The organism is Streptomyces sp. NPDC089919, assembly GCF_040684615.1.
In the GTDB taxonomy this organism is placed as follows: domain Bacteria; phylum Actinomycetota; class Actinomycetes; order Streptomycetales; family Streptomycetaceae; genus Streptomyces.
The window spans coordinates 1-107,511 of the sequence record NZ_JBFBGK010000013.1; the positions used below are offsets into that span (position 1 = coordinate 1).

Annotated in this window: 83 protein-coding genes and 2 tRNA genes; 57 read left to right on the forward strand and 28 right to left on the reverse strand. The window is 74.8% G+C overall.

Annotation, left to right across the window (positions count from 1 at the left end):
* The 11 genes from AB0O40_RS08250 to AB0O40_RS08300 form a co-directional block, all read left to right on the forward strand.
* A partial coding sequence (locus AB0O40_RS08250; RefSeq protein WP_365036945.1) for an alpha/beta fold hydrolase occupies positions 1-1,272 on the forward strand: 1,272 nt, incomplete at its 5' end.
* 62 nt (positions 1,273-1,334) lie between these two features.
* Positions 1,335-2,759 (forward strand): cytochrome P450, encoded by a 1,425-nt coding sequence (locus tag AB0O40_RS08255; RefSeq protein ID WP_365036947.1) that lies wholly within the window; start codon positions 1,335-1,337, stop codon positions 2,757-2,759.
* The gene (locus AB0O40_RS08260) at positions 2,756-3,478 is read left to right on the forward strand and encodes an SGNH/GDSL hydrolase family protein (RefSeq protein ID WP_365036949.1); all 723 of its coding nucleotides are present in this window, start codon (positions 2,756-2,758) and stop codon (positions 3,476-3,478) included. The genes AB0O40_RS08255 and AB0O40_RS08260 overlap by 4 nt, the downstream gene beginning before the upstream one ends.
* Positions 3,479-3,569: 91 nt before the next feature.
* Positions 3,570-4,967 carry an MFS transporter gene (locus tag AB0O40_RS08265; protein WP_365036951.1) on the forward strand — a complete coding sequence of 466 codons (1,398 nt, stop codon included), beginning with the start codon at positions 3,570-3,572 and terminating at the stop codon, positions 4,965-4,967.
* The gene (locus AB0O40_RS08270) at positions 4,964-5,632 is read left to right on the forward strand and encodes a 4'-phosphopantetheinyl transferase superfamily protein (RefSeq protein ID WP_365036953.1); all 669 of its coding nucleotides are present in this window, start codon (positions 4,964-4,966) and stop codon (positions 5,630-5,632) included. The genes AB0O40_RS08265 and AB0O40_RS08270 overlap by 4 nt, the downstream gene beginning before the upstream one ends.
* Before the next feature lie 144 nt (positions 5,633-5,776).
* Positions 5,777-9,370, forward strand: a complete 3,594-nt coding sequence (locus AB0O40_RS08275; RefSeq protein ID WP_365036955.1) for a pentapeptide repeat-containing protein — start codon at positions 5,777-5,779, stop codon at positions 9,368-9,370.
* A gap of 187 nt (positions 9,371-9,557) precedes the next feature.
* Entirely contained in the window at positions 9,558-11,417 is a 1,860-nt protein-coding gene (locus AB0O40_RS08280; protein WP_365036957.1) for an ATP-binding protein, read from the forward strand.
* A 26-nt stretch (positions 11,418-11,443) separates the two neighbouring features.
* Positions 11,444-11,908: a roadblock/LC7 domain-containing protein gene (locus AB0O40_RS08285; protein WP_365037091.1), complete on the forward strand. Its 465-nt coding sequence runs from the start codon at positions 11,444-11,446 to the stop codon at positions 11,906-11,908.
* Between the two features lie 92 nt (positions 11,909-12,000).
* On the forward strand, positions 12,001-12,339 hold the full coding sequence (locus tag AB0O40_RS08290; RefSeq protein ID WP_365037093.1) for a DUF742 domain-containing protein: 339 nt from the start codon (positions 12,001-12,003) through the stop codon (positions 12,337-12,339).
* Positions 12,317-12,913 carry an ATP/GTP-binding protein gene (locus tag AB0O40_RS08295; RefSeq protein WP_365036959.1) on the forward strand — a complete coding sequence of 199 codons (597 nt, stop codon included), beginning with the start codon at positions 12,317-12,319 and terminating at the stop codon, positions 12,911-12,913. The genes AB0O40_RS08290 and AB0O40_RS08295 overlap by 23 nt, the downstream gene beginning before the upstream one ends.
* Positions 12,910-13,461 (forward strand): GAF domain-containing protein, encoded by a 552-nt coding sequence (locus AB0O40_RS08300; protein WP_365036961.1) that lies wholly within the window; start codon positions 12,910-12,912, stop codon positions 13,459-13,461. The genes AB0O40_RS08295 and AB0O40_RS08300 overlap by 4 nt, the downstream gene beginning before the upstream one ends.
* 7 nt (positions 13,462-13,468) lie before the next feature.
* On the opposite strand, the gene AB0O40_RS08305 is transcribed toward AB0O40_RS08300, so the two are convergent.
* Together AB0O40_RS08305 and AB0O40_RS08310 are read right to left on the reverse strand one after the other, a co-directional pair.
* Positions 13,469-14,374 (reverse strand): transketolase, encoded by a 906-nt coding sequence (locus AB0O40_RS08305; RefSeq protein ID WP_365036963.1) that lies wholly within the window; start codon positions 14,372-14,374, stop codon positions 13,469-13,471.
* Positions 14,375-14,425: 51 nt separating this feature from the next.
* Positions 14,426-15,127, reverse strand: coding sequence for a transketolase (locus AB0O40_RS08310; protein WP_365036965.1), 702 nt, complete (start codon positions 15,125-15,127; stop codon positions 14,426-14,428).
* Positions 15,128-15,272: 145 nt separating this feature from the next.
* Between AB0O40_RS08310 and AB0O40_RS08315 the strand changes: the two genes are divergently transcribed.
* The 4 genes from AB0O40_RS08315 (at position 15,273) to AB0O40_RS08330 (ending at position 20,199) form a co-directional block, all read left to right on the forward strand.
* Positions 15,273-15,349 (forward strand) — tRNA-Pro (locus tag AB0O40_RS08315).
* 189 nt (positions 15,350-15,538) lie between these two features.
* The gene (locus AB0O40_RS08320; protein ID WP_365036967.1) at positions 15,539-17,338 is read left to right on the forward strand and encodes a SpoIIE family protein phosphatase; all 1,800 of its coding nucleotides are present in this window, start codon (positions 15,539-15,541) and stop codon (positions 17,336-17,338) included.
* Between the two features lie 134 nt (positions 17,339-17,472).
* Positions 17,473-18,483 carry a LysR family transcriptional regulator gene (locus AB0O40_RS08325; RefSeq protein WP_365036969.1) on the forward strand — a complete coding sequence of 337 codons (1,011 nt, stop codon included), beginning with the start codon at positions 17,473-17,475 and terminating at the stop codon, positions 18,481-18,483.
* A gap of 114 nt (positions 18,484-18,597) precedes the next feature.
* Positions 18,598-20,199, forward strand: coding sequence for a M4 family metallopeptidase (locus AB0O40_RS08330; RefSeq protein WP_365036971.1), 1,602 nt, complete (start codon positions 18,598-18,600; stop codon positions 20,197-20,199).
* Between the two features lie 69 nt (positions 20,200-20,268).
* Here AB0O40_RS08330 and AB0O40_RS08335 read toward each other — a convergent pair whose 3' ends face one another.
* Positions 20,269-21,252 carry a helix-turn-helix transcriptional regulator gene (locus AB0O40_RS08335; RefSeq protein WP_365036973.1) on the reverse strand — a complete coding sequence of 328 codons (984 nt, stop codon included), beginning with the start codon at positions 21,250-21,252 and terminating at the stop codon, positions 20,269-20,271.
* Positions 21,253-21,399: 147 nt separating this feature from the next.
* Between AB0O40_RS08335 and AB0O40_RS08340 the strand changes: the two genes are divergently transcribed.
* Both AB0O40_RS08340 and AB0O40_RS08345 read left to right on the forward strand, forming a co-directional pair.
* The gene (locus tag AB0O40_RS08340; protein ID WP_365036975.1) at positions 21,400-22,812 is read left to right on the forward strand and encodes an aminopeptidase P family protein; all 1,413 of its coding nucleotides are present in this window, start codon (positions 21,400-21,402) and stop codon (positions 22,810-22,812) included.
* Positions 22,813-22,945: 133 nt separating this feature from the next.
* Positions 22,946-24,448 (forward strand): DUF4246 domain-containing protein, encoded by a 1,503-nt coding sequence (locus tag AB0O40_RS08345; protein ID WP_365036977.1) that lies wholly within the window; start codon positions 22,946-22,948, stop codon positions 24,446-24,448.
* 52 nt (positions 24,449-24,500) lie between these two features.
* Here AB0O40_RS08345 and AB0O40_RS08350 read toward each other — a convergent pair whose 3' ends face one another.
* Complete coding sequence (locus AB0O40_RS08350) at positions 24,501-25,418, reverse strand: DUF5829 family protein (RefSeq protein WP_365037094.1); 918 nt, start codon at positions 25,416-25,418, stop codon at positions 24,501-24,503.
* Positions 25,419-25,556: 138 nt separating this feature from the next.
* Here AB0O40_RS08350 and AB0O40_RS08355 point away from each other — a divergent pair, with 138 nt between their 5' ends.
* From AB0O40_RS08355 to AB0O40_RS08375, 5 genes are all read left to right on the forward strand, one after another.
* On the forward strand, positions 25,557-27,323 hold the full coding sequence (locus AB0O40_RS08355) for a diacylglycerol kinase family protein (protein WP_365036979.1): 1,767 nt from the start codon (positions 25,557-25,559) through the stop codon (positions 27,321-27,323).
* A gap of 33 nt (positions 27,324-27,356) precedes the next feature.
* On the forward strand, positions 27,357-28,337 hold the full coding sequence (locus AB0O40_RS08360; RefSeq protein ID WP_365036981.1) for a YihY/virulence factor BrkB family protein: 981 nt from the start codon (positions 27,357-27,359) through the stop codon (positions 28,335-28,337).
* 80 nt (positions 28,338-28,417) lie between these two features.
* Positions 28,418-29,308 (forward strand): phosphatase PAP2 family protein, encoded by an 891-nt coding sequence (locus tag AB0O40_RS08365; protein WP_365036983.1) that lies wholly within the window; start codon positions 28,418-28,420, stop codon positions 29,306-29,308.
* 106 nt (positions 29,309-29,414) lie between these two features.
* Entirely contained in the window at positions 29,415-30,701 is a 1,287-nt protein-coding gene (locus AB0O40_RS08370; protein ID WP_365037096.1) for a phosphatase PAP2 family protein, read from the forward strand.
* A gap of 65 nt (positions 30,702-30,766) precedes the next feature.
* Entirely contained in the window at positions 30,767-32,035 is a 1,269-nt protein-coding gene (locus AB0O40_RS08375) for a chloride channel protein (RefSeq protein WP_365036985.1), read from the forward strand.
* Between the two features lie 16 nt (positions 32,036-32,051).
* On the opposite strand, the gene AB0O40_RS08380 is transcribed toward AB0O40_RS08375, so the two are convergent.
* The 7 genes from AB0O40_RS08380 to AB0O40_RS08410 form a co-directional block, all read right to left on the reverse strand.
* Positions 32,052-33,455, reverse strand: a complete 1,404-nt coding sequence (locus AB0O40_RS08380; protein ID WP_365036987.1) for an aldehyde dehydrogenase family protein — start codon at positions 33,453-33,455, stop codon at positions 32,052-32,054.
* Entirely contained in the window at positions 33,448-34,761 is a 1,314-nt protein-coding gene (locus AB0O40_RS08385) for an NAD(P)/FAD-dependent oxidoreductase (protein ID WP_365036989.1), read from the reverse strand. The genes AB0O40_RS08380 and AB0O40_RS08385 overlap by 8 nt, the downstream gene beginning before the upstream one ends.
* An 86-nt stretch (positions 34,762-34,847) precedes the next feature.
* The gene (locus AB0O40_RS08390) at positions 34,848-35,930 is read right to left on the reverse strand and encodes an ABC transporter ATP-binding protein (protein ID WP_365036991.1); all 1,083 of its coding nucleotides are present in this window, start codon (positions 35,928-35,930) and stop codon (positions 34,848-34,850) included.
* A gap of 4 nt (positions 35,931-35,934) precedes the next feature.
* Positions 35,935-36,780, reverse strand: a complete 846-nt coding sequence (locus AB0O40_RS08395) for an ABC transporter permease (RefSeq protein WP_365036993.1) — start codon at positions 36,778-36,780, stop codon at positions 35,935-35,937.
* Entirely contained in the window at positions 36,777-37,736 is a 960-nt protein-coding gene (locus AB0O40_RS08400) for an ABC transporter permease (RefSeq protein ID WP_365036995.1), read from the reverse strand. The genes AB0O40_RS08395 and AB0O40_RS08400 overlap by 4 nt, the downstream gene beginning before the upstream one ends.
* A gap of 1 nt (position 37,737) precedes the next feature.
* Complete coding sequence (locus tag AB0O40_RS08405) at positions 37,738-38,868, reverse strand: spermidine/putrescine ABC transporter substrate-binding protein (protein WP_365036997.1); 1,131 nt, start codon at positions 38,866-38,868, stop codon at positions 37,738-37,740.
* 58 nt (positions 38,869-38,926) lie between these two features.
* Positions 38,927-40,213, reverse strand: a complete 1,287-nt coding sequence (locus tag AB0O40_RS08410) for an aromatic ring-hydroxylating dioxygenase subunit alpha (protein ID WP_365036999.1) — start codon at positions 40,211-40,213, stop codon at positions 38,927-38,929.
* A 1,107-nt stretch (positions 40,214-41,320) separates the two neighbouring features.
* Between AB0O40_RS08410 and AB0O40_RS08415 the strand changes: the two genes are divergently transcribed.
* From AB0O40_RS08415 to AB0O40_RS08445, 7 genes are all read left to right on the forward strand, one after another.
* On the forward strand, positions 41,321-42,595 hold the full coding sequence (locus AB0O40_RS08415; protein WP_365037001.1) for an NADH-ubiquinone oxidoreductase-F iron-sulfur binding region domain-containing protein: 1,275 nt from the start codon (positions 41,321-41,323) through the stop codon (positions 42,593-42,595).
* Positions 42,592-42,783 (forward strand): ferredoxin, encoded by a 192-nt coding sequence (locus AB0O40_RS08420; protein ID WP_365037003.1) that lies wholly within the window; start codon positions 42,592-42,594, stop codon positions 42,781-42,783. The genes AB0O40_RS08415 and AB0O40_RS08420 overlap by 4 nt, the downstream gene beginning before the upstream one ends.
* A 1-nt stretch (position 42,784) precedes the next feature.
* Positions 42,785-44,851: an acetate--CoA ligase family protein gene (locus AB0O40_RS08425; RefSeq protein ID WP_365037005.1), complete on the forward strand. Its 2,067-nt coding sequence runs from the start codon at positions 42,785-42,787 to the stop codon at positions 44,849-44,851.
* An 84-nt stretch (positions 44,852-44,935) separates the two neighbouring features.
* Positions 44,936-46,108, forward strand: coding sequence for an acyl-CoA dehydrogenase family protein (locus tag AB0O40_RS08430; RefSeq protein ID WP_365037007.1), 1,173 nt, complete (start codon positions 44,936-44,938; stop codon positions 46,106-46,108).
* A 44-nt stretch (positions 46,109-46,152) separates the two neighbouring features.
* A complete protein-coding gene (locus AB0O40_RS08435) occupies positions 46,153-47,325 on the forward strand; it encodes an acyl-CoA dehydrogenase family protein (RefSeq protein ID WP_365037009.1) in 1,173 nt (390 codons plus the stop codon).
* Positions 47,326-47,389: 64 nt separating this feature from the next.
* Positions 47,390-48,250: a 3-hydroxybutyryl-CoA dehydrogenase gene (locus AB0O40_RS08440; RefSeq protein ID WP_365037010.1), complete on the forward strand. Its 861-nt coding sequence runs from the start codon at positions 47,390-47,392 to the stop codon at positions 48,248-48,250.
* Positions 48,251-48,364: 114 nt separating this feature from the next.
* Positions 48,365-48,976, forward strand: a complete 612-nt coding sequence (locus AB0O40_RS08445; protein ID WP_365037012.1) for a TetR/AcrR family transcriptional regulator — start codon at positions 48,365-48,367, stop codon at positions 48,974-48,976.
* A gap of 38 nt (positions 48,977-49,014) precedes the next feature.
* On the opposite strand, the gene AB0O40_RS08450 is transcribed toward AB0O40_RS08445, so the two are convergent.
* The 4 genes from AB0O40_RS08450 to AB0O40_RS08465 all read right to left on the reverse strand — a co-directional run bounded on the left by AB0O40_RS08450 (position 49,015) and on the right by AB0O40_RS08465 (position 55,579).
* Positions 49,015-49,413: a hypothetical protein gene (locus tag AB0O40_RS08450; protein ID WP_365037014.1), complete on the reverse strand. Its 399-nt coding sequence runs from the start codon at positions 49,411-49,413 to the stop codon at positions 49,015-49,017.
* Between the two features lie 72 nt (positions 49,414-49,485).
* Complete coding sequence (locus AB0O40_RS08455) at positions 49,486-50,367, reverse strand: NlpC/P60 family protein (RefSeq protein ID WP_365037016.1); 882 nt, start codon at positions 50,365-50,367, stop codon at positions 49,486-49,488.
* Between the two features lie 188 nt (positions 50,368-50,555).
* Positions 50,556-54,425 carry a helix-turn-helix domain-containing protein gene (locus AB0O40_RS08460; RefSeq protein WP_365037018.1) on the reverse strand — a complete coding sequence of 1,290 codons (3,870 nt, stop codon included), beginning with the start codon at positions 54,423-54,425 and terminating at the stop codon, positions 50,556-50,558.
* Between the two features lie 224 nt (positions 54,426-54,649).
* Positions 54,650-55,579: a hypothetical protein gene (locus AB0O40_RS08465; RefSeq protein ID WP_365037019.1), complete on the reverse strand. Its 930-nt coding sequence runs from the start codon at positions 55,577-55,579 to the stop codon at positions 54,650-54,652.
* 216 nt (positions 55,580-55,795) lie between these two features.
* Between AB0O40_RS08465 and AB0O40_RS08470 the strand changes: the two genes are divergently transcribed.
* The 6 genes from AB0O40_RS08470 to meaB all read left to right on the forward strand — a co-directional run bounded on the left by AB0O40_RS08470 (position 55,796) and on the right by meaB (position 65,501).
* Positions 55,796-57,241 (forward strand): glyceraldehyde-3-phosphate dehydrogenase, encoded by a 1,446-nt coding sequence (locus AB0O40_RS08470; RefSeq protein WP_365037021.1) that lies wholly within the window; start codon positions 55,796-55,798, stop codon positions 57,239-57,241.
* A gap of 168 nt (positions 57,242-57,409) precedes the next feature.
* A complete protein-coding gene (locus AB0O40_RS08475; RefSeq protein ID WP_365037023.1) occupies positions 57,410-57,823 on the forward strand; it encodes a rodlin in 414 nt (137 codons plus the stop codon).
* Positions 57,824-57,993: 170 nt separating this feature from the next.
* Entirely contained in the window at positions 57,994-60,213 is a 2,220-nt protein-coding gene (locus AB0O40_RS08480) for an NADP-dependent isocitrate dehydrogenase (protein ID WP_365037025.1), read from the forward strand.
* A gap of 211 nt (positions 60,214-60,424) precedes the next feature.
* Positions 60,425-62,269 (forward strand): methylmalonyl-CoA mutase family protein, encoded by a 1,845-nt coding sequence (locus AB0O40_RS08485; protein WP_365037027.1) that lies wholly within the window; start codon positions 60,425-60,427, stop codon positions 62,267-62,269.
* Positions 62,269-64,503, forward strand: a complete 2,235-nt coding sequence (scpA, locus tag AB0O40_RS08490; protein WP_365037097.1) for a methylmalonyl-CoA mutase — start codon at positions 62,269-62,271, stop codon at positions 64,501-64,503. The genes AB0O40_RS08485 and scpA overlap by 1 nt, the downstream gene beginning before the upstream one ends.
* An 8-nt stretch (positions 64,504-64,511) precedes the next feature.
* Positions 64,512-65,501 (forward strand): methylmalonyl Co-A mutase-associated GTPase MeaB, encoded by a 990-nt coding sequence (gene meaB, locus AB0O40_RS08495; RefSeq protein ID WP_365037029.1) that lies wholly within the window; start codon positions 64,512-64,514, stop codon positions 65,499-65,501.
* A 60-nt stretch (positions 65,502-65,561) separates the two neighbouring features.
* Here the strand turns inward: meaB and AB0O40_RS08500 are convergent, their stop codons facing one another.
* Positions 65,562-66,497: a helix-turn-helix transcriptional regulator gene (locus tag AB0O40_RS08500; protein ID WP_365037031.1), complete on the reverse strand. Its 936-nt coding sequence runs from the start codon at positions 66,495-66,497 to the stop codon at positions 65,562-65,564.
* A gap of 64 nt (positions 66,498-66,561) precedes the next feature.
* Between AB0O40_RS08500 and AB0O40_RS08505 the strand changes: the two genes are divergently transcribed.
* Positions 66,562-66,759 carry a hypothetical protein gene (locus AB0O40_RS08505; RefSeq protein WP_365037033.1) on the forward strand — a complete coding sequence of 66 codons (198 nt, stop codon included), beginning with the start codon at positions 66,562-66,564 and terminating at the stop codon, positions 66,757-66,759.
* A gap of 339 nt (positions 66,760-67,098) precedes the next feature.
* On the opposite strand, the gene AB0O40_RS08510 is transcribed toward AB0O40_RS08505, so the two are convergent.
* Entirely contained in the window at positions 67,099-67,632 is a 534-nt protein-coding gene (locus tag AB0O40_RS08510) for a GNAT family N-acetyltransferase (protein ID WP_365037035.1), read from the reverse strand.
* A gap of 35 nt (positions 67,633-67,667) precedes the next feature.
* A complete protein-coding gene (locus AB0O40_RS08515) occupies positions 67,668-68,135 on the reverse strand; it encodes a cyclic nucleotide-binding domain-containing protein (RefSeq protein WP_365037037.1) in 468 nt (155 codons plus the stop codon).
* Positions 68,136-68,354: 219 nt separating this feature from the next.
* Between AB0O40_RS08515 and AB0O40_RS08520 the strand changes: the two genes are divergently transcribed.
* The 4 genes from AB0O40_RS08520 (at position 68,355) to AB0O40_RS08535 (ending at position 75,653) form a co-directional block, all read left to right on the forward strand.
* Positions 68,355-69,041, forward strand: a complete 687-nt coding sequence (locus AB0O40_RS08520; RefSeq protein ID WP_365037039.1) for an NAD(P)-binding domain-containing protein — start codon at positions 68,355-68,357, stop codon at positions 69,039-69,041.
* A gap of 93 nt (positions 69,042-69,134) precedes the next feature.
* Positions 69,135-70,283 (forward strand): sulfite oxidase, encoded by a 1,149-nt coding sequence (locus AB0O40_RS08525; protein WP_365037040.1) that lies wholly within the window; start codon positions 69,135-69,137, stop codon positions 70,281-70,283.
* Positions 70,284-70,852: 569 nt separating this feature from the next.
* Positions 70,853-72,643: a S8 family serine peptidase gene (locus AB0O40_RS08530; RefSeq protein ID WP_365037099.1), complete on the forward strand. Its 1,791-nt coding sequence runs from the start codon at positions 70,853-70,855 to the stop codon at positions 72,641-72,643.
* Positions 72,644-72,896: 253 nt separating this feature from the next.
* Positions 72,897-75,653 carry an AAA family ATPase gene (locus tag AB0O40_RS08535; protein ID WP_365037042.1) on the forward strand — a complete coding sequence of 919 codons (2,757 nt, stop codon included), beginning with the start codon at positions 72,897-72,899 and terminating at the stop codon, positions 75,651-75,653.
* Positions 75,654-75,662: 9 nt separating this feature from the next.
* Here the strand turns inward: AB0O40_RS08535 and AB0O40_RS08540 are convergent, their stop codons facing one another.
* A complete protein-coding gene (locus AB0O40_RS08540; RefSeq protein WP_365037044.1) occupies positions 75,663-77,255 on the reverse strand; it encodes a phosphatase PAP2 family protein in 1,593 nt (530 codons plus the stop codon).
* A gap of 432 nt (positions 77,256-77,687) precedes the next feature.
* Here AB0O40_RS08540 and AB0O40_RS08545 point away from each other — a divergent pair, with 432 nt between their 5' ends.
* Both AB0O40_RS08545 and AB0O40_RS08550 read left to right on the forward strand, forming a co-directional pair.
* Positions 77,688-79,385, forward strand: a complete 1,698-nt coding sequence (locus AB0O40_RS08545; protein WP_365037046.1) for a glycoside hydrolase family 71 protein — start codon at positions 77,688-77,690, stop codon at positions 79,383-79,385.
* 180 nt (positions 79,386-79,565) lie between these two features.
* Positions 79,566-80,711 (forward strand): aminotransferase class V-fold PLP-dependent enzyme, encoded by a 1,146-nt coding sequence (locus AB0O40_RS08550; RefSeq protein ID WP_365037048.1) that lies wholly within the window; start codon positions 79,566-79,568, stop codon positions 80,709-80,711.
* 150 nt (positions 80,712-80,861) lie between these two features.
* Here AB0O40_RS08550 and cobF read toward each other — a convergent pair whose 3' ends face one another.
* A complete protein-coding gene (cobF, locus tag AB0O40_RS08555; RefSeq protein WP_365037050.1) occupies positions 80,862-81,614 on the reverse strand; it encodes a precorrin-6A synthase (deacetylating) in 753 nt (250 codons plus the stop codon).
* A 136-nt stretch (positions 81,615-81,750) separates the two neighbouring features.
* On the opposite strand from cobF, the gene AB0O40_RS08560 reads away from it, so the two are divergent.
* The 4 genes from AB0O40_RS08560 to AB0O40_RS08575 are packed head-to-tail and all read left to right on the forward strand — an operon-like array spanning position 81,751 to position 85,145.
* Positions 81,751-82,503 (forward strand): (Fe-S)-binding protein, encoded by a 753-nt coding sequence (locus tag AB0O40_RS08560; protein ID WP_365037052.1) that lies wholly within the window; start codon positions 81,751-81,753, stop codon positions 82,501-82,503.
* On the forward strand, positions 82,500-84,008 hold the full coding sequence (locus AB0O40_RS08565) for a lactate utilization protein B (protein WP_365037054.1): 1,509 nt from the start codon (positions 82,500-82,502) through the stop codon (positions 84,006-84,008). Before AB0O40_RS08560 ends, AB0O40_RS08565 begins: the two co-directional genes overlap by 4 nt.
* A gap of 56 nt (positions 84,009-84,064) precedes the next feature.
* Positions 84,065-84,751, forward strand: coding sequence for an LUD domain-containing protein (locus tag AB0O40_RS08570; RefSeq protein ID WP_365037101.1), 687 nt, complete (start codon positions 84,065-84,067; stop codon positions 84,749-84,751).
* Positions 84,752-84,755: 4 nt separating this feature from the next.
* On the forward strand, positions 84,756-85,145 hold the full coding sequence (locus tag AB0O40_RS08575; protein ID WP_365037056.1) for a VOC family protein: 390 nt from the start codon (positions 84,756-84,758) through the stop codon (positions 85,143-85,145).
* Between the two features lie 10 nt (positions 85,146-85,155).
* Here AB0O40_RS08575 and AB0O40_RS08580 read toward each other — a convergent pair whose 3' ends face one another.
* Positions 85,156-85,728 (reverse strand): DUF309 domain-containing protein, encoded by a 573-nt coding sequence (locus AB0O40_RS08580; RefSeq protein WP_365037058.1) that lies wholly within the window; start codon positions 85,726-85,728, stop codon positions 85,156-85,158.
* 92 nt (positions 85,729-85,820) lie between these two features.
* Here AB0O40_RS08580 and AB0O40_RS08585 point away from each other — a divergent pair.
* A tRNA-Pro gene (locus AB0O40_RS08585) sits at positions 85,821-85,894 on the forward strand.
* A gap of 81 nt (positions 85,895-85,975) precedes the next feature.
* On the opposite strand, the gene AB0O40_RS08590 is transcribed toward AB0O40_RS08585, so the two are convergent.
* On the reverse strand, positions 85,976-87,376 hold the full coding sequence (locus AB0O40_RS08590; RefSeq protein WP_365037060.1) for an FtsW/RodA/SpoVE family cell cycle protein: 1,401 nt from the start codon (positions 87,374-87,376) through the stop codon (positions 85,976-85,978).
* A gap of 129 nt (positions 87,377-87,505) precedes the next feature.
* On the opposite strand from AB0O40_RS08590, the gene AB0O40_RS08595 reads away from it, so the two are divergent.
* Positions 87,506-88,264 (forward strand): response regulator transcription factor, encoded by a 759-nt coding sequence (locus AB0O40_RS08595; RefSeq protein ID WP_365037062.1) that lies wholly within the window; start codon positions 87,506-87,508, stop codon positions 88,262-88,264.
* Positions 88,257-89,831 carry a HAMP domain-containing sensor histidine kinase gene (locus AB0O40_RS08600; RefSeq protein ID WP_365037064.1) on the forward strand — a complete coding sequence of 525 codons (1,575 nt, stop codon included), beginning with the start codon at positions 88,257-88,259 and terminating at the stop codon, positions 89,829-89,831. The genes AB0O40_RS08595 and AB0O40_RS08600 overlap by 8 nt, the downstream gene beginning before the upstream one ends.
* 102 nt (positions 89,832-89,933) lie before the next feature.
* Here the strand turns inward: AB0O40_RS08600 and AB0O40_RS08605 are convergent, their stop codons facing one another.
* Positions 89,934-90,683, reverse strand: coding sequence for an anti-sigma factor (locus AB0O40_RS08605; protein ID WP_365037066.1), 750 nt, complete (start codon positions 90,681-90,683; stop codon positions 89,934-89,936).
* Positions 90,680-91,264 (reverse strand): ECF RNA polymerase sigma factor SigK, encoded by a 585-nt coding sequence (gene sigK, locus AB0O40_RS08610; RefSeq protein ID WP_365037103.1) that lies wholly within the window; start codon positions 91,262-91,264, stop codon positions 90,680-90,682. The genes AB0O40_RS08605 and sigK overlap by 4 nt, the downstream gene beginning before the upstream one ends.
* Positions 91,265-91,697: 433 nt before the next feature.
* Here sigK and AB0O40_RS08615 point away from each other — a divergent pair, with 433 nt between their 5' ends.
* From AB0O40_RS08615 to AB0O40_RS08645, 7 genes are all read left to right on the forward strand, one after another.
* Positions 91,698-93,263 carry a molybdopterin-dependent oxidoreductase gene (locus AB0O40_RS08615; RefSeq protein WP_365037068.1) on the forward strand — a complete coding sequence of 522 codons (1,566 nt, stop codon included), beginning with the start codon at positions 91,698-91,700 and terminating at the stop codon, positions 93,261-93,263.
* A gap of 122 nt (positions 93,264-93,385) precedes the next feature.
* Entirely contained in the window at positions 93,386-94,033 is a 648-nt protein-coding gene (locus AB0O40_RS08620; protein ID WP_365037070.1) for a fasciclin domain-containing protein, read from the forward strand.
* A 240-nt stretch (positions 94,034-94,273) separates the two neighbouring features.
* Positions 94,274-94,936 (forward strand): deoxynucleoside kinase, encoded by a 663-nt coding sequence (locus AB0O40_RS08625; RefSeq protein WP_365037072.1) that lies wholly within the window; start codon positions 94,274-94,276, stop codon positions 94,934-94,936.
* A gap of 156 nt (positions 94,937-95,092) precedes the next feature.
* Positions 95,093-95,674, forward strand: coding sequence for a hypothetical protein (locus tag AB0O40_RS08630; protein ID WP_365037074.1), 582 nt, complete (start codon positions 95,093-95,095; stop codon positions 95,672-95,674).
* Positions 95,675-95,715: 41 nt separating this feature from the next.
* Positions 95,716-97,089, forward strand: coding sequence for a histidine kinase (locus tag AB0O40_RS08635; protein WP_365037076.1), 1,374 nt, complete (start codon positions 95,716-95,718; stop codon positions 97,087-97,089).
* Entirely contained in the window at positions 97,086-97,763 is a 678-nt protein-coding gene (locus AB0O40_RS08640; RefSeq protein ID WP_365037078.1) for a response regulator transcription factor, read from the forward strand. The genes AB0O40_RS08635 and AB0O40_RS08640 overlap by 4 nt, the downstream gene beginning before the upstream one ends.
* 409 nt (positions 97,764-98,172) lie before the next feature.
* Positions 98,173-98,787: a response regulator transcription factor gene (locus AB0O40_RS08645; RefSeq protein ID WP_365037079.1), complete on the forward strand. Its 615-nt coding sequence runs from the start codon at positions 98,173-98,175 to the stop codon at positions 98,785-98,787.
* Between the two features lie 33 nt (positions 98,788-98,820).
* On the opposite strand, the gene AB0O40_RS08650 is transcribed toward AB0O40_RS08645, so the two are convergent.
* From AB0O40_RS08650 to lanKC, 4 genes are all read right to left on the reverse strand, one after another.
* Entirely contained in the window at positions 98,821-100,590 is a 1,770-nt protein-coding gene (locus AB0O40_RS08650) for an ABC transporter ATP-binding protein (RefSeq protein ID WP_365037081.1), read from the reverse strand.
* Positions 100,587-102,443 (reverse strand): ABC transporter ATP-binding protein, encoded by a 1,857-nt coding sequence (locus tag AB0O40_RS08655; protein WP_365037083.1) that lies wholly within the window; start codon positions 102,441-102,443, stop codon positions 100,587-100,589. The genes AB0O40_RS08650 and AB0O40_RS08655 overlap by 4 nt, the downstream gene beginning before the upstream one ends.
* A gap of 118 nt (positions 102,444-102,561) precedes the next feature.
* Positions 102,562-102,699, reverse strand: a complete 138-nt coding sequence (locus AB0O40_RS08660) for a SapB/AmfS family lanthipeptide (RefSeq protein WP_365037085.1) — start codon at positions 102,697-102,699, stop codon at positions 102,562-102,564.
* On the reverse strand, positions 102,696-105,365 hold the full coding sequence (gene lanKC / locus AB0O40_RS08665) for a class III lanthionine synthetase LanKC (RefSeq protein ID WP_365037087.1): 2,670 nt from the start codon (positions 105,363-105,365) through the stop codon (positions 102,696-102,698). Before lanKC ends, AB0O40_RS08660 begins: the two co-directional genes overlap by 4 nt.
* A 379-nt stretch (positions 105,366-105,744) precedes the next feature.
* Between lanKC and AB0O40_RS08670 the strand changes: the two genes are divergently transcribed.
* On the forward strand, positions 105,745-107,409 hold the full coding sequence (locus tag AB0O40_RS08670; protein ID WP_365037089.1) for a M4 family metallopeptidase: 1,665 nt from the start codon (positions 105,745-105,747) through the stop codon (positions 107,407-107,409).
* Positions 107,410-107,511: the final 102 nt, after the last annotated feature.

Consider the following 107,511-nt stretch of genomic DNA (forward strand, 5'->3'; position numbering starts at 1 on the left):
GTCCCGGTCCTGCTGGACCTGGGCGTGCTGCGGGGACAGGCCCGCTCGGGCATGCTCCCGCCGCTCTTCCGCGGCCTGGTCCGCGCCCAGGCGCGCCAGGCGGACGCGACGGCCGGATCGCTGGTCCAGCGCCTGGCGGGGGTTGCCGAGGGGGACCGCGAACAGGTCGTCCTCGAGGTCGTGGTGGCCGAGGTCGCGGCCGTGCTGGGCCATGCCGTCGCCTCGGCGGTGGACGCCGAGCGGGGCTTCCGCGAGCTGGGCATCGACTCGCTCGGCGCGGTGGAACTGCGCAACCGGCTGACCCAGGCCTCCGGCCTGCGGCTGCCCACCACCCTGGTCTTCGACCACCCCACCCCCGCTGCCATCGCCCGTCATCTCCTGGACGAGGCAGGCGAGTTCGCCGGAGCGGACGTACCGCAGGAGGTGGCGCGTCCCCAGGAGGAGGGCGGCACGCTCGGGGCGCTGCTGCGGCACGCGCACGCGGCCGGCTCGATCGCCGAGGCCGTGCCGCTCCTGACGGGCGCGGCCCGGTTCCGGCCCGCCTTCGAGTCCGCGGCCGACCTGGCCGGGGACGAGTACGTCGTCCGGCTGGCCGCCGGCGACGAGCGGGTCAAGGTGGTCTGCGTGCCGTCCTTCGTGGTCGGCTCCAGCCCCGCACAGTTCATGCGGTTCGCCGACGCCTTCGGCGGCGAACGGGACGTCTACGCCTGCACGTTGCCTGGATTCCGGGACGACGAGCCCGCGCCCGGCAGCTGGGACGCGGCCGTCGAGGTGCTGGCCGGGTCCATCACCCGGGCCGTCGGCGACGCACCGTTCGTGCTGGTCGGCTACTCGACCGGCGGGGTCCTCGCGCACTCCCTCGCCGCCCGCTTCGAGGCGGCCGGGGTGCGGCCGGCCGGCGTGGTCCTGATCGACACGCCGCTGCCGGCCACCGAGGAGGAGTCCAACGCGGTCTTCACCTCGGTGATGACCCAGATCCTCGGCCGCGAGCCCCGGGCCGGGGCCATCGGCGACGCCGAGTGGCTGACCATGGGCGCCTACATGCGGCTGCTGGCCGCGCACACCCCGGTCCCGGTCGCCACCCGCAGCCTGATGATCCGCGCGGACGTGCCGCTGGACGCCGACACCTGGCCGTCCTGGAGCGTGGCCGACTCCGAAGTGAAGCTCGCCGCCGACCACTTCGCCCTCATCGAAGGAGCGGCGGCGGCCACCGCCGGCGCCACCCGCGAATGGCTCGGCTGGGCCGGACCCGACCCGGAGCAGCAGCGGTGACCCCCGACAGGGCCACCGAGAAGCCCAGTTCACCCCGTACACCCACCCCAGAGAGGTCGGACATGACCAACCCCGAGGCCGCCCAGCCGGCCCGCTGCCCCGTCGACCACGGCGCCGCGGCGACCAGCACGACCATCCCGGCCACCGCGCTGCCGGGCTCCAAGAAGCACGCGATCGTCCAGCTGTTCAACTACTGGACCCGGCCGCAGCCGTTCATCGAGGAGTGCCGCAAGGAGTACGGCCCCCGCTTCCAGGTCAGCATCCGGCTCCCTCCCCGCCCGGTGTACGTGCTGACCACCCCCGAGGACGTCAAGGCGATGTTCACCGCGCCCGCCGACGTCCTGCACACCGGCAACGGCTCCGCCACCATCGAGAAGTACACCGGCCAGTCCGGCCTGGCCTGGCTGGACGAGGACGCCCACAAGGCCCGCCGCAAGGCGATGATGCCCAGCTACCACGGCGCCGCCCTGGAGCGGATCGCCGAGTCCATCACCACGATGGCCAAGGAGGGCGTCGCCACCTGGCCGCGCGGCACCGCCGTCGAACTGCACTCGTACATCCACAGCTTCACGATGCACGTCATCCGCGAGGTGCTGTACGGCCCGCAGGCGCCGACGGGGTGGGACCGGCTGCACGGCCTCCTGCTGGAGATGATGAAGTTCAACAACGGCCCCGTCTCGCCGATGCTGCTGCACAAGATGCCCTCCCGGCTGGTCAAGCTGCTCCGCCTGATCCGCCCGCTGGGGCTGGAGCGCTTCCTCAAGCTGCGCGACCAGGCCGACGCCCTCACCTACGCGACCATCCGGGAGCGCCGCGCCTCCGACTACCGGGGCGACGACCTGCTCTCCGAACTGCTGGAGACGACCCATCCGGACGGCCGGCCGCTGACCGACCGGGAGATCCGCGACGAACTGGCCACCATCTTCCTCGCCGGTACCGAGACCACCGCCGCGGCCATCGCCTGGGCGTTCGTCTACCTGGCCCGCGACCGCGCCGTCACCGACCGGCTGCGCGAGGAGATGGCCCGCGGCGAGGACGCCTACCTCACCGCGGTCGTCCACGAGGTGCTGCGACTGCGCCCCTCGATCCCGAACATCATCGTCCGCGAGGTGAAGAAGCCGATCGAGATCGGCGGCGTGCGGTACGAGCCGGGCCAGCACCTGTGGGCCAGCGCCTTCCTGCTCAACCGCGACCCGGCCCACTACGAGGACCCCGACGTCTTCCGGCCCGAGCGGTTCCTCGACACCAAGCCGGGCACGTACTCCTGGATCCCGTTCGGCGGCGGCCGGATCCGCTGCCTGGGCGACCGCATCGCCCTGCTCGAGATGAAGGCCATGATCCGCGAGGTGCTGGGCCAGTGCGACCTGCACGTCTCGGACCCGGCCCCGCAGCGGGCCCGCAGCCGGATCGTGGTGAACGTCCCCGAGGACTTCGCCCGCATCGAGCTGCGCAACCGCGTCGCCGTGGTCGAGGGGGTGCGCGGGTGAACCCCCTCCTGCTGCCCCTGATCGCGGTCCAGGGCCTCTGGGTCCGCGCCACCACCGAGGTACTGCCGCCGGCCGACGGACCCGGCACCGGGACCGTCGCCCCGGAGGCCGCCGGCACCCCCATGCGGATCGCCGTCCTCGGCGAGTCCACCGCCGCCGGCTGCGGGGTCGCCACCCACGAGGAGGGCTTCCCCGGCAGCCTCGCCCGCGCTCTGGCCGTCGAGCACGGCTGCCCCGTCACCTGGGACGTGGTCGGCCAGCACGGGGCCACCGGCCGCCGGGTCCGCCACAAGCTGCTGCCGCAGCTGGGGGAGGGGTACGACGTGGCCGTGCTGCTCGCCGGGTCCAACGACGTGCTGGCCCGGCGGGAGCCGGCCGAATGGGCCGAGGACCTGACGGCGATCGTCGACGACCTGGCGAACCGGGCCGGGCACGTCGTGGTGGTCGGCATCCCGCCCTTCGAGTCCTTCCCCTCGCTGCCCGCTCCGCTCAACCGCTACTGCGCCGAGCGGGCGGCGGCGGTCGACGCGGCCTCCCGGGAGGTCTGCGCCGAGCGGCCGTGGGCGACGTGGGTCAACTCCACCGGCGTCATGAGCATCACCGGGGACTTCTTCGCCCGGGACAGGTTCCACCCCTCGTCCTACGGCTACGGCCAGTGGGCCAGGGTGGTCGCCGACCACCTCGCCTCCGGGCGTCCCAGCGACCCGCAGGCCCGATGAGCGCCGCGACCCGGCGGCCCGTACCCGCCGCCCCGCGCGGCGGGCGGGCGTGGACCGGGAGGTACGCGCGTACCGAGAGGAAGTGGGCAGCATGACCACCGCCACCGGCGGGCCGGCGTCCCGGCGGGGGTGGAGCATCGCCGTCGTCCTGACCGGCGTCTTCGTCTCCTCCCTCGACCTGTTCATCGTCAACATCGCCTTCCCCGACCTGGCCGAGTCCTTCCCCTCGGCCGACCTGAGCGGCTTGTCCTGGGTGCTGAGCGCGTACGCGATCACCTTCGCGGCCTTCCTCGCCCCGGCCGGGCGGTGGGCCGACCAGTCGGGGCGCAAGCGCGCCTTCCTGGCCGGCCTGGTGCTCTTCACCGTGGCCTCCGCCGCCTGCGCCGCCGCGCCCTCGCTGGGGGCGCTGGTGGCGGCCCGCACCCTCCAGGCCGTCGGCGGCGGCCTGATGCTGCCCAGCTCGCTGGGCCTGCTGCTGCCGATGTTCCCCCCGGAGCGCCGGGGCGCGGCGGTCGGCCTCTGGTCCGCGATGGGCGGCGCCGCCGCGGCGCTCGGCCCGCCCATCGGCGGACTGCTCGTCCAGGCCGGCTGGGAGTGGGTGTTCCTCGTCAACCTGCCCATCGGCGCGGCCGCCGTCCTGGTCGGCGGCTGGGCGCTGCGCGAGATCCGGGAGGAGTCCGGCACCGCCCCCGACGTCCTGGGCGCGCTCGCGCTCGGGGTGACGGTGGGCGCCCTGGTGCTCGGTATCGTGCAGGGCGAGAGCTGGGGCTGGACCAGCGGGCGGATCCTCGGCATGTTCGCGCTGGGCGCGCTGGGCACGGCCTTCAGCGTGGTCCGGGCGCTGCGGCACCCGGCCCCCGTCATCGAGCCGGCGATCGTGCGGATCCGGGCGGTGTCCCTGGCCAACCTCGCCACGTTCCTGTTCTTCGCCGGCTTCGGCGCCATGATCCTCGGCTCGGTGCTCTTCCTCACCGGCGTGTGGCACCACTCGGTGCTCCGGGCCGGCCTGGAGATCGCCCCCGGACCGCTCATGGCGGCCGTCTGCGCCGTCCCGGGCGGCCTGCTGGCCACCAAGTACGGGAACTGGGTCGTGGGGTTCGCCGGCAGCGTGCTCTTCGCCGTCGGCGGCGTCATGTGGGCGACCGCCACCGCCGCGGACGCGGCCTACGCGAGCACCTTCCTGCCGGCCGGCATCATCGCGGGCATCGGCTCCGGACTGGCCCTGCCCAGCCTGTCGGGCGCGGCCACCCTGCCGCTGCCGCCGGAGCGCTTCGCCACCGGCACCGCGATGGTCTCCATGTGCCGCCAGATCGGCCTCGCCCTGGGCGCGGCCGTCGTGGCGGCCGTCCTCGGGGCCCGCCCCGACCTGGACGCCTTCCACACCACCTGGTTCTTCATGGCCGGCTGCGGCCTGACCGGCGGACTGGCCCTGCTCGCCATCCGGGACGGCGCCGCCCGCCGCGCCGTGACGCCCGTGGGCGCCCGGTGATCGAGAGCCTGGTGACCGGGCCGGTCGCCGCGGCCGACGCCTTCGACGACCGGGTCGCCGCCCCGCTGCACCCCGTGGAGGCGGCGGTGGTCGCCCGGTCGGTACCCGAGCGGCGGCGGGAGTTCGCCACCGTACGGCTCTGCGCCCGCCGCGCCCTGGCGCGGCTGGGCCTGCCGTACGAACCGCTGGTGCCGGACGGCCGCGGGGCCCCGCAGTGGCCCCGCGGGGTGGTGGGCAGCATGACCCACACCGCCGGCTACCGGGCCGCGGCGGTGGCCCGGGCCTCGGACGTGGTGTCCCTGGGCATCGACGCCGAACCGGACCGGCCGCTGGGCGGCGGGGTGCTCGGCACGATCGCCCTGCCCCAGGAACGGCGGGCCGTCGCCGCGCTCGCCGCCCGGCGGCCGGACGTGAACTGGGACCGGGTGCTGTTCAGCGCCAAGGAGAGCGTCTTCAAGACCTGGTACCCGCTCACCCGGCGCGAACTGGACTTCGACGAGGCCGTGGTGGCCATCGAACCGGAGACCGGCCGCTTCACCGCCCGGCTGCTGGCCGAGGGCCCCGCGGCCCTCGGCCCCCGGCCGGACCCGCTGGTCGGACGGTGGCTCAGCCGGTACGGGGTGATCGTCACGGGGGTCACCGTGCCGGCCGGGCCGCAGCGCTGAGCCCGGCGCCCCGGGTCCGGGCGGCGCCGGTCGGCCCCCGGGCCGCACGGGGCCCCTGGCCGGAACGCCTGCACCGGCCGGGCCCCCGCCGCTAGGGTCGTCACGGGCAGGGGAGCACGACGGAGTGCGGGGGCGGACATGCCGATGGAGATCGTGACGGCGGCGGCCGGAATCGTCGGGAAGGCGCTCGCGCAGCCGCTGAGCGACGCGGCCCAGCGGCGCGAGCGGGTCCTGCGGGGCCTCAAGGCGCTGAAGCTCGACGGCAAGGTGCCCCGCCAGGACTTCGACCACCTCTACGCGCGCGCCCTGATCGAGTACTGCTCCGACCGTGCCCCCGCCGTCCTCGCCTTCTTCCGCGACGAACACGTGCAGGCCGCCTTCCAGCGCTCCTTCTCCCGGGCCGACGACTGGGCGCGGCTGCGCGACGAGGCCGCCGAAGCGCTCGCCCGCAACCGTGAGACCGGTGAGTTCGGCCACTTCGACCACGGCTTCGAGGAGCACCTCGACGGCTTCGTCACCACCTTCCACGAGCTGGTCGACCGCAGCCGCGCCCCGCACGAGACCCGTCTCGAACAGAAGGTGGACGCCCTCGCGGCGGAGATCGGCCGGATCCGGGACGAGGAGGAGAACCACCGCGCCCGCACCGAGCCGGGACGGGCCGAACTCACGCCCGCCCAGCGGCTCATGGAGGACGTCCGGGAGTGGTTCGGCGCCGTCGGCTACGAGGTCCGGCGGGTCTGGGAGGTGCCGGGCGGCCACGTCGCCATGCTCGTGGACATCCCGCAGCGCCGGCCCGGCCGCTTCGACCGCACCGTCATGCTCTGCGTGGAGGACGAACTCGCCCCGTACCAGCTCCGGTTGCTCTCCGAGCTGGTGAAGGAGGAGGGGGCCGCGGAAGGCTGGGGGCTGGCCCGGCTGCGGGTCAGCGAGGCCGCCCGGCGCCGCGCCGCGGACAGCGGGGACGTGCTCTTCTGCTACTCCTTCGACGAACTGATCGACCTGGAGGCCGACTTCGACCGCTACGTCGCCTGGGTCGAGGAGGAGGTCCGGCGGCGCGGCATCGACACCCGCTACGTCCCCGTCTCCTGCCGCAAGGACGAGATCGACCCCGCCACCCAGCGGACCCTCGACACCAGCCTCTACCACTGGCGGGCGGGCGGCCTGGACGACTACGTCGCCGGCTGGCTGGAGGAACCCGCCAAGCGGCACCTGTCGGTGCTCGCCGAGTTCGGCATGGGCAAGTCGTGGTTCGCCCTGCACCTGGCCGGCCGGCTGGCCCAGGGCTGGCGCGAGGCCAAGGGCCGTGGCGTGCCCCGCCCCCGGATCCCGCTGCTCATCCCGCTGCGCGACTACGCCAAGCAGACCACCGTCGAGGGGCTGCTCTCGGAGTTCTTCTTCAACAAGCACCGGATCAACCTGCGCAACTACGACGTCTTCCGGGTCCTCAACCGCATGGGCCGGCTGCTGCTGATCTTCGACGGCTTCGACGAGATGGCCGCCCGCGCCGACCGCAACACGGTCGTCGCCAACTTCTGGGAACTGGCCAAGGCCGTCGAACCGGGTGCGAAGGTGCTGCTCAGCAGCCGCAAGGAGCACTTCCGCAACGCCCAGGAGGCGCGCAACCTCTTCGGCGCCAAGGTCAGCGCCTCGGCCGCCGCGGTGCCGGCCAACGGCCCGACCTTCGACATCGTGGAACTGGTCCGCTTCGACGACGAGCAGATCGAACGGATGCTCCGGCACGACCTGGCCGAGGACAAGATCCGCCTGCTGATGGCCCACGACGGGGTCCGCGAGCTGATGGGCCGCCCCGTCATGACCGAACTGGTCCTGGACGCCCTGCCGGAGATCGAGCGGGGCGCCGAGATCGACCTGGCCCGCATCTACCTGTACGCCGTCCAGCGCAAGATGGACCGGGACGTCACCGCCGAGCGCACCTTCACCTCCCGGGCGGACAAGTTGTTCTTCCTGTGCGAGGTGGCCTGGGAGATGCTGTCCACCAACCGCCTCAGCCTCAACTACCGCGACTTCCCGGACCGGTTGCGGTCCTGCTTCGGCTCGGTGGTCCGGCACGAGAAGGACCTGGACTACTGGGAACAGGACATGCGCAACCAGGGCATGCTGGTCCGCGACGCCGAGGGCGACTACGGCCCGTCCCACAAGTCGCTGCTGGAGTTCCTGGTGGCGTTCAAGTTCGCGGCGGAACTGGGGTTGCTGGCGGGGGACTTCCTGAAGGCCCTGCCGGCGGTCCTGGGCGGGGGCCGGGACCGGAGCTGGTCCGAGTACTTCGCCGCCCGGGCGGAGGACGGCACGCTGCCCTCGCTCGGGAAGCTCAGCGCGGAGCCGGTGGAGACCCTGGCCAGGACCTTCGGCGCGCTGGAGCGCAACGAAGCCGTGTACCAGTTCCTCGCGACCATGGTCCGCGAGCGCCCCGACCGCCGGGTCCGCCTCCTCGACCTGGCCCGCCAGACGGCTGCCACGGATGCGGACACGGGGCTGGTGGCGGGCAACTGCTTGGCCCTGCTGGTGGATTGTGGGGATGACCTGTGGGCGGCCCGACTTGCCGGAGTGGACCTCAGCGGATTCCTCACGGCCGGCCGACCCGGGCCGGTTTCGCTGGCGCGGGCGGACCTACGGGGTGCCCGGCTGGCCGGGGCGAACCTTCAGGGAGTCGCCCTGTCACGGGCGGACCTGACGGGCGCCGCGCTGGGGGACGGGAGTCTGCTCGAAGACGGCTGGCAGCTCAGCTCCGGTCTGCTCCACCCCAGTGGCGCGGTGGTGACGGGAGGAGCTGACGGGATGCTCCTGTGGCCGGACGGGCGGGTCGACGGAGCGCCGGTCAGGCCGTCCACTGAAGGGCTCGGAACGTACGTCTCGATCAGCCAGTGGGACGACGAGAGGTACTGGGCGTTCGGCGAACACGGTGGTCGGCTCTTCGACGCGACCACCGGCTCCCCGGCGGGAGACGTGCAGGCAGGTCAGTTCCACCGTCCGCTCAGGTGGCGGGGCCGCCTGGTCCTGGGGGACGCCGACGTCGCCGAAGGGATGCTGACGTTGAGGGACCCCACCGACGGCCAGGTCCTGGTGTCCATTCGGTTCCCGAACCTGAAGTCGTCTACCTCATACGCTCAGTGCGGAACCCCCGCAGGGATCGCCCTCCTGACGAACGGCAGGACCCACACCCGCATCCTGGTCCCTTCCGACGGTGCAGAAGACGGTTGGGAAGTCCTCGGAGCCACGTCCCACGCCCCGACCGTCGACGTGCAACACTGGCTCTCCTCGGGCGACACCCAAGCCCTTGTGCTCGACACCCGCCTGGTGGCGGCCGTAGACCTGACCAGCCTGGACTTCCTGCTCGACGGTGATGGTCTGCCGGTTCCGGGCAGCGAGTGGACCGCGGCCGAAGCCGTCGCCTACCGCTCCGCCGCCGGACTCGCGGCCCTCGCGGCGGACCGGCGGCTCATCGTGTGGGACACGACCGAGGGCGACCCGCAGGCCCTGTGGGAGATCCCCGAAGTCCCCACCGGCACCCAGGCCCTCTGGGCCGACCCCGCCGGCACCCGGCTCGCGATCGTGACGCGGATGGGCGAGCTCTGGATCCGGGACTTCCGGACCGGCGTAGAACTCTCCCGCACCGTCCTCACCGACCGCCTCAAGGGCACCCGGTTCTCCCGCACCTGCGGCTTCGGCGCGGAAACCCTCGCCGCCATCGAGCGCGTCGGCGGGATCCTCGTCGACTGACCGGACACCCGCCCCCGCCGGCCCCCGGCGCATTCGGGCTGTCGTGCGAGCGCTCCCACCAGGGCGGGAAGCAGGCCGGTGAAGTTCGGCAACTGCCCGTCCCAGGGCCGAGCGACCGGTCTAGCGTGGTTCATCGGTGATCAACGCCGGGCCCCCGCGGTCCGGGCCACACGTACCGAGGACGCCGATGTCCGGACTGCGCGAACCAGCGGCCCGCCCCGACCGCCGAGAGACCGGCAGACGGGCCCGGACCGCCCCCCGCCACCACTCGCCCCGCCACACCGCCGCCCGCCCGGCCCCGGCCGGCACGGCCCGGCAGATACGGCCCCAGCTCATCCGGGCCGCCGTCCTGCCCACCGTCGCCGCCGGGTTGATCGGCGCGGCCGCCGTGCTCTTCACCCTCCAGTTGGACGGCCGCCCCGACGGGCGGCTCTGGCTGGTGCTGGCCGGCTGCGCGCTGCTCTTCGCCGGGGCGCTGGCCGCGGCCCTGCTCGGCGCCCAGCGCGCCGCGCGGACCGTGCGCGACCGCTGCGAGGCGCTGCGCCGTTCCAGCGTCCGGGGACAGCAGGAGCTGCGCTCCGTACTCGACCGGCTGGAGCGCGGCGAGAGCGTCCCCGAGCGGCGCGGTGCCGGACCGGCCCCCGGCCCGGGCCCCGGCGCGGACGAGTTCCAGGTGCTCGCCGAGGAGTTGCGCCAGGCCCGGGAGCAGGCGCACGCCGCGCTGGTCCGGACCGCCGGTACGGCCGGGCCGTCCGACAGCGACCAGAAGGTCGAGGTGTTCGTCAACCTCGCCCGCCGCCTCCAGTCCCTCGTCCACCGGGAGATCCAGCTCCTGGACGGCCTCGAGGACACCATCGAGGACCCCGACCTGCTCAAGGAGCTCTTCCACGTCGACCACCTCGCCACCCGCATCCGCCGGCACGCCGAGAACCTGGCCGTGCTGGGCGGCGCCGCCTCCCGGCGGCAGTGGACCCGGCCCATCGGCATCAGCGAGGTGCTGCGCTCCGCGGTGGCCGAGGTGGAGCAGTACACGCGCGTGAAGGTGGTCCCGCCGGCCGGCGGCGGGGTCCGCGGGCACGCGGTCGCCGACGTGGTGCACCTGCTGGCCGAACTGGTGGAGAACGCCACGGTGTTCTCGCCCCCCGACACCGACGTGGTGCTGCGCGCCGAACGCGTCACCGCGGGCATCGCCATCGAGGTGGAGGACCGGGGCCTGGGCATGCCCCCGGAGGAACAGCACCGGATGAACTCCCTGCTGGTCGACCCGGACCGGATCAGCGTCCGGCACATGCTCGCGGACGGCCGGATCGGCCTCTTCGTGGTCTCCGCGCTGGCCCGCCGGCACGGCATCGCCGTCGAGCTCAAGTCGAACATCTACGGGGGCGTGCTGGCGGTCCTCGTGCTGCCCCAGGACCTCCTCGGCGAGGTGCCGGACCAGGCACCGGAGACCGTGCCGTTCCCCACGGTCGCACCGATCCCCGCGGTCCGGTCGGCCACCGCCCCGACGACAGCCACCGCCGTGTCCGCCCCGACCGGCGCGACGGGCCGCACGGTCGCCACCGCGGCGACCGCGGCCGGGACGGACCAGGGTCCGGGCCCCGCACCGCAGCCGCCCGCCCCCCGGCCCCCCGCGCCGGAGGCGCCCGCACCCCCGCCCCCCACCACGGCCACCCGCCGCCCCACCACCACCGGTACCGGCGCCGGCCCCGCGCTGCCGCCCCTCGAACCGGCCGCCCTGCGGATCCCCGCCCCGGTACGCCCGCCCGCCCCCGCCCACACCCCCGCCCACACCCCCGCCTGGGCCCTGGTACCCCGCCCCGCCGGCCCGGTCGCCACCACGGCCGAGCCGCCGGACGAGGACCCGGCCCGGCCCCCCTTGCCCAAGCGGCGGGCCCAGCAGCACCTCGCCCCCCAGCTCCGGGACCTCCCCGCGGCCCCCGTGCGACGCGCGGCCGAGGAGGAGGAACCGGTACCCGACCCCGGACTCATGGCGGCCTTCCGGCGCGGCTTCGGCCTCGCCCAGGCCGCCGCGGAGGAATCCCCGTGAACCACCACACCAAGGAGCACACCCCCATGTCCGGCGACGTGAAGACCACCCAGCTCTCCGAACTCGACTGGCTGCTCGGCGGACTGGTGCAGCGCGTGCCGTACACCCGCAGCGCGGTCCTGCTCACCGCCGACGGCCTGGTCACCTGCGTGCACGGGCTCGACCCGGACGGCGCCGACCACATGGCCGCCCTCGCCTCCGGCCTCTACTCGCTGGGCCGCAGTGCCGGGGCCCGGTTCGCGGAGGGCGCGGAGGTCCGGCAGGTGGTGGTCGAGCTGGACTCGGCCCTGGTGTTCGTCTCCGCCGCCGGCTCCGGGACCTGCCTGGCCGTGCTCGCCGACCGGGAGGCCGACGCGGGGGTGCTGGGCTACGAGATGGCCATGCTCGTCAAGAGCGTGCGGCCCTACCTGGCCGCCCCGCCCCGCCGGCCCGCCGCCGGGGTCCCGGACCCGCGCGTCGTGGCGGCCGTACCCGCCGTCCCGGACCGGTGAGGGCGGCCACCCCCGCCTGGCGGCCCCGGCCGCCGGGCCGGGGGGCCGCGCCGGAGGACCCGCCGTGGTTCGACGACCGGGCCGGCCGGCTGATGCGCCCGTACACCGCCAGCGGCGGGCGCACCCGGCCGAGCACCCCACTGGACCTGCTCTCCCTCGTCACCGCGACGGGACGCCGGCCGGGGGAGTGGCTGGGACCGGACCACGCCCTCGCGCTGCGGCTGTGCGCGGCGGCCGCCGGGCCGGTGTCGGTGGCGGAGATCGCGGCGCAGCTGCGGCTGCCCGCGGTGGTGACCAAGGTACTGCTGGCCGACCTGCTGGAGTCCGGGGCCGTGACCGCGTGCGCCCCGCGCTTCCCCGGCAGCGGCGGCCGGGCCGACGACCAGACCCTGCTGCGGGCGGTGCTCGATGGACTGCGTAGAAGACTGTGAGTCGCCCCCCGCCACCTTGAAGATCCTGGTGGCGGGCGGCTTCGGAGCCGGCAAGACCACCTTCGTCGGCTCGGTCAGCGAGATCGAGCCGCTGAGCACGGAGGAACTGCTCACCGGGCTCAGCGAGCCCACCGACCCGGTCACCGGGATCGAGGAGAAGACCGCCACCACCGTCGCCCTGGACTTCGGCCGGATCACCCTGGACGGCCGGCACGTCCTCTACCTGTTCGGCACGCCCGGCCAGGAGCGCTTCTGGTTCCTGTGGGAGGAGCTGTGCGCCGGCGCGCTGGGCGCCGTGGTGCTGGCCGACACCCGGCGGCTCGCCGACTGCTTCCCGGCGGTCGACTTCTTCGAGCGGCGGGGCATCGGGTTCATCGTCGCCGTCAACGAGTTCGACGGCGGCCACCGCTACACGCCGTCCGAGGTGCGCGAGGCGGTCGGGCTCGGCCCCGACGTCCCGGTCGTACGCTGCGACGCCCGCCTCCCGCGCTCCGGTACGCGCACGCTCGCGGCGCTGGTCCAGCACCTGCTGTCGGCGCCCGCGACCACCACCACCGAGGGGGAACCGCCATGACGTACTACGAGTCCACCGGCCACCTGCTGCTCACCCCCGTGGACCGGGAGGCGCCCGCCCGGGCCGTCCGGCTGCGGGAACTGGGCCTGGGCGAGCGGCCCGACCCCGAACTGGACGGCTTCGCGCGCAAGGTCGCCGAGGCCGCGCGGACCCCGTACGCCGCGGTCGCCTTCGTCGACGAGACGCGGCAGTTCTTCGGCGGGCTGCACCACCGGGCGGACGCCCCGGCCGGCGCGTACACCGGCCGGGTGCTGGCCCGGGACCACGGCTACTGCCCGCACGTGGTGGTGCGGCGCCGGGCCCTGGTCCTGGAGGACGTCCGGGACTTCGCCCGCTTCGCGCCCAACGCCGTGGTCGAGGAGAGCGGCGTACGGTCCTACCTCGGCGCGCCGCTCACCGACCGGCAGGGCTTCGTCCTGGGCACGGTCTGCGCGGTGGACCTGGAGCCCCGGCGCTGGGGCCGCGAGGGCCTGGAGCTGATCAAGGGGCTGGCCGCCGAGGTGACGGCCCTCATCCACGCCCGGGAGGACGCCCGGCTGGCGGGGTGAGACCGGCTCACCGCCCGCGGCCGAGGAAGCCCCCGATGCGCTCGCGCAGCCCGCGGGCGTCCAGGCCGTGCGCGGCGGTGTGCTCGGCGGCGGTGCCGTACCGGCGCAGCTCCGCGCGGCCCACGCCCAGGCCGAGCACCCGGTGCGGCAGGTCCGCCAGCGCGTCGTTCGCGGCGGCGGTGGAGGTGCCCGCCAGGTAGGGCTCGACCAGGACCACGTCCGGGGCGGCCCCCCGGGCCACCGCCGCGCGCAGCGCGGCGCCGTCGAAGGGCCGGACCGTGGTGGCGTACAGCACGGTGACGTCCAGGCCCTCGACCCCGGCCAGGACGTCGTCCAGCACCGGGCCGACCGCCAGCACGACCCCGGCCGAGCCCTCCCGGACCGTGGTGAAGCGGCCGTCCACCGGCCGGGCGGCGGCGTTGGACAGCTCCGAGAGCCGCAGGTACACCTTGTCGTCCCCGGCGGCGGCCGCCCGCCGCAGCAGGGCCTCCGCCTCGTCCGGGTGGCCCGGCACGTGCACGGTCCAGCCGTCGAGGGTGTCCATCAGCGCCACGTCGCCCGGCGCCATGTGGGTCAGCCCGCCGGCCGGCCAGTCGTACGAGGCGTTGGAGCTGACCAGCACGGCGCCCGCGCCCTGGTGCCCGAGGTCCAGCTTGACCTGCTCGAAGGGGCGCTCGACGAGGAAGCTGGCGAAGGTGTGGATGACGGGCCGCAGCCCGGTCAGCGCCATCCCGGCGCCCGCGCCGACCAGCAGCTGCTCCCGGATGCCGACGTTGACCACCCGGTCGGGGTGGGCCCGCTGCGCGGGACGGAAGCCGTCCATGGTGATCTCGGCGAGGACCACGGCCAGCCGCGGGTCCTCGTCGAGCAGGCGGGTTGTGGTGGCGACGAACCGCTCGCGCATGGTGTCCATCTGGATCGACTCTTCCGTTCGTGGGGGAGGGGCGGTGCGGGGGCGGTGCGGTCAGTGCTTGGGCTCGACGCGGGCCACGACCACGTGCGGCCGGCCCGGGTGCGGGGCGGTGTAGGCGGCGTACAGGGCCTCGTGGTCCCGGCCGTCGACGGTGGCGGCCGACCAGCCCGCCGCGGTGAAGCGGGAGGCGATCCCGCCGGGCCAGCCGTGGGTGGCGGAGGCGTTGTCGATCACCAGCGTGTGCAGCCGGTCCAGGCCGGCGGAGCCCGCGTAGGCCAGCGCCTCGTGGTTGCTGCCCTCGTCCAGCTCGGCGTCCCCGATCAGCACCCATACCGCCGGGTCGGTCAGCCCCTGGGCCCGCAGCCCCAGCGCCTGCCCGACGGCGAGCGGCAGGCCGTGCCCGAGGGAGCCGCTGGCGATCTCCACCCCCGGCACCAGCGTCCGGTCCGGATGGTGCCCCAGCGGCGACGCGAAGGACCCGAAGTCCGCCAGCCAGTCCACGGGGAAGAAGCCCTTGGCGGCGAGGATCGCGTAGTACGCCATCGGGCCGTGGCCCTTGGACAGCAGGAACCGGTCCCGGTCCGGGGCGTCCGCACTGCCGGGCGTCACCCGCAGCACCCGGTCGTAGAGCACCCAGAGCGCGTCGAGGGTGGAGGTGGCGGCGGGCCCGTGCTTCTCGGCGCCGGTCATCAGGCTCATCAGCCCGGACAGGTCCTCGTGACGGAACGCGGTGTCGGAGTTCGTCTGCGTCATGACCCACACCCTGCAACCTCAAGCGCCCTTGAGGTCAAACCCCTCCCGACGCCACCCGCGAAAAGCTGCGCGCAAGCACCCTGAGAAGTGCGGTATTGTTCTCGTGCGCGTCCGGCCAGAGGGAAACCTGCAGGTCAGCGTGCATCGGGACGTGGCGCAGCTTGGTAGCGCACTTGACTGGGGGTCAAGGGGTCGCAGGTTCAAATCCTGTCGTCCCGACCATGCGGAAACGCAGGTCGGAGGCCGTTCTCTCGTGACGAGAGGACGGCCTTTCGTGCGTCCTGGGCCATGGCCGCAGCCGGTTGGTTCCACATCCGGGCCGGGCTTGCGGCCGGCATCGGCCCGGTGGGCCGGGATGAGGTGCATGCTGGGCACCAACAGGCATCGCGTTCCTGTCGGGAGGTCGAAAGAGTGAGCGACGGCAAGGGGAGAAGGCGCGTGGTCGGCCGGGCCTCGGCCGGCAGGGGGGCCGCGGCGAACCGGTCGGCCGGTGCCCGCAGGCGGCTCGGCCGCAGCGCCGGCGAGGTCCCCCTCGACCGGACCGTCACGCGCGGCCGGCTCGCCTGGCTGAACTCCGCCGCCTCCCGGATCGGCACCACCCTGGACCTGGAGCGCACCACCCAGGAACTGGCCGAGTTCACCGTGCCCGGCTTCGCCGACGGGGCCGCCGTCGACATCCTGGAGAGCGTCCTGCGGGGCGACGAGGGCTCGCGGTGGACGGGTACGGGCATTCCGCTGATGCGGGCCACGGCCTTGTGCGCCATCGAGGAGCTGTCCTCCCTGGAGCCCACTCCGGTGGGTGAGACCACCCTGCGCACGGAGGAGGCGCACGAGACGCTGCTCCTGCGGTACTGCCTGCGTCAGGGCAAGCCCGTGATGGTGAGCCGGATGCGCGAGGACGACTTCCTCGAGGTCGCGCCGACGGAGAGCGCCGCGGCGAAGATGCGTGCCGCCGGCGTGCACAGCTATCTCGCGGTGCCGCTGATCGCGCGCGGGCTGCTGCTCGGCAGCGTGGACTTCGTGCGCGGCGCCGGCAGACCTCCGTTCTCCGCCACCGACCTCGCACTGGCGGAACACCTGGCCGCCCAGGCGGCCGTCTACGTCGACAACGCCCGGCTGTACGGGCGCGAGCGCGAGCACGTCGTCTCGTTGCAGCGCACGCTGCTGCCCCGTGCGACGCCGGTGACGCCGGGGCTGCGCGTCCAGGCCGAGTACGCGCCCTCCACGGCCCACCACGGCGTGGGCGGGGACTGGTACGACGTCATGGCCCTGCCCGGCGGGCGTACGGCCCTCATGGTGGGTGACGTCATGGGCCACGGGCTGCCCGCGGCCGCGACCATGGGGCGGCTGCGGGCGGTGGCCCGCACCCTGATGACCTTGGACATGGCTCCGGAGCGGGTCCTGGCCCGGCTCGACCTCGCCACCCGCGACCTGGAGGACGAACAGGTCGCCACGTTCCTCTGCGCCGTCTTCGACCCGGCCGACTCCAGCTACACGATGGCCAGCGCCGGGCACCTGCCGCCCCTGCTGGTCGACGGGCGCGGCTCCGCCGGGTTCGTGGACCTGCCCGTCGGCGCACCGCTCGGCGCGGGGATCATTCCGTACGACCCGGTCCGGCTGGAAGCCCGGGCGGGGGACAGCCTGGTCATGTACACGGACGGTCTCGTGAAGTCCCGGCGGGCGGACCTGGACCACCAGTTGGAACTGCTGCGTTCGGCGGCGTGCGCTCTGGCCCCCGGGGCGCTGGAGGGCGGCGGCCTGATCGAGCGCGCCCCGGCCGGCACCGCTCGTTTCGACGAGGCCGTGCTCCTCGTCGCGACGACCGCCCCGGCCACCCCCGTCGGCCTGCGTGAGTGGCAGCTGCCGCAGGAGGGGCGGGCGGCGTCCGTCGCCCGGGGCCTGGTCACGGACCAGCTGGCCGCGTGGGACCTGACGGATCTCGCCGACGTCTGCGAGCTCGTCGTCTCCGAACTGGTCGGCAACGCCCTGCGCTACGGCAACGGGCCCGGTCGGCTCCGGCTGCTGCGTGGTGAGCGACTGGTGGTGGAGGTCTCGGACACGGGCCCGGACCTGCCCCAGATCCAGCACGCAGACCTCAGCGACGAGGGCGGCCGGGGCCTCCAGCTCATCAACATGCTGTGCCGCCGGTGGGGTTCGTGCCGCACGGTGGCCGGCAAGGTGGTCTGGGCGGAGCAGAACCTCCCCTCCTGAGCAGGGCAGATTTTGCCGTCCCGTGGTTGCCGCCCCGGCAGGGCCGTCGGAGGCTGGGTCACCATGCCCCCGGGCAGCTGGTACTGCTGGTCACGGGGGGTGCACGGGCTCTCCGCCCTGAGCGGGGAATGTTCATGCACCTCGAGTTCCGGCACCTGCGCGTCCTGCTCACCGTCGCCGAAGCCGGCAGCATCCGCAGGGCCGCCGCACGGCTGCAGCTCTCCCAGCCGGCCACCAGCGCGCAACTGAAGCGGATCGAGCACGAGCTGGGCGGCCCCCTCTTCATCCGCAGTGCCGAGGGGGTGACGCCGAACGAGAAGGGCCAGTACGTCCTGCGCTGCGCCCGGGACCTCGTGGTCGGCTTCGACCGGCTGCGCGAGCACGCGCGGTCGGCCGCCGAGCCGGCCGCGGAGAACGCCGCGCCGCTGCGGGCGGGGGGAGCCGCCGGCCCCCTGGTGCCGTTGCTGATCTCCGCCCTCTTCGAACTCGTCCCGGAACGCCGGCTCACCATCGACGCCCGCCGTTCCGTGCACACCGTGGTGAAGGCGCTGAGCCGGGCCAAATGCGACATCGCGGTCTTCGGTGAGTTCCCGGGCTTCCCCGTGCCGGTCGGTGAGTCGGTGGCGACGCGCACGCTGCTGCGCGAGCCGGTCTTCGTCCTGCTCTCCGAGGAGCACCCGCTGGCCAGCCGGGAGGCGGTCGGCCTCCACGACCTGAGGGACGAGGAGTGGGCCATGCCGGAGGCCGACGAGAGCGGTGTGCACGCCTACCTCCATCTCACCTGTCAGTCGGCGGGGTTCACCCCGCACATCGCACACGTGACCTCGGACCTCTCGGTGGCGCAGCTCCTCGTCGCCGGCCGGCGTGCCGTCTGCGGTGTGTGGCCGACCGCCGACGTCCCCGCCCCCGGCACCGTCCAGCGGCCGCTCCTGGACGTGCCGTTCCACCGGCGGCTGCAGCTCGCCTGGAACACGGAATCGGTGTCGGCCCAGATCGTCGAGGCGGTGGGCGAGCGACTGCTGGCCGGCTACCTGTCTTTGGTGCGGCAGCGGCCGCAGTACCTGGCCTGGTGGGAGGCCGGCGGGGCCGAGTTCGCCCTCGGTGCGGGCGGGGGAGCGGCCGGGCCGGCATCGCCCGCCCTATAGCACCGCAGTTGTATCCCACCTGGGATCACGTCAGGAACATGCCAATCGGTGAACACTTCGCGTCAACGTCCAAGGACGTCGTCACCCCCACGACGAGCGAAGGAAACACCCCCCATGCCCCGTCCCCTCCTTGCCGTTTCGACGATGGTCGCCGCCGGTGTCATGACCGCAGGCGTGCTGGCCGTACCGGCGCACTCGCAGCCCCACGCTGTGCAGCACCTCACCTCCGCCCGCGACACGGCGATAGCCCGGGCCGAGGCGAACGTGACCCGGCACGCCGACACCTTCGGCTTCGGGGCGGGCCAGGCGCTCCACGTCAAGGACGTCGTGATCGACGCCGACGGTACCCAGCACGTCCGCTTCGAGCGGACCTACCGGGGTCTGCCCGTCGTCGGCGGGGACTTCGTCGTCCACCAGAAGGCCGACGGCTCGCTCAAGGCCTCCAGCCGTGCCAAGGGGCACAAGGTCGCGCCCCGGTCCGTCGCTCCCACCGTCGATTCCAAGGGGGCCGCGGCCGGAGCCCTCAAGAACGCGCAGGGCCTGGTCGGCAATGCCAGGTCCACCCCGGAGCTGATCGTGTGGGCCGCCGACGGCACCCCGCGCCTGGCCTGGCGCACCACCGTGCAGGGCACGGGTGACAAGGGCCAGCCGCACGGCGAGGTGTTCGTGACCGACGCCACCACCGGCGCCGCGATCGAGAGCTACCACGCCGAGCGCGAGGCGACCGGCACCGGCCATTCCGAGTACACCGGTGACATCACCGTCGACACCACCCAGCAGGCCAACGGCACCTTCGCCCTGATCGACCCGACCCGCAAGCACACCACCAAGGACGCGCGCAACGTCTCCTCCTCGTCCCTGAACAGCTCTTCGGGCACGCTGTTCACCGACGCCGACGACATCTGGGGCGACGGCCGGAAGTTCTCCACCGACCGCGCCACCGCCGCCGTCGACGCGCACGCCAACACGGCGAAGACGTTCGACTACTACAAGAGCACCTTCGGTCGCAACGGCATCAAGAACGACGGCCGCGGTGCCACGGTGTTCGTCCACGTCGGCACCAAGTGGGACAACGCCCAGTGGTCGGACTCCTGCTTCTGCATGATGACCGGCGACGGCGACGGCGTCACCGACCCCGAGCAGGTCGACCTCGACACCATGGGCCACGAGATGACCCACGGCGTCACCTCGGCCACCGCCAACCTGCGCTACAGCGGCGAGTCCGGCGGCCTGAACGAAGCCACCAGCGACATCCTCGGCACGATGGTCGAGTGGTACGCCAACAACCCGATCGACACCCCCGACTACCTCTTCAGCGACCAGTCCACCCCTCCGTGGCTGCGACGCTTCGACAAGCCGTCCCTCGACGGCCGCTCCGCCGACTACTGGTCGAAGTCCGTCGGCCGGCTCGACGTGCACAACTCCTCGGGCGTCGGCAACCACTGGTTCTACCTCGCCAGCGAGGGCAGCGGCGCCAAGACGATCAACGGCATCGCGTACAACAGCCCGACGTACAACGGCTCCACCGTCACCGGCATCGGCAACAAGAAGGCCTCCGCCATCTGGTACCGGGCGCTGACCGTCTACATGACGTCCACCACGGACTACAAGGGCGCCCGCACCGCGACCCTGAACGCGGCGAAGGACCTCTACGGCGCCACCAGCGCCGAGTACGCCACCGTCGCGGCGGCCTGGAGCGCGGTCAACGTCTCCTGACGCACCGGCACACGTCCTGAACCGTGTCCGCCCCGTGCCCGCGGGGGCGGACACGGTTCAGGAGCAGCGTCACAACCAGCCGTGGCGCTGGGCCTGGAGGGCCATCTGGAAGCGGTTCTCGGCGCCCAGGCGGGCCATCAGGATCTGGAGGCGGCGGAAATAGGTGCGGCGGCTGACGCCCAGTTCGCGGGCGATGACCTCGTCGCCCGCGCCGCTCGCCAGCAGCCGGAGCACCCGGCGGTCGGCCGGCGGCAGGCCGGCCGGGCGGGTGGCGCGGCCGTGCAGGGGCAGCGCGGTCTGCCAGGTCTGCTCGAACAGGGCGACCAGCGCGGACAGCAGGCCGCAGGGCTGCACCACCAGCATCGTGTTGTGCACGTCGGCCTCCCTGATCGACAGCGACACCAGCGCGTACGCCTCGTCGATGATCACCAGCTTGACCGGCACCGCCGGAGTGACCCGGGCCTGCTCGCCGGCCTCGATGCACGGCTCGATCGCCGTCTCCAGCTGCCCGGGCACCTCCAGCGACGCACGGGAGTAGACGACGCGCTGCGTCACCCCGCGGGCCAGCGTCGCCAGCGCGTCGTCGGTGGCCCCGGCGAGCGGGAAGTAGGGCGGCGAGTCCAGCTGCCGGATCTGCTCCCGCGCGCTGGCCCAGGCCTGGCGCATCCGGGGGCCCACCGCGGCACCGGTCACCACCTCGACGAGGTTGTCGTTGTACGCGGCGAGCCGCTGGCGGCGGAACGACTCGAACGCGCCGCCCACCGCGATGCGCGACTCCTCGAGCTCGGCCGCCCGGTGCCGGGCCAGCACCTCCAGGCCCGCCGCCGGCGGCACCGGCGCCACCACATCCGCACCCGCCACGGCGGCGCTGGCCAGCCCGGCGTCGACCAGCTCGCCGTACGCCGCGGCGAGCCCGGCCGCATCGAGCCCGGCCGCCTCCCCCACCGCGGAGAGCGGGGCCGGGGCCCGTTCCAGGAGCGCCAGGTACACCCGGCCGGCCGCCGCGCCGAGCCCCAGGAGCCGCAGGGCCTCGCCCAGTCTCTCGTTCGCCATGTACCGCATTATCGGCGCCGCCGGGGCACGGGTGGCCGATCGGTGCCACTGGCACGGCGAGCCCTCTCCGGCCCGTCGTTCCGCAGTACCTTCCGTGGGTCGCCGGGGCCCCTCGGCGCGGTCGATCCGATCCGGAAGGTGCACGTCGTGGCGAAGGCTCGAAAGAACGGCCTCTACTCGGAGGTCTCCGGGGAACTGTCCGCCCTGATGAGGACCGGCTGGGCCGACACCGAGCAGCACGACCTCCCGCAGGACGAGCAGGCTCCCTACGCGGCCCGCCGCCGCGCCGCACTGTCCGCGATGTTCCCCGGCGAGCGGCTGGTGGTCCCGTCCGGCAACCTCAAGGCCCGCTCGAACGACGACACCTACCCCTTCCGCCCGTACTCCGGCTACGTCCACATGACCGGTGACCAGGCCCGCGACTGCGCCCTCGTCCTCGAGCCCCGCCCGGACGGCGGCCACGACGCGTACTGCTACCAGCTGCCGCGCGACGGCCGGGACACCGACGAGTTCTGGCTCGGCTACACGGCCGAGCTGTGGATGGGGCGCCGCCGTTCCCTCGCCGAGTCGGCGCGGGTGCTCGGGCTGGACTGCCGCGACGTCCGCACCGCGGCGCAGGACCTCGCCGCCGGCTCCGAGGTGCCCACCCGCATCGTGCGGGGCGTCGATGCGGCGCTCGAGGCGGCGGTCAGCACCGACGAGGCCCGTGACGCCGAGCTGGAAGAGGCGCTGAGCGGGCTGCGCCTGGTCAAGGACGCCTGGGAGATCGGGGAGCTGCGCAAGGCGGTGGACTCCACCGTACGCGGCTTCACCGACTGCGTGGGCGAGCTGTCGGGGGCGGTGGCGTCCTCGGAGCGGTGGATCGAGGGCACCTTCTTCCGCCGCGCCCGGCTGGAGGGCAACTCCGTGGGCTACGGCTCGATCTGCGCCGCGGGCGAGCACGCCACGATCATGCACTGGACCGACAACGACGGCCCGGTCCGCCCCGGCGACCTGCTCCTGCTCGACGCCGGTGTGGAGACGCACTCCCTCTACACCGCCGACGTCACCCGCACCCTGCCGGTCGACGGCACCTTCACGGCCGTGCAGCGCAGGGTGTACGACGCCGTGTACGCGGCCCAGGAAGCGGGCATGGCCGCCGTCAAGCCCGGCGCCGCGTACCGCGACTTCCACGTCGCGGCCCAGCGGTACCTGGCGGAGCAGCTGGTCGAGTGGGGCTTCATCGAGGGCCCGGCGGAGCGCGCCTACGAGCTGGGCCTGCAGCGCCGCTTCACCATGGCGGGCACCGGCCACATGCTCGGCCTGGACGTCCACGACTGTGCCGAGGCCCGCAACGACGAGTACGTCGACGGCGTGCTGGAGCCGGGCATGGTCCTGACCGTGGAGCCGGGCCTGTACTTCCAGCCGGACGACCTCACCGTCCCCGAGGAGTGGCGCGGCATCGGCGTGCGGATCGAGGACGACCTGCTGGTCACCGCCGACGGTCACGAGAACCTCTCCGCGGGGCTGCCGCGCTCGGCGGACGAGGTGGAGGCCTGGATGGCCCGCTTCGCGGGCTGACGGGCACGGCGGCCCGGTCGCCGGCCACCCGTGTGAGGCGTGACCAGAGCGCTCCCACGGGTGGCCGGACGGCGCTGTCGGACCGCTCGGCTATCCTTCCGGCACCGCTCACCGACCGTAAGGATCCCCTGTCTTGACCGGCCCGTCCGCCTTTCCGCTGCCCTTCCAAGCCTCCCGTTCCGTGGCGTTCGCGACCCCCCGCACGCTGCGCGAGCTGCAGATGATGCAGTTCAGCGCGCAGGTCCGGGCCAAGCCCGGCTGGTCCGGGAAGGTGCACGACGCGGGCATCGTCGCGCGGTGGTCGCAGGAGGCCCTGGCCCAGGGGCTCACCGAGGCGCAGGTGCGGTACGTGCTCGCGGAGTTGTCCCACTACGCCGCGCTGCGGGACGCCCGTACCGGCATCGAGGTGTCCGGCGTCGACGGGGTGTGGCAGTCGGACGCGCTGGTCGGCGACACGCTCCGGGCCCGGCTGCGTGAGGCGGTCCGGGTCCTGGAGGAGGTCCCGGAGGCCGAGCGGGACTGGCACCCGGGTTCGGACGGCCAGGTGCTGGACCTGGTGCACCCCTCGCTCTTCTGCCTGGTGCGGGAGGCGAGCGGGGCGCCCGAGGAGGCCTGGCGCAACCCGACGGACCGCTACTCGAAGCACGAGTTCTCCGAGCGCTTCCAGTGGCTCCCCACCGACGTCGACGTCAGCGAGGACGGCCAGGTCGCCTTCCGCTCGTACGTCAACAACGTGCACCCCGAGGCGCACCACGAACTGGCCGCCGTCCTGCCGGACATGTTCGCCCGGATGCTGCCGCTGTGGGAGAACGTCCTCACCGACCTGCGGCACCCGCGGCCCCCGCGGATCACCGCAGACCCCTACGGCTGGTACGACTCGGAGCCGCCGTACCCGGTCAAGAGCGCCTTCGCCGACGCGGCGGCCTTCGACGAGGCCCGCAGCGCCTGGGAGGAGGCCCACGACCTCTGGTGGGAGACCCGCCGCCCGGTCGTGCCGGACGCCCCGGAGTTCACCCCGCCCGCGCCGCCGGCCGACCGGGTCGACCTGCGCGGCCGCCCGCTCCAGGTCATCGTCAAACTCGCCACCATCCACCTCACCCCGGAGCAGCCGGAGTACGCGGGCGGTTCCTGGCACGTCGAGGGCATGCTGAACGAGCGCATCGTCTCGACCGGCATCTACTACTGGGACAGCGAGAACACCACCGAGAGCCGGCTGAGCTTCCGGGCCGCCCTCGACGACCCGGAGTACGAACAGAGCGACGACGACGGCATGCGCGAGGTCTACGGCCTGGAGAACGAGGACGCGCTGAACCAGCAACTGGGCTCGGCGGCGACGCCCGAGGGCCGCTGCCTGGCCTTCCCCAACGTCCTCCAGCACCGCGTCGGGTCCTTCCGGCTCGCGGACCCGACCCGCCCCGGACACCGCAAGATCCTGGCGTTCTTCCTGGTCGACCCGTCGACCACGATCGTCTCGACCTCCGACGTGCCGCCCCAGCAGCCCTGGGCCGCCACCTCCACCATGACGCTGGAGCAGGCGCGGGACTACCGCGAACACCTCATGCAGGAGCGGAAGTTCTTCGTCGACGAGCACAACGAACAGCTCTACGAACGGGAGTTCTCCCTCTGCGAGCACTGAGCCGCGCCGGGGGCGGCCGGCCGCCGGCCGGCCGCCCCCGGCGGGCCGGCCGTCAGGACCCGCTGCCCTCGAAGGTCCACACGGCCCGGGCGCCGGGACCGACCACCAGCGCCGACCGGCCGATCCGCTCCAGGTGGCGGGCCGCCGGGTGGTTCAGGGACATCTCCACCCGGCGCAGCCCGGCCCGCTCGCGCGGGACGGTGTCCAGCCGGACGGTGGTACCGCCGCCCCGGGCCACCACCCCGGCGCCGCCGGGGAGTTCCCGTACGGTGAAGCCGCCGGCCCGCAGCAGCGGCAGGGTGTCCGCCAGGTCGCCCGCGGTGACGCCGAGGCGGATCGCGGTCACGTCCCGCATCAGGTGCTCGCGGTAGCCGTCGGACAGGTACCGCTCGCGGCCCACGTCACCGGGGTACGCGGCCGGCTCCGTGTTGCTGCGCGGGTCGGCGAAGTACTCCGGCAGGTACTCCATGCCCCAGGCGCCGAAGCCGTCGTACTGCGTGTCGGTGAAGACCGCGTCGAACCAGGGCACCGGTACGCCGTCGCCGAAGTCGCGGGTCTGGCGGAAGGCGACCGGCTCCGGCACGCCCTGCTCGCGCAGCCGCGCGGTGACCGTGGCCAGGTCGCCGGCGCGCTCCACCGAGAGCCCCATGCCGCCCGCGCCCAGGGTGCCGTCCGGGCCGGGCACGTCCCCGACGCCGAACAGCTCCAGATACGTCTGGCGGCCCATCAGGTACCGGCCGGTCCACTTCTCGCCGCCCGCGCCGGTGGTGGTGCGGACCTGGAAGTTGGCGAACTCCTTCAGGTAGGGCGAGTGCTCGATCGCGTCGGCGGTCTCCCGGTCGAGCACCCCGTAGGCGTGGTTGTAGAAGAGCAGTTGACGGTCCGAAGGAGGTCTCTCCTCCTGGGCCGATGCGGCGCCCGCGGCCGTGCCGGTCAGCCCGGCCAGTGCCACGGTAAGGGTCAACACCACGTTCCACACACGACGAAGTGACATGCGGGGGATCGTAGGCCGAGCGGGCCGGGGCCGCCGCTCATTAACGGGGCGCCCGGGCGCGCCGGTTCGCGGCGGGCGTGCATGAGGCGGGGCGGGTCGGGATACACGCCGTCAATGAGACCTGGACAGCGTGCGGCCGCGGGAGTCGGCCGCCTGAGCGCACTGTGGCTGCTACCGGTGCAGGCCGCCCTGATGATCGGGGCCGGGCTGCTGGTGACCGGCCCGCTGGCGGACCGGTGGCCGGTGACGGCCGAGGACGGCGTCGAGCACGCCCTCGCCGCGCACCGCGGCGGACCCGCGGTCCCCCTCTCGGAGTGGCTGTCGCTGCTGGCGGGCACCCGGAGTGTGGTCACCCTCACCGCCCTCGCCGTCGTGGCGCTGCTGCTGTGTTCCCGGGGGCGGTGGTGTCGGGAAGCGGCCTTCCTCGCCGGGACCGTGGCGGCCCAGTCGGCGGTCTTCCTGCTCGTCACGGTCTTCGTGGAGCGGGCGCGTCCGCAGGTGCCCCACCTGGACGCCGCCCCGCCGACCTCCAGCTTCCCCTCCGGGCACGTCGGCGCCTCGGTGGCGCTCTTCGGCGGCCTCGCCGTCCTGACGGCCCTCCGCGCGCGCTCCGGTCCCCCGTGGGCGCGGCGGGCCATGACCGGCCTGTTGCTGCTGATCCCGGTCCTGGTCGCGGTGTCCCGGGTCTACCGGGGCATGCACCACCCCTCGGACGTGCTGGGCGGTCTGCTCAACGGCACCGCCACCCTGCTCGTGCTCGCCCACGCGCTGCTGCTGCCCCGGCCGTCCCGGCCGTCCGGTCCACCCGTGGCCGCGCCGGCCCCGGCGGACCGGCTGCCTGCCGCCCGCTCCGGCCCCGGTGGCCGGGTCGTGGTGGTGCGCCACCCGCACGGCTGCGGACCGGACCTGGCCGAGCGGGTCCGGGAGGTGCTGCGCGGCCACGGCCACCCCGACCAGGAGTGGACGCAGACCTCCGCCGAGCAGGCCGCCGGGGACCTCGCCCGGCGGATCGCCGACGGGGACACCGCCCTGGTCGTGGTCTGCGGCGGCGACGGCACCGTACGGGCCTGCGCCGAGCTGCTGGCCGGTACCGGGATCCCGCTGGCGGTGGTGCCCTGCGGCACCGGCAACCTGCTCGCCCGCAACCTGCGGCTGCCCGCCGACCCGGCCGAGGCGCTGGCGGCGGCCCTGTCCGGCGGGACCGCCCGCATCGACGTGGGCCGGGTCCACGCCGACGGGCCGCACCCCGCCCGGTTCACGGTCATGGCGGGCGCCGGCTTCGACGCCGCCATGGTCGACGACGCCTCCGAGCGGGTCAAACGGCGCCTGGGCTGGGCCGCGTACGTACTGTCCGCCGCCCGCCACCTGGGCGATCCCCGGATGCGGCTGTGGATCCGGCTCGACGGCGGCCCCGAACTGCGGCGCCGCGCCCGGATGGTCGTCATCGGCAACGTCGGCACCCTCCAGGGCGGACTCCCGCTGCTGCCCGGGGCCCGGCCCGACAGCGGCCGGTTCGAGGTGGTGCTGCTCGACCCGCGCGGCGCCCGCGGCTGGCTCGCGGCGGCCGGTCACCTCGGGGCGCGGCTGCTGCCCGGCCGGCCGGCGCCCGACCCCGGCGGCCGGCACACCGCCGTGGCCGGCGGCGCCCTGGAGTACTTCGCAGCGGCCCGGGTCGAACTGCGCTTCGCCCGTCCGCAGCCCCGCGAGCTCGACGGGGACGTCATCGACACCGGCACCCGGCTGAGCGCCGAGGTGGAGCCGGGCGCGCTGCGGATCTGGCTCCCGCCGCACACCCCGGAACGGGCGGGGGAGCGGGCCCGTACCGCCACGGCCGGGGACGCGGACCGTACCGAGCCGGCCGGGCACCCCCTCGGCCGCTGAACCGCCGGCCGGACGACTTCGAAGGGTGGACCCATGGGAACCGCGACACGCGTACCGCAGCGCCAGCACGTGCGGGTGGTGCCGGCCGGACTGGAGGTGGAGGGCGAGGAGCTGTCCGCCGAGGAGGCGGTGGCCGCCCTGCGGCGCTACGGCGGCTGGAGCCTGGTACGGGACTCCTTCGTCCGCTTCCGGTACGCCGACGGCTTCAGCCACTCCAGGGCGCTGGCCCTCCAGACGGTGCTGGCCATCGTCCCGCTGGCGATCGCCCTGATCGGCCTGTCCGGAGTGCTGCACACCGAGGCCGTCGGGCGGATCGCGGAGCTGACGATCCGCCGACTGGCGAGCGGACCGAGCCAGGAGGTGGTGGGCGACGCCCTGGAGCAGAGCCGGCGGGCTCCGGGGGACGGCAGCCAGGTCGCGCTCTGGCTGGGCCTGCTCTTCTCCGTCGTGAACGTGACCACCGCGCTCTGCCAGGTGGAGCGGGGCGCCAACCGCATCTACGGCACCGAACGCGACCGGCCGTTCCTGGCCAAGTACAGCCGCGGGCTGGTGATGTCCGTGCTCGCCGGGCTGCCGCTCGGCCTCGGCTTCGCCGTCACCGTCCTCGGCGCCCAGGTGAGCCGCGCGGTCGCCGAGGTCTACCACCTCGGCCCGGGGACCGTGCGCGCCTGGGACCTGCTGCGCTGGCCGGTGGGGGTCCTGCTGGCCCTCCTCGCCACCAGCGCCATCTTCCGGCTCTCCCCGCGCCGCAGCCAGCCCGGGTACACCTGGCTGGCCTTCGGCGCGGGGGTGTACCTGGTGCTGTGGCTGCTGGCCACCTGGGGGCTGAGCCTCTACGTGGGTGCCAGCGGCTCCTTCACCAGCGTGTACGGACCGCTCAGCGCGTTCGTCTCGCTGCTGCTGTGGTCGTACCTGACCTCGATGGCCCTCTTCCTGGGGCTGGCCTTCGCCGCGCAGCTGGAGGCGGTCCGGGCGGGGGTGCGGCAACCGGTCACGGCGGACCCCGGCGTCTGACCCGCGGCACATCACCAAGCGGCGCACCAGGAAGCGGCGCACCACGGAGCGCCGCACTACGGAAAGGAAGCCCCAGCACCATGACGCGCACGGCACGGCCCACCATCCGACGGCGGCTGCTCGCCCGGCTGCTCCCCGGCCGTTCGGGGCCCGACACCCGGTTCGGGGTGCGGCTGCTGACCACGGTGGCCGCGACCGCCCTGGTGTCCGTGCCCTTCGCGCTCGCGCTGGTCCTGGTCGAGTCGCAGTGGGCGCCGCTGCGGCGGCTGGACCAGGGGACGGCCGAGCGGCTGCACACGGCGGCGCTCGCGCACCCCGCGTGGGTGCGGGTCCTGGACGTGCTGACGCACGTGGTCTGGGACCCGGTGACCATGCGGCTGCTGGTGGCGGCGCTGGTGGGGTGGCTGCTGGTGCGCGGCGCGGTCCGGCTGGCGGTATGGGCGGCGGTCACGGCCGTGGCCGGCGGGCTCCTCGGGCTGCTGGTGAAGGACGCGGTGGCGCGGGCCCGGCCGCACCTGCCCGACCCGGTCTCGCAGGCGCCCGGCTTCTCCTTCCCCTCCGGGCACGCCATGACGGCCACCACCTCCTGCGCGGTGCTGCTGCTCGCGCTGCTGCCGCTGGTGCCCCGCAGGTGGCGGCCGCTGCCCTGGGCGCTGGCGGTGGTCTCGGTTGTGGGGGTGGGGTACACCAGGGTGGCCCTGGGCGTGCACTGGCTGAGCGACGTGGTCGGGGGCTGGCTGCTGGGCCTGGCCGTCGTCACGGCGACGACCCTGGCCTTCGAGGCCTGGCGGGCGGAGGTCGGACGCCGGCCCACCACGCCCGCGCAGGGCCTGGAGCCGGAGATCCGCACCGGGCACCCGGAGCCGCCGGTGGGCGCCGGGCCGGTGCGGGAGGAGGCACCCGTCGGTTCCGGCGAGGGCGGTCGCGGGGCCGGATTGGATAGGATCTCCGGCGACGACGACCAACAATGACCATGTTGCTATATGAACATCGGTTGAAAATTGATCTGGGGTATCGCGAGTGCTTTCGCGAATAGACGACGGAACGAAGTCCGCTGCGTGGCGCCGCCCACGGGTTCTGCTGTGGGGCGCGGCGAGCGTGGTGGCCGTCGGGTTCCTCGTCGCACTGGAGATCGCCGCACGCCATTACGGCATGCCCGGCCCGATCACCGTGCAGGCCCGTGAAGTGGTCCTCGCCCCCCAGTCCGGCACGGTGCTGTACGCCGCCATGACCCTGATGCTGGTGGTGCTCACCTGGCGCCAGCGCTTCCTCGCGGTCGGCGCCGCCGTCGCCATCGACCTGGTCTTCTGGCTCGTGCGGTGGGCGCTCGGCGCCCAGATGATGTTCGGCAACGGCGCCCTGATCGTGACCCTGGGATGCGCGGTGATCGCGCTCACCCGCCGCACCGGCCGCGAGCGCGCCCTGCTCCTCAAGGGCGTCGCCCTCGCCCTGCTCCTGGTCGCCGGCCGCAAGACCGGCTACACCTGGCTGATGATCACCTCGCAGACCCGTCCGCAGGTGCTCGACCAGTACGTGGCCGCCGCCGACCACGCGCTGGGCAACCCGTCCTGGGTCGCCGGCCGGATCGTCGAGGCCACCGGCAGCCTGGGCCACCACGTCCTCGACTGGGTCTACATCCAGCTCGCGGTCGGCGCCGTCGTCGTCGCCCTCTACCAGCTGCGCAACGTCGCGGCCGACCGGGCCTTCCCCGCCCACCACCTCGTGCGCACCTTCCTGGTGATCGGCCTGCTCGGCCCCGGCATCTACATGATCTTCCCGGTGGTCGGGCCGATCTTCGCGTACGGCGCCGACGGCGGACACTTCGCGCTCGCGAACCTGTGGCCGCACACGCCCCCGCCGGTGGGCACCCCGGGCCCGATGCCCTTCGACGACTTCACCCCGCGCAACTGCATGCCCAGCCTGCACACCGCCTGGGCCACCACCATCTTCATCCACTCCCGCAAGGCGCCCCGGGCCCTGCGCTACCTCGGCACCTTCTGGCTGATCGCCACCCTCGGCGCGACCCTCGGCTTCGGCTTCCACTACGGCGCGGACATCGTCGCCGGGGTGGTCTTCACCCTCACCATCGAGGCGGGCATGCGCGCCCAGGCCCGCGGCTGGGACCGCCGGGCCACCCTGCTGGTCTGCCACGGCACCGCCGTCTTCACCGGCCTGCTGCTCGCCTACCGCTTCCTGTCGCTGCCGATGGCCCACTACCCCTGGCTGTTCGGCCCGCTGGTCCTGCTCGCGCTGGCCTCGGTGATCTACGGGTACGTCCGCACCACCCGGCTGTGGGACCGGGCGCCGGCCCCCGAGGTACGGCTGCCGGGCCAGCGCCGCGAGCCGCAGCCCGAACTGGTCTGAGCCGCCGGGCGCGCCGCCCGGCGTGGGTCGGGCACGAACCGGGAGCGAGGGCCTAGGGTGCCGGGGTGACCGACGCCGGCCCCTGGCGGGTACGACCGCTGCGGTTCGCCCTGATGACCGTGGTGACGGGGCTGGTCGCCGGGGTCTGCGGGGCGGCCCTCGCCCTCCTGCTGCACGCCGTGCAGCACCTCGCCTACGGCTACGCCACCGGCCCCTTTCTCACCGGCGTCCAGGGCGCCCCGCCCGCGCGCCGCGTCCTGGTGACGGCCCTGGCCGGGGTGGTCGCCGGAGCCGGCTGGTGGGCCCTGTACCGCTTCCGGGAACCGCTGGTCGACGTCGCCGCCGCGGTCCGCGCCGGCGGGCCCCGGCTGCCGCTGCTCACCACCTGCTGGCACGCCCTCCTCCAGATCGTCACCGTCGGCCTCGGCTCCCCGCTGGGCCGGGAGACCGCACCCCGCGAGCTGGCCGCGGTGTTCGCCGCCGAGAGCGGCCGCAGGGCCGGCCTCACCCCCGCCCAGGGCCGGATCCTGATCGCCTGCGCGGCCGGCGGCGGCCTGGCCGCCGTCTACGACGTACCGCTCGGCGGCGCCCTCTTCACCCTCGAAGTGCTGATCGGCAGCTGGGCCGCCGGGGTGGTGGTACCGGCCGCCGCGGTGGCCGCCCTGGCGACCGTGGTCTCCTGGCTGGTCCTGCCGGACGAACCGGTCTACGTCCTGCCCGAGCTGACCGTCGGCCCGTCGCTCGTCGTCTGGTCCGTGCTGGCCGGACCGCTGCTCGGCGGCTGCGGGTACGCCTTCGCCCGGCTCTGCGCCCGGGCCCGCCGGGCCGCCCCGCGCGGCCGGCTCCTGATGCTGACCGCGCCGCTCGCCTTCACCGCGATCGGCCTGCTCGCCATCCCGTACCCGGCACTGCTCGGCAACGGCAAGAGCCCGGCCGAGATCGCCTTCCGCACCCAGCCCGCCCTCGGACTGACCGCCGTCCTGCTCGCCCTGCGCACCCTCGCCGTCCTGCTGGCGCTGCGGTCCGGCGGCCGGGGCGGCCTGCTGACCCCCTCGGTCGCCGGCGGGGCGCTGCTGGGCGCGCTGCTCGGCGGCGGCTGGCTGCTGCTGTGGCCCGGCAGCACGCCCGGCGGGTACGCCGTGGTCGGCGCCGCCGCCTTCCTCGCCGTCGCCCAGCAGATCCCGCTCACCGCCGCCGTCCTGGTCCTCGAGTTCACCGGCGCGCCCCGGGACCTGGTCGTGCCGGTGCTGATCGCGGTGGCCGGCGCGATGGCCGCCGGCCGGCTGTGCGCCCGGCTGCCGCTCCGCCGGGACGGCGGCTGGGTCGGAGCATGACGGGCCGGGGGCGGGTTCAGAGCATGACGTGCTTGGGGTGGGTGTAGTCCAGCAGCCCCGCCATCGACAGGTCGCTGCCGTAGCCGGAGTGGCCCCGCCCGCCGTGCGGCATCTCGGCGACCGTCGTGCCGTGGGTGTTGACCCAGACGATGCCGGTGCGCAGGGCGCGGGTGGCGCGCATCGCCCGGTCGTGGTCGGCCGTCCACACCCCGGCGGCCAGTCCGTGCGGCACGCCGTTGGCCAGCGACAGGGCCTCCTCCTCGTCGTCGAAGGGCTGCACCGTCAGCACCGGCCCGAAGATCTCCTCCTGCACGATCTCGTCGTCCTGCCGCACCCCCGCCACCACCGTCGCCTGGTGGAAGAAGCCGGGCCGCGGCACCCGGGCGCCCCCGGTGACGACCGTGGCGTGCCCTGGCAGCCGCGCCAGCAGCCCCTGTACGGAGGCCAGCTGCATGGCGCTGTTCAGCGGACCGAAGGCGGCCTCCCGGTACGGGGCCGCGGCACAGGCCCCGGCCAGCTCCGCCACGAACGCGTCGTACACCCGGCGGTGCACCAGTAGCCGGGCCGGCGCGGTGCAGTCCTGGCCGGCGTTGTAGCAGGCCAGCTCGGCCAGCGCGGCGGCGGTGGCCGCCACGTCCACGTCGTCGTGGACGATCACCGGGGCGTTGCCGCCCAGTTCGAGGTGCAGCCGCTTGAGCCCGGCGGCGGCGCCGGCCGCGATCTCCCGGCCGGCCCGGACGCTGCCGGTCACCGCGATCAGCGCGACCTCCGGATGCGCGGTCAGCGCCCGGCCGGTCTCCCGGTCCCCGCAGACCACGTTCAGCACCCCCGGCGGCAGGTGTTCCGCCGCCAGCCGGGCCAGCAGCACCGCCGAGGAGGGCGTGGTGTCCGCGGGCTTGAGCACGGTGGTGTTGCCCGCCGCGACCGCCGGGGCGACCTTCCAGGCCGCCATCATCAGCGGGTAGTTCCACGGGGTGATCTGCGCGCAGACGCCCACCGGCTCCCGGCGCAGCAGCGAGGTGCGGCCCTCGGTGTACTCGGCCGCCACCGCCCCCGGCAGGTTCCGCGCGGCGCCCGCGAAGAAGCGGAAGGTGTCGGCGATCGCGGGCAGTTCGTCCGCCAGGAACCGCTCCGCCGGCTTGCCGGTGTCCCGGACCTCCGCCGCCGTCAGCTCCGCCGCGTGCGCCTCGATCGCGTCCGCGAGCCCGAGCAGCGCGCGCTGCCGGGTGGCCGGGGTGGTGGCCGACCAGTGCGGGAAGGCCGCCGCGGCGGCCGCGCAGGCCGCGTCGGTGTCCGCCGGCCCGGAGCGGGCGGCGTGACCGTCCACCGCGCCGGTGGCCGGGTCGACCAGCGGGGTGGTCGCCCCCGAGGCGGCCGGCCGGTCCACGCCCCCGATGTGGTTCTCCAGCGTGTCAGCCACGGTGCAGCGCCTCCTTCGCGGCGGCCCGGCCGGTGCGGACGGCGCCCTCCATGTAGCCGGCCACCCACTGGTCGGATCCGCAGACGTAGAACGGCGGTTCGTGCGTGCCGTGCCGGGGGCCGACCGCCAGCACGTCTCCGGGCGTCCACTGGGTGACGTACCCCTGGGTCCAGGGATCGGTGCCCCACAGCCGGAGGTACGTGGCCAGCGGCCGCAGCGCCTCCTCGCCGTACAGCCGGGCGGCCTCGGCGAGCAGGTCGGCCTCCCGGCGGGCGGGGGGCGTGCCGAGCAGCACGCCGTACCGCTCCGGCGGGACGAGCGCCGAGAGCACGCCCTCGCTCTGCGGCCAGGTGCTGCCGAGCACGCCCTCGCACTCCGACAGCCCGCTCTGCCCCCGGGCGCGCCAGAACGGCTCCCGGTACGCGGCGACGAACTTGGCGGCCAGGGCGTGCCGCTGCCGGTGCAGCGAGGCCAGCCGCTCCTCGCTGACCCCGCTGACCGCGACCGACCGCAGGGGTCCCACCGGCAGGGCGCTGACCACGGCGGCGGCCGTCAGGGTCTCCCCGCCGGCCAGCCGGACCACGACGCCGCCGGGCCGGACGGCGACGGCCTCGACGGGCGCGCCGGTGCGGATCCGCCCGGTCAGCTCCTCGGCCATCCGCAGGGCGACGGTGGCCGAGCCCTCCGCCACCCGCAGGCCCTCCCAGGCGTCGTAGTCGTAGTGGCCGGTGCCGGGCACGGCGGCGTGCTTGCGCAGGGCGGCCAGCAGCGAGGTGCGCTCGTACGAACCGTCGGCGAGGGCGAGCTGGCCGATCTCCCAGCGCCGCACCACGGCCGGTCCGGCGCCCTCGGCGCGCAGCCAGTCGCCGACCGGCAGGCGGTCCAGGGCCGCGGCGTCGGGGTGGGACCAGGGGTCGGCCGGGTCGACCCCGGCGGCCAGCGCGATGAACGCGTCGGTGACCTTCCGGTGGCAGGCCTCGTCACCGGGTCCGAACCACGGCGGGTGCTCCCCGGCGAGGACCGCCTCGGGGGTGCCGAAGGTGAGGGCGCCCGGCTCGGCGACGTAACTGGGGACCAGGGTCAGGCCCAGCTCGGCGACGAGACCGGTGTAGGCGGTGTGCGCCCGGCCGGCCACCTCCCCGCCGAGCTGCACCAGCCGGCCGTCGGGCAGCCGGGTCTGCTCGACCCGGCCGCCGACCCGGTCACGGGCTTCGACGACGAGCACGTCGGCGCCGCCCGCGGCCAGGTCGCGGGCCGCGGCCAGACCGGCGAGACCGGCGCCCAGCACGATGACGTCGTGGTTCATGGAGGATTCCTTCGGTCGGAGCGGGGGAGTCGGGGCCGGGGTCCGGGTCCGCGCAGTCGGCTGCGCAGGGCCGGGCGCCGGGCGCGTCAGTCCAGGACGAGGCAGTGCTCGGGACGCCAGCCGACCTCCACCCGCTCCCCGCCGCTCCAGCGGTCCTCCATGCGGGAGCGGTCGGTGTTCTGCTCCAGCACCGCGACGCTCACCCCGGGGGCCAGCTCGATCAGGTAGGTGGTGGTCGGGCCGGAGTAGACGGTCTCGCGGACCGTGCCGGGGACGGTGGCCATGCCCGGCTCGAACTCCGAGAGCCAGATCTTCTCCGGGCGGATGGAGAGGTTGACCCGGCTGTCCCGGGCGAGTCCGGCCCGCTGCCCGACGGGCAGCGCGGGACCCCCGTCGAGGACCACGGTGCCGTCCCGGTAGGTGCCGGGGACCAGGTTCGAGGTGCCCATGAAGGAGGCCACGAAGCTGCTGGCCGGCCGCTCGTAGACGTCTTCCGGGGTGCCGCACTGCTCGATCCGGCCGCCGTTCATCACGGCCACCCGGTCGGACATGGTCAGCGCCTCGTCCTGGTCGTGGGTGACGAAGAGGAAGGTGATGCCCACCTCCCGCTGGATCTGCTTCAGTTCGACCTGCATCCGGCGCCGCAGCTTGAGGTCCAGGGCGCCCAGCGGCTCGTCCAGCAGCAGCACCTGGGGGCGGTTGACCAGGGCCCGGGCCAGCGCCACCCGCTGGCGCTGGCCGCCGGAGAGGGTCGGCGGCTTGCGCCCGGCCAGGTCGCCGAGCTGCACCAGGTCGAGCATCTCGGCCACCCGGGTGCGGATCTCCGCCCGGGGCACGCCCTTGCGCTTGAGCCCGAAGGCGACGTTGTCCGCGAGCGAGAGGTGGTCGAAGAGGGCGTAGCTCTGGAAGACGGTGTTGACGTTGCGCTTGTCGGGCGGCAGGCCGGTGACGTCCTCGCCGTCGAGCAGCACGCTGCCCTCCGTCGGGTCGGCGAAGCCGCCGGTCATCCGCAGCAGCGTGGTCTTGCCGCAGCCCGAGGGCCCGAGCAGGGAGAAGAACTCCCCCGCGGCGATGTCGAGACTGAGCTCGTGCACGGCGTAGGCACCGGCGGCCGCGCCGGAGTACCGCTTGCTGACCCGGTCGAGCCGGACGGCGGGGTGCGGGGTCATGGGATCACTTCCCGGAAAGGAGGTCCAGGCCGCCGCGGCGGCCGAAGAGGCGGGGGATGGCGAGGGCGAGGGCGATGAGGGCCACCGAGCCGGCGAGCATCAGGGTGCCGACGGCGTTGATGGTGGGCTGCACGCCGAAGCGGATCGCCGAGTAGATGCGGACCGACAGCGGCTGGGGGTCCACGCCGGTGGTGAAGTAGGCGAGTACGAAGTCGTCGAAGACCAGCGCGAAGATCAGTACCGCGGAAGCCAGGATGGACGGCAGCAGGGCCGGCAGGGTCACCAGCCGCAGGGCCTGCCGGCGGGTGGCGCCGAGGTCCATCGCGGCCTCCTCCACCTCGGGGTTGAGGGCGGCGATCCGCGAGCGCAGGATCACCGTCACGTAGGAGATGGAGAAGGTGATCTCGGCGAGCATCACGGTGGTGGTGGACAGGGTGATGCCCAGCCCCTTGAAGAGCAGCATCGCGGCCACGCCGGTGACGATCTCCGGGGTGATCAGCGGGACCAGCATCACCAGCCCGGCGAAGGCGCCCAGCCGGTTGCGGGCCCGTACCAGGCCCAGGGCGAGGGCCACGCCCAGGACCACCGAGCCGGCCGTCGCGGCCAGCGAGACCCGCAGGCTCATCCCGACCGAGCCGAGCAGCACGTCGTCGTGGACGAAGGCCGTGTACCAGCGGAGGCTGAAGTGGTCGAAGACGGTCAGGGACTTCTGCGAGTTGAAGGAGAAGAGGACGACCACCGCGATGGGCAGGTAGAGGAGGGCGAAGAAGAGGCCGGTGACCGCGATCGCGAACCGCGGGCGGCGCCGGGCGCCCCGGCGGCGGGGTCGGCGGGCGGTGCGGGCGGTCATCGGACGGCCTCCGCCTCGTCCTTGCGGGTGCGCCGCAGGTAGCCGAGCATCCCGACGAAGAGGACGGCCATCAGCAGCATCGTCAGGGCCGAGCCGAGCGGCCAGTTCTGGCCCTGGAAGAACTTGTCCTGGATCAGGTTGCCGATCATGATCTGGTCGGGACCTCCCATCAGTTGGGCGCTGACGAAGTCGCCCATGGCGGGCAGGAAGACGAGCACGCAGCCGGCCGCGGCCCCCTGCCGGGTGGCCGGGACGGTGACGAAGAAGAAGGTCCGCAGCGGACCGCCGTACAGGTCGCGGCCGGCGTCGATGAGCGAGGTGTCCATCCGCTCCAGCGCCGCGTACAACGGGATGATCATGAAGACCACGAAGCCGTAGACGAGGCCGGCGATCACGCCCGGACCGGTCTGCAGGATCTTGGTGTGGCCGTCGGCCAGGCCCAGCGACCGCAGGCCCCGCAGCAGCGGCCCGTCGTCGGAGAGCACCACCGACCAGCCGTACATGCGCACCAGGTAGTTGGCGAAGAACGGCACCACGATCGCGGCCACCAGCAGGTTCTTGTACCGGCCGCCGCACAGGGCGATCGCGTACGCGACCGGGTAGGCCACCGCCAGGCAGATCAGGCAGGCGATCAGCGAGTAGCCCAAGGAGCGCAGCAGGACCGTGCGGTAGGCCGGATCGGCCAGGGCGGTGACGTTCTCCAGGTCGTGCCCGAAGCGCGGGTTGCCCAGCGGGTCGGTGGTGCCGAAGGCCAGGGTGCCCACCAGGAGCAGCGAGACCAGGAGGAAGCCGGTCATCCAGAGGGTGCCGGGGAGCATCAGCCAGGTCCACAGCCGGGCCCCGGAGGCGGCCGGCCGGGCCCGGCGCGGCGCCGGCCGGTCCGGGGCGGGTACGGGCGCGGGATCGGCCTCGGGCGGGGTGGCGGCCCGTGGGGTCGTATCGGCGGTGTCAGCCATGTCAGCCGGCCTTCACATCGGTCCAGGCGGCGTCCCGGGCTCGTTCGCCCTGGGGGGTGCCGCCGCGGAAGAAACGGTCGTCCTTGAGGTCGTCGGCGCTCACCACGCACTGCGGGAACGGCTCGACCAGCGCCCGGTAGGTGTCCTCGGTGCCGCGCACCGGCATCGGGTAGCCGATGTACTCGATGTTCCGCTTCACGTTCTCGGGCCGGAGCATGTAGTCGATGAAGAGCATCGCGGTGCCCGGGTGCCGGGCGTCGGCGGGGATCGCGTAGCAGTCGGAGTTGACCGGCGCGCCCTCCCGGGCCACCTCGAAGCCGAACACCGACGGGTCCTTGGCCTGGGCGAGCATGCTGGCCATGTCGCCGCTCCACGCCATGGTCATGTCGGCGTTGCCGTTGAGCAGGTTGTTGTAGCTGTCGCTGGAGAAGCCGCGCAGCCGGGGGCGCAGGCCGCGCAGGGTCCTCGTGATCAGGGCGAGGTCGTCCGGGTCGGTGGTGCTGACGTCCAGGCCGTGCTTGAGCGCGCCCATGCCCAGGACCTCGTCGCGGTCGTCGAGGGCGAAGACCCGGCCCTTCGCCCGGGCGTTCCACAGGTCGTCCCAGGAGCCGGTCAGGTCGCCGAGCCGGTCGCGCCGCCAGCCGATGCCGGTCTTGTACATGGTGAAGGGGACGGTGTGCGCGGAGCCCTTGTCGTACCAGGGGTCGGCGAAGTAGCGGTAGTTCTCGAAGATCGCACCGGCGTTCTCGAGCCGGGAGTGGTCGATGGCCCGCAGCCGGCCGCCGGCGGCCAGCCGCTGCGCCCATTTCGCGCTGGGGAAGATGACGTCGTAGCGGTTGCCGGCGTTGAGCTTGGCGGTCATGCCCTCCATCGAGTCGAAGTTGGACTGGACGACCTTGACCCCGTACTCCTTCGAGAAGCCGGCGAAGACGACCGGGTCGACGTAGTCGGCCCAGTTGAAGTAGACGAGGTCGCCGTCGACCTTGACGTCGATCGGGGCCTCGCGGGCCTCCTTCGCGGCCGCGTCGGAGGCGGGTACGAAGCCGCAGCCGGTGGCGGCGAGACCGAGGGCGGCGGCGGCGCCGGAGCGTAGGAGGGAGCGGCGGGACAGGGGACGTGCCTCGGGGGACATGGAGGTCCTCTCCGTAGGGGGCCGCGGGGGGACGGCGGGGGCGAGGGAGCGGGCGGGCTCAGGCCTCTTCGGCCGGGGCGTCCGCGGCGGCGAGGTCGGACCGGATACGGCCGGCGAACCAGCCGACCGCCGCCTCGCGGCGGGAGAGCGGGCCGGGCTCGAAGCCGGGGGTGGCGAGCCCCTTCTGCACCCGGGCGACCAGCTCGACGTCCTCGTCGTTGGTGATCCAGCCGATGTGGATGTTGAGCCGGCGGGCCAACCGGGTGCGCAGGCCGGTGCCGCGGCGGGTGTAGAAGGCGCCGGGCACGGCCACCCGGTCCACGGCCGTGGGCAGTGCGGTCCAGGCGAGGACGTGGTCCGGGTAGAAGTCCAGGAGGGTGTTGGGGTAGATCACCGCGTACCGCCAGACCCGCCGGTCGGCCTCCTTCAGGCCCGGCATGGGGGCGGCGATCCGCTGGTAGAGGCGTTCGGCCCAGTTGGCGGAGGGCTTGTCGCGCAGCGGCGAGGCGAAGAGCGCGTACGACTCCTCGACGGTCTCGCAGGTGTAGTTCTGGTAGTCCAGCAGCCGCATCAGACCGGGGTGGGCGACCGGGACGTGGTAGCCCTCGAGGTAGTTGTCGAGGACCACCTTCCAGTTGGCCTCCTGGACCTCCGCGCCGGCCAGGTCGTGGATCCGGGCGCGGCCGACGGGGACCAGGTCCGTGCCGGCGTAGTGCCCGACCGCCTCCGCCAGACCGGCGCACTGCTCGGCCAGCGGGACGGCCCCGGGGTCGAGGTTGACGAAGACGAAGCCGAGGAAGGACTCGACCCGGGCCGGGAAGAGCCCGAGCGCGGGCTTGTCCAGGCAGGGGATCTGGCGGGCCTCGGGGGCGCCGACCAGGGAACCGTCGAGCCGGTAGGTCCAGCCGTGGTAGGGGCAGCGGATCGCCTTGCCGGCCGGTTCGGGGGCGGTGACCAGGCGGGTGCCGCGGTGCCGGCAGACGTTCAAGTGGGCGGCCAGGGAACCGTCTTCGGTCCGCACGACCAGCACCTCGCGGTCCGCGACGGTGGCGGCGAGCCGGGCGCCGGGGCCCGGCAGGTCGGACTCGTGGCAGACCAGCTGCCAGGACTTGGCGAAGACGTGCCGGGTCTCGGCCGCCGCGGTGGCGGGATCCGTGTAGTAGCGGCCGGCGAGGGCCGGACCGGGATCCGCGGGCCGGCCGGGCGGGGGAGCGGGGGCGGCGGCGCGGCCGGCGGGGGAAGCGGGCGGGGCGGTCCGGGCGGGGTCCGGCGGGGCCGGGGCGGTGTGCTCCCGGGAGCCGTTGGCCGGCTGAACCGCCGGTGTTTCGGGCGCTCTTGAGTGCATCGGGTGACTCCTCCATGCCGCGGCGGTGCGGCGATCGGTGTCGAGGCTGCCCAGCAGGACGGGCAGCGGGCCCGGGGCGGACGCCGGGGGCTTGCTGACCGATTGGACAGTCAGATTGCTGGCTGATTTCCGCCGGGTCAAGACTTGTACGCTGACCGATCGGTCAGCTAGCTTGATTCACGTCGCCGATCCGGCGTTTCAGTGCATTCGTCCTGCTTTTACGGGTCGACCCGGTGCGTTCGCCGGAGTCCCGCCGTATCCGATCAGCCCCCCCCGTGCACCGCACCGGGCACGGCCGGACCCGCACCACCGGCCCCCTCCCGCACCACCGACCGGCACTGCCGGCCGGGCGGTCACGGCACCCCGAATCCCCCTCCCGGAGGCACGCATGAGCGGTCGTCGGCGTCTGGACTGGCTCGGACTCACGCCCGAGCCGGAGCGGGAACTTCCCGCGGCGGTGGCCGCGTTGCGGGCCCGCGTCTCGTACCACCTTGCGTCGTCTGCGTCGTCTGTACCCGCCGTGCCGTCCGGATCTGCCGTCGAGGCGGAACGGGTGCGGGTGGAGCGGCTGGTCCTGCGCGGCGGTCGGCGGGACTGGTTGCGGTACCTCGCGGAGGTCACCGGGTTGGTGCTGGCGGTCTGTGACGGGACCCGGGACGGTGATCGGGCTGCCGCGTTGGTGGTCGCCGAGGTGGTGTTGGAGCACCACCGGATGCTCATCGGGCTCAGTGGTGGGGGGTACGAGGGGACTGCCGCTCAACGTGCCGCCCTGGAAAGGGCTGTTCAGGTTCTGGGCGGCCCCGGCCAGGGGCGGGCGGGCGGGATGCGCGGGTCCCCGGGGCTTGCGGGGGCGTGGCCTGCAGGCCCTGCGGCAGGCCCAACCCGGGGACGAGCGGCTTCGCCGTGACCTGCGGTCATCCCCGGCCCGGGCCTGCCTCCGGACCAGCCTGCCACACCCCGTCAAGCACCTCCCCGCACATCCCGACCGCCCTTGGGCAATTGGGTTCGCCGTGCCTGCGGCGATGCCGGGCCCGGGCTCCGGGTCGGCCTGTGGGACCCCGCAAGCCCCTCCCCGTACATCCAGACCGCCTGCCTAGGAGGCCCACGATGACTGCTGTTCGGCACCTGACGGCGGCCCTGCCCGACGGGGTGCTCGGGGCGGATCCCGGGCGGGTGGAGAGCGCCGACGAGTACCGGGGCGGCGGCGGGTACGCGGCTGGGCCGGGGGGTGCGCAACTCCTGCACCACCTTGCCGAGTCCGGGCTGCGGGGGCGGGGCGGCGCGGGGTTTCCGGCCGCGGTCAAGCTGCGGGCCGTGCGGGAGCGGGGCGGTGCTCCCGTCGTGGTCGCCAACGGTGAGGAGGGGGAGCCGGGGTCGGTCAAGGACCGGTGGCTGATGCGGGCCCGGCCGCACCTGGTGCTGGACGGGCTGGTCCGGGCCGCGGCGGTCACCGGGGCCGTGCGCGGGTACGTCTACCTCGCGGACCCGGAGGCCGCCGGCCGGATCCGGGAAGCGCTCGCCGAACAGCCGCCGCCGCTGCCCGTGGACGTGGTGCTCACCGAGCACACGTACGTCGCCGGGGAGGAGAGCGCGGTGGTGCGGCGGATCGACGGCGGTCCCGCGCTGCCCACCGCCAAACCGCCCCGGCCGTTCGAGCGGGGGGTCGGTGGGGCGCCGACGCTGGTGGCCAATGTCGAGACCCTGGCCCGGCTGGCCCTGATCGCCGCCCGGCCCGAGCGGGGCCGGGCGATCGCCCGCACCACGCTGGTCACGCTCTCCGGCGGACCCGGGCGGCCGCTGCTCACCGAGGCCGGGTACGGGACGCCGCTGCGGGACCTGGCGGCGGCGCACGGTACCGCCGACCCGGCCGGCGCCCTCATGGGCGGTCTCTTCGGCGGGGTGGCCGGGCCCCGCACCCTGGACCTCCCGCTGATGCCCGAGGCGCTGGCGGCCGCCGGCAGCTCGCTCGGGTGCGGGGCGGTCCGGTTCCTGACCGCGGCCGACTGCCCGGTGGCCACCGCCGCCGACGCCGTCGGGCACCTCGCCGCGCAGAGCTCCCGCCAGTGCGGGGTCTGCGTCTCCGGCACCGCCGCGGTCGCCGCCGCCCTCGCCGCCCTCGCCACCGGCACCGCCGGCCCCGACACCCCGGCGCACCTGGAGCGGTGGGCAGGCGGCCTGCCCGGCCGGGGCGCCTGCGGCCTGCTCGACGCCGCCGCGGGTACCGCCGGGAGCCTGCTGCGCGCCTTCCCCGACCTCGTCCGCCACCACCTCGAAAGCCCCTGCCCCGGCTGCGCCGCCGCCCCGCCCGGCGACGGCCACCGCCTGACCGTCGCGGTACCGCAGGTCACCGCCCCGCTGCCCGCGCTGAAAGGAACCCCGTGAAACTGCTGTTGGACGCCACCCGCTGCCAGGGCTACGGACTGTGCCAGGAACAGGCCCCCGAACTCGTCGACATCGACGAATGGGGCTACGCCAAGGTCCTCGCCCTCACCGTGCCGGCCGGCGCCGAGGACACCGCCCGCGCCTGCGCCGAGAGCTGCCCCAATGCCGCCCTGAGAGTGGAGCGCTGACATGGCCCGTGATCTGACCGCACTCTTCGACCCCCGCTCCGTCGCCGTCGTCGGCGCCAGCGACGACCCCGCCAAGTACGGCCACGCGGTGGCCTCCCAGGCGCTGCGCGCCCCCGACCGGCGCCCCGTCCACCTGGTGAACCGGCGCGGCGGCACCGTGCTCGGACAGCGGGCCGCCACCTCCCTCGCCGCCGTCGGCGAGCCCGTCGACCTGGTGGTGATCTCGGTACCCGGCACCGGCTTCGAGGCCGCCGTCGACGACGCCCTGGCCTGCGGGGCCCGGGCGATCGTGGCCATCACCGCCGGCTTCGCCGAGGCCGGCCCGGCCGGCCTGGTCCGCCAGCGGGCGGTGGCCGACCGGGTCCGCGAGGCCGGCGCCGTCCTGGTCGGCCCCAACTGCCTGGGCATCGCCGACAACACCACCGAGCTCTACCTCGCCTCCGACCGCTTCGCCCCCGGCGGGGTCGCCCTGCTCAGCCAGAGCGGCAACCTCGCCCTCGAACTCCAGCTCCGCGGCGCCCCGCACGGCCTGGGCTTCTCCCGCTTCGTCTCGCTCGGCAACCAGGCCGACGTCACCCTCGTCGACCTCGTCGAGGACTGCGCCCGGCACGAGGAGACCGCCGCGATCGCCGTGTACGCCGAGGACTTCGGCGACGGACGGGCCTTCGCCCGGGCCGCCGCCGCGGCGGGCAAGCCGGTGGTCCTGCTCACCGCGGGCCGCGGCAGCGCCTCGGCCCGCAGCGCCCAGTCGCACACCGGGGCGCTCACCTCCTCCGCCGACGTGGTGGCCGCCGCCTGCCGCGACGCCGGGGTGGAACTGGTGCACACCCCGCGGGAGATGACGGTCGTCCTGGCCGCCCTCGCGGCCGGCCGCCGGGCCCGCACCGGCCGCCGTACCGCCGTCTTCACCGACGGCGGCGGCCACGGCGCGATCGCCGCCGACGCCGCCGAGGACGCCGGACTCGAGGTGCCCGAGCTGGCCGGGAGCACCCAGGACCGGCTGCGGGGCGTGCTGTGGGAGCAGTCCGCGGTCGGCAACCCGGTCGACCTGGCCGGCATGGGCGAGCAGCGGCCCGGCAGCTACGCCGACACCGTGGCCGGGCTGCTCGCCGCCGACGAGGTCGACGCCGTCCTGATGACCGGCTACTTCGGCGGGTACGCGGCCTCCGAGGGCGGCCTCGGCGGCGGCCCGGCCGGCGGCTCCGCACTCGCCGAGGGCGAGGTCCGGGCCGCCCGGGACATCACCGCCCACCTCGCCGCCGCCCCCAAGCCGCTGGTGGTGCAGTCGATGTACCCGCAGTCGCCGAGCTGCCGGGTCCTGGCCGGGGCCGGGATACCGGTCTTCTCGGCCACCGAGGACGCGGCCCGCGCCCTGGCCGCCCTGACCGCGCGCGCCCCGGCCGCCGGGATCCCCGCCCTGCCGCTCGCCGCCGCGCCGCTGCGGGACCCGGGCTACCACTCCGTACGGGCCCTGCTGGCCTCGGCCGGCGTGCCCTTCCCGGCCGCCCGGGAGATCACCGACGAGGACGAACTCCTCGCCGCCGCGGAGGACTTCTACGGGCCCTACGTCCTCAAGGCGCTGCACGTGCTGCACAAGTCGGACGCCGGCGGGGTGGCCCTGAACCTGCCCGACCGGGCCGCGCTGCTCGCCGCGTACCGGCAGATGCACGCCCGGCTGGGTGCGCCCGCCTACTCGGTCGAGGCGATGGCCGACCTCACCGGCGGCGTCGAGCTGATCGTCGGCGTCAACCGGGACCCGCGCTTCGGCCCGGTGGCGATGGTCGGGCTGGGCGGGGTGTTCACCGAGACCCTGCGCGACGTGGCCTTCGCCCTCGCCCCGCTCTCCGCCGCGCACGCCGAACGGCTGCTGCGCGGGCTGCGCGGTGCACCGCTGCTGGCCGGCGCCCGCGGCCGGCCGCCGGTGGACGTGGCCGCCGCGGCCGCGGTGATCGAGCGGATCACCACGGTGGCCGCCGCCCATCCGGAGATCGCCGAACTGGAGGTCAACCCGCTGCTGGTGCGCAGCGACGGGGCGTTGGCGCTGGACGGGAGGGCTGTTCTGGGGTGACGGCCGGAGGCCCCGCCAACGCGCAACCCGTACCCGTCAGTTGATCACCGTTGCCACGTTCCCTCACTCTTCACGGAGCACATCATGGACTTCCGTTACACCCCCGAGCAGGCCGGGCTCAAGGCCCGGGCCGCCGAGTACAGCCGGCTGCTGATGCGGTACGAGGAGCAGTCCGAGGAGGCCGGCGGGCCGCTGCCGGACGAGACGGTCCGGGAGCTCACCCGGGCCGCCATCGACGCCGGGGTCTACGCCATCAACATGCCCGCCGAGTGGGGCGGGGCCGGGCTCTCCCTGCTGGACCAGGTGATCGTCGAGGAGGAGTTCGGGAAGGTCACCAACTGCCTCTGGGACATCCCCTGGCGCCCGGCCAACGTCCTCGCGTACGGCACCGAGGCGCAGCGGGAGAAGTACCTGCTGCCGGTGATCCGCGGGGAGCGGTTCGACGCCTTCGCGGTGACCGAGCCGGGGGCCGGGTCGGACCCGGGCTCCGGTACCAGCACCGCCACCCGGACCGAGGGCGGCTGGCTGCTCAACGGCGAGAAGTGGTTCGTCACCTGCGGGGACATCGCCGACTTCCTGCTGGTGCAGGCCGACGCGGGCCCGGAGCGGGCGGCCACCCTCTTCTTCGTCGACAAGCAGGCGCCGGGCGTCGTGATGACCCGGGTGCCGCGCTTCATGCACTCCGCGGTCAACGGGCACCCCGAGTTCACGTTCACCGACGTGTTCGTGCCCGACGAGGACGTGCTCGGCGGGGTCGGCAACGGCTACGAGCTGACCAAGGAGTGGTTCACCGACGAGCGGCTGATGATCGCGGCCCGGACCGTGGGCGCGGCCGAGCGGGCGCTGGAGCTGGCCCGGGACTGGGCCGTGCGGCGGCACCAGTTCGGTTCACCGATCGCCGAGTTCCAGCTGGTGCAGGGGATGCTCGCGGACTGCGCGGTGGACATCGCGGTCAACCGGGCCTACACCCACCAGGTCGCCTGGGAGGCCGGACTCCCCGACACCGACCCCAAGACCCTGCACGCCAAGGCCTCCACGGCCAAGCTCGCCGCCAGCGAGGCGGCCGGCCGGGTGATCGACCGCTGCGTCCAGGTCTTCGGCGGCCGGGGCTACGACCGTTCGTACCCGGTGGAGCGGCTGTACCGCGAGCTGCGGGTGGACCGGATCTGGGAGGGCACCTCCGAGATCCAGCGCCTGATCATCGCCAACGAGCTGATCAAGCGCGGCACCCGGGTGCTCGCCCTGCCCGGCGCCTGACCCCCTGCCCGTCCCCCTTACCCCTTCCCCTTCACAGGAGTGACATGGACTTCCGTCTCACCGCCCGCCAGCAGGAGCTCCGCAGCACGGCGCGCGGCCTGAACGACTTCATCGCGAAGTACGAGCTGGACTGCGAGGAGAACAACGGGCTGCCGCCCGAGGCGCACGCCGAGATCCGGGACGCCGTGCTGGCCGCCGGTCTGCAGGCCGTCAACATGCCCGCCGAGTGGGGCGGCGCCGGCCTCTCCATCCTCGACCAGGTGATCGTGCAGGCCGAGTTGGGCCGGCTCACCGGCGCCCTGTGGGACATGGTGTGGCGGCCCGCCAACGCCCTCTCGTACTGCACCCCCGCCCAGCGCGAGCGGTTCCTGGAGCCGGTGATCCGCGGCGAGCGCCGGGACTGCTACGCGGTCAGCGAGCCGGAGGCCGGCTCGGACCCGCAGAGCATCCGGACCACCGCCACCCGCACCGAGGGCGGCTGGCTGCTCAACGGCGAGAAGTGGTTCGTCACCGTCGGCGACCACGCCGACTTCATGATCGTGCTGGCCGCGGCCGGCGAGGAGGGCGCCCCGACCCTCTTCCTGGTCGACAAGGACACCCCCGGCATCGAGATGACCCGGGTGCCCCGCTGGATGCACACCTTCGTCTACGAGCACCCGGAGTTCACCTTCACCGACGTCTTCGTGGCCGAGGACACCGTCCTCGGGGAGATCGGCCAGGGCTACGACATCACCCGCTCCTGGTTCACCGAGGAGCGGCTGATGATCGCGGCCCGGACCATCGGCGCGGCCGAGCGGGCGCTGGAGCTGGCGCGCGACTGGGCGGTGGAGCGCCGCCAGTTCGGCTCGCCGATCGCCGACTTCCAGCTGGTGCAGGGGATGCTCGCGGACTGCGCGGTGGACATCGCCGTGAACCGCGCCTACACCCACCAGGTGGCCTGGGAGATCGACGAGGGCCTGACCGACCGCAAGACCCTGCACGCCAAGGCCGCCATCGCCAAGCTGGCCGCCAGCGAGGCCTCCGGCCGGGTCATCGACCGCTGCCTGCAGATCTTCGGCGGCCGCGGGTACGACCGTTCGTACCCGGTGGAGCGGCTGTACCGCGAGCTGCGGGTGGACCGGATCTGGGAGGGCACCTCCGAGATCCAGCGCCTGATCATCGCGGGCGAACTGGTCAAGCGCGGCACCGGCGTCCTCGCGATGCCCGGCTCGGCCTGACCCCGACGCACCGCCCGGGCGCCCGGTCACCGGGCGCCCGTACCCCCGCAGGGAGGAGGAACCGATGGACACGCCGGTAGAGGTCGGGGTGGTGGGCTGCGGGCTGATGGGCTCCGGCATCGCGGAGGTCTGCGCCCGGGCCGGCCGGGAGGTGGTGGTCGTGGAGGCGGGTCCGGCGGCCGCCGCGGCCGGCCGGGAGCGGATCGAGCGCTCGCTGGCCCGGGCCGAGGCCGCCGGGAAGCTCACCGCGGCCGAGCGGACCGCCGCGGCGGCCCGGATCACCGTCACCACCGACTACGGACTGCTGGCCGACCGGGAGCTGGTGATCGAGGCGGTGGCCGAGGACGAGCGGGCCAAGCTGGCGGTCTTCGCCCGGCTGGACGAGGTGGTGCGGCGGCCGGACGCCGTGCTGGCGACCAACACCTCCTCGCTGCCGGTGATCCGGCTGGCGGCGGCCACCTCGCGGCCCGCGCAGGTGGTCGGCCTGCACTTCTTCAACCCCGTCCCGGTGCTGCCGCTGGTCGAGCTGGTGCCCTCGCTGCTGACCGGCGAGGACACCCTGCGGCGGGCCGGGGAGTTCGCGGCCGGTGCGCTGGGCAAGACCGTGGTCCGGGCCCAGGACCGGGCCGGGTTCGTGGTCAACGCGCTGCTGGTGCCGTACCTGTTGTCGGCGGTGCGGATGGCCGAGTCGGGCAGCGCCTCCCCGGAGGACATCGACCGGGGCATGACCCTGGGCTGCGCCCATCCGCTCGGGCCGCTGGCCCTGGCCGACCTCATCGGCCTGGACACCGTCGCGGCCATCGCCGCGTCGCTGTACGCCGAGTACCGCGAGCCGCTGTACGCGACCCCGCCGCTGCTGGCCCGGATGGTGGACGCGGGCCTGCTCGGCCGCAAGACCGGCCGGGGGTTCCACACGTACGCCTGAGGGCCGCCCCGGACGAGGGGAGTCCGGGGCGGGATGCGCGAGGATGATGGTCCGGTGGGCCCGGTGCGCGCCCACCCGCCCGCCCGGCGGGCACGAACACGGGGAGTTGCCAACGTGACCAAGGCGGAACAGGCGCTCGAGACGCGGGAGCGGATCCTCAGGTCCGCGTGCGAGGTGATCGCCGACATCGGTTTCGAGAACGTCAGCATGCGCAAGGTGGCCGAACACGCGGGCGTGTCCAAGGCCTTGCTGCACTACCACTTCGACACCCGGGAGAAGCTCTTCGCCGAGGCGATGACCCACTCCTTCGCCCAGACCGGGGTGGACACCGCGGCCGACGCGGACTCCGCGCCGGCCGCGGTGGTACTGGCGGGGATCCTGCGCAGCATGCTGCCCTCGGACGACGAGCTGCGGCAGGACTGGAAGCTCTGGCAGGAGCTGTGGGTGCGGGCCCAGCGCGACCCGACCGCCCGGCACCTCGCCGTGGACCTCTACGACCAGTTGCACTCCTGGGTCGGCGGGGCGATCGAACGCGGCATCGCCACCGGCGAGTTCGAGACGTGCGACGTGACCGCGCTGAGCACGCTGGTGCTGGCCCTGTGCGACGGCCTGGGCATCCGCCTCATGCTGGCCGACCCCCGGGTCGGCATGGCCACCGCCCGGGCCACGATCTGGGGTGCCCTCGCCCCCGCCCTCGGCATCGACCCGGCCTTCCCGGAGGTCTGAGGCGGCGGCCCGGGTCCGGGCCGCCGCTCACCGCCGGCTCAGCACTCGTCGAGTCCCGGGGCCGGGTCGACGGAGGTGTGCACGTCCACCGCGGGGACGTTGCCCCACTGGCCGTTGTCGAGCTTGGTCCAGTACCAGATGTTGTTGCCGCCGGCGTGGTTCTCGCCCGGGCCCCAGCACTGGAACCAGCTGAAGCCGGTGTTCAGCGGGCCCCGGACGTTCGAGGTGTACCGGCGGTGCTCGTAGCCCTTGGCGCCGACCCGGTTGCCGCACCACAGCTTGTGGTCGGCACGGACCCCGCATTCGGCGGCGGCGGACTTGGTGGTGGCCTTGGCGTGCCCGGTGGCCGGGACCGCGGTCGCGGGCACCGCGAGCGTGGTGACCGCGGTGAGCGCGGCGGCGGCCAGGCCGAGGACGATCTGCTTGCGTGCGGACATGCTTCCTCCTGACGGTGGCTCCGGGCGGAGCCGGGTGATGGGTGTTCGGTGATCGGTGGGCGCGGGCGCGGCTCAGGGGCAGGTCGGTACGCCGTCCAGCCAGGCGCCGCCGCGGATGTAGATGTTGGTGATCCAGGCGCCGTACTCGGGCAGGTACGACCAGGCGTCGTTGGTGTAGCCCTCCGCCGTCACGGTCTGCGCGTGCTTCTGGCACTGCACCCGCACGGTCGTCGGCCCGGGGAACTTGTGCACCCGACGGCTGTCCGTGGACGGCTCCGCATGGGTCCACACGTCCGTGCCCCAGGTGCTGAAGGTGCCGCCCGGCTGCTGCGCCCCGCCGTCGATGCGGACCGCCCCGGCGTAGTCCCCGCCGAGCCGCACGTCGCTGACCATGATGCGGGTGCCGGACTGCCGGGCCTCCACCATCTTCCCGGCACCGAGGTAGACCGCGATGTGGTGGATCGCCCCGCCCGCGCCCCAGGCCAGCAGGTCCCCGGGCAGCAGCGGCGCCGTCCCCTGTGCGGCGCCGAACCGGGCCGTCGCGTACGGGGTCTCGAACTGGTGCCGGGAGTTGCCCGCGAGCAGGTCCCGCCCGGTGGCCCGGGCGTAGGCGTACCGGACCAGTCCCGAGCAGTCGAAGCCCAGCCGCTCGGGGTCGTGCTGGCTGGCCGGGTCGCTCGGGTCGACCTGGCCGTACGTCGGGCCCGGCTGGGCGCCGTGACCGCCGCCCCAGGTGTACCAGACGCCCACCTGCTCGCAGGCGGCCCGGACGGCCGCCTCCGCCACCGCGGAGGCCCCCGGGGCCAGTACGGCGCAGGACGCCGCCGCCCTGGTGGCCGGCGGTCCGGCCGCGGTGGCCGGCACCGCCCAGGCGGTGCCCCCGGCGAGCAGTACCGCGGCCCCCATCGCCGCGGCCGAGCCCCGCCACCGCCCGCCCTTGCTGCTGCGGATCATCCCCGTACCCCGTTCCCCGTCCGAACCCCCGGCCGGCCGTCGTACCGCTGCCGCCGGGGCTGGTACCGGCGGATCCGCCGGCCCTTCGAGACTGGGCCGCGGCGCCCCCCGGTGTCGAGCACCGCCGCGTCGCCCACCAGGACGGGAAACGGGAAACCCCCGGGAAACCCGGCCCGCCTGAGGGGCGCTCAGCAGTCCGGCGGGGCGGGGAGTTCCGGCAGCAGCAGCCGGCGGGCCGGGCCGCTGTGGCCGACCAGGGCGCAGAGCGCGTCCGCCCGGCCGTCCGGGTCCAGCGACCACAGCCGTACCGTCCCGTCGGTGCCGCTGCTCGCGGGCCGCCCGTCCGCCGGGTCGAAGGCCACCCCCCACACCGCGCCGCCCTGGCCGGTGAGGGTGGCGGCCGGCCGGTACCGCCGGGCGTCCCACAGCCGTACGGTGCCGTCGATGCCGCCGCTCGCCAGGGTCCGGCCGTCCGGCCCGTACGCCACCGCGCGGACCGAGCCGACGTGCCCGGTGAGCACCGCCAGGCTCCGGCCCGAGGCGGGGTCCCAGACCCGGACCGTGCCGTCGTTCCCGCTGCTGGCCAGGGTCCGGCCGTCCGGGGCGAAGGCCACCCCGCGCACCGCGCCCGAGTGCCCGTGCAGGGCCCGGCGCTCGGTGCCGGCCGCCACGTCCCACAGCCGGACGCTCAGGTCGTCGCCGCCGGAGGCCAGCAGCCGGCCGTCCGGGGCGAAGGCCAGGGCGTTGACGAAGTCCTGGTGCCCGGCGAAGGTGCTGATCTGGGTGTGCCGGCCGGGGTCCCACAGCTTGACCGTCCGGTCCGCGCTGGCCGAGGCCAGCAGCCGCCCGTCGGGCGAGAAGGCGAGGGCGAAGACCGCGCCGCCGTGCCCGGTGAGCACGGCCAGCGGCCGCCGGGTGGCGGTGTCCCACAGCCGCACCGTCCGGTCGGCGCCCGCCGAGGCCAGCAGCCGGCCGTCCGGCGAGAAGGCCACCGCGAACACCCCGCCGTGATGCCCGGTCAGCGCGGCCGGCGTGCGCCCGCGCACCGGGTCCCACAGGCGGACCGTGCCGTCCCCGGCCGCCGCGGCCAGCAGCCGGCCGCCGGGCGCGAAGGCCGCCTGCCACAGCTCGGCGAACGGACGGGCCGTCAGGGCCCCGCGCCGGGTGTCCCACAGCACCGCCGTCCGGTCGAAGCTGCCGGTGGCCAGCAGGCCGTCCGGCCCGGCCGCCACCGACATCACGTAGTCCGAGTGGCCGGCCAGGGTGCGGGTCACCCGGCGGCCCGCCACGTCCCAGACCTTGGCCGTGCCGTCCCCGCCGCCGCTCACCAGCCCCGAGCCGTCGCGGGTGTACGCCACGGCGTTGACGTCGTCGCTGTGCCCGCGCAGCACCACCGGCGCGTCCCGGCCGGCCGGGTCCCAGACCCGCACGGTCCGGTCCGCGGCCCCGGAGGCCACGCTCCGCCCGTCCGGGGCGAAGGCCACCCCGAGCACCCCGTCGGTGTGCCCGGCCAGGGTGGCCGCCGCCCGCCAGCCGCCGTCCCCGGCTGCCGGGCCGTCCCCGGACCCGGGGTCCGGAGCGGGCGTGCGGTCGCCGGCGTCCCGCCGGGTCCACAGCCGGACCGTGCGGTCGGCCGCCCCGGAGGCCAGGGTGCGGGAGTCCGGTGCGAAGGCGAGGGCGTTGACCGTGTCCGTGTGGCCGCGCAGGGTGCCGGCCGGCCGCCGGGTGGCCGTGTCCCAGAGCCGGACCGTGTGGTCCGCGCCCGCCGAGGCCAGGGTCCGCCCGTCCGGGCTGAAGGCCACCGCCCGGACCGCCCCGCTGTGCCCGAAGAGCGTGCCCGCCGCTTGGCGCCCGGGCAGCCGCCACAGCCGTACCGTGCCGTCCGTGCTCGCCGAGGCCAGCAGCCGCCCGTCGGGCGCGAAGGCCACCCCCAGCACCGGCCCGCCGTACCCCGTGAACACCGCCACCGGGGACCGCAGCCCCGGACCGCCCCACAGCCGTACCGTCGCATCGCTGCCGGCCGTCGCCAGCAGCCGCCCGTCGGGGGCGAAGGCCACCCCGTTGACCGGACCGGTGTGGCCGGTCAGCCGGCCCGCGAACGGCCCGGCCTGGGTACTGAGCAGCGCACCGCGCGCCTCGGTGGTCGGCGCGGTCCGGTACGCCTGCGCCGCGAGCAGCATCGAGGCCTCCGGCTGCCCGGCGGCCAGCGCCTCGGAGCGCACCGCCATCGCCTGCGACTGCGCCACCCGCCGCTCCGCCACCGCCCGCGCGCCCTGGTGGAGGGCGAGGCCGCCGGCGCCGAGCGCCGCCACCAGCAGCACGGCCAGCGCGGCCAGCAGCCGGCGGTGCGCCCGCGCCTGCCGGCGCGAGCGCCGCTGCCGGCGCCGCTCCTCGGCCCGGCCGGCCGCCAGGAACTCCGCCGCGGCGGGCCCCGGCGGGTCCCGGCCGTCCTGCCGCTCCGCCCAGTCGTCGGCCGCCGCCAGCCGGTTGCCCCGGTACAGCAGCTCCGGATCGCGGTCCTCCCGGATCCAGGCAGCCGCCGCATCGGCCAACTGCTGGTGCAGCAGCAGCCCGGCCCGGTCCGCGTGGATCCAGTCCCGCAGCCGGGGCCAGGCCCGCAGCAGCGCCTCGTGGGTGATCTGGACCGCCGACGCCCCGGCCGTCACCAGCCGGGCCCGTACGAAGGCGTCGAGGGCGGCCGAGGCCGCGCGGGGGTCCGCGGCGCCCGCGGTCAGCCGCTCCGGGGCGGTCCGGCGGCGCGTCTCCACGTCCCCGTCGCCGACGTGCACCAGCCGCAACAGCACCCGCCGGGCCGCCTCCTGGCCGGTCCGGTCCAGGCCGGTGAAGACCTCCTCCGCGGTCCGGGCCACCGCTCCGCGCAGCCCGCCGGTGGCCTCGTACCCGGCGACCGTGAGGGTACGTCCGGACCGGGCGCGCCAGGTGACCAGCAGGGCGTGCGAGAGCAGCGGCAGCGCCCAGGCGGCGGTGGGGCCGGGGACGTCGCCGGCGCCCGCGTCCCGCAACAGCAGCTCCACCAGCCCCGGTTCCAGGACCAGACCGGCCCGCTCGGCGGGCCGGGTGACCGCGGCCCGCAGCTCCTCCGCGGCCATCGGCGCCAGGACGTACAGCCCGTGGGTGAAGACCTCGGCCAGCTCCGGGTAAGCCAGGCAGCGGCCGCTGAAGTCGGCCCGCAGGCCCAGCACCACCAGGGCGGCCGGATCCCCGGACCGGCCGTCGGCCAGCGCCCCGAGCACGGCGAGCAGGGCCCGCCGCTCCGCCTCCTCCCGGCAGAGCGTGAACACCTCCTCGAACTGGTCCACCACCAGCACCAGGGCGCCCGCCGCAGCCGCCCCGCGCACCGTCTCGGCCAACGCCTGCGGCCGGTCGGCCAGTTCCGCCGGGGTCGGCCAGGGCGCGGCCGCACCGGACTCTCCGAGGGCCGACCGCAGCGCGCCGAGCAGTTCGGCGAGCGGGTGCGCGGTCGGGGTGCAGACCACCGGCCGGGTCCGGGCGGCCAGGGCGCCCGGGCCGCCCCGGCGCAGGGCCGGCACCAGACCGGCCCGCAGTACGGAGGACTTGCCGGCGCCGGAGGAGGCCACCACCGCCAGCGGGCCCGCGCCGGCCCGCTCCGCCAGCCGCGCCAGCAGCGCCCCGGTGGCCCGCTCCCGTCCGAAGAACCAGTCGGCGTCCGCGGCTCCGAAGGGCGCGAGCCCCCGGTACGGGCAGTCGGCCGAGGGCTCCGGCTGCCGGGCCTGCGGTACCGGGGGAGCCGGGGCCGGCGGGGTCTCGGGGACCAGGGCGGCCAGCCGGCCGCCGGCCCGCAGCGCCGCGTCGCAGCGCCGGGCCAGATCGGGGGTGGGCGGCTTCCCGCCGTTCTCGATCTTGCTCAGGTAGCCCTTGCTGTAGTGGACCAGCCCGGCCAGCGCGGAGAGGGACAGGCCGCGGCCCTGTCTGGCCCGGCGCAGCGCCGGACCGAACTCCTCGTCGGTGCCGGCGCCCCGGCCCGTGATCCCGGTCGTGCCGGCCCCGTCCGGCGCCGGACCGCCTGTCCCGTCCATGCGTGCCTCCGCGCAGTTGCGGCTCCTCACGCTAGCGAGAGCGGGGTGGCGTCCGCACCGGCGGCGCCCACCCGTTCGGCTGAATCCCGGCCGCCGGACATGACCCCGCCCCCGTGGCCGGACCGCGCGGGGCGGTGACCACGGGGGCGGGACCGGACGTCCGACGGGCCGGGGCCCGGCGGGGGAGCGGCGGGGTTACCGGGCCGCGGCCCGCCCGCGCGGGGTCACCGGGACGCGGTGCGGCCGGCGGCCGGCGCCCGCAGGGCGGCCATGGCCAGGGTGGCCGCGGCGCCGGCGCAGAGCACCGCCACGGCGTCGGCCCACGGCACCGTGCCGCCCACCGCGTGGGCCAGCGGCTCCAGTGCGGTGGCCCGTCCGACCAGGTGCAGGGCCAGTACCGCCGCGGCCGTCAGGGCCGCCGCCCACCAGGTGACGGCCGTGGCCCGGAGCGCCAGCGCCGCACCGGCGGCCAGGCACAGCGCCGCGACCACCGCCGGCAGCAGCCCGCCGCCGGGCGCCGCGGCCGCCAGGCCCGCCGGGTCCCCGGGGAAGTGCAGCGCGGTCAGCGCCAGCAGCGCCACCACCACCGGCCCGCGCAGGACCGTCTGCCAGCGCGCCGGTGCCCACGGCTCGTCCGCCGGGTCGGCGGCCGGCGGCGGAGCGGGCTCCACCACCTGCCAGGCCGGGGGCAGTTCGGCGTACCCGGGCAGCGGCTCGGGGCCGGCCGGCGCCTGGGCGGTCAGGTCCCGGGGCCCGGCCGCCGGGTCGCCGGCGGCCGTACCGGCGAGCCGGTCCACCAGCCGGGCGACGTCCGCCATGGGCCGCTGCACGGCCGCCGTGCGGAGCAGCAGTTCGGCCTCGGCCCGTTCCTGCGGGGAGGTGCCGAGCGCGTCGATCACCTGCCCCACCTCCTCGACGGGCCGGGTGACCGCGGCCGTGCACAGTGCCTCGCGCACCAGGTCCGGGTGGCGTCCGCTCTCCTTCAACGGCGCCAGCAGGGTGCTGACCTCGTCGAGCGGACGGCAGGTGGCGACCGTGTCCAGGAGGGTCTGCAGGGGGTCGGCCCCCGCTTCACCCGCCGGGCCGGGGGCAGGGGTCTCGGGAAGCGCGTGGCCGTCTGCCGGTACGGCCGCGGGTTTCGTGGTCTCGTTCATCTCAAGCTCCTCGCCGACGCAAGGGGTCTACTCAGGCATGCGTCGGTCGCTGTGCGCCACTGGGGGAGCACGCACTGTCATTAGGCGCCAGGCCCACCCGGTACGCCATTCGGGGCGGGCGAACGGGGGTCGCGGGGGCGAGGGCAGCCCCGCCGCGTGCTCGAAAACCAGTCGGGTTAGCATATGAGCGCCGCCTAGCTCGAAAGTAAAAAACCTGTGACTGTCAACGACGACTCGTTCACCGACTGGAAGACTCGCGAGGAGATCGCCGAGTCGATGATTCCGATCATCGGGAAGCTGCACCGCGAGCAGGACGTCACCGTCCTCCTCCACAGCCGCTCCCTGGTGAACAAGTCGGTGGTCAGCATCCTCAAGACCCACCGGTTCGCCCGGCAGATCGCCGGTGAGGAACTCTCGGTCACCGAGACGATGCCGTTCCTCCAGGCGCTCGCCGCGCTGGACCTGGGGCCCTCCCAGATCGACCTCGGCATGCTCGCCGCGAACTACAAGACCGACGACCGCGGTCTGTCGGTCGAGGAGTTCACCGCCCAGGCCGTGGCCGGGGCCACCGGTGACAACAAGCTCGAGCGCGGCGCCGGCCGCGACGTCGTCCTCTACGGCTTCGGCCGCATCGGCCGCCTCGTCGCCCGCCTGCTGATCGAGAAGGCCGGCTCCGGCAACGGCCTGCGGCTGCGCGCCATCGTCGTGCGCGGCGGCGGCGAGGCCGACCTGGTCAAGCGCGCCTCGCTGCTGCGGCGCGACTCGATCCACGGCCAGTTCCAGGGCACCATCACGGTCGACGAGGCGAACAGCACGATCGTCGCCAACGGCAACGCGATCCGCGTGATCTACGCCAACGACCCCTCCGAGGTCGACTACACGGCGTACGGGATCAAGGACGCGATCCTGATCGACAACACCGGCAAGTGGCGCGACCGCGAGGGCCTGGCCAAGCACCTGCGCCCGGGCATCGACAAGGTCGTCCTGACGGCCCCCGGCAAGGGCGACGTCCCGAACATCGTGCACGGGGTCAACCACGACACGATCAAGCCGGACGAGCGGATCCTGTCCTGCGCCTCCTGCACCACCAACGCCATCGTCCCGCCGCTGAAGGCCATGGACGACGAGTACGGCGTGCTGCGCGGTCACGTGGAGACCGTCCACTCGTTCACGAACGACCAGAACCTGCTGGACAACTACCACAAGGCCGACCGCCGCGGCCGGTCCGCGCCGCTGAACATGGTCATCACCGAGACCGGTGCCGCCTCCGCCGTCGCGAAGGCGCTGCCCGACCTCAAGGCGCCCATCACCGGCAGCTCGATCCGCGTCCCCGTCCCGGACGTCTCGATCGCCATCCTGAGCCTGCGCCTGGGCCGCGAGACCACCCGCGACGAGGTCCTGGAGTACCTGCGCGGCGTCTCGCTGCACTCGCCGCTCAAGCGCCAGATCGACTTCACCACCGCCCCCGACGCCGTCTCCATGGACTTCGTCGGCTCGCGGCACTCCTCGATCGTGGACGCCGGTGCGACCAAGGTCGACGGTGACAACGCGATCCTCTACCTCTGGTACGACAACGAGTTCGGCTACTCGTGCCAGGTGATCCGCGTGGTCCAGCACGTCTCCGGCGTGGAGTACCCGACCTTCCCGGTCCCGGTCGCCTGATCCCGCCCGCTCCGCCAGGCCGTCCCCTCGTCCGCGAGGGGGCGGCCTGCGGCGTTTCCCGGGCGCGGATGCGGCCGTGTGGGTGAAGGGACGCAACGCGATCCGCCCGCGCTCGTTGGGCACGGCGCCCCGGCAAGGGGATCCCGTACGAGAAGAAAGACCCCCAAGATGCTCAAGAAGATCATGCTCACCGCCGCCGCCACCGCGGCCGTCGTCGGGGCGGGCGCCGCCGTGGCCGCTCCGGCCCTGGCCATCGGCAACGACAACGGGGTCAACACCGTCAACGGCAACGGCGCGCAGCAGATCTACGGCAACGCCGAGACCAAGGGCGTCATGAGCCCGCAGGCCTCGCTGGTCCAGGGCACCGCCAACAAGCTCTGCCTCGGCGTGCCCGCCAAGGTCAACGCCCAGTCGCTGGTCGCGATCATCGCCAACGTGGGCGTCCAGGACATCCCGGTCCTGTCCGCGCCGCAGACCCAGCAGTGCACCGAGAACTCCACCCAGGCCAAGGGTGACGAGCCGCTCTCGCACATCGCGGACAACATCCCGGTGCTCTCCGGCAACGGCGCCGTCGGCAGCTGACCCGCCCCGCTCCCGCGCAGACCGCCGCCCCGGTGCCACACCGGGGCGGCGGTCCCGTGTCGTCCCCCGGCCGCCGGGCGGGGCCGATGTCGATGCCGGGTCGATCAGGAGATATCTTGATGTCGAGCAATGTTGCAGACGAGAGACGCAGACGTGGAGCGGAGCACCCGGTGACTGACTCGACCATCATCTACACCCACACTGACGAGGCCCCGGCCCTGGCAACGCATTCGTTCCTGCCGGTGGTCCAGGCGTACGCCGGGCAGGCCGGGGTGAGCGTGGAGACGCGTGACATCTCCCTGGCGGGCCGGATCATCTCGAGCTTCCCCGAGCGTCTCGAGGAGGGCCAGCGCATCGCCGACGCCCTCGCCGAGCTGGGCGAGCTGGCCAAGACCCCGGCCGCCAACATCATCAAGCTGCCCAACATCTCGGCCTCGATCCCGCAGCTGAAGGCCGCGATCGCCGAGCTCCAGGGCCAGGGCTACGCGCTCCCGGACTACCCGGACGACCCGAAGACCGACGAGGAGCGCGACACCCGCGCCCGCTACGACAAGGTCAAGGGCAGCGCCGTCAACCCGGTCCTGCGCGAGGGCAACTCCGACCGCCGCGCGCCCGGCTCGGTCAAGAACTACGCCAAGACCCACCCGCACCGCATGGGTGCCTGGTCGGCCGACTCGAAGACCAACGTCGCCACCATGGGTGAGAACGACTTCCGGTCCACCGAGAAGTCCGCCGTGGTCGCCGAGGCCGGCGCCCTGCGCATCGAGCACGTCGCCGCCGACGGCACCACCACCGTGCTGCGCGAGTCCGTACCGGTCCTGGCCGGCGAGGTCGTCGACGCCTCCGTCATGCGCGTCGCCGCCCTGCAGGAGTTCCTGGCCGCGCAGGTCGCCCGCGCCAAGGCCGAGGGCGTGCTGTTCTCCGTGCACCTCAAGGCCACGATGATGAAGGTCTCCGACCCGATCGTCTTCGGCCACGTCGTGCGCGCCTTCTTCCCGCAGACCTTCGCCAAGTACGGCGAGGTCCTGGCCGGCGCCGGCCTCTCCCCGAACGACGGCCTCGGCGCCATCCTCGGCGACCTGGGCGCCGTCGCCAACGGCGACGAGATCAAGGCCTCCTTCGACGCCGAGCTCGCCGAGGGCCCGGCCCTGGCGATGGTCGACTCCGACAAGGGCATCACCAACCTGCACGTGCCGTCCGACGTCATCGTCGACGCCTCGATGCCGGCCATGATCCGCACCTCCGGCCACATGTGGGGCCCGGACGGCCAGGAGGCGGACACCCTCGCCGTCCTGCCCGACAGCAGCTACTCCGGCGTCTACCAGGCCGTCCTGGACGACTGCCGCGCCCACGGCGCCTTCGACCCGGCCACCATGGGCTCGGTCCCCAACGTCGGCCTGATGGCGCAGAAGGCCGAGGAGTACGGCAGCCACGACAAGACCTTCGAGATCGCCGCGGCCGGCACCGTCCGCCTGGTCGACGCCGCGGGCAACACGGTCCTGGAGCAGGAGGTCGCCGAGGGCGACATCTTCCGCGCCTGCCAGACCAAGGACCTGCCGATCCAGGACTGGGTCAAGCTGGCCGTCACCCGCGCCCGCGCCACCGGCTCCCCGGCCGTCTTCTGGCTGGACGAGGACCGCGCCCACGACGCGCAGCTGATCGCCAAGGTCAAGCAGTACCTCCCGGAGCACGACACCGAGGGCCTGCAGATCGAGATCCTCTCCCCGGTCAAGGCCACCGCCTTCTCCCTGGAGCGCATCCGCCGCGGCGAGGACACCATCTCCGTCACCGGCAACGTCCTGCGCGACTACCTGACCGACCTCTTCCCGATCCTGGAGCTGGGCACCAGCGCCAAGATGCTGTCGGTCGTCCCGCTGATGGCCGGCGGCGGCCTCTTCGAGACGGGCGCGGGCGGCTCGGCCCCCAAGCACGTCCAGCAGCTGGTCAAGGAGAACTACCTGCGCTGGGACAGCCTGGGCGAGTTCTTCGCGCTGGCCGCCAGCTTCGAGCACCTGGCCACCACCACGGGCAACGCCCGCGCCCAGGTCCTGGCCGACACCCTCGACCGCGCCACCGGCACCTTCCTCAACGAGGACAAGTCGCCGACCCGTCGCGTCGGCGGCATCGACAACCGCGGCAGCCACTTCTACCTGTCCATGTACTGGGCGCAGGAGCTGGCCAAGCAGACCGACGACGCCCAGCTCGCCGAGGCCTTCGGCCCGCTGGCCGCGACCCTGACCGAGCAGGAGTCGACCATCGTCGGCGAGCTGAACGCCGTCCAGGGCACCCCGGCCGAGATCGGCGGCTACTACCAGCCCGACGTCGCCAAGGCCCAGGCCGTGATGCGCCCGTCGGCCACCTTCAACCAGGCCATCGCCTCCCTGGCCTGAGGCCCGGGGCCCGCGCACTGAGCGCGGGCGGAACGCACTGATCCGCCCCGGCGGGACCCAGGTCCCGCCGGGGCGGAGGCGCATCCGCGGCCGGACACGGCACCGCTGCGCCATGAAACCGGACATAAGGGCATCACCCGCAGGTGGGAGAGTTGAAGGTCACATCCGTCGCCTCTGCTGGCACTCAGTGCCTACCCCCTAGCATCCAGGCATGACGGTTCTCCCCGATGACGGGCTCCCGCTCGCAGCCGAGTTCCCGGACGCCACCCACGAAGAGTGGCAGCGCCTGGTGGAAGGCGTACTGCGCAAGTCGGGCAAGGACGTGTCCGGCGACGCCGCCGAGCAGGCGCTGTCGACCGCGCTGGACGACGGGCTCACGGCCCGCCCGCTGTACACCGCCCGCGACGCGGCCCCCGCCGCCGGCTACCCCGGCTTCGCGCCCTTCGTGCGCGGCGGCCGGCCCGCCGGCGGCTGGGACGTGCGCCAGCAGCACACCGTCCCGGATCCGGCCCGCGCCAACGATGCGGTGCTCGCGGACCTGGAGAACGGCGTCACCTCGCTGTGGCTGCCCCTCGGCGGCGAGGGCCTGCCGGTGGCCGGGCTGGAGCGGGCGCTGGCCGGGGTCTACCTCGACCTCGCGCCCGTGGTCCTGGACGCCGGGGCCGAAACCGGCGCCGCCGCCCGGGCGTTGCTCGCCCTGTACGAGGCCCGGGAGGTGGCCCCCGCGGCCGCCCGCGGCAACCTCGGCGCCGACCCGCTCGGCCTGACCGCCCGTACCGGCGCCGCCGCCGACCCGGCCGACGCGCTCGAGCTGGCCCGCCGCTGCCACGAGCAGTACCCGGGGCTGCGCGCGCTGACCGTGGACGCGCTGCCCTACCACGAGGCCGGCGCCTCCGCCGGGCAGGAGCTGGGCGCCTCGCTGGCCACCGGAGTCGGGTACCTGCGGCTGCTCACCGAGGCCGGTCTGCCCCTCGAAGCGGCCCTGCGCCAGCTGGAGTTCCGCTACGCCGCCACCGCCGACCAGTTCCTCACCATCGCCAAGCTCCGCGCCGCCCGCCGGCTGTGGGCGCGGGTGGCCGAGGTGTGCGGGGTGCGCACCGGCGACGCCGGCGCCCAGCGCCAGCACGCGGTCACCTCGCCGGTGATGATGACCCGCCGCGACCCGTACGTGAACATGCTCCGCACCACCGTCGCCACCCTGGCCGCGGGCGTCGGCGGCGCGGACGCGGTCACCGTGCTGCCCTTCGACAACGAACTGGGCCTGCCGGACCCCTTCGCCCGCCGCATCGCCCGCAACACCTCCTCCATCCTGCTGGAGGAGTCGCACCTGGGCCGGGTCGCCGACCCGGCCGGCGGCTCCTGGTACGTGGAGTCCCTGACCACCGAACTCGCCGACGCCGCCTGGGCGTTCTTCCAGGAGCTGGAGGCCGCCGGCGGTCAGGCCGCGGCCCTCGGCTCCGGACTGGTCGGCGACCGGATCGCCGCCACCTGGCAGGAGCGCAAGAAGCGCCTGGCCAAGCGCCGCGAACCGGTCACCGGCGTCAGCGAGTTCCCGCACCTGGGCGAGAAGCCGGTGGTCCGCGCGAGCGCCCCCCGGCCGGCCGGCGGGGGCCTGCCCCGGGTCCGCCGGGACGAGGACTACGAGGCGCTGCGCGCCCGGTCGGACGCCCACCTGGCCGCCACCGGCGCGCGCCCCAGGGTGTTCCTGGCCGCGCTCGGCCCGGCCGCCGCGCACACCGCCCGCGCCACCTTCGCCGCCAACCTCTTCCAGGCCGGCGGCATCGAACCGGTCCACGAGCCGGTGTCCGTGGACCCGGCCACCGCCGCCGCGGCCTTCACGGCCTCCGGCGCCACGGTCGCCTGCCTGTGCTCCGGCGACGCCCTCTACGAGGAGCAGGCCGCGGACGTGGCCGCCGCCCTCAAGGCGGCCGGCGCCGAGCGCGTGTACCTCGCCGGCCGCGGCGGGTACGAGGGCGTGGACGAGTACGTCTTCGCCGGCTGCGACGCGGTGGCCGTCCTGTCCTCCATCCTCGACCGCATGGGAGTGGCGGCGTGATGCAGATTCCCGACTTCTCGCAGGTCCCGCTGGGACCGGCGACGCCCGCCGAGGCCACCGAGGAGCAGTGGTCGGCGGCCGTCAAGGAGTCCACCGGATCCAGCGCCTCCGACCTGCTCTGGGAGACCCCGGAGGGCATCGGCGTCAAGCCCCTGTACACCGGGCGCGACCTGGAGGGCCTGGACTTCCTCGCGACCTACCCGGGCACGGCCCCGTACCTGCGCGGGCCCTATCCGACGATGTACGTCAACCAGCCGTGGACCATCCGCCAGTACGCCGGCTTCTCCACGGCCGAGGAGTCCAACGCCTTCTACCGGCGCAACCTCGCCGCCGGCCAGAAGGGCCTCTCGGTCGCCTTCGACCTGCCGACCCACCGCGGCTACGACAGCGACCACCCGCGGGTCACCGGCGACGTCGGCATGGCGGGCGTGGCCATCGACTCGATCTACGACATGCGGCAGCTCTTCGACGGCATCCCGCTGGACAAGATGACCGTGTCGATGACGATGAACGGCGCCGTGCTGCCGGTCCTCGCCCTCTACATCGTGGCCGCCGAGGAGCAGGGCGTACCGCCCGAGAAGCTGGCCGGGACCATCCAGAACGACATCCTCAAGGAGTTCATGGTCCGCAACACCTACATCTACCCGCCCCGGCCCTCGATGCGGATCATCTCCGACATCTTCGCGTACACCTCGCAGAAGATGCCGCGGTACAACTCGATCTCCATCTCCGGCTACCACATCCAGGAGGCCGGGGCCACCGCCGACCTGGAGCTGGCCTACACCCTGGCCGACGGGGTGGAATACCTGCGGGCCGGGCAGGAAGTGGGCCTGGACGTCGACGCGTTCGCGCCCCGGCTGTCCTTCTTCTGGGCCATCGGCATGAACTTCTTCATGGAGGTCGCCAAGCTGCGCGCGGCCCGCCTCCTGTGGGCCAAGCTGGTCAAGCAGTTCGACCCGAAGAACCCCAAGTCGCTCTCGCTGCGCACCCATTCGCAGACCTCCGGCTGGTCGCTCACCGCGCAGGACGTCTTCAACAACGTCACCCGCACCATGGTCGAGGCGATGGCCGCGACCCAGGGCCACACCCAGTCGCTGCACACCAACGCCCTCGACGAGGCGCTGGCGCTGCCCACCGACTTCTCCGCCCGGATCGCCCGCAACACCCAGCTGCTGCTCCAGCAGGAGTCCGGCACCTGCCGCTCGATCGACCCCTGGGGCGGCAGCGCGTACGTCGAGAAGCTGACCTACGACCTGGCCCGCCGCGCCTGGCAGCACATCCAGGAGGTCGAGGCGGCCGGCGGCATGGCCCAGGCCATCGACGCCGGCATCCCGAAGCTGCGCGTCGAGGAGGCGGCGGCCCGGACCCAGGCCCGCATCGACTCCGGCCGGCAGCCGGTCATCGGGGTCAACAAGTACCGGGTGGAGAACGACGAGCAGATCGACGTCCTCAAGGTCGACAACTCCTCGGTGCGGGCCCAGCAGATCGCCAAGCTGCGGCGGCTGCGCGAGGAGCGCGACGAGGCGGCCTGCCAGGACGCGCTGCGGGCGCTGACCGACGCGGCCTCCAAGACCGCCGGCACCGGCCTGGAGTCCAACCTGCTCCACCTCGCCGTGAACGCCGCCCGGGCCAAGGCCACCGTCGGCGAGATCTCCGACGCGCTGGAGAAGGTCTACGGCCGGCACGCCAGCCAGATCCGTACCATCTCCGGCGTGTACCGCAACGAGGCAGGGGAGTCGCCGCACGTGGACCGCACCCGCGCCCTGGTCGACCGTTTCGAGGAGGAGGAGGGCCGCCGCCCCCGCATCCTCGTCGCCAAGATGGGCCAGGACGGACACGACCGCGGCCAGAAGGTGATCGCCACCGCCTTCGCCGACCTGGGCTTCGACGTGGACGTCGGCCCGCTCTTCCAGACCCCGGGCGAGGTCGCCCGGCAGGCGGTCGAGGCGGACGTGCACATCGTGGGCGTCTCCTCGCTGGCCGCCGGCCACCTCACCCTGGTGCCGGCCCTCCGCGAGGAGCTGGCGGCCGAGGGCCGGGAGGACATCATGATCGTGGTCGGCGGGGTCATCCCGCCCCAGGACGTGCCCACCCTCCTGGAGATGGGCGCGGCCGCCGTCTTCCCGCCCGGCACGGTCATCCCGGACGCGGCGTACGACCTGGTCACGCGCCTGGGCGCGGAGCTGGGACACGCCGCCCCGGACGGGCCGGCGGCGGGCGAAGGGGAGCTGTAGGGAGCGCCGTGGCCATCGATGTCGACAGCTACGTCAAGGGTGTGCTCGACGGCCGCCGGGCCTTCGTGGCCCGGGCCATCACGCTCGTCGAGTCCACCCGGCCCGACCACCGGGCGCTGGCCCAGCGGCTGCTGACCGAGCTGCTGCCGCACACCGGCCGCGCCCGGCGGATCGGCATCAGCGGGGTGCCCGGGGTCGGCAAGTCCACCTTCATCGACGCCTTCGGGACCCTGCTGACCGGGCGGGGCCACCGGGTCGCGGTGCTCGCCGTGGACCCCTCCTCCACCCGGACCGGCGGCTCCATCCTCGGCGACAAGACCCGGATGGAGCGGCTGTCGGTGGACCCGGCGGCCTTCGTCCGGCCCTCGCCGAGCGCGGGCACCCTGGGCGGGGTGGCCAAGGCCACCCGCGAGTCCATGGTGGTCATGGAGGCCGCCGGCTACGACGTGGTCCTCGTCGAGACCGTCGGGGTGGGCCAGTCGGAGACCACCGTCGCCGAGATGGTGGACTCCTTCCTGCTGCTCACCCTCGCCCGGACCGGCGACCAGCTCCAGGGCATCAAGAAGGGCGTCCTGGAGCTGGCGGACGTGATCGCCGTCAACAAGGCCGACGGCCCGCACGAGCGCGACGCCAAGGCCGCCGGCCGCGAACTGGCCGGCGCACTGCGGCTGATGCACCCCGCCGACGCGGCCTGGACGCCGCCCGTGCTCAGTTGCAGCGCGCGCGAGTCCACCGGCCTGGAGACGGTGTGGGAGCGCTTGGAGCAGCACCGCAAGGTGCTCGACGCGGGCGGCCGGCTCGCGGCCAAGCGCCGTGAGCAGCAGGTGAACTGGGCCTGGGCGATGGTCCAGGACGAACTCCTGGGCCGCCTGCGCGCCCACCCCGCGGTCCGAGCCCTCGCCCCCGAACTCGAACGCCGCGTCCGCGAGGGCGAACTGACCCCCACCCTGGCCGCCGAGGGCATCCTCCAGGCCTTCAGCGGCGACGCCCCGGCCTGACCCGGCGGGACGGGTCCGCCGGACGGGCCCCCGTGGGGCGACCGTCCGGCGGAGCCGCGTTCAGCGAACCCGTGCTGCGGTTTTGACCTCTGTCACGAAGCCTTGCAGGACCTGGGAACGGTGCTCCTCCGGCAGGCCGGCCAGCGTCTCGCGCGCCATGTCGAGACCCGTTCCGACGTCCCCCGACTTCACGATCGAAAGGGCGCGGTGCACACCCGTGTGCGCACCGAACCGTCCCAAGCCCCTCGGCCTGAGGGCGTCGGCGGTGTCCTGCTCGGCCTGTGACCGCTCCACGTCGCCGAGCCGTGCGTACACGAGGGTCTTCGTCAGGCTGTAGCCCCACCGGGGCATGCAGAACACGGAAGCGTCCTCGGCCGTCTCCACACTGGGGAACATCTCGTCGGCGTGCTGGAGGGCCTCCAGCGCGCGGGACGGCTCGCCCAGCTTTCCGTATGCGTGTGCCAGTGCCAGGAGAGCGCACAGGCGCCCCAGGGAGGGCTTTTCGGAGAGGGCCAGGCCATCGCCGGCCATCGAGACCACCGGCTCAGGGGCTGCGCCCTCGTACGCCAGGGCGAGTGCACCCTGACCCCGGGTCCACTGCCGAAGTGTCGTACAGCCGCTCTTGTCTGCGGCGGCGACCGCCGTGCGGTACCAACGTACCGATGCAGAAGGGCCGTTGAGTGAAGCGGAAGTCATTCCCATGACCACCGAAAGCCGTCCGGCGGCCTCCCACAGGCCGGGTTGGCGGGCCACCTCGGGCAGAGCCGAGGGGTGGCCGGCCTTGGCGGCCTCCAGAGCCTCCGGCGGAACGGAGAAGACCTCTGCCAGGAGGGGCAGCCAGAAGCGCCCGGGAGAGCGCTTACCTGCCTCCCACCGGCTGACGTCCTCGCGCGTGAGTGTCGGGCGCCCGGAGGAGGCGCAGAGATGTTCGGCCAGGACGGTCTGGGACCACCCCTTGCCGTCCCGGAGGGACCTGATCAGAGCACCGATCGCCACGGGGCCAGTTTGGCCACTCCCTTGGCTACTGGCAGGCGTTTCGGTGAGGCGTACACCTGTGGGTATGGCGAACACCACGATCAGCGGCCCGGAACCCGTCCACCTGACCGCACCGGCAGCGCCTGCGCGCGCCGTACCCGGGTGCGACGTCTGCGAGGCCCTGGTGAAGCAGAGGGGTGAGGGCTACGAGGCCGGGGACATGTCCGCCGTCTCCGACTGCAACGTGGAGCTCCGCAACCACCCTCACGGCGGCGCCCGGTGAGTGCGGTGCGCGCAGTACTCCGGCATGTCGTCCACCGGATCACCCGCCACCCGAATACGGATGTCACGTACGAGGCGGAATGCCTCTGGTGCGCGTGGAAGGCGAAACCGTCGACGGACGGGGCGTCGGTGGACGTCGACTGCATGAGCCATACCGGCAGAAGCGGCCACAAGTCGTTCCGTCGGGTCTGCACGTCGTTCGCCGTCGTTGTCCGGGACGAGTGAGCACCGCCCGCACACGGAGCTGGCGGCGGAGGTGCGCGGGGATCTTCGGGGCGGGGTTCCGGGGCGACGCGGGTCGGATCCGGAGTGGGATCGTCGCCCGCGGGCCGCCCCCCGCTCAGCCCGCGTACTCCGTCAGGTCGATGCCGTAGACGCTCAGGGCGTGGCCGTACGCCGGGTGCACGGTCTCCCGCTCCAGCGACAGGCCGAGCTTGCGCATGACGTTCTGCGAGGCGGTGTTGGCCGGCCGGCAGATGCTGACCACCCGGTCCAGGCCGCGGTCCTGGAGGGCGAACTCGAGGCTGGCGTGGGCGGCTTCGGAGGCGTACCCCTGGCCCCAGAACTGCCGGCCCAGCCGCCAGCCGATCTCCACGTCCGGCAGCACCTCGGGGAGGAAGTGCGGCAGGGACAGCCCGGTGAACCCGGCCAGCTCGCCCGAGCCCAGCAGCTCCACGGCGAAGAGGCCGAAGCCCTCCTCGTCCCACTCCTCCTCCCAGCGCTCGATCGAGTCGGCGGTCTCCTCGAGGTTGCGCGGCGAGCCGTCGCCGATGAAGCGCATGACGTCGGGGTCGGCGTTGATCTCGGCCATGGGGATGAGGTCGTCCTCCTCCCAGCGGCGCAGGCGGAGGCGGGGGGTCAGGATCTCGGTCATGCCCCCATCATCCCCGATCGGGGCGCCGGGCCCGCCTACAGGGGGTTGGCGCTGCCGTACGGGGCGTACAGGTCCAGCAGCCGGACCCGGGCCACCTGGAGGCGGTGGGCCAGGACCCGGCCGACCCAGTGCCCGAAGGCCGAGCCGAAGCCGGGGTCGGCGTCCATCAGCATCCGCACCGCCAGGGCGTCGAACTCGTGGGTGCGCACCGGCGTCATCGCCTCGGCGCCCAGTTGCCAGACGTACGGCGGGAAGAGCCAGGACCAGCCGACCAGCTCGCCGGGACCCAGGCTCTCGATCTGGGCGGGGTGGCGGGCACCTGGTACGTCCACGTCCAGGGTGACGGTCCCGGAGCGGACGATCCAGAACCGTTCGGCGGGGGTGCCTTCGTCGAAGAGCCGGGCGCCCGCGGGAAAATTGGCCTCGTGGGCCAGCGCCATCAGGCGTTCCCGGTGCTGGGCGGAGAGGACGGCGGCTATGCGGGTGGGGGAAGGTGTGCTCATGGCGGCCTCCGGTGTCGAGCCACTTCCAGTGTCCCCGAGCCGGGCCCAAGGGCCAGTGGCCCGCCGCATCCGTCGTGCCGCGACCACGGTGGGTGACCGGGAAAGATCTCGCGGGAGGGGGAATTTCCCGGCGTTCCGCTTTGTACAAGGGGGGCAACGGTACGTTCGCCAGGGCGGGTTGACCCGCTGAAGAGCCTTGGCACGCGAAAGGGCAATTTCATGCGTTACGCAGTATTCGGCACCGGAGTCGTCGGCCGCACCCTCGCCGCCCGCCTCGCCGGCCTCGGCCACGACGTGGTCGTCGGCACCCGCGACCCGGAGCACACCCTCGCCCGCGCCGAGGCCGACGACCGGGGCAACGCCCCGTTCGCCCAGTGGCTGGCCGAGCACCCCTCGATCTCCCTGGACACCTTCGACGCGGCCGCCGCCGGCGCCGAGACCCTGGTCAACACCACCGCGGGCGGGGTCACCCTCGAGGTGCTGGCCGCGGTCGCCCCGGCCCACCTCGACGGCAAGGTCCTCATCGACATCGCCAACCCGCTCGACTTCTCGAAGGGCTTCCCGCCCAGCCTGGAGCCGGTCAACACCGACAGCCTCGGGGAGCAGGTCCAGCGGGCCCACCCCGCGCTGCGGGTGGTCAAGACCCTCAACACGATGAACTGCGCGATCATGGTCGACCCGGCCCGGGTCGAGGGGGACCACACCGTCTTCCTGTCCGGTGACGACGCCGACGCCAAGAAGTCCGTCACCGAGCTGCTGACCTCCTTCGGCTGGCAGGACCGGAACATCCTCGACCTCGGCGGCATCGAGACCGCCCGCGGTACGGAGATGCTGCTGCCGATCTGGCTGCGGATCATGGGGTCGGCCGGCCACGCCGACTTCAACTTCCACATCCAGGGCGTCTGACCGACGGCGGCCCGGCCTCCCCGTACGCCGTACAGGAGGGGCCGGGCCGCCGACGAAATGCCCCCGGCGCCCCGGCGGCGCACCATGGGCCTCATGGACGCGCAGTGGGCGGGGGTCAGCGAACCGGCCCGGCTGGCCGGCGACGGCGAGGGCATCGGCCCCGACGAGCTCGCCCTCGCCGCCCGCAACCACGGCCTGCCGCTGGAGGCCCTGCGCTACGACCTCACCCCGCCCGGCCTGCACTACACCCTGGTCCACTACGACATCCCGGCCACCGATCCCGACACCTGGCGGCTCACCGTCGGCGGGCTGGTCGGCACCCCGCTCAGCCTCTCCCTGGCCGGCCTGCGGGCCCTGCCCGCGGTGACCCACCGGGTCACCCTGGAGTGCGCCGGCAACGGCCGGGCCCTGCTCACCCCGCGCCCGGTCAGCCAGCCCTGGCTGACCGAGGGGGTCGGCACCGCCGACTGGACCGGGGTGCCGCTGCGCCTGGTGCTGGCCATGGCCCGGACCGCGCCGGAGGCCGTCGAGGCGGTCTTCACCGGCGCCGACCACGGGGTCGAGCGCGGGGTGGAGCAGGACTACCGCCGCTCCCTGCCGCTGCGGGTGGCCGTGGACCCGGCCCGCGAGGTGATCGTCGCGTACGAGATGAACGGCGCCCCGCTGCCGCCCCAGCACGGCCACCCGCTGCGGCTGGTGGTGCCCGGCTGGTACGGCATGGCGCACGTGAAGTGGCTGCGGGAGGTCACGCTCACCGCGACCCCCTTCACCGGCTACCAGCAGGCCGTCGCCTACCGGATCCGCCGGGACCCCGACGACCCCGGCGAGCCGGTCACCACCATCGCCCCGCGGGCCCTGCTGGTCCCGCCCGGCTTCCCCGACTTCATGTCCCGCACCCGGGTGGTCCGCCCCGGGCCGGTCCGGCTGGAGGGCCGGGCCTGGTCCGGGGGCGCCCCGGTGGCCCGGGTCGAGGTCAGCGCGGACGACGGCGCGAGCTGGACCCCGGCGGCCCTCGCCCCGGCGGGCGGGCACCCCTGGGCCTGGCGGCACTTCACCGCGCTCTGGTACGCCGCACCGGGCGCGTACACCCTCGCGGTCCGGGCCACCGACGCCGACGGCACCGCACAGCCGCTCGAGCAGCCCTGGAACCGGGGCGGTTTCGCGGCCAACCCCGTCCAGCGGATCAGGGTGCACTGCCTGCCCGCACCCCCTCCCGCCCAGGGGCCGCACGACGTAGTCTGAGCCGGTCCCGGCTGCCCGAACCCCCGGTAACCCGGGGTGAGTTGAGGGGGGCCGCCGATCCCGTCGCGGTCGGTGCAGGGGGCCGGCGAGGGGGTCCCGCAGGGGGCGGACAAGGGTTTTCCCCGTATCCGGTTCATCTGCGCGTTGCCTACTGTCTGTGCACCGGCGATCTTCTCCGGGAGAACGGTCAGTCCGCCAACCCCACGTGGTGCGAACCCGTTCCGCCGGAAGATCTCCGGCGAAGCCGTCGCCCCGCTCCATCGTCGCGGCAGGGCCGTCGGGTGAGCAGCGGAGCCCGGGGCGCGTGAGCAGCGCGCCCCGGCCCGCGAAGGTACCGCCCCTGTAAGACCGGCATCGCCGGCAGCACCACGGCACCATCCCCGCACCACCGGCACCACTCCCGCAGCCCCGCCCCGGCACCGCCGCGCGTCCCCCACCGCGCCGCGCAGCCGGGACCGGGCCGCGGACACCTCCCACACATGCACCACCCGTCGCCCCGGCCTGCCCGGACGCGGCGGCCCGCGAAAGGGAACACCTTGCACGCATCCAGGCGCAGGCTCATATCCGTCGTGGCGATCTCGGCCACCCTGCTCGGAACCGCGGCCACCAGCTCGATGGCCCTCTCGAAGCCGGCGGTGGCCCGTGCGGCGGCCATCGCCCAGACCCTCCCGGTCCCGGCAGCGGCGGCGAACGCGCCCGTCGAGAACCTGATCGTCGGCTACAAGTCCTCGTCCACCGAGGCGCGTTCGAACACGGCCGCGGCCGACGACGCGCAGGCCAAGGGCCGCAAGGCCGGCGAGAAGGTCGCCTTCGAGCGCCGGCTCGGCACCGGCGCCGCCCTCGTCGACCTCGGCGGCAAGCTCGCCCCGGCCGACGCGGCAGACGTGATGGCGCAGTTCCGCGCCGACCCGGACGTGGCCTACGTCGAGCCCGACGGCCGCGCCTACGCCCTGGCCACCCCCGACGACACCGAGTACGCCAAGCAGTGGGACCTCTTCGAGCCCACCGCCGGCATGAACGTCCCCGGCGCCTGGGCGACGTCCACCGGTACCGGCGTCACCGTGGCCGTGATCGACACCGGCTACGTCACCCACTCCGACGTGGCCGGCAACATCGTCCCCGGCTACGACTTCATCAGCAGCTCCACCGCCGCCCGCGACGGCAACGGCCGCGACAACAACCCGGCCGACCAGGGCGACTGGAGCGCCGCCGGCGAGTGCGGCACCGGCTCCACGGCCAGCAACTCCTCCTGGCACGGCACCCACGTGGCGGGCACCATCGCCGCCTCCACCAACAACGCCAAGGGCGTCGCCGGCATCGCGTACGGCGCGAAGATCCAGCCGGTCCGGGTGCTCGGCAAGTGCGGCGGCAGCACCTCCGACATCGTCGACGCCATCACCTGGGCCTCCGGCGGCACCGTCGCGGGCGTCCCCGCCAACCCGACCCCGGCCAAGGTCATCAACATGAGCCTGGGCGGCTCCGGCGCCTGCACCACCACGTACCAGAACGCCATCAACGCGGCCGTGAACCGGGGCACCACCGTCGTGGTCGCGGCCGGCAACAGCAACGCGGACGTGGCCGGGTTCTCCCCGGCCAGCTGCAACAACGTGATCAACGTGGCGGCCACCAACCGCACCGGCGACCGCTCCTTCTACTCCAACTACGGCGCCACCATCGACATCTCGGCCCCCGGCGGCGAGACCCGCCGGGCCACCGACACCCCCGGCACCGTCACCACCCCCGAGAACGGCATCCTCTCGACGCTGAACGACGGGACCACCACCCCGGGCTCCGAGATCTACAAGCCGTACCAGGGCACCAGCATGGCCGCCCCGCACATCGCCGGCCTCGCCGCGCTGATGCTCGGCGCCAAGTCCACCCTGACCCCGGCGCAGATCGAGTCGGCCATCAAGACCAACGCCCGTCCGCTGGCCGGCACCTGCACCGGCGGCTGCGGCGCCGGCCTCGCCGACGCGGCCAAGACCGTCGCCGCGGTGGCCACCACCACCCCCGGCGGCGCCACCTTCACCAACACCGCCGACGTCGCCATCCCGGACCACGGCTCCGCCGTCTCCTCCGCCCTCGCGGTCACCGGCCAGAGCGGCAACGCCCCGGCCGCCCTGAAGGTCGCGGTGGACATCAAGCACACCTACCGCGGTGACCTGGTCGTCGACCTGGTCGCCCCCAACGGCACGGTGAAGCGGCTGCAGAACTCCTCGAGCGACAGCACCGCCAACCTGAACACCACCTACACCGTCGACGCCTCGGCCCTCCCGGCCAACGGCACCTGGCAGCTCCGCGTCCAGGACGTCGCCTCCGCCGACACCGGCTACATCGACTCCTGGAGCCTCACCTTCTAGGCCGCTCCACCCAGACCGGGACCCGGGCGCCCCACCGCCCGGGACACCCCCTCCGGACCCCCGGCCCCCACCCTTGGTCCGGACCTGAAGACAGCCTCGGACCTGCCGATACCCCGCGTACGGCAGGTCCGACGGCATTTCCGGCCCCCGGCTGATTTCTGCGTCACACTCCGGTCCCCGCCGGCCCCCGGACCTCGTATCCTCAGCGGTCACAGGAACGGCACAGGGACGACCGAGAGGCTGGAGGCTGTGCGTGGCGGCGACGGGGAACGCTGACGCGCCGGTCGGACGTGGGGAACTGACCGCGGAGCTCGAGCACGCACTGCGCACCCACGGCCGGGCGGCCCTCACCGGCGCGGCCGGAGCGGGCAAGACGACGGTGCTCGACGCCGTCGCCCGGGCCGCGCGCTCCCGCGGCGAGACCGTCCTGCGGCTGGCCCCCGAAGCGGCCGACCGGCACATACCCGAGGCCTCCGTGGTCGCCCTGCTGGCCTCCGTACCCGCCGCCGTCCTCGACCGGCTGGCCGGACCCCAGCGCACCGCCATCTCCCTGGTCTGCCGGGAGGCCGACGCCCCCCGCGACCACATCGCCCTGCGGCTGGCGATCCTGGAGGTACTGCGCACCCTCGCCGCCGCCGACCCCGTCCTGATCGCCGTCGACAACGCCCAGTGGCTCGACGAGGAGAGCGTGGACCTGCTCCGCTTCGCCCTGCGGCTGACCCCCTCCCGGGTCCGGGTGCTGGTCGGCGAGCACGGCCGGGGCGGCGCCCCCGTCGCCGAGGCCCTGTGCGGCCCCGGCGCCCGGGCCGTCCGGCTCACCCCGCTCGGCGCCGACGACGTGGCCGAGCTGCTGGTCCGGCACGGCCTGCCGGCCCGGCTGGCCGGCCGTATCCACCGCGCCAGCGGCGGCAACCCGCGGCTCGCGCTGGCCCTCGGCCACTCGCTCGCCGAGGCCCGCGAACCGGTCCACCACGCCGTCTCGCTGCCGGTCTCCGGGCTGGCCCGCGAGGTCACCCGGCGGCTGCTGGCCGAAGCCCCCGACCCGGCCCGCGGCACCCTGCTGCTCGCCGCCCTCGCCACCCGTCCCACCACCGCCCTGCTCCGCCGGGCCGGCCGCCCCGCCGCCGAGGCCGAGCTGGCCGCCGCCGAACGCGCCGGGCTGGTCACCGTCGGCGAGGACGGCGCGGTGGAGTTCACCGCCGGCGCCCTGCCCACCGTGCTCGCCGCCGACGCCGGCTGGCCCGAGCGGTCCGCCGGCCACGCCGCCCTGGCCGGTGCCGTGGCCGACCCGGTGGAGGCCGCCCGGCACCGGGCCCTGGCCGTGGACCACCCCGACGAGCGGCTGGCCGCCGCCGTCTCCGCCGCCGCGGAGAGCTGCCGCCGTCGCGGCAACCGGGTCCTCGCCGCCGAGCTGGGCATGCTCGCCGCCGAACGCACCCCCGCCGAACTGCCGGCCACCGAACTCGTCCGGCTGGTGGCCGCCGCCGAGGACGCCGGCTGCGCCGGCCGCGCCGACCTCGCCCGCCGGGCCGCCCGCGCCGTCCTGGCCCGGGACGCCTCGCCCGCCGACCGGGTCCGGGTCCGGCTCGCCGTCATCGACTCCGCCGGCCAGGCGCTCGCCGACCAGGACGAGACCTTCGCGCACGCCGCCCTCGACGCGGCCGGCGACCCCGCCCTGCAGGCCGCCGTCCAGCTGCGGGTGGCCTGGAAGCTCAACCTCAGCGACGGCGACCCGGTGCGCTCCCGGGCCGCCGCCGCCGAAGCCGGCGAGTTGGCCGCCCGCGGCGGGGACCCGGTCGCCGCCGCCATGGCGCTGACCGTCCGGGCCCGGATGGGCCGCATCCTGGGCGACCCGGCGGCCGAGGAGATCCTGGCCGAGGCGCTGGCGCTGCCGGTCCCCGACGTGCCGCTCTGCCTGCGCAACGCCCCCCAGTACCTCGCCGTCCGGCACGCCCTCTTCGACGACTGGCTCGACGACGCCCGAAGACAGCTGCTGCTCCTGCTCCCCGCGGTGGAGCGCAGCGGCGCCTGCGAGGACGTCTTCGAGGTGCTGCGCAGCCTGACCGAGGTGGAGCTGCGCCGGGGCCGCTGCGCCGCCGGCCTGGCCTGGGCCCGCCGCTCGCTGGAGCTGACCATCGAGGCGGGACTCTCGCCCGGCCCGGCCTGGTACGTCGCCGCCATGGCCGAGGCGGCGGGCGGCAGCTTCACCCGGGCCACCGGCTACGCCCGCCGGGGGGTCCAGGCCTCCGAGGAGGAGCGGGACCTGGTCTTCCTCTCCCGCAACCTGTACGCCCTGGGCACCGTCCAGCTCGCCATGGGGGACACCGCGCAGGCCGTGGCCACCCTGCTCCGGGTGGCCGGACTCGAAGCCGCGCAGCAGGTGGTGGACCCCTCCATCCTGCGCTGGCACGGGGAACTCGCCGAGGCCCTGGTCGCCGCCGACCGCACCGCCGAGGCCGCCACCCTGATCGACGGCTGGCGCGCGGTCGCCGTCGAACTCGGCCGCCCCAGCGTGACCGCCGCCCTCGACCGGGCCCGGGGCCTGCTGCTGGCCGCCCGGGGCGAGAGCGACTCGGCGGTCCGGCTGCTCACCGCCACCGCCGAGGGCTTCGCCGGGCAGGAACTGCCGGTGGAACACGGCCGCACGCTGCTGGCCCTGGCCCGGGTGGAGCGCCGGCGGCGCCGCCGGGCCCCCGCCCGGGCCGCCCTCCGGCGGGCCGAGGAGGTCTTCACCGCCGCCGGCGCCGCCCCCTGGGCCGAGCTGGCCCGGGAGACCCCGGGCCCCCGGAGCGAGCCGGGCGGCCCGCTCGACCACCACCCGGCGACCGCCGCCCTCACCGAGGCGGAGGTCAAACTGGCGCTGCTGGTCAGCGAGGGAGCCAGCAACCAGGAGGCGGCGGCCAAGCTCTTCCTCAGCGTCAAGACCGTCGAGGCCCGGCTGACCCGCATCTACCAGAAGCTCCAGGTCCGCTCCCGCGCCCAGCTGGCCACCGCCCTCCGGCGGTCGTGAGCCCCGCTCCTACGCCTCCTCGCGGTACACGGCCAGCGCGCCCGGCAGCTTCGTCACCACCAGGCCGGCCGGGGCGTGGGCGTACTCGCCGTCGTGCGCGTAGACCGTGCCGGCCGGGATGTCGGTGATCCGCAGGGACCGCAGCCGGGTCGCGGTGTGGAACGGCGAGCGGCTGAGCGGGCCGGTCATGGACGCGGCCAGCAGTCGGCTGCCGGGCCGCCCGCCGCCGTGCACCAGCCGCAGGTCCAGCATGTCCTCGTCCAGGTTGAGCCGGCGCCGCGGCGCCGGGCCGGTGCCGTGGTACGTGCCGTTGCCCGCGAACAGCAGCCACACCGAGCGGCGCCGCCCGGCCACGGTGAGCCGCATCGGGTGTTCGGCCCGCAGCACCCGCCAGGCCGCCAGCAGCGCCGCCGGCCCGCCGCCGATCCGCGGCGCCCACTTCTGCCGGTACCGCACCAGCTCGGGGAAGACGCCCAGGCTGAAGGTGTTGACGAAGTACCGGGGCTCGGTGTCCGGTTCCTCGGCCGGCGCGGTACCGGCGTCCCGGGGCGCCCCGGCGTCCGGGCCGGGCGCGGGCTCCGGGGTGATGCGGCCGACCCCGACTCTGACCGCGTCACCGGCGGCCACCGCACGGCAGACGGACTCCGCGCCGGTGAGCCCGAGGTCCGCGGCGAAGTGGTTGAGGGTGCCGCCCGGGAAGACGGCCAGCGGCACCCCGGCGCGCAGCGCCGCCCCGGCCGCCGCACCCACCGAGCCGTCGCCGCCGGAGATGCCCAGGACCCGGCACCGTCCGGCCGCGTCCGCCAGGGCCGCTTCCAGCTCCTCGCCCGAGCACTCGACCACCTCGGCCTTGGGCAGCTCCCGCTCCAGGGCCTCGCGCACCCCGTCCCGGCCGCTGCCGGAACCGGAGTTGACCACCACCACGAGCCCGTCCCCGTCGGGCAGCGCGGGCGCCCGCCAGGCCGGCCGCTCGTCCCGGGGCAGCTCCGCGGCCCGCTCGGCCCCGCGGACCAGACCCCGGACGCAGAGCGCGGCACCGACCCCGAGCGCGGCGCCCGCGAGCACGTCGCTGGGGTAGTGCACCCCGGTGTGCACCCGCGACAGGGCCACCGCCCCGGCCAGCGGGACCGCCACGGCCCCCCACTCCGGCGCCGCCAGCGTCAGGCCGGTCGCGAAGGCCGCGGCGGAGGCGGAGTGCCCGGACGGGAAGGAGGTGGTCACCGGCTGCCGGGACAGCCGCCGCACGTCCGGCACCCCCTCCAGCAGGGGCCGGGGCCGCCGCACCGCCCACTTGCCGACCGTGTTGACCGTGGCCGAGGCCAGCGCCAGCGAGGCCGCCGCCCGCACCGCGCCGCGCCGGGCCCCGGGCGAGCCGAAGACCAGCAGGGCGCCCGTGCACCCGGCCCAGAGCAGGCCGTGGTCCGCGGCCCGGCTCAGCCGGGGCAGCACCCGGTCGGCGGCCGGCCAGTGCTGCCGGGCCACCGCGTCGAACAGAGCCCGGTCCCAGCGGGCCGCGGCGCCCCGCCAGGTGAGCACGGTGTGCCGGATGCCGGGCACCGCGGCGGCCGGAGCGAGGTCTGCCGGCAGGCCGGAGCGGGTCATGGGGGGTCCTCCCTGGTCGTGGTGCGTGTTCCTGCGCCTCTACCCGCGTACCGCCCGATCGATCACCCCGTTTTCCGGGCGGTCGGGCCGGGCGCCGGCCGGGGGCCGGGGCGACCCCGCCCCCGGCGGACCACCCGCGTGACGCGGATCACCCGCGATCGTCGAGGGCTCGTAGACGAGGGCCACGGTCGTCGCCATACGCAGCACGGTATCCGGAGCAAAGCCGCGAACCGGTCAGCCGGGGCGGTCCGTCCGGGTCCGGTCGCGGCCGCCGGGGCGTAGGGGGCGTGATGCGTGTGACGTACGTGCCGGGGCCCGACACACAGGAGAACGGTTGTCCGGATGGCGCCGATGGGCTCTACTGCTGTCCATGTCCGGGCTCCACTGGTGTCCATGTCCCGGACGGGGCGCATTCACCGGGAGGGCCAGAGGATGAGCACGGAGCGGTCGAGACGACCCTCATCGCACCGGCGGCGCGGCGGACTTCGCGCCCGCCGCCCGATCCTGGCCTTCCTGATCGCCGGGTTCCTGATCATCGGTGCCTTCGCCGCCACCGGCATCGCCTGGGACCCCTTCGGGCCGGCGGAGGCGGGCCACGCCCGCAGCGCCGTCCCGCGCATCGGCGAGCCCTGGTCCGCCGGGCCGTCCGCGAGCGGCCGTACCGGCAGCCCCTCGCCCGGCACCGGTAGCACCACCGGACCGGCCGTCCCCGGCACGGGCGACGGCAAGGACAAGACCAGGCCCGGCAAGCCCGCCCACCCGGGCGGCAGTTGGAAGCCGACCGCCGCGCTCCCCTTCGACCTGCCGGCGCCGGCCACCCTGCGCCGCGGCGGCAAGCTGGTCTTCGCGCACTACTTCACCCCCTACCCGCTCTCCCTCGACAACCGGCCCGCGCAGGTGGACTACTACACCCGCAACTATCTGAACCCCGCGGGCGAGAGCGGCAAGCACGCGCGCTACGGCGGCCTGCTCCGCGACCGCCCGCTGCCCACCGCGCCCAAGAGCGGCGACTGGGAGTACGCCAACCTCCAGCAGGAGGTGCGCACCGCCCGCGCCGCCGGCCTCGACGGCTTCACGGTCGACCTGCTCTCGCTCTCCGGCAAGAACTGGGAACGCACCAACCTCCTGATGCGGGCCGCCCATTCGGTGGACCCGGACTTCCACATCATGGCGATGCCGGACATGACCTCCATCAACCCGGACCCGGCCACGCTCGCCGACGCGCTGGCCAAGCTGGCGGCCTCGCCCGCCGCGCACCGGCTCGGGGACGGCCGCCTGGTGGTCTCGCCGTTCAAGGCCGAGGCCAAGACCCCCGCCTGGTGGTCCCAGGTCATCGACACCCTCCGCAGCCGGCACGGCATCCGCACCGCGCTGGTGCCGCTCTTCCTCGACTACGGCGCCCACTCGGGGGAGTTCGCCCCGATCAGCTACGGCTTCTCCGAGTGGGGCAGCCGCAGCTACGTCGGCCAGGAGAGCGCCACCCGGGACGTCAAGCGGGCCCACTCCCTGGGCAAGATCTGGATGCAGCCGGTCTCCGTCCAGGACGCCCGCCCCAACCAGGGCGTCTACGACGAGGCGGGCAACACCGCGACCCTGCGCGCCACCTGGAAGCACGCCATCGACGACGGCGCCGACTGGGTGCAGATGACCACCTGGAACGACTACTCCGAGGGCAGCCAGTTCGCCCCCAGCCTCCACAACGGCCACACCTACCTCGACCTGTCCTCGTACTACCTGACCCGCTTCAAGACCGGCTCCTGGCCGCAGATCGTGCGGGACACCGTCTACCTGACCTCGCGCGTGCAGTTCGCGGCCGCCGACCCGACCGGGAACCAGAAGCTGCTGATGGCGCCGCGGCGCGGCACCGCCCCGCCGCGGGACAAGGTGGAGGTGCTGAGCTTCCTGACCGCGCCGGCGACGGTACGCGCCACCGTGGGCGGGGTGCCGTCGACCTACCGGGCCGAGGCCGGGCCGCACGCCGAACTCTTCCCGCTGCGCACCGGCGGCAGTTCGGTGCTCGCCACCCGGGGCGGGAAGCCGGTGGCGGCGGTGGGCCTGGGGTACGAGGCCGAGGCCGTGGTGGCCGTCCAGGACCTCCAGTACTACGCGGCGACCAGCGGGCGGGACTGAGCCCGTCCGGCGCGGCGGGCGGGCCGGCCACCGGCCCGCCGCCCGCCGGACCGGCCGGTCACCGGCCCTGCGCCCGCCGGACCGGCCGGCGGGTCTTCCGCAGCGGGCGGCGCACCGGGCATGATCACGGCAGACGGGCGGGGGAACCGCACCCCGCCACGAGAACCGAAAGGCGTACCCGTGCCCGAGCCGCACACCCCGGCCGAATTCCCCGGCGGGCGGGGGCTGTTCACCCTCGACCCGGCCATCTCGCACCTCAACCACGGATCCTTCGGCGCCGTGCCGGCGCCCGTGAAGGAGGCCCAGGCGGCGCTGCGCGCCGAGCAGGACGCCGACCCCGACGCCTTCTTCGTCTACGCCCCCGAGCGGGTGGAGGCGGCCCGCGCCAAGGTCGCCGCGCTCCTGGGCACCGATCCGGCGGGCATGGCGTTCGTGACCAACGCCACCGAGGGTGCCAACGTTGTCATGAACTCCCTGGCCCTCGCCAAGGGCGACGAGATCCTGGTCACCGACCACGGCTACGGCACCGTCAGCGCCGCCGCGGCCCGCCGCGCGCCGCTGCGCACCGTCACCCTCGACCCGGGGCTGCCCGACGAGGACGCGGTCCGGGAGGCCGTGCTGGCCGCCGTCACCCCCCGGACCAAGGCTGCCGTGCTCGACCACATCAGCTCGCCCACCGCCCGGCTGGTGGCCGGTCCCCGGCTGCTGGCCGAACTCGCCGAGCGCGGGGTGACCACCATCGTCGACGGGGCGCACGCGCCCGGGATGCTGGCCGACCCGCTGGCGGGCGGCGCCGACTTCTGGTTCGGCAACCTGCACAAGTGGGCCTACGCGCCGCCCGGCAGTGCGGTGCTGGCCGTCGCTCCCCGGTACCGGGCGGCGATCCGGCCGCTCAACCCGTCCTGGGAGGACCACCACGGCTTCCCGCGGTCGGTGGAGTGGCGGGCCACCGACGACTACACCGCCTGGCTCGCCGCGCCGGAGGGGCTGGCCCTGCTGGAGCGGCTGGGTGCGGAGAAGGTCCGGGCCCACAACAACGCGCTGGCCGCCCACGGCAGCGCCGTGCTGGCGGACCGGCTCGGGCTGCGCCCGCTGCCGCACACCGAGGGCCTGGCCATGCGCTCGCTGCGGCTGCCCGCCGGGGTGGCCGACAGCATGGAGAGCGCCCGGGAGCTGCGCGAGGAGATCGCCGAGCGGCTGCGGATCCGGGTGCTGATCTGGCCCTGGGAGGGCGCCGGCGGGATCCGGGTCTGCGGCCAGATCTACAACCGCCCCGAGGAGTACGAGGCGCTGGCCGAGGGCCTGGCGGGGCTGCTGGGGCGCTGACCGCCACCCCCGGGCCGGGCGGGGCCCTGCCGGATCAGCAGGGCCCCGTATGCAATGTCACATGTGAGGCTGTGGTGACAGAGGATCCCGCCCGGGGTCGCATGCCCGGGGTTGCACGCCCGGGCCCTCCCGCACGGATCCCGCGGATCCCTATCCGCGCCGCAGCAGGTAGGTGTCCATGATCCAGCCCTTGCGGGCCCGGGCCTCGGTGCGCAGCTCCTCGATCCGCCCGGAGACCTCCGCCAGCCGGCCCGAGACCAGGATCTCGTCCGGGGTGCCGACGTACGCGCCCCAGTAGATGTGGAGGTCCTGGTCCAGGTACTTGGTGAAGGCGTGCCGGGCGTCCAGCATCACGACCACGTCGTCCGCGTCCTGCGGCCAGCCCTCCGCCAGCCGCCGCCCGGTGGTGATCTGCACCGGCCGGCCCACCCGGTTCAGGGTGGTCCGGTGCCGGGCCAGCAGCGCCGAGATGCTGCTGATCCCGGGCACCACCTCGTGCTCGAAGGAGACCGTGCCGCGCTCGTGCACCTCCTCGAGGATCGCGAGCGTCGAGTCGTACAGCGAGGGGTCGCCCCAGACCAGGAAGGCGCCGGTGCCGTCCTCGGCCAGGTCCTCGGCGATGAACCGCTCGAAGATCTGCGCCCGGGCGCTGCGCCAGCCGTCCACGGTGGGCGTGTACTGGGCCGGGTCGCGGTCGCGGTCCGGGTCCCGGCCCTCGACCAGCCGGTGGTCCGGCCGGGCGTGGGCGGCGAGCATGGCCCGCCGCAGGTCCGTCAGGTCCGCCTTCTCCTCGCCCTTCTCCAGGATGAGGAACGCGTCCGCGGCCCCGATCGCCTTGACCGCCTGGAGCGTCAGGTGGTCGGGGTCGCCGGCCCCGATGCCGATCACATAGAACTTCTTCACCCGGCCGAGTCTGCACCATGGCGGCCACGGGGCGGCAGCCGGGCGGCGCCGCGCGGCCGGGGGCCCCGGGACGAGGGGCCGGTCCGGCCCGTGGACCGGCCGCCCCCGGCGATCACCGCTCGCTATGCTCCGGGGCATGCGTGTCGCCCTGTTCGTCACCTGCGTCAACGACGCGTTCCACCCCGGCACCGGCCGGGCCGTGGTCCGGCTGCTCGAACGCCTCGGCGTCCGGGTGGACTTCCCCGCCGCGCAGAGCTGCTGCGGCCAGCCCCAGTACAACACCGGCTACCGGCACGAGAGCGAACCGCTGCTGCGCCGCACCGCCGGGGCCTTCGAGGGCTACGACCACGTCGTCACCCCCTCCGGCTCCTGCGCGCTGATGGTCCGCGAGCACTACCCGCGGATCGGCCGGGCCGCCGCCGCCGAGGGCCGCGGCACCGCCCTGTCCCGGCTGGCCGAGGACCTGGCGCCCCGGACGTACGAGCTGAGCGAGTTCCTGGTGGACGTGCTGGGGGTGACGGACGTGGGCGCGTACTTCCCGCACAAGGTCACCTACCACCCCTCCTGCCACGGGCTGCGCGGGCTGGGCCTGGGCGACCGGCCCCGCCGGCTGCTGGCCGCCGTCCGGGGCCTGGAGCTGATCGAGCTGCCCGGCGCCGAGGAGTGCTGCGGCTTCGGCGGCACCTTCGCCCTCAAGAACCCGGACGTCTCGGCCGCCATGGGCGCCGACAAGGTCCGCGCCGCCCTCGCCACCGGCGCCGAGGTGCTGTGCGGCGCCGACAACTCCTGCCTCCTCCACCTCGGCGGCACCCTGCGCCGCCAGGACGCGCCGCTGCGGGTCCTGCACCTCGCGGAGATCCTGGCGGCCACCGAGGAGGACCACCGGTGAGCGGCACCTTCCTCGGCATGCCGGCCTTCCCGGCCGCGGCGAAGGAGGCCGTCCGCGACCAGCGGCTGCGCGGCAACCTCCGGCACGCCACCCACACCATCCGCGACAAGCGCGCCCGGGCGGTGGCCGAACTCGCCGACTGGGCGCAGCTGCGCGCCGCCGGCCGCGCGATCAAGGACCACACGCTCCGTCACCTTGACCACTACCTCCTCCAGTTGGAGGCGGCGGTGACCGCGGCCGGCGGCACCGTCCACTGGGCCGCGGACGCCGACGAGGCGAACGCCGTCGTCACCGCCCTGGTCCGGGCCACCGGCGCCCGCGAGGTCGTCAAGGTCAAGTCCATGGCCACCCAGGAGATCGGGCTCAACGAAGCCCTGGAGGCGGCCGGCATCGCCGCCTACGAGACCGACCTGGCCGAGCTCATCGTCCAGTTGGGCCGCGACCGGCCCTCGCACATCCTGGTGCCCGCCATCCACCGCAACCGGGGCGAGATCCGCGAGATCTTCCGCACCGAGATGGCCCGGCTCGGCCGCCCCGCCCCCGACGACCTCGGCGACACCCCCGGCGAACTGGCCGAAGCCGCCCGGCTGCACCTGCGCGAGAAGTTCCTGCGGGCCGAAGTGGCCGTCTCCGGCGCGAACTTCATGGTCGCCGAGACCGGCACCCTGGTCGTCCTGGAGTCCGAGGGAAACGGCAGGATGTGCCTGACCCTGCCCGAGACGCTGATCTCGGTGGTCGGCATCGAGAAGGTCGTCCCCACCTGGCAGGACCTGGAGGTCTTCCTCCAGACCCTGCCGCGGTCCTCGACGGCCGAGCGGATGAACCCGTACACCACCACCTGGACCGGGCTGGGACCGTCCAAGGGGGCGGACGGCGACGGCCCCCGGGCCTTCCACCTCGTCCTGCTCGACAACGGCCGCACCGACACCCTCGCCGACGCCGTCGGCCGCCAGGCGCTGCGCTGCATCCGCTGCTCCGCGTGCCTGAACGTCTGCCCGGTGTACGAGCGGGCCGGCGGGCACGCCTACGGCTCCGTCTACCCGGGCCCGATCGGCGCCATCCTCAGCCCCCAACTGCGCGGCACCGGCAGCGAGATCGACGCCTCGCTGCCCTTCGCCTCCACGCTGTGCGGGGCCTGCTACGAGGTCTGCCCGGTGGCCATCGACATCCCCGAGGTCCTGGTCCACCTGCGCGAACGCGTGGTCCAGGGCGGCACCGTCACCCGCCGCGGGGTCCGGGTGCGGATCGCCCCCGCCAAGGGCCACGCGGCCGAGCGGGCCGCGCTGCGCGCCGCCCGCTGGACCCTGGACCACCCCGGCGCGCTGGCCGCCGGCGAGCGCCTGCTGGCCCGCGCCCGCCGGCTGCGCCCCCGCCGCCTGCCGGGCCCGGGCCGCGCCTGGACCGACACCCGCGACCTCCCCGAGGTCCCGGAGGAGTCCTTCCGCGCCTGGTGGCAACGGGAGCGGGCACAGCCCGCCGGACCGAAGGAGAGGGAGGGCCGGTGACCGGCAGTGCGGACGAGCCGAAGGGGGACGGGCGGCCGGTGACGGGTACCCCGGACATGCCGTTGCCGGACGGCCGGGCCCGCGTCCTGGCGCGGATCCGCCGGGCCCAGGCGGCGGCGGGGCTCCCCGACGCGCCCGCCGGGTCCCGGGCCGCGGTCCGGGCCGCGCGCGAGGCCGAGGTCGCGCGCGACTACCTGCGCGTCCACGGCAGCCGGAGCCCCGCCGAGACGGCCGACCTGCTGGCCGCCAACCTGGCCGAGTACCGCGCGCTGGTGCACCGCACCGACGAGGACGGGCTGCCGCCCCTGCTGGCCCGGCTGCTCGCCGCGCGCGGGGCGGGGCTGGTCCTCGTACCGCCCGCCCTGCCGCCGCACTGGCTGGCCGCCGCCGACGTCACCCGGCTGCCGGACCGGGCCGCGGACACCCCGTACGACCTCGACCGGGCCGACAGCGTCGTCACCGGCTGCGCCCTCGCCGTCGCCGAGACCGGCACCCTGGTCCTGGACGGCGGCCCCGACCAGGGCCGTCGCCGGATCACGCTGGTACCGGACCACCACATCTGCGTGGTGCGGGTGCCCGACCAGGTCGTGGACTCCGTCCCGCAGGCCCTCGAACGGCTCGACCCGCGTCGCCCGCTCACCTGGATCTCGGGCCCTTCGGCCACCAGTGACATCGAACTGGACCGGGTGGAGGGCGTGCACGGCCCCCGCACCCTCGAGGTGGTCCTCCTTGCGACAGACTGACCCCATGTCCGCACATATCGCCCTGACCGCCCTCGTCGTCCTCGACTACGACGAGGCCATCGACTTCTACACCCGCGCCCTGGGCTTCGAGCTCGTCGAGGACACCGCGCGCCCCGACGGCAGCCGCTGGGTGGTGGTCCGGCCGCGCGGCGCCACGGAGGCGGCCCTGCTGCTGGCCCGGGCCAAGGACGACGCGCAGCGCGCCCGGGTCGGCGACCAGACCGGCGGCCGGGTCGGCTTCTTCCTGCACACCGACGACTTCGCCACCGACCACGCCCGGATGACCGCCGCCGGCGTCCGCTTCCTGGAGTCCCCGCGCCACGAGCCCTACGGCTCCGTCGTGGTCTTCGAAGACCTCTACGGCAACCGCTGGGACCTCCTCCAGCCGAAGTAACCGCCCGCCCTCACCCACCCCCCGCCAACCGCGGCGCCTCGGCCGCGGCGTCGACGGGGGCGGGGGAGCCGGGGCCGGGTGAGTCCGTGGTGGGGGCGTCCGGACCGGTTGAGCCCGTGCTGTCGGCGTCCGGGCCGGGGGGCGCGGCCGCCTCGATGCGGTCGGCCAGGGCCCGGCCCCAGGAGGCCAGCGCGCCCGGGTCCATCCCGTACGCCGGCCCGTCCGCGTACTCCGTCAGCCCCTGGGCGCCGCGCCGCAGCAGCCGGGCCCCGCCCGTGCGGTTGCCGCGGGCCGCGTGCGTCAGCCCGACGGCCAGCTGGGCCAGCGCCCGCCACAGCGGGGCCTCGGCGGCCGGCCGCGACTTCCAGGCGTCCTCGAAGACCTCGTGCGCGTGGAAGGGGCGGCCCGCGTCCAGCAGCCGCTGCGCCTCCCGGACGGTCTCCGCGGGCGCCCGCACCACCCCCTCCGGCTGCCGCTCCACGCCCTCGGCCCCGTACGGCAACGGCCGCCCCAGCCCGTCCCGCGGCCGGGCGTTCCGCGCCCGCCCGGCCCCGTCCCGATCCCGCTCGCCTCTGCGCTCCACACCCCCATCCTCCCTCGTACCCGGGCACCCCCCGACGTGCGGTAATGTTCTTCCTGCACGCCGCTCCGGCCGAAAGCCGGACCAGCGAGCACCGGGACGTGGCGCAGCTTGGTAGCGCACTTGACTGGGGGTCAAGGGGTCGCAGGTTCAAATCCTGTCGTCCCGACTCGAAAGAGTCGCAGATCAGGGGCCGTTTCAGAGCAATCTGGAACGGCCCCTTGATCGTTTTTGGCCAACAGGCGTCGGGCTACCCGGAGTCCCCGTGTTCCGCCTCGGCCGGCAGGTGGCGGCGCGCCCCGTCGCTGATCTTGATCAGCAGGGCGACGAGCAGCCAGTTCGCCACCAGAGAGGTGCCGCCCTGTGCCAGGAACGGCAGCGCCTTGCCGGTGAGGGGGATGAGTCCGGTGACGCCTCCCGTGACCACGAACACCTGGAGGGCCATCTCCACGGCCAGCCCCGTCGCGAGGAGCTTGCCGAACGGATCTCGGGCCATCAGCGCGGTTCGCAGCCCCCGCTGCACCAGCAGCGCGTACAGGAGCAGGACCGCCGTGACCCCGGTGAGTCCGAGTTCTTCGCCGACGGTGGTGAGGACGAAGTCGCTGCGCCCGGCGAACTTGATCATCTCGGGGTGACCGCCCCCGAGGCCCGTCCCCGTCAGCCCGCCGGACCCGAAGCTGAACAGCGCCTGCGCCAACTGGTCGGAGATCAGTCCCTTCGGACGCTGCTCCTCGGGCAGGAAGATGTCGAACGGATGCAGCCACGCCACGACCCGGCTCTGGACGTACGACTCGAAGGAGCCGACCACGCCGGCGCCGACCGCGGCCATCAGCAGGCCGCAGGCGATCCACCCGGTCCGCCCGGTGGCGACGTACAGCGTGATGACGAAGAGCCCGAAGAAGATCAGCGCGGTGCCGAGATCGCGCTCGAAGGCCAGCACGAACAGGCACGCCAGCCACACCAGCGCGATCGGGCCCAACTGCCGCCCGCGGGGGAGCCGTACGCCCAGGAGGCGTCGCCCCGTCAGCGCCAACGCGTCCCGGTGGGTGACCAGGTAGCCCGCGCAGCACGTCGCCATCATGATCTTCACGAACTCGCCCGGCTGGAAGGACATCGGCCCCAGCACGATCCACCGCTTCGCGCCGTACGTGTCGCCGGACGAGAGCGCCGGAGCGCCGAGCAGCACCAGCGCCGCCGCCGTCGTCAGATAGAGGTAGCGCTGCAGACGCCGGTAGTCCTTGAGCCGTACGACGACCGTGACGCACACGGCCACTCCCACCCCGCACCACACCAACTGCACCGGCGCCACGGCCGGTGCGTCGAACTCGGCCTCGTACGCCGCGTCGAGCCGGTACAGCAGCACCAGCCCGATGCCGGACAGCAGGGCCGTGACGGGCAGGAGCAGCGGGTCCGCGTGCTCCGCGAAGCGCCGCACCGCCAGATGTGCGGCCAGTACGGCGCCGGCCACGACCACGGAGAACACCGCCATGTCCGGCGGCAGCGACCCCGTGACGGCGAGCGACTGGTATGCGTGGCCGCACAGGGTGATGGCCACGGCAAGGACCAGCAGCCCCGCCTCGGCGGCGCGTGCCCTGTTCGGCCCGGGACCGGGTCCGGGACGGGGCCGCCACGACCGGGTGTGCGCTTCCATGACGTTCCTCGGCGTGTGGGGGGTCGGGGTGATCGGGCCCCGATACTGCCCCTGACCTGCTGAGAAGAGACTGAAGCACCCTGAAAAACGCTTCAGGGAGATCCTCGCGCGCCGTGGATACTGACGGTCATGCGAGTGCTGGTGATCGAAGACGAGGAGCGGCTGGCCGCGAGCCTCAGGCGCGGCCTGGAGGCCGCCGGGTACGCGGTCGACGTGGCCCACGACGGCAGGACCGGCCTGTGGATGGCGCGGGAACACGCGTACAGCGCGGTCATCCTCGACATCATGCTGCCCGGCCTCAACGGCTACCGCGTCTGCGCCCGCCTGCGCGCCGAGGGTGTCGACACCCCGATCCTCATGCTCACTGCCAAGAACGGCGAGTACGACGAGGCCGAGGCCCTGGACACCGGCGCCGACGACTACCTGGCCAAGCCGTTCTCCTACGTCGTCCTCGAAGCCCGGCTGCGCGCCCTGCTGCGCCGCGGCGGCCCGCGGACACGTACCCGGCTGCGGCTGGGCGACCTGTGGCTCGACCCCGCCGCGCGGACGTGCGGACGCGGCGGACACCGGATCTCCCTCACCGCCAAGGAGTTCGCGGTGCTGGAGTGCCTGGCCCGGCGGGCGGGCGAGGTCGTACCCAAGATCGACATCGTGGACGACGTGTGGGACGCGTCCTACGACGGGGACCTCAACATCGTCGAGGTCTACGTCAGCGCGTTGCGGCGCAAGATCGACACGCCCTTCGGGCGCACGGCCATCGAGACGGTGCGGGGCGGCGGCTACCGACTGGCGCCGGACGGTGGCGACCGGCCGGCGGAGGACGGTGGCGACCGGATCGCGGCCGACGCCGCCCACGCCGGCGACCGCTCGGCGGCCGACGGTGGCTGACACCCGCGCGGGCCGGGACCGCTTCGCCGCCGTGGCGGGCCTCGCCACCCTCGCCGTGCTCGGCGCGGGCCTGGCCGGCCTCCTGCTGGTCAGTTGCCTGCCGTCGCCGCCGACGGGGACGACCTCGGAGCCCGGCCTCTTCGGCCGGCTCCTCGCGCAGGTCGAAGTCTCGTCGGGGATCGGCGCGTTGCTGACCGCCTGCTTCGTGGCCACCGTCACCTGGCGGCTGGGCGGGAGCGCGCGCAGCCGGGGCGCGGTGACGGCCACCGCGGCGACCGCGCTGCTGCTGACCTTCGCCAACGCGCGCTGGCTGCCCGGCGTCGTCATATCCGGCACCGGCCACGGACACACCTACGTCCCGTGGCTGGCACTCAGCGTCGCCGTCCCGCTCACCGCACTCCTCGTCGGCGCCACCGCCCGGGCGACCGCCCCGCGAAGGGCCAAGCCCGTACCGCCCTGGCAGACGACCGCCCTGCCGGCGGACGAGACCGCACCGTCAGGGCGGTCGACCGTTCCGGCACTTCAGGAGGAGACCGCACCGCCCGCGGACCCGGACCGCCCGTACCGGCTCCTGGTCATCGGATCCGTGGCGACCGCCCTGGTGGCCGCAGCCGCCTGGGCCGTCGTCCTGATCGTGGAACCGCACCCCTGGTGGTGGAACTCCACGGAGGCGCTCACCAGGTGGCTCTTCACCATCGGCGGCGGAGCCGCCATCGGCGTCACCGCGCGGGTCTCGACCCGCCTCGCGCTGCAGCCGGTCGAGACCCTGAACCGCGAGCTGCAGGAGATCACCACCAGCCGCGCCCTCGACCGGCGCATCACGGTCCCCGACGTCGGTGCGCTGATCCCCTGGCTGGCCCGCACCATCAACGTCATGCTCGACCGCGTCTTCGCCGGCGTCGCCCGCCAGCAGCGCTTCATAGCCGACGCCTCCCATGAGCTGCGCAGCCCCATCGCCAACCTCCGCATCTCCCTCGAGGCCTCCCTCGCCCACCCCGAGAAGGTGGACTGGCCCGAGACCGTACGGGACGCACTCACCGACATCGAGCGGCTCCAGTACCTCACCGACGACCTGCTCCTGCTCGCCCGGCTGGACGACGCCGCCCCGACGGCCGGCACTCCCGTCGACCTCGCCGCACTCGCCCACGACCTGGTCGAGGAGTTCCGCCACCTCCGCGCCCACCAGACGCTGCACTTCACCTTCCACACCGAGGGTCCCGTCGTCGTGCACGGCAGCGCGGCGCAGTTGGAGCGGCTGCTGCGCAACCTCCTCGACAACGCCGCGCGGCACGCCCGTACGGTCACGGACATCGCCGTCACCTCCGGCGCCGGCGGCTCGGTCCGGGTGGAGGTGCGCGACGACGGCCCGGGTATCCCGCCCGCCGACCGCGAGCGCGTCTTCGAACGCTTCACCCGCCTGGACATCGCCCGCGCCCGCGGCACCGGCGGCGCGGGGCTGGGCCTGGCCATCGCCCGCGAGATCGCGGCCCGGCACGGTGGCACCCTCCGCGCGGCCGCCAATCCGTCCGGCGCCCTCCTCATCGCCACTTTTCCCCCAGGCCTGTGAGCCCCCGGCGGACCGGGGCACCCCGGCACGGCCTTCGTCCCGGAGGAGTGGTGCCCGACGCGGCCGGGCCCGCCGGGGGCGATCCGTCCCGCGGCGATCAGGTCAGGTAGGGAGGGGGAGGAGGAGGAGGGGGGTGGTGGTGGGGTGGGGGGAGCCGCCGGTGGGTTCGAGGGAGAGGCCTACGGCGGCGGCGTCGGCGGGGTCGCCGGCCAGGACGACGGTGCCGTCACGGTCGATGAAGCCGGCCGGACGCATCGTGTCGCCGTGGGCGAGCCAGAGTTGGTAGGTGCGGCCCGTGCCGGGGGCGGGCAGCCGGCCGGCGGTGAAGACGGCCTTGTTCTGCCGGGCGGAGGTGACGACGGTGGCCAGGGCGCCGTTGGCCGTGCGGCCGTGGACGGTACGGGCGTCGGGCGCGGCCAGCACGGCGCTCACCACGTCCAGTTCCCGGCGGGCCTGCCGGGCCTGCTCCTCGAGGTCCGCGCCCCGCTGCGACTGCCAGACGGCCACGCCGCCCAGGGCCGCGGCGGCCACGCTCGCGGCCAGGGCCAGCGGCAGGGCCCGGCGGCGCAGCAGGGCGCCCAGCGCGCGGGACCCGGCGGGTGCCGGTACCCGGGGCGGCAGTTGGCGGACCCCGTCGACCGCGGCCAGCACCCGCGCCCTGGCCGCCGCGGGCGGCGGCTGGGCGACGGCCGCGGCCAGCCGGGCCGCGGTCGCCCCGAACTCGGCGGCTTCCTGCCGGCAGGCCTCGCAGGACCGGAGGTGGGCCTCGAAGGCCAGGCGTTCGGCGGGCTCCAGCGCCCCCAGGGCGTAGCCGGCGGCCAGCGTGTGGGCATCGGACGCGTGGTCTTTCATGTGGTCACCCCCATGCAGTCGCGGAGCCGGATCAGGCCGTCGCGCATGCGTGTCTTGATGGTCGGCAGCGGTGTGCGCAGGGCTTCGGCGACCTCACGGTAGGTCAGCCCCCCGTAGTAGGCCAGGGTCACCGCCTGGCGCTGGAGTTCGGTCAGACCGCGCAGGCAGCGGCGTACCTGTTCGGACTCCAGACGGGTCTCCACCTGCTCGGCGACCTCGTCGAAGGCGGGCACCCGCTCGCGGGCCGCCAGGGCCTGCTCGCGGTCGGCGGCCGCCTGGGCGGAGCGGACCCGGTCCACGGCCCGGCGGTGGGCGATCGTCGCGGCCCAGGTGGTGACGGAGCCGGCCTCGGGGCGGTAGCGGGCGGCCTGCCGCCACAGGTCGATCATGACCTCCTGGGCGACCTCCTCGGACTGCGCCCGGTCGCGCAGGACCTTGAGCACGATCCCGAACACCATGGGCGCCAGGGCGTCGTAGAGGGTGGCGAAGGCCTCCTTGTCGCCGCGGGCGACCTCCTGCATGACGGCGGCCAGGTCGGCCCGGCCGTCGTGGCCGGTGTCCAGGGGGAGCGGTCGGTTCACCGGCGCCGCCCCGGACTCGGCGACCAGGCGCAGGGACGGCCGGGTGCGGTCGTCGGGGGGCGGGGCGTCCATCGCATGCCGGTCCTCTGTCGTCGCTCCATCGGTCCGGACCGCCCGTGGGGAGGTCCGGCCACCGCAGCCGGTGGCGGGTGTCGTCGGTCCTTCGTAGCGGACGGCCCGGCGGATGGGTGGGTACTCCGCCGCGCCGCGCCGCGCCGCCGGGTCGCCGTGCCGGGCCCGTCCGGGAGACGGGTGCCCGCCCTCTCCGTACTGGGTTCGCCCGGGGGCCGGGTGCCCGCCTCTTCGCCGTGCCGGGCCCGCCCGGTGGACGGGTGCCCGCCCCCGCCGCCCTGCCGAGCCCTTCCGGCGCAGGCCAGAGGCTGGTTCTCACTCTTTCGGGTGAGGGACCAATCCGCCGGGCGGCGGCCGCCGAATGCCCGGTGTGAGCAGCTTCCGCAGCACCCTCTCCAGCGCCGGGCTCGGCGCGACGGCCGGACTCCTGGCCGCCGGCACGGCCCTGGCCGTCGCCGAGCTGGTCGCCGCCCTGGTGCGGCCGGCCGCCGGGCCGGTGACGGTGGTGGGCGGCGCGGTGATCGACCGGACCCCGGCCGCGCTGAAGGACTACGCGATCCGCACCTTCGGCGAGAACGACAAGACCGTCCTGCAACTCGGCATCCTCGCCGTCCTCGCGCTCTTCGCCGTGGCGGTGGGGGTGCTGGCCCGGTACCGGCGGCGGGCGGGCCTGGCGGGCGTCCTGCTGTTCGGGGTGGTCGGCGCGCTGGCCGCGCTGAGCCGGCCCGACTCCGCGGGCCCCGGGGACGCCCTGCCCTCGGTCGCGGGGGCGGTCGCGGGCGCGGGCGTCCTCCACCTCCTGACCACCCGGGCGGCCGCCCCCGCCGCCGGCTCCGGTTGGAGCCGGCGGGGCTTCCTGACCGCCGCCGCGGTGACCGCCGGCGGCGCGGCCGCGGCCGGTGCGCTCGGCCGGTTCCTGGCGGGCCGGCGGGGCCGGGGCGCGGTCGCCTCCCGGGACGACCTGCGCCTGCCGGCGCCCGCCTCCCCGGCCCCGGCCCTGCCGCGCGGGGCGCAGCTGAAGGTGCCCGGCATCAGTGCCTTCACCACCTCGAACCGGGACTTCTACCGCGTCGACACCGCGCTCGTGGTCCCGAGGGTGGACGCCGACGGCTGGCGGCTGCGCCTGCACGGCAAGGGCGTCACCCGCCCGCTGAGCTACACCCTCGACCAGCTGCTGGCCCGCCCGTTGATCGAGCGCGACATCACCCTCACCTGCGTGTCCAACGAGGTCGGCGGCCCCTACGCCGGCAACGCCCGCTGGCTCGGCGTCCCGCTGGCCGGGCTGCTGCGGGAGGCCGGGGTCCGGCCGCCGTCCCGGGGCGGCCGGGCCGACCAGCTGGTGGCCCGCTCGGTGGACGGGATGACCCTCGGCTCGCCCGTCGAGGAGGTGATGGACGGCCGGGACGCGATGCTCGCCGTCGGCATGAACGGCGAGCCGCTGCCCTTCGACCACGGCTTCCCGGTCCGGATGCTGGTCCCCGGGCTCTACGGCTTCGTCTCCGCCTGCAAGTGGATCACCGACATCGAGCTGACCACCTTCGACGCCTACGACCCGTACTGGGTCAAACGCGGGTGGGCCCGGCGGGCGCCGGTCAAGACCCAGTCCCGGATCGACACCCCGCGGCCGTTCGGCCGCCCGGCCGCCGGCCCGGTCACCGTCGCGGGCGTCGCCTGGGCCCAGCACCGCGGCATCTCCCGGGTGGAGGTCCGGGTCGACGACGGCCCCTGGCGGGAGGCCGACCTCGCCGCGGCGGACACCGCCGACACCTGGCGCCAGTGGTCCTTCCCCTGGCGGGCCACCCCGGGCGGCCACACGATCACCGTCCGCGCCACCGACGGCACCGGCGCCACGCAGACCGAGGAGCGCACCCGCACCATCCCCGACGGCGCGAGCGGCCGGCACAGCGTCTTCGTCACCGTCCCCTAGACCACCCCGACAGACCACCCCGACAGACCACCCCGACCGATCCCGGAAGCACCCCCCCGATTCCCGAATCCAGTCCCGATCCCCGATCCCCGCAGTCCATCGATACGAGGAGCACGACCAGCATGAACAGCATCACGATCCGCCGTACCGCGATCGCCGTCGCCGCAGCCGCGCTGCTGCCCTTCTCCCTGGCGGCCTGTTCCGACTCCGGCGGCGACACCAAGGCCGCCGCGAGCACGGCCGCCGCGGACCGGGGCGCCGACGCCCCGAGCGCCGCCTCGGACGGCCCGGCCACCGGCGACGGGCCCTTCGGGCCGGCCTGTGCCGGGGTCCCGAAGGAGGGCGCCGGATCCTTCGACGGCATGGCGAAGGACCCGGTGGCGACCGCCGCCTCCCACAACCCGGCCCTGTCCACGCTGGTCGCAGCCGTCCAGCAGGCGGGCCTGGTCGACACCCTGAACAACGCCAAGGACATCACCGTCTTCGCGCCCACGAACGACGCCTTCGCCAAGATCCCGAAGGCCGACCTCGACAAGGTGCTGGCCGACAAGGCGCAGCTCACCAAGATCCTCACGTACCACGTCGTCGGCCAGAAGCTCACCCCGAAGCAGCTGGAGAGCGGCAGCTTCGAGACCCTGGAGAAGGGGATGCTCACCACCACGGGCTCCGGCGAGTCCTACCAGGTCAACGACGCCAAGGTGGTCTGCGGGAACGTGAAGACCGCAAACGCGAACGTCTACATCGTCGACACCGTCCTGATGCCGAAGTAGCCGGAAACCCCCGACACCCCGGGCCGGGGAGGGTTGAGCGGCCCCCCGCCGGCCCGGGGCCCCGCCGGTGCGACGCGCACCGTTCGATCGTTCGATAAGATGGGCCGTCGAGGCCGCGGCGTTTCGAAGAACTTGCAGAGACGCAGGCCGGAGGCCGTTCTCTCTTCCGGAGAGAGCGGCCTTTCGTGTGTCCGGGCCGGTACGGCCGTGGACGGGAGATCCCCCGGGGAGAAGTGAGGTATGGCAGTGATCTGCGTCGGCGGCATGATCGGCATCGGCAAGACCAGCGTGGCCGAGCTGCTGGCCAAGGAGCTGGGCAGCGAGGTCTTCTACGAGAGCGTGGACGACAACCCGATCCTGCCGCTCTTCTACACGGCGAGCCCGGAGGAGATCCAGGCCAAGCGCTACCCCTTCCTGCTCCAGCTCTACTTCCTCCAGACCCGGTTCGCCTCGATCAAGGAGGCGTACAAGCAGGGCGACAACGTCCTGGACCGGTCGATCTACGAGGACTGGTACTTCGCCAAGGTCAACCACGACCTGGGCCGCATCAGCTCCCTGGAGATGCAGGTCTACGAGGGCCTGCTCGCCGAGATGATGCGCGAGATCGACGGCCTGCCCTACCGCAAGGCGCCCGACCTGATGGTCTACCTCAAGGCGGACTTCGAGACGGTGCTCGGCCGCATCGGCCTGCGGGGCCGGGACTTCGAGCAGGACGAGGGCCTGGTCGAGTACTACCGCACGCTCTGGTCCGGCTACGACGACTGGGTCCACAAGCACTACTCGGCCAGCGAGGTCCTGGTCATCGACATGAACGTCAACGACGTGGTGAACAACCCCGAGGACGCGGCCCGGGTCGCGCAGCAGGTCAAGGACGCCCTGGCGGCGGCCCGGACCCGGATCTGACCCCCTCCGGGGCCGGTCGCCCGCGGCTGCACCGGCCCCCACCCCCTACCCCGGTAGGGGGTCGCGGATGGCGCCGTGGCGGGACGCGCCGAGCGGGTGCCCGGACCTAGTTTTCGGGTGTCGGCACGGGGCCGGCCCGAGACCAGGGGACAGACCATGACCGCCACCGCACCGCACCACGCCCGCACCACCGCCACCACCTCGCGCACCGGCCGCGCCGCCGCACGCAGCCGCTTCGCCCGCCGGGTCGGTCACGCCGCGCTGCTGCTGCCGGCCGCCGTGGCGAGCGCCGGCGCGGTGGCGCTCGGCCGGTCGGACGCGGCCCGCCGCTGGTGGGCCCGGACCGCCGAGCAGCAGCCGGGCGCGGGCCGGCCCGGCCCCGCGCGACTGCTGGCCCACTCGCTGCTCTGCCTGCCGCTCGGCTTCCTGGCCCTGATACCGGTCGGGCTGGAGATCCTGTTCGTGCTGCGCGGGGTGCTCTACCCGGTGGTGCAGGCCGGTCCGTACACCACCGCCTGGGGCGGGCCGAGCACGGCCGGCGCCTGGCTGGCGCACTTCGGCGTCGGCCTGGCCTCCGCGGTAGCCGGGCTGGGCGCCCTCTGGCTGCTCGACCGGCTGCACGCCCGGCTGGCGCGCGGGCTGTGGGGGCGCCGGGTCGGCGCGTGGCCGTACCTCGTGGTCGCCGCGGCCTTCACGGGCGGCGTGCTGCTGGTGATCGCCTGGACGCACCAGATATGACCCGGGACCCCCGGGAGGAGCGCCCCGTACGATGGGCCCCGATGAAGATCATCAGTCGGGCCGGGCGGCGCCTGAGGTCCCTGGCGGCCGCGCTGGCCGCCGGTTCCTGGGGCGACCTGGCGCGGCCGTCGGTGCCCTTCCCGGGCGGCCGGCGCGGCCACCGGGTCCTGACCGGGGCGGTGTGCTTCCTCGCGGTGGCCGGGTACGTCACCGGTACCGCGGACCTGGTCCAGCACTACGACCTCGGCTACGGCCCGGCCATGGCCCTGAGCCTGCTCCGGGCCGGGCCGCCGGTCCTGGCCCTGAGCCGGCCGCGGGCCGCCTGGTGGGCGGAGCTGGCCGCGGTGGTGGCGACCGCCGCGCTGACCCGGCCCGGCTCCGCGGAGGAGCCCTGGCCCTGGGCCGTGACCTCCGTGCTCACCCTCGCGGTGACCCTCGGCGTGGTCGGGCTGCGGGCCTCCGGCCGCGCGGCGCTGGCGATGTGGCTCCAGGTCCTGGCGGCCGGCGCCGTCCTGGCCCTGCTGGTCCCGCAGCCCGGCCGCTGGTACGGGCTGCTGCCGGCGGCCGGCATCCTCGCGGTGGTCGCCGTCGCGGCCGAGGCGGTCCGGGGCCGGGGCGACGTCCAGGCGCGGCTGGCGCGGGCCGAGGAGCGCGGCGCGGCCGAGGAGGCCCGGGCCACGCTGCTGGCGGAGCGGGCCCGGATCGCCCGCGAGCTGCACGACGTGGTGGCACACCACATGTCCGTGATCACCGTGCAGGCGGACAGCGCGCCCTACCGCCTGGCCGGCGTGTCGCCCGCCGCGGCCGAGGAGTTCGGCGCGATCGCCGCCGAGGCCCGCCGGTCCCTGGCGGAGATGCGGCGCCTGCTGCACGTGCTGCGCAACGAGGACTCGCCGGACGGCCTGAGCACCCCGCAGCCCGGTCTGCGGGACCTGCCGGGCCTGGTCGAGACCACCCGGCGCGCCGGGGTCGAGGTCCGGCTGGCGCCGGCCGGCGAGGTCGGGGACCTGCCCGTCGCGGTGAGCCTGTCCGCCTACCGGCTGGTCCAGGAGGCGCTGAGCAACGTGGTGCGGCACGCCGCCGGGGCCCGGGCGGAGGTCGAGGTCCGCCGGGCGGCCGGCGCCCTGCACGTCACCGTGGTCAACTCGGCGCCGCGGGAGGCCCGTCGGGCCGTGGAGCCGCGGGGCGGCGGGCACGGGCTGGCCGGCATGCGGGAGCGGGTCGCCATGCTCGACGGGGAACTGAGCGCCGGGGCCGTGCCCGGGGGTGGCTTCCGGGTCGCCGCGGTGCTCCCGCTGCCGCCCTCCCCGGACGAGTCTCCGGACCAGCCCCCGACTCCGGACCCGTCCCCGCCCTCGGGCCCGGGGGTGCCCCCGGAGCCGTCCCCGTCCGTCCGACCGTCAGGACCGCAGTGACCATCAGAGTGCTCGTCGTCGACGACCTGGCCATGATCCGCGCCGGCTTCGGCGCCCTGCTGGACGCCCAGCCCGACATCGAGGTGGTCGGCGAGGCCGGCGACGGCGAGGAGGCGATCGCGCGCTGCGCCGAACACCGCCCCGACGTGGTCCTGATGGACGTGCGGATGCCGGTGCTGGACGGCCTGGCGGCCACCCGCCGGCTGCTGGACCCGCCGCCCGGCGACCCGTACCGCCCCCGGGTCCTGATGCTCACCACCTTCGACATCGACGACTACGTCTACGACGCGCTGGCCGCCGGCGCCAGCGGGTTCCTCCTCAAGGACGCCCCGCCCGCCGACCTGGTCCAGGCCGTCCGGGTGGTGGCGGCCGGGGAGGCCCTGCTGGCCCCGCGGGTCACCCGGCGGCTGATCGAGGGCTTCGTCCGCAGCCGGCCGCCGGTCCGCACCGCCGAGGGCCGGGTGCACGGCCTCACCCCCCGCGAGACCGAGGTGCTGGTCCTGGTCGCCCGGGGCCGCTCCAACGCGGAGATCGCGGGCGAGTTGTACCTCGCCGAGCAGACGGTCAAGACGCACGTGAGCCGCATCCTCGACAAGACCGGCGCCCGGGACCGTGCCCAGGCGATCGTCTTCGCGTACGAGAGCGGCCTGGTCAAGCCGGGCGAAGCGGACTGAACGCGGCGCCGGCGGGCGGTACTCCGCTCGCCGGCCCGGGCGGGCACGGCGAGGGCCCGGGCGCTCTGCGATCGTGGGCCGGGGCATCTCGGAGGCACCTCGGGGGCGGGTCCACGCAACCGCCGGGTGGGCGCCGGGGGCGCGGCTCCCGGTCCGCCGGACGCGCCGGGGGCCGGCCCAGGCACCCGGAATCGGCCGTACCGGTTCGGGCCGGCGGCGGGGCGGGGGCCGGGCCGGCGGGGTGGGGACGGAGGCCGGGGCCGGTCCCGGGGGCCGCGGGCGCGGGGGCCGGGGGGACACGGTTCGGCCACGTGCTTCCGTGCGCCCGGCGCGAGGGCGTTCTTCCGCCGGGGTTGCTGGGCACCCGCAGGTGGTGCCCGTCGATCAGTACCCGAGGAGAGCCCCCGAAATGACCAAGGTCCTCGTCCTGCACAGCGTCAGCCTCGTGCGGTCCGGCCTCGCCGCCCTTCTGAGATGCGAAGGCGGTTTCGACGTCACGTCCGCGGGCTGGCGGACCGCCGCGCGCCAGGCCGAGTCCTTACGGCCGGACGTGACTGTCGTCGACCTCGACTGTCCGGGCGCCTCGGCCACGCTCGGGGCCGCGGCCGGGACGGGCGCCGCCGGACCGCGGTCCGAGCCCTCGCCGCCGCTGCTGGTGCTGGCCCGGCCCGGCGCGCCCGGTTCGCTGCGGCGGGGGGTGCGGGCCGAGGCCCGCGGGTACGTGGACAAGGACGGCTCGCCGGACCGGCTGGTGCGGGCCGTCCGCAAGGTCGCCGCCGGGGAGCGGTTCGTCGACGCCTCGCTGGCCTCGGCCCTCCTCGACGCCGACGAGGTGCCGCTGAGCCCACGGGAGTTGAGCGTGCTGGCCCGGGCCGCGGAGGGGGACTCCGTCGCGGAGATCGCCCACGCCCTGCACCTGGCCTGCGGGACGGTGCGCAACTACATGGCCGCCGTGACCCGCAAGACCGGTGCGCGCAACCGGATAGACGCGATCCGGATATCCCGGAAGGCCGGCTGGGTCTGATGCCCCGGCCCGTCGGGCACCGCCGGACACCCCTCACCCTTCGTCGTTCCAGACCCCCACCAGCTCGCGGTACAGGGGTGACCGGGCCGGCAGGTCCGCGTGCGTGCCGAGGAGGGCGCGGGTCCCGTCGAGGACGAGGACCCGGTCCGCCCGGGCCGCCGAGGAGATGCGGTGGGCCACCACCACCAGCGTGCCCGGACGCCGGGCCAGGGCGCGTTCGGCGTGCTCCTCGGCCCGCGGGTCGAGGTGGCAGGTGGCCTCGTCGAGCAGGAGCAGCGGGGCCGGGGACAGGTAGGCGGCGACCAGGGCGAGCTGCTGGCGCTCGCCCTGGGAGAGCGCGGCCGGGTCGACCGGGGCGTCCGGGCCGCCCAGCCGCGCCACCAGCCCGGCCGCCCCGAGCGCGGCCACGGCGCGCTCCAGCCGGTCCGGCGGCACCGGGGCGGGGGAGAGGTGGCAGAGGTTCTCGCGGACCGTACCGGTGAACACGTACGCCTGCTGGGGCAGCAGGGTCCGGCGGGGGTCGGGGGCCCGGCCGAGGCCGGGCGCACCGCCGCGCCGGGCCGGCTCCCCGGCCACCCGTACGCTGCCCCGGTCGGGCGGCAGCAGCCCGGCCAGCAGCGCGGCCAGGGTGGACTTGCCGATCCCGCTCGGGCCCACCACGGCCAGGTGCTCGCCCGCGCGCAGCTCCAGGTCGAGGTCGTCCAGCACCGGCCGGGCCCCGGGTCCGTAGGCGAAGCGCACCTGCCGCAGTTCGGCCGCGGGTTCCGGTGCCGACCGTCCGCCGGGCTCCGGCGCCGCCGGCCGCGGGCCCTGCGGGTCGGCCGCGGGTCCGCCCGGCGGGCCGGTGGGGCAGAAGCGGTCCAGGACCACCAACAGCCGGGTGCCGGAGGCCCCGAGGGCGTTCATCAGGGCGTCCAGGGCGGGCAGCAGCGACTGCACCAGATAGGTCAGCGCGGCGGCCAGGGCGCCCGCGCTCAGGCCCCGCCCGATCAGCCAGGGCGCGCCCAGCAGCAGGACGACCACGGGCAGCCGGCCCGCCACCCCCAGGGCGAGCGTGCGCAGCGCGGTCCAGCGGGCCAGCACGCCGGTCAGGCGTTCCTGCTCGGCGATCAGCGCCTGCGCAGGGGCGCCCGCCGCGGCCCCGCCGCCGCAGGCGACCACGTCCCGCAGCCCCGCGGCCAGTTCGCCGGCCCGGGCGGCCAGCGCCTCGTCGGTGTCCAGGGCCCGCCGCTGCACCCGCGCCACCGGGCGCAGCGTGAGCAGGAAGCCGGCCGTGCCCAGGAGCAGCGGGGGCAGCACGAAGAGCAGCAGCACCGGGGCCAGCGCGGCCATCCCGGCCAGTGCGCCGAGGGCCGTGAACACGAAGGACCGGGCGACCAGCACCAGGCCCGCGAAGGAGTCCCGGGCCATCTCGGTCTGCTGGGTGAGCCGGGAGACGGCCGCCGCGCCGGCCGGCCGCGCCGGATCGGCCAGGGCGCGCTCCAGCGCCTGCCGGACGGCCCGCCGCACCAGGCCGTCCCGCAGCGGTTCGACCAGGTCCGCGAGGCCGGCGAAGACCCCGCGCAGGGCGAACCCGCCGAGGAGGGCCCCGGCCCCGGCCACCGCGAGCCAGCCGGCGCCGGTCCCCGGCCGGTCGGCGAGGAAGCCGTCGTCGAGGGCGCGGGCCACCGCGTACCCGCCGAGGAAGGTGTGGGCGGACTCCAGCAGGGACCACAGGGCGAGGGCGCCCAGGGTCCGCCGGCGCCCCCGCAGGAAGCGCCGCCCCTCGGCGCCGACCCGCCGCCACGCGTCGGACTCGCTCACCGGACCGCCTCCCGGACGCCCGGGCCGGCGGCGGGTCCGCCGGCCGCTGCGCCATCCGCTGAGTCGTCCGCTCCGTCGTCCGCTCCGGAACCGGCCCCCGCGGACCCGTCGGCCGCGGCGGCGGCCGGGGCTCCGCCGGCGCCGAAGACCTCGCGGTAGGCCGGGTCCCGCCACAGGTCCGCGTGGGTCCCGGTGGCCCGGATCCGGCCGTCCTCCAGCCAGACCACGAGGTCCGCGCGGGCGGCCGTGGCGGTGCGGTGGGTGACGACCAGCCGGGTGCCGGCCGGTACGTCGTGGTCCAGGGCGCGCTGCACCTCGCGGGCGGTGACGGTGTCCAGGCTGGAGGTGGCGTCGTCCAGCACGAGCAGCCGGCCGACCCGGCAGAACGCCCGTGCCAGGCCCAGGCGTTGCAGCTCCCCGCCGGACAGCGGCGCGTCGGTCAACGCGGTCCGGTAGCCCTCGGGCAGCCGGCGCACGAACGCGTCCGCCCCGGCCGCCCGGGCCGCGGCCCGCACCGCCGCCGGGCCGGGCGCCGGCCGGGCGCCGAAGGCGAGGGCCGCCTCGACGGACTCCCCGAACAGCGCCGGCCGGGCGAAGGCGTGCCCGACCTCCCGGCGCAGCGCGGCCGGTGCGAACTCCTCGAGCGGGACGCCGTCCAGCAGGACCGTGCCCCGGTCGCAGCCGGTGAGCCGGCCGGCGACCGCGGCCAGCAGGGTCTTCCCGGCGCCCGACCGGCCCACCACCGCGGTGGTGGTGCCGCCCGGGATCCGCAGGTCCGCCGCCAGCACGGGCCGGCCCGCCCGCACCACCCGCACCCCGCGCAGCTCCAGAGTGCCGGGCCCGTCGGGGACCTCCTCCCGGGTCCCGTAGGGGAGTTCGGGCAGGTCGAGGAGGGCGCTGGTACGGCGGGCGGCGGCCCGGCCGCGCGCCACCGCGGCCAGCCGGCCGGTGACGGCCCCGGCGCCGGCCGCCAGGCCCGCGTACCGGACGGCGGCGAGCAGCCCCCCGACGCCGAGCGCGCCGGCCGCGAGCCGGGCGCCACCCACGCCGAGGACCACGTAGAGCAGCAGGGGCAGCAGGGTGCCGGTCCGGGCCATGGTCGCGCCGTAGATCCGCCAGGTGGTGCGCCCCTCCCGGCCCAGTTCGGGCAGCGGCGCCAGGATCCGGGCGGCCTCCCGCTCCCCGGTGCCGGCCGCGGCGATGGTGCGGGCCCCGGCCAGGGCCTCGGTGAGCCGGCCGGCGAGGGCGAGCTGCACCTGCTGGTAACGGCCCACGCTGGCCCCCGAGTCCCGGGTGAAGGCCTTCAACAGCAGCACCAGTACGGGCAGTCCGGCCAGGAACGCCAGGGCGGTCCAGACGTCGACGAGGAAGAGGGCCACCAGCCCGCCGAGCGGCGGCAGCAGGGCCGTCACGGCGGTGGCCGCGGCGGCCGGGACGGTCCCGGCGGCGGTGGCGTGCGCGGTCAGCCGGGCCGCGGTCTCGCCGGGCGGGTACCGCTCGGCGTGGTGCGGGGCGGTGCGCAGCAGGGCGGCCAGGGCGCCGCGGCGCAGCCGGGCGGCCGACCGGGCGTCCACGCTGCCGGTGAGCCGGGTGGTCGCGGCGTCGAGCAGGACCTCGGCGGCGGTCAGCGCCGCGCACCACAGGGCCCAGCGGGTGGCGTCCGGGTCCCGGCGCAGCAGCAGGTCGAGGCAGTGGCCGAGGACGGCCGGCTCGGCCAGTGCCGCGCCCGCGGCGGCCAGCGAGCAGCCGAACACGGCGGCGGTGCGGCCGGCGCTGTGCCGGGCGGCGGCCCGCAGCGCCCGGTCGGCGCTCCGGGCGGCCGCCGCCTCGCCGGGGTCGTCGGTCGGGGTCATCGGCGGCGGCTCCTCTCGTGCCCGCGCGGGCGGGTCCGGGATGAGGTGCGGGCCCGGGCGGCAAGCCGCCCGGGCCCGGAGGGACCTGCTGTCGGTCACAGGTCCGGTGGGACCTGTATCAGTTACAGGTGGTGATGCTCAGGCTGCTGTCGCCGCACAGGAGCAGGCTGGCGCGGCTGCCGCCCCCGTGGAGGTACGCGGCCTCGGAGGTCTCGTCCTTGGAGGTCTCCATCGACTGCAGGTCGAGAAGGGTCATCGCAGGTTCCTTTCCTTCGCTGGGGTGTTCCGATGGGGTACGGCCCCCTCGTGGGGGACCGGCTCTGGGGCCGCCGCGGTGCGCGGCGGCGGGAGGAACGGCAGGTGCGCCCGGCCGCCGGTGGCGGCGCTGCCCAGGGCGAGCAGCACGCCGGCGGTGCCGGTGGAGAGGTCCATCGACAGGCGCATCATCTGCTCGCCCGGGAAGGCGAGTCGTCCCTCGTGGCGCAGGGCGTGCCGGGACAGGGCCTCGATCTGCCGGGCGACGTCGGCCGCCCGGGTGCCCGGGCCGGGAGTGGTGGTCCGGGACAGGTGGAGGATCATGCCGGCGGCGCCGCGGAAGAGGCCGGGCTGGGCGTAGAAGGTCGCCTGGGCCGCCTGGACGATCTGGGTCCGGGCCTTCTCGAAGCGGTCGTCGGTCGCGTGGCAGAGCCAGTCGTCGAGGACCGCGCCGATGCCCACGCTGCCGGCGCCGAGGTACGGCATGGTCCGCCAGCCCTCGTCCACCTGGAGGGTGCCGAACGCGCTGGTCACGCAGCGGTCCAGGTCCCGGTGGAGCAGGTGTCCGGCCCGGCGCAGCAGTTCGGGGTCGCCGGTGCGCTCGTACAGCCGCAGGTGCAGCAGGGCGATCCCGCTGTGGCCGTGGAGCAGTCCGGCGCGCTTGAGCCCGGTGGCCGCCTCGGCGGCGAGTGTGGCGCAGCGCAGCGCGGCGCTGTGCAGGCGGGTGTCGCCGGTGGCGGTGCCCAGGGAGTCCAGGGCCAGGCCGATGCCGGCCAGGCCGCTGTGCAGGTCGGGTCCGACGGACTGCCAGGGCGTCGCCAGCAGCTGTTCCGCCAGGGCGCCGGCGCGGTCGTGGTGGCCGAGCCGCCGGTGCGTCCAGGCGAGTCCGGCCAGGCCGTCGTAGAAGCCGAGCGGGGTGCCGGAGGCGGGGTCCGCGGTCCGGGCGAGCAGCCACTCCTCGGCCTCGGGCCAGGGCGCCGCGCCCGTCTCGGCGAGCGCGTACAGGACCCCGGCGGCGCCGTACCCGAAGGCGGTCCCGCCGCCCGCGGTGGCGAACTGCGCCGGGTCCCCGGGGAAGAGCCGGTCCTCGCGGCCGGGGGTGGCGGTGGCGTGCAGGACGGCCGTCAGGGAGTCCCGGGCGGCCGGCCAGTCGGCCGGGTCGGCGGGCAGGTACGGCACGGGCGGGGCGGGTACCGCGCCACCGGGGGCGACGGCCCCCGGCGGGGTCTGCACCCCTGAGGCGTCGTCGGCCCCGGCCAGGATCTCCCGTACCGCCTCGTCGAGGAAGGCCCGGGGCACCGGGAACTGCTCCGCCGCGATCTGCGCGAGGTGCGCGGCCTTGCCCCGGTCCATGACCAGCAGGCTGGTCAGCGGCAGGAAGAGGGCCAGCCGCAGGCAGGCCAGGGCGTACCGGTCCACGGCGAAGCCGCGCCGGTCGGGCGGGGCGACGTAGGCCGGGTTGGCGACCGTCTGCCGCAGTCCCTCGTCGACGTGGGCGGCGGCTTCGAAGTCGAGCAGGGCGACGGAGGGTTCGCCGGTGGCGGGGTCCTCCGCGACCATGATGTTGAAGAGGTGCAGGTCGTTGAAGACGATGCCGCGGGAGTGCACGGCCTCGACGGCCTCGGTCACCCGCGCGTGGATCTTCAGCGCCCAGTCCGTGTAGGCGGCGAGCTCCGCCGGGTCGGGGTCGGCCTCGATCAGCGGGTGGCGGCGGGCGAAGTAGGTGTTGAGCGGCTTGCCCTCCAGGTACTGGAGCGCCAGGAAGTGGTGGTCCCCGACCGTGAAGGTGCCGCGGACGGCCGGTACGCACGTCAGCCCGTCCAGCCGCTCCAGGGCCCGGCGCTCGCGGTGCAGCCGGGTCACGGCGTCGGCCCCGTCGGCGGCCAGCCCGGCGAAGGGCCGCGCCTCCTTGAGGACCACCGGCTCGCCGGTGCGGGTGTCGCGTCCGGCGTAGACCCCGCCGCCGTTGGAGAAGTGCAGGGCCCGCTCCACCGTGTACGGGACCTCGCCGAGGGTGACCGCGGCCCGCCGGTCCAGGTGGGGCTCGAGGAAGTCGGGGAGTTCGACCCAGGCGGGCGGCTGGAAGACCGGGCCCCGGGCGTCCGGCACCAGCCGGCCGTCGGGCGCCTGGAGCGCCGGCACCAGTTCGCCGTCCTCGTCGTAGCAGTGCCGCAGGGTGAAGCTGCCGTAGCGCAGGTGGACCGGGCCGTCGTGCCAGCGCAGGTCGCTGAGGATGTACGGGCCGGGCTCGCCCGCCAGCAGGGCGTCCAGGTCCTCGGCGATGCGCCGGCAGTCCTGGGCGTCGGCCGGGTAGACGGTGAGGAACTTCCCGCTGGCCGCGCGGTCGGCGTACTTGGCGTTGCGCAGGTGCAGCAGGTAGCGGCTGGGCACGAACTTGAAGGCGGTCCGGCGCTCGACGCAGTAGGCGTGGACCTTGCCGAGGACGGTCTCCGCGTTGTCCAGGCAGGCCGAGACGTGGATCTTCCAGCCCTGGGTGGGCAGTTCGAGACCGAGGGGCCGCAGGGCCAGCCAGTCGCCGCTCCGGTGCGAGGTCCAGCCCTCGGGGACGGGAGCCAGGGCGGCCGGGAAGCTCTCGCCGGCCCGCCGGTACGGCGCGTCGTAGAACCAGCGGTCTGCGTCGCAGAAGGCCGCGTGCCCGTTGTTCACACCTGCTCCCTCGGTCGGTGACGTGCTTCAAGGTGTCATGGCGCCGACACCCCCCGACAGTCGTGTTTGTCATCAGCCCGACGTGCAGTACGCACGGGTCACTTGGCGCCTCCGACCGGAACGTCACGTTCTTTGCACGGATGTTGCGGCTTTATATGCCATCCGTGTCGGTGCATGTCACGGCCTTGTCCTTCCGATGAAGAGGCGCCCGGCAAAACGGACATGACCTGTCGAAGATCCACTTATGCCCTGTGACATGTGCGCGGCGGGCTGCGAAGGTCCGTGGTCATCAAGGCAGTACCGAACAGTCCAGGCAGTCCTCCGTGTACGGCTGGGCGGCGATCCCGTCCAACCCCCCCATGAACTCTGGAGAAACCGCATGTCTTCGTTCACCCCCACCGGCAGCCGGGCCCGCCGCCTGGCACTCACCTCCGGCGCCGTGGTCCTCACCGGCACGCTGCTCGCCGCCGCTGCCGCCAGCGCGTCGGCCGGGTCCGCCCCGGTGTCCCAGGACCGCACCTCCGCCGCGGCCACCGCCCGCACGCTGGGCCTCGGCGCCCAGGAGCAGCTGGTCGTCAAGGACGTCGTACGGGACGCGGACGGCACGGTGCACACCCGCTACGAGCGCACCTACGCCGGGCTGCCGGTGCTCGGTGGCGACCTGATCGTGCACCGGGCCGCCGACGGCACCGTCGAGGACGTCACCAAGGCCGTCCGGGCCGCCATCACCGTCGCCTCGCTGACCCCGAAGCAGACCCCGGCCGCCGCCGCCTCGGCCGCGGTGCGCACCGCCCGTGCCGCGAAGACCACCGGCGCCGCCGCCGGCCAGGCCCCCCGCAAGGTCGTCTGGGCCGCCACCGGCACGCCGGTCCTCGCCTACGAGACCCTGGTCACCGGCGTGCAGCAGGACGGGGTCACCCCGAGCCGGCTGCGGGTGGTCACCGACGCCGCCACCGGCGCGAAGCTGTACGAGGCCCAGCTGATCGACTCCATAACCGACGGCCGCACCGGCCGGGGCACCGCGAGCGCCGCGAAGCCGGCCGCCCAGGCCGCCGCCACCGGCTCCGGCGTCTCCCAGTACAGCGGGACCGTCACGCTCAACACCACCAAGTCGGGGTCGACGTACAGCCTGGTCGACAGCGTCCGCGGCGGCTCCAGCACCGTGGACCTCAAGCACAAGACCAGCGGCAAGGGCACCGTCTTCACCGACGCCGACAACAAGTGGGGCACCGGCAGCCCGGCCGACAACCAGACCGCGGCCGTGGACGCCGCCTACGGCGCCGCGCAGACCTGGGACTTCTACAAGAACGTCCTCAAGCGCAACGGCATCAAGAACGACGGCCGGGCCCCCGTCTCCCGGGTCCACTACGGCAAGGCCTACGTCAACGCCTTCTGGGACGACAGTTCCTTCACCATCACCTACGGCGACGGGGACGGCAACAAGAAGCCGCTCACCCAGCTCGACGTGGCCGGCCACGAGTTCAGCCACGGCGTCACCTCCGCCACCGCGGGCCTGGAGTACTCCGGGGAGTCCGGCGGCCTGAACGAGGCCACCTCCGACATCTTCGGCACCGCCGTCGAGTGGAACGCGAACAACGCCAAGGACACCGGCGACTACCTGCTCGGCGAGAAGATCGACATCTTCGGCAACGGCACGCCGCTGCGCTACCAGGACAAGCCGAGCAGGGACGGCCGCGGCTCGGCCGACTACTGGAGCGCCGGCGTCGGCAACCTCGACGTCCACTACTCCTCCGGCGTCGCCAACCACTTCTTCTACCTGCTGTCCGAGGGCAGCGGCGCCAAGGACATCAACGGCGTGCACTACGACAGCCCGACCGTGGACGGCTCCACCGTCGCCGGTATCGGCCGGGACAAGGCCGTGCAGATCTGGTACAAGGCGCTGACCTCGTACTTCACCTCCACCACGGACTACAAGGGGGCCCGTGTGGGGACCCTGAAGGCCGCCGCCGACCTCTACGGCGCGAACAGCGCCGAGGCCAAGGCCGTGGCCGCCGCCTGGACCGCGGTCAACGTCAAGGCCTGACGGCGCGCGGGCGGGCGCCCGGCCCCCCCAGGGCCGCGGGCGCCCCCCCCCCCCCCCGCCCCCCCCCGGGCCGGGCCGGCCCCCCCCCGCCCCGGGCCCCGG

Coding starts and splice junctions, on each gene's coding strand:
- AB0O40_RS08255 (WP_365036947.1), top strand. CDS start 1,335: ATGACCAACCCCGAGGCCGCCCAGCCGGCCCGCTGCCCCGTCGACCAC.
- AB0O40_RS08265 (WP_365036951.1), top strand. CDS start 3,570: ATGACCACCGCCACCGGCGGGCCGGCGTCCCGGCGGGGGTGGAGCATC.
- AB0O40_RS08275 (WP_365036955.1), top strand. CDS start 5,777: ATGGAGATCGTGACGGCGGCGGCCGGAATCGTCGGGAAGGCGCTCGCG.
- AB0O40_RS08280 (WP_365036957.1), top strand. CDS start 9,558: ATGTCCGGACTGCGCGAACCAGCGGCCCGCCCCGACCGCCGAGAGACC.
- AB0O40_RS08285 (WP_365037091.1), top strand. CDS start 11,444: ATGTCCGGCGACGTGAAGACCACCCAGCTCTCCGAACTCGACTGGCTG.
- AB0O40_RS08290 (WP_365037093.1), top strand. CDS start 12,001: ATGCGCCCGTACACCGCCAGCGGCGGGCGCACCCGGCCGAGCACCCCA.
- AB0O40_RS08295 (WP_365036959.1), top strand. CDS start 12,317: ATGGACTGCGTAGAAGACTGTGAGTCGCCCCCCGCCACCTTGAAGATC.
- AB0O40_RS08300 (WP_365036961.1), top strand. CDS start 12,910: ATGACGTACTACGAGTCCACCGGCCACCTGCTGCTCACCCCCGTGGAC.
- AB0O40_RS08305 (WP_365036963.1), bottom strand. CDS start 14,374: ATGGACACCATGCGCGAGCGGTTCGTCGCCACCACAACCCGCCTGCTC.
- AB0O40_RS08310 (WP_365036965.1), bottom strand. CDS start 15,127: ATGACGCAGACGAACTCCGACACCGCGTTCCGTCACGAGGACCTGTCC.
- AB0O40_RS08325 (WP_365036969.1), top strand. CDS start 17,473: ATGCACCTCGAGTTCCGGCACCTGCGCGTCCTGCTCACCGTCGCCGAA.
- AB0O40_RS08330 (WP_365036971.1), top strand. CDS start 18,598: ATGCCCCGTCCCCTCCTTGCCGTTTCGACGATGGTCGCCGCCGGTGTC.
- AB0O40_RS08335 (WP_365036973.1), bottom strand. CDS start 21,252: ATGGCGAACGAGAGACTGGGCGAGGCCCTGCGGCTCCTGGGGCTCGGC.
- AB0O40_RS08355 (WP_365036979.1), top strand. CDS start 25,557: ATGAGACCTGGACAGCGTGCGGCCGCGGGAGTCGGCCGCCTGAGCGCA.
- AB0O40_RS08360 (WP_365036981.1), top strand. CDS start 27,357: ATGGGAACCGCGACACGCGTACCGCAGCGCCAGCACGTGCGGGTGGTG.
- AB0O40_RS08365 (WP_365036983.1), top strand. CDS start 28,418: ATGACGCGCACGGCACGGCCCACCATCCGACGGCGGCTGCTCGCCCGG.
- AB0O40_RS08385 (WP_365036989.1), bottom strand. CDS start 34,761: ATGAACCACGACGTCATCGTGCTGGGCGCCGGTCTCGCCGGTCTGGCC.
- AB0O40_RS08390 (WP_365036991.1), bottom strand. CDS start 35,930: ATGACCCCGCACCCCGCCGTCCGGCTCGACCGGGTCAGCAAGCGGTAC.
- AB0O40_RS08395 (WP_365036993.1), bottom strand. CDS start 36,780: ATGACCGCCCGCACCGCCCGCCGACCCCGCCGCCGGGGCGCCCGGCGC.
- AB0O40_RS08400 (WP_365036995.1), bottom strand. CDS start 37,736: ATGGCTGACACCGCCGATACGACCCCACGGGCCGCCACCCCGCCCGAG.
- AB0O40_RS08405 (WP_365036997.1), bottom strand. CDS start 38,868: ATGTCCCCCGAGGCACGTCCCCTGTCCCGCCGCTCCCTCCTACGCTCC.
- AB0O40_RS08410 (WP_365036999.1), bottom strand. CDS start 40,213: ATGCACTCAAGAGCGCCCGAAACACCGGCGGTTCAGCCGGCCAACGGC.
- AB0O40_RS08415 (WP_365037001.1), top strand. CDS start 41,321: ATGACTGCTGTTCGGCACCTGACGGCGGCCCTGCCCGACGGGGTGCTC.
- AB0O40_RS08425 (WP_365037005.1), top strand. CDS start 42,785: ATGGCCCGTGATCTGACCGCACTCTTCGACCCCCGCTCCGTCGCCGTC.
- AB0O40_RS08430 (WP_365037007.1), top strand. CDS start 44,936: ATGGACTTCCGTTACACCCCCGAGCAGGCCGGGCTCAAGGCCCGGGCC.
- AB0O40_RS08435 (WP_365037009.1), top strand. CDS start 46,153: ATGGACTTCCGTCTCACCGCCCGCCAGCAGGAGCTCCGCAGCACGGCG.
- AB0O40_RS08440 (WP_365037010.1), top strand. CDS start 47,390: ATGGACACGCCGGTAGAGGTCGGGGTGGTGGGCTGCGGGCTGATGGGC.
- AB0O40_RS08450 (WP_365037014.1), bottom strand. CDS start 49,413: ATGTCCGCACGCAAGCAGATCGTCCTCGGCCTGGCCGCCGCCGCGCTC.
- AB0O40_RS08455 (WP_365037016.1), bottom strand. CDS start 50,367: ATGATCCGCAGCAGCAAGGGCGGGCGGTGGCGGGGCTCGGCCGCGGCG.
- AB0O40_RS08460 (WP_365037018.1), bottom strand. CDS start 54,425: ATGGACGGGACAGGCGGTCCGGCGCCGGACGGGGCCGGCACGACCGGG.
- AB0O40_RS08465 (WP_365037019.1), bottom strand. CDS start 55,579: ATGAACGAGACCACGAAACCCGCGGCCGTACCGGCAGACGGCCACGCG.
- AB0O40_RS08475 (WP_365037023.1), top strand. CDS start 57,410: ATGCTCAAGAAGATCATGCTCACCGCCGCCGCCACCGCGGCCGTCGTC.
- AB0O40_RS08485 (WP_365037027.1), top strand. CDS start 60,425: ATGACGGTTCTCCCCGATGACGGGCTCCCGCTCGCAGCCGAGTTCCCG.
- scpA (WP_365037097.1), top strand. CDS start 62,269: ATGCAGATTCCCGACTTCTCGCAGGTCCCGCTGGGACCGGCGACGCCC.
- AB0O40_RS08505 (WP_365037033.1), top strand. CDS start 66,562: ATGGCGAACACCACGATCAGCGGCCCGGAACCCGTCCACCTGACCGCA.
- AB0O40_RS08510 (WP_365037035.1), bottom strand. CDS start 67,632: ATGACCGAGATCCTGACCCCCCGCCTCCGCCTGCGCCGCTGGGAGGAG.
- AB0O40_RS08515 (WP_365037037.1), bottom strand. CDS start 68,135: ATGAGCACACCTTCCCCCACCCGCATAGCCGCCGTCCTCTCCGCCCAG.
- AB0O40_RS08520 (WP_365037039.1), top strand. CDS start 68,355: ATGCGTTACGCAGTATTCGGCACCGGAGTCGTCGGCCGCACCCTCGCC.
- AB0O40_RS08525 (WP_365037040.1), top strand. CDS start 69,135: ATGGACGCGCAGTGGGCGGGGGTCAGCGAACCGGCCCGGCTGGCCGGC.
- AB0O40_RS08540 (WP_365037044.1), bottom strand. CDS start 77,255: ATGACCCGCTCCGGCCTGCCGGCAGACCTCGCTCCGGCCGCCGCGGTG.
- AB0O40_RS08545 (WP_365037046.1), top strand. CDS start 77,688: ATGAGCACGGAGCGGTCGAGACGACCCTCATCGCACCGGCGGCGCGGC.
- AB0O40_RS08560 (WP_365037052.1), top strand. CDS start 81,751: ATGCGTGTCGCCCTGTTCGTCACCTGCGTCAACGACGCGTTCCACCCC.
- AB0O40_RS08570 (WP_365037101.1), top strand. CDS start 84,065: ATGCCGTTGCCGGACGGCCGGGCCCGCGTCCTGGCGCGGATCCGCCGG.
- AB0O40_RS08575 (WP_365037056.1), top strand. CDS start 84,756: ATGTCCGCACATATCGCCCTGACCGCCCTCGTCGTCCTCGACTACGAC.
- AB0O40_RS08590 (WP_365037060.1), bottom strand. CDS start 87,376: ATGGAAGCGCACACCCGGTCGTGGCGGCCCCGTCCCGGACCCGGTCCC.
- AB0O40_RS08595 (WP_365037062.1), top strand. CDS start 87,506: ATGCGAGTGCTGGTGATCGAAGACGAGGAGCGGCTGGCCGCGAGCCTC.
- AB0O40_RS08605 (WP_365037066.1), bottom strand. CDS start 90,683: ATGAAAGACCACGCGTCCGATGCCCACACGCTGGCCGCCGGCTACGCC.
- AB0O40_RS08615 (WP_365037068.1), top strand. CDS start 91,698: ATGCCCGGTGTGAGCAGCTTCCGCAGCACCCTCTCCAGCGCCGGGCTC.
- AB0O40_RS08620 (WP_365037070.1), top strand. CDS start 93,386: ATGAACAGCATCACGATCCGCCGTACCGCGATCGCCGTCGCCGCAGCC.
- AB0O40_RS08625 (WP_365037072.1), top strand. CDS start 94,274: ATGGCAGTGATCTGCGTCGGCGGCATGATCGGCATCGGCAAGACCAGC.
- AB0O40_RS08630 (WP_365037074.1), top strand. CDS start 95,093: ATGACCGCCACCGCACCGCACCACGCCCGCACCACCGCCACCACCTCG.
- AB0O40_RS08635 (WP_365037076.1), top strand. CDS start 95,716: ATGAAGATCATCAGTCGGGCCGGGCGGCGCCTGAGGTCCCTGGCGGCC.
- AB0O40_RS08645 (WP_365037079.1), top strand. CDS start 98,173: ATGACCAAGGTCCTCGTCCTGCACAGCGTCAGCCTCGTGCGGTCCGGC.
- AB0O40_RS08655 (WP_365037083.1), bottom strand. CDS start 102,443: ATGACCCCGACCGACGACCCCGGCGAGGCGGCGGCCGCCCGGAGCGCC.
- AB0O40_RS08660 (WP_365037085.1), bottom strand. CDS start 102,699: ATGACCCTTCTCGACCTGCAGTCGATGGAGACCTCCAAGGACGAGACC.
- AB0O40_RS08670 (WP_365037089.1), top strand. CDS start 105,745: ATGTCTTCGTTCACCCCCACCGGCAGCCGGGCCCGCCGCCTGGCACTC.